Below are 88,632 nucleotides of genomic sequence, written 5' to 3' on the forward strand. Positions count from 1 at the left end.
TGCCAATGGGGATACCGCCAATAAAATAGGCACTTTCGAAAAGCTATCATCGCCAGGCAGTTTGGTATTCTCTTCTATATTGCTGCACCTCTTTCAGCGTTCGATCTTTCTATTGCTGATGGAAGCCAGATAATCATGAACAAAGGAAGAAGATGAGGTGCACTTCCGGCAAGGGCCTGATGAAACAGGGTAATCCGCAAGATTAGGTCAGCTCTCCCGGCTCAAAAGCTTTTAACCCGGCATTTGATGTAACCCGGCTGAATGGATCACGGGCATCATTACCGAAAAAGGGATTATCAGTCCTGATGCCTTGGCTATTAAAAGAGTGATTCCTTAATTTCAGGAAGAAAACAGCTTTGTCCCTGTCTTTCCAGCATCCATGCGCAGGATGTTCTGGTGTAAGAGCACTCACCTGGTCAAGCCTGAGCATTTCTTCTTCTGTAAGGGTCAATTGAGTGGCTACAATATTGTCAAGAGCCGTTCCTTTCGTTTTGCCCCGATGATAATGCTGGTTGGCGGGCTTATTAAGCAAATATGCAACAGTGCCACCCCGGCTGATACGCCATGGGGTTTCCGGATTTCTATCATCACATCGATGATGTCATAAGCTTTCTCCTTGTGAATTGGAGGGAAAGCGAAGTTATCCCGGCGGCTGTCGCCAGGCCTTTCATATTTCGTGAATTTCCCGGATAAAACCACCTGCAAGCGGACTCCAGGGCATAATGGATATTCCTTCACTGAGCGCCATGGGTAAAATTTCCTTTCCACATCCCTTCCGGCAATACTATAATAGTTCTGACTGGCTTCAAACTTTGTCCAGCCATCTTGTCGGCTATGCCATTGGCTTTGGCTATCATCAGGCAGGGTGGTTCTGATTCCGGGAGGTATCGGACTTTCCCGGATCGGACCACATCTTCCAGGCCCCGCATCGTTTCTTCCAGGGAAGTAATGGAGTCCACACCATGGATATAAAGCATATCCACATGACTTAAGCCAAGTCGTTCAAGGCTATCATTCACCGAATCGGTAATATGCAGGCGGGAAAGTCCAACCTGGTTGGCCCCTTTCCCCATCCGAAGCCTAACCTTGGTAGCTATAAAGACTTCCTGCCGGCATATTCCAAGGTCTTTCAGGGCTTTTCAAGCATGAGTTCCGAAAGGCCTTCGGAGTAAGCGTTGGCGGTATCGTAAAGTTAATTCTTCATCCACGGCTGTTTTAACAAGTTCATTCACGCTTTCCTGTGGCAGTTCACCTATAGCTTTCCAGTATCCCCTGCCTCCAAAAGTCATGGCTCCCAGGCAGAGTTCCGAAAGTAATACCCCTGTATTTCCCAGTTTCTTGTATTTCATGGTGTCTTTCTAATTAATTTGAATAATATATTTTTGGTCTGGCCTCTGAGCCCCCCTTTTTCAAAACGAAGATTGGTCATGTTTCTTGGTTTTTATCAATGAGAAGATCACACTGCCGGCAAGGATCAGAAAAATCACCAGTAACGAATAGTGAATCGGGATTTTAAAGAAATCTATCAAGGCCATTTTGAGTCCCACAAAAATCAGGATAATGGCCAGTCCTACAGCCGTATTTAAACCTGTCGATAATATTGGCCAGCGCGAAATAGAGTGACCGCAGTCCCAGGATAGCAAAAACATTACTGGTATAAACGATAAAATGATCCTGTGTCACTGCCAGGATAGCAGGGATGCTATCCACAGCAAAAATCAGGTCTGTGACTTCAATCATCACAAGCACAACAAATAGGGGAGTGGCATATCGTTTCCGGTCTATCCTTATGAAGAATTTATCATCGTGAAGTTTAGGGGTGGTAGGAACGAGTTTCCGAAAAAGTTTGATCACAGGATTTTTATCGGGATCCATTTTTATCCTTATCCAGCAGCATCCTGATGCCGGTAAATACCAGGAACGCCCGAAAATATAGATGGTCCAGTGGAATTTCTCAAGCAGGGCCACACCGGCAAAAATAAAGATTACACGCATGATCAGGGCTCCGATGACCCAGAAGAGGGACTTGTGCTGATAAATGGAAGGGATACCAAAAAGGAGAATACCAGGACGAAGACAAAGATATTGTCGACACTCAAAGCCTTTTCAATCACATATCCTGTGAAGAATTCAAGGCTTTGGTTTCTCCGAAAAGGTAGTAGATAAATCCATTGAAGCATAAGGCAGGAAGATCCATATCCCCGACCATGTCATGGCTCTTTAACACTTACCACATGCAGTTTCTTATGAAATACCCCCAGGTCGAGGGCTAGCATAATGAGGACAAAAGGTTGAAAAATACCCAGAACCAAATGTTAACTTCCATTTTTAATGATAATATTACTGATTATTTGAAGGTTGATTTATATGATCAAAGCAAAGATAATTACAGGTTTCTAATGACCATAGGTAATTAATCGGCTGATCTTCCAATTACCCTCTGTGAACTTCCAGATATGCAAAAACGAAAGGTGCCACAATCAGGCTTTCCGTTTTCAATATGGCAAAACGTATGGCTTCCGGTTTCAATAGCGCCGAAGTCTTTGATTGGAAATACTTCCAGGCTCCTGCCAGTAGTTCACGGGTAAGCACATAATCTTTTTCAAAAGTCCTGCAAACGCTTCGATGGTTTCGGTAAAATTTCGAACACCCGTATTATCCTGGTACACTTCAAGACTTTCATCAAAAGGTTTTCATCCCTTCAAGATTTTGGCATTGAAAGCTGCAAAAGCAGGCTGTCCTGCCGGGAACTGGTGTTGTACAGGACTAAGTCAACAGGTGGGTTTTCCTGTGCTAATCCCTGAATGATGCCTGCAAAGACTAAAAGACTGGCAAAATGCAAGTTTTATAATGGTTTACTAATGCGTTTCAATATGTTTTTTTATTATTAAACACCTTTTTAATATCAATTGTTTTTGTGAAGAAACAGAATGATGATTTTTATGGTTGCCTTATCTGATAGACTATTTCCTCAATTTATAATGTAATGCATTTAGGTTCATTTTCTTATGGACATTGTTCAAGCCCCGACAATAAATTGAATGGTAATGGGATTTCCGGTGAAATCAACGACATGATTTAACGTATAATCCACAAAATTGTATTTGGCCCTGATTCCTAAATACAGGTTATCTTTCAAATAATACCTGTATCCTACTCCTGCATTTATATTATAAGTGGCTGCAGAAGCTGATTTCAAGTTCCTGTCTTTATCCTCGGTAGAGCATCAAATCCATCAACAGCGACCCCGCCTGTAACTTGAATTTCATGTTGTTTCCTGGTATAAAGGTCATATCCCAGGTCGAAACCAATATGCCCGCCAAAAAAGTGGCTGGTCTTCTCAAGGGAATCAGCTGATGACCTTCTGGCATAATAATCATTTGGTGAATTCAGGAACTTGAAAGTTAAGGTAACATCATAATTCATTCTCCTGTGTTTTGAACCCATTTGGAATCCCAGATCCGGATGTATGCCTAATTTTTTCATTTCGCCGGTAGGAATCCAAATACCTGTAATCCACGACATATGCAGTTCCGGTAAAATAACATATTCATAAACCGCCTTTCGGTATTCCATGGCCAAACTGGATGTTCGATATTCTTCAGATTGTAATTTTGAAAAAATAGTATCGCTGTTATCACTATAGAATTCAGTCAGCAGGTATTCTAGGGAACCTGATTTGCATGTCTTTTTAATTCCCCGGCTAAAGTCCTGGTAAATTGATCAAACTCTTGTCCGGGAGGAATATAACCATAATATGATTTGTAATTATCATAGGAATAATAATTTGAATATGGAATCATTGCAATCCGGGACTGATAATTGAACAGATAATTGAAAATGCCTTGTGTGATCACGGATTCTTCAGGAGGTGTCCCTGTTTGATTGAAAGCAACAATTTAGCCCTGTGAACAGGCTCTCATTCCACATTTTGACTCCCAGTATTGTAAAATTTGATTGGCAGAATCAAGCTTATTCTCAGAAACGAACTGAACGAAATACAAACCACTGTTATAAGCAATATCAGAGCAATCGACCTGCTTTTTTGACATCATATTATCAAAATTCTGGCCCACGGAAATAATCATTGAAAACAGTCCTGCCAGGGACATGATTATACTTTTCATTTCTATAAAGATTACCGGTTAAATAGTGTATTTTTTTTTCATCATGGTCGATTTTTAACTCCAGTCAATAAAATTGGATAAATTGACACAAGTTTATCCTCCGGGTAGTAGAATTACTATTTTAGAAATTTATAAAGTTCAGTTTAGAAAAAATGATTGATTTTGATATTCAACGATTAATATCCGTTTGCTTCTTTAAGGAATTTCAAACCTGCCATTGGGAATGCGTCTGCATGATCCTTTTGACGCAGTTCAGCTTCCAGATACCCGCCATTCTCAATGGGTCTGAGCCATATCTCCATCCTTTTTTCATTTATCGGATCACCAGGGAATAGCTTTCCTAAAGGATCAAAACTGATGATATAAGAAATGCCAGTGATGGAAGGCGGCAAGCCTCTGTTTTTCTTTAACCAGCCATTTCTGATATTGGCTGCTCCGATAGTGCCTGTTACGGTCTTATCGCCGTTTATCCGGATAGATATTTGAATAGAATCCCGGGTAAAATGAAATTTCATTTTTTCGGATTCCGTTCTTACGGTTACCTTGCTTTTAGCCGTTACCCATTGCCCGGTATACGATTCTGGAACCTGCCAGCTATTGCAGCTAAAGATGATCAGGGTTAACAGGGTAAAAGTATAGGATAAAACTTTCATAGTATTATTTTATGATTTCTGTTTTCAGCCAGAAATGAGAAAATGAAAAGTGTGATTTATAGGGGCCTGCCTTGATGCTGCACCTGCATATACTGCCATTTCTTTATTATCCCCTAAACTTTGGACCCTTATCTTCTTATTCCATCTCAATAAATACCTCGATCCCCGATTGAACTCCGGCGGGATTACAGGATGTTCCTGAGGTATTCCGTTAACCAGGAATGCTTTTATCTTTTGTCCGTTCCCTGTAATTTCCACACTTAGCTTCGAATGCCTGTAGGTTAAATCGGTCAGCTTCAGGTAATGAACTTTTTCAGGTAAACAAGGGGCGAAACTCAGGCTATTATTATTGAATCTCATACCTGCCAATCCATGAATGATCATATTCAGGTAGGCTGTTGCCGACCAGGTCTGCAAGCGGCAGGAATTCCAGTGATGGTTGGGCTTATCCGATCCCATTGCCTGATAACCTCCATCAGGTTTCCCGGTATATGGGTTGTATATTTCCCAGAATTCATAATTGCCTTTGTCTTCATCAAGGGCAAGACTTGTCAGGCTGCTCAGTTCTTTATTAAAAGCAGTGAAATTATCAGCAATGATGCATGCTTTGGCAAAAAATCCGTTCGCCATAGGCCAGATAATATTGTTGTGCCTGCCGGGTTGTGTGGCTGAATAACGGGTGAAATCCGGGTACAGGCAGGGAATCCCAAAGTCGGAGATATTTGCATGCCTGGTAAGTTCATAAGCCTGTGAGGGATTCAATACCCCGAAAATTATGGCAAATGAATATCCCATAGCTTCCTGGTATTCATGAACCTTTCCGGAATGATCCATCATGTAATTTAACTTATGTTCCGGCTCATTATAAAAAGACTTTAAAATGGCCGACTTCAGCTTATCACCCTTAATTGTAAACTCTTGGATGAGTTGAGCATCTTCATACAGAATGACCGCCATCTCTGTAAGGGCATGATAAGCTCCGTAATAAAGGCAGTTGGTGCTTAAACATTTGATATCAGCAGCATGATGATCGAGTACATAGGAAGAGAAATTGTTTTTATCAAATATCGGTTCCGGATACCCGGCGATTCCATCGGCAAATACCGCCGGGCCGGTAAACAACCCGGATTCCTTATCATAAGCCTGCGATTCAAGTTGACGCATTGTATTTTCTGAACATCGGTATGCTTGTTTTAGAAAGTCAAGGTCGCCGGTGATATAATAATGATTTAATGCTGATACAGTCCAGAGGATCTTATCCCAATACTGATGCGCAATCGTGTCCTTATTAAGGGTAACACTCCAGAGCGATTTTTCAGCCACACCGGGATAAAGGAGACTTACAGCATTCCATGAATTTATTGCAATGTCTCTTGTCCATTCACCTCCATAATCACCCCCAGCAGCTAGAATTCCCCGCCTTACATTGATCTCCACAGTATTTATGGCTAGATTGCCGGCATCCCTGATTTGAGGGTCGTTACATTGAATACTTTGTGTATAAACTTCACTTAAAATCAGATTAAACAGCAGTAAAAAGGCGGTTTTCCTCATTTGAAATAATTGGTTGATTTTTCCCGGTTATTGAGATAGTATTTCTTCCAAACTTGAAATAGGTCAAGGGATGCAGGCCTGGGGGCGATTATCCTATTCCGTAATGCTGATCTTTTGAACCTGGTAATCCTTGTAGTTAAAGGTCATGAGGCTGAAGATAATGGAATGGTCGGGTTGCAGAATTCCTGTCCGGGGAATTGGCATTGGCGAATCCTTATCCTCCTTCTTTCTGAAAATGCTTTTTTGTTCTTTTCCGTTCGCATCCAGGCGGGCAATGTATGAATTACCCACGTCAATATTTTTAAACATACCATCAGATGCTTCAAAAGAGTTGTAAATGAAATAAAGGTTGCCATTTTTCTCAATACTGGAATATGAATTATAGGTATCAGTATTCAGCCAGTATTGTCGCTTATGCAGCTTGTCGATTCGGGTAATCTGGTTTTCGTTGTTCAGATTAACCACATACAGGTCATTATGCATATGTATGGCACTGTAGATTGTCATATTTCCACTTCTCTCTGTTTTTGTCCCTCCAATGTATTGTTCAGCAATAAAATACCTGTCGCCGTTACCTTTGGTTTTTACCTTATCCAGTATGTAGGCAAATGGATCCCATTCCTGCTTGTTATCAATGCTTCTCCTGAAACGTTTTAACTCAGTCGGGTCAAGGTCCTGGCTGATAAGTTCCTTGCTCATTTCTTTGGTACTCAGTCCAATCACCTGTTTGGTCGTATGGTCATAGGTGAAAGCAAATCCACCTTCCACACTGATTTTTTCACTCTTTGCATACATCCCAAAACAAAATATAGAGTTATTTCCCGTGGGGGTAAAACTCAGGCTTCGGACAAATTTTCCGGGTATGGATAATGGATGAATATCCGCATTTTGATCGTTAGCCGTATATTTATACAACTCATAGCTGTAATTGGGTTTATCGGTGTAATAGACATCATTCGAAAAGAACCCCCGATCCTTGAAATGGGCAGCATCATAATAATTATCCTTATCAGCATAGTGCTTCCCTAAAAGGTAAACATTGCCCTCATTATCAACCCTGAACCTGTCGTATTCAAATACTCCTCCCGCAAATTTGGCAGTAACATTCAGGTTTTTCCATAACAGTTTCATTTCCTGGTTGAAGACATACATGCCAGTATTTAAAGTCTCATTCTTTTTGCTCAGCAGGGTATAAAATACCAGCACTTTTGAACTGTCGGCAGATATCTCGTAATGAAAGATTGTATTATTATACTTATGCAGACTGCCATAATCGAGTTCCCGACGAGCTTGATATTAGGGACAAGCTGGAGGGTGTTGAAATTGAAATTTTTGTGCGAACAGGTAATGCTTTTTGTCTTTTGTATTCTGAAAAGAAGAAAACACAATACACTCATCCTTGAGTCGCAGAACACCCTCGCAGGTTAGCTCTTTCTTATCCTGTTTCAGCTCAATTTCGGCGCGTTTAACCAGGTTGAGATTCTTGTCGAATTTGCCAATGTAAAAATTCTCAGTTGAGCCCACGCTTACCTGGTTAAACACAGCTATAAATGGATGGTAAAGGAAATAGGAATAGCCATTAATATTTCCCAGGCTGGAGATATCCACTGTACGTTCAGTGATTTTATCACGCAGGAGTTTGCCTGAAGTCAGCTTAAAACCGATTTGCTGTGCATGAACAAAGCCAGCAATGCAAAGAGCAATCAAAAAGGTGGAGATTTTTTTCATCTGATAATATATTTATATTTTCTTAAAGCATGAAACCTGTATGAATGACAACAGGGACCATAAATCGGGTTCCATTATCGGGATAAACGGTTTCCGCAATGATGAAGTTGTCTTTATAGTATCTGAAACCAAAGCCGGCCTCAAACCCCAGCATCCATTTCCGCACAATGGCACGTTGGTAACCTATTTTAACACAGGCAAAGTCGTAAATGGTTTTTTCTTCAAAAAAGCTGACCCCTGACTGCAATCCGAAATACATCCGTTCAGGGAAGGTGTGCTTAAATACTTTAATGGTTCCGCTGAATGCCAGTCCGTATCCTGATTCACCTATGGGCATGGGATCTTCGGTATATAACCAGTTCTGACGTTTGACTGAAACAGGGGCTGCACTTAATTCCAGTGAAAATTTCTTGCTGAATCCATACTCAAAAATCAGTGGTAAAGCTCCATTGATCGGATCAAATCCAATTTTCAGGTTCAGTTTACTGTTGGAGGCTCCTCCGTCGTTCAGATATTTTGAGATGTTCTGTGATTGGGCCAGGTAGCTTGCAACCGTAAGGAATATAACCAGGATAATGCTATTAGATCTCATAAATGAATTGTTTTAAAGATGAAGAAACGAGTTGAATATTAATGTAGAAGAATGAATAATTGGGATGTAGTTCTATTGGTATTTGGTTAGTTTCCGGGCAGAGAATCCTTTCTTAATGTTTTTCCTACAAACTTATGGAAGTAGATTGATTTTTCGCATCATTCCATTGAAATTGAAATTAAAAAAAATAATAGATGAAATTGAGATGAAGATTCAATAATATATGGCAATTCTTTCATTTAAGAATTGAATCCTCTCCGAAAAGTATCAAATGTGTTTTTTAGTTTCGAAAAACTGTTTATTGGAGTGATCTCAGAATATGGATTATCACAGATCGGTCTTTTACCGTCATCTATTTCTAATCATCAGGATGAGGAAAATGAAAAAGAAAGGTAAGAACGAATACTATTATTCACTTACTCTTTCAATACAGGTGCAACATAAATCCTATCTTCGGTTTCGGCTTTTATCAGGTAGAATCCACTCTTAAGGCGGCTCAGGTCCATTAATTGTTCTTCAGCATGAATATTCTCTCTCATCACTTCCCTGCCCTGTATATCTATAATACTCAGAATTCCACCTGAAATGTGGGAAGGTAATTTAACTATTATTTCACCCTTTGTTGGATTTGGGGATACCATCAGTCGGTTTTTAGCATCCGGGGATTCGTTCATTCCCACACCTCCATTCACTGTTTTCATTATGGTTCCTGCTTCACCCACTGCATAACCTGTTTCCGGTGTGGGAAAGTGTACGGATAACAAATCATAGGTTGAAGCTGATACCTGTTTATTCCATTGCATACCGGCATTTGAAGTGTAAAAAATAATTCCATCCGGTCCAACTGCAAAAGCATTTGTGGAATCAGCAAAACAAGCAGCATTCAGCCAGCCGGAATTGATCTGGTTCCACCCATGCCAGCTGGTACCGCTATCGTGGGTATAATTAATCACAGAGTAGGAATACCCTTGTGCCCAGCTTCCTCCCGCAACAATCCCTGTCGATTGGCCTGTAAAACAAACATCATTCAGAGTGCCGTAAAAGGGGTTCCATACATTTATATCCCAGTTTAAACCACCATCGTCGGATTTGAAAATGCTCATATCATATCCTACCAGGTACACAGTATTTGTGTCAATGATACTTAATCGCCCGTTGGCCGGGGCACTGGCATAGGTCCAGCTTAACCCTCCATCCACTGTTTTACCTACCTTAAAATCTGATCGTGAAACGTAGCCTGTGAAGGCATCAGCGAAACGGATGGCATTCAGCTGACTCGTGGTCCCTGTATTCATTAATTCCCAGCTGTCACCAGCATCAGTAGTCTTCAGGATTACCCCATCATTTCCTGCAATATACCCTGTGTCAGCATTGATAAAATAAACAGCATTCAGTGAACTGACGGTACCTGCATCCTGTATCATCCACTGGGTGCCGCCATCTATGGTTTTAAGGAGTGTACCCTGCTCGCCGCAGATAAACCCGGTTTGTTCATCTGTAAAAAATACTGATTTCAGTGTGTTTGAAGTTCCGGAATTCTGCAATACCCATTGAGCATTGCAGCCCAATCCAATAAGAAAAACAATACTCAGGAGGATAAAACTTTTCATATAAAAACAATTTATATATAAGACAATTGAAAGTCATTTTACCCTTACAGGGATCAGAAATATATACTCCTGCTTAGCAGGTTTGTGGTAGCTAGCCTGGTTAAAAGGTGCAATAGAAAGAGGAAGAGATGTAAGGCAGTTTTGTGACTGCGAACCTGTTCCGATCCTATATATCTGAAATCGTAGTGTAATAGTGTCTTTATTCACAGTTACTCAATATCTATTAGTAGAAAAAGTCTCATATAATTGGCAAATGTTCTTGCATTCAAGTGGTGTGATCACTCAAGCTGAGCTTTTCGTGCTATCTGTCTTCCTGTTTCATTAAATATCTCACAGGCATGGCAGGAAACAATGATGTTTGTTTCCTGCCTTTGCGTGGGTTTTTGATATCACTTTAATCCTTAGTGGAATGAGCCTTCAGTGATGTAGTGTTATTTCCTTTTTATAAGCTTTTTTGCACTGGTTCCCTTTGAATCCCTTAATTGAACAACATAAATACCATCAGGGAGTAAGCTTAAATCGATTACACTGTTCCTGCTTTCAACTGTATCAGTATAAAGCGATCGGCCACTGATGTCAGTAATTGTGATGGCACATAACCCTGCAGTAGCATTTGTCACGATTGTAACTTCATTGCTGAATGGGTTAGGGTAAAGAGTGAAGGCCTCTGATTCATTAACGTTTATGCCGGCTGTCAGGATATTTATTTCGCTGGAGACTGACACACAAGCAGGGATATAAGAGTAGGCAACACTGTATTTCCCATTGGAGGTAACAAGGAACGATGCACTATTGGCTCCCGTGATGGTATCGCCATTTAAAAACCATTGAATATTTCCACTAAAGGGAGGAGTGGCGGTAAGAAGGCTTCCTGTAAGGTTAAGAACTGGTTGAGGTGCCACATCCGGCTCTTCGGTAAATTTCGCCAGGTACAATCCCCTGTTGGGGTCACGGGGTGTACAGCTGAAAGTGGGGACAGAACCCGTATATAATTTCCCTCCCACATAAAAAACACCTGCATTATTGGTGGCCAGTGACTTTACTTTTGACCCCAGTTCAATCCCGGTTACAAAAGCAAAAGCATTTTGAAATATCCCGTCATAACCTATTTTCGCGATATAGGACCTTCCATTGAGGGCATTAATTGTAAAGGCCCCTAATACCAGTTCCCCGGTAAAATCACCGCCAAAAAATACACCGCTTCCGTCCGGATTATTAAGTATACTCCAGGCATGGGCATTGGTCGTAATGGATTTAAGCCATATTTTATTTCCGTTTTCATCCAGTTTTATAATCCCGTCAGTGTAATTTGTTGATCCGGGGCCGGGATTTACAATGGTATCAGTGCCTGCAATCAGGGTTGAATTAACTTCCACCCCCACATATATACCATCATCATTTCCAATGGTAACAGGGATATAATTCTCAGCCGGATTGCCTGCGCCATTCACATATTCGGCCCACACTACACTCAGGTTACTGCTGGTACGAAGCATCAGCAGGGGGGCGGTTCCGGTTTCTATCAGGGGAATTAGCGTAATGCTGCCATAGGTTAAAGTGCCCCGTGAAGTGGCAGAAAATAATAAATCACCATTTGAAAATACTCCGGAACCTTTGAAATGGATGCCATTGACGGCTGTATAAGGATCGAATGCATCAGCGGTTAAAGTAGAAATATATTGACCCGTGGTATCCAGTTTGCTGATGGAAAGATTCCCTGTCTGAAAATAAATATGGTGGTCGTGAAACTGCAACATACAGGCTCCTGCATATCCACCAAAGCTTTGATTGTTGGGAACGGTCCATTTCAGGTTGCCGTTTTTATCGAATTTTATTACATAATTGCGATCTGCTATGCCGGTCATCGTAACTCCGTCGATAATGAGCGTTGAACCACCCCATAATGCACCCAAAAGATACAGGTTGTCATTTTCCCCAACCTGTATGTTCAGAGGATAAAAATTAACCCCTATGGGTTTTATATACTGGATTTCTCCCAAAGCATTAAACTTATACAGGAATGTGGTGATGCCTCCTGTATAAGGATCTGCAGTGATTCCCTGGCATTGTTGCTGTCCGTTGGCACCCTCCAGGGTATATAAATTACCCTGCGAATCGCGGGCAATAGCAAGTGCTCCGTAATAGCTGTTGGCAACACCACTGTATCCCGCACTGGTCACCCAGTCGAAACGTTGGGCTTGTAATATTATACTTGCTAGTATCAGGCTTATGGTCAGTATCTTTTTCATTATTCATTCATTATTTGATTCAATTAAATCGGGTATTTATTGCATTTTGTCTATTAACTATTATAATCATCCACTTATTGGTAGCATCATTAATTTGCTTGTGAGTCAGGATCAAATTCGTATGCTTAATTATCTTTTTATGACTATAAATTTTGAAGTTTTCGTTTCACTGTAAAGGCATATGAAATACAATCCAGATGGTATGTTTCCGAGATTTATAGCCTCATTTAATTTATAGTCAGGATTTGTGATCATAATCTGGCCAATGCTGTTCTTTACTTCCAGTCTTGCTGTTTTGAACTCTTCTGTAATGCCTTTTATATAGACAAAATCAGAAGAGGGATTTGGATACACCGACCATTCTGTTGCCAATAATTGTTCATTGGCTGATACATTATTCACGGCACCGGTTATCTGGGAGGTAAGGATAAGTGAGTTGTCTGATGATAAAGGGTCGGGAGTGCCTGAACTGATAAAAATTCTTCCATTACCATCTATTGTCATGTCCCCCTGCGTTGAAGCAGGAATCCCGTTCTGGTCGATTAAGGCTATGCCTGCATTGCCAAAACCGACAACAGGACTACCATTTAAATAGTAGCAGTGTAAAACATCAAAACTATATCCTGTTTGATATTCGGATTTCCTGCAATAATAAATCAGGTTGTCAGAAACACCGAGTTTGGTTTTCACAGGATAAAAATCGGCTATACCAGTATTGATATTAAGAGAAGGGTCATTCTGTCCTGATGCGTTTATTCTGAAAACTGTTTCAGTATAGGTCATATTAACTGTATCACGCATTGTAAGGGTAGAAATTACAGATCCATCTTCCTGTAATGCGGAGCTCGAATAAGTATAATTGCCATCATTACTTTTTACGCTTCTGGTGTAAAATCCTTCATTGCCGAACGAATTATCAAATGATCCATCGTCGTTCATTTTGCTGATTGTCACATGGTTATAGGGGTAATTGGTAAATGATTGATTTACAAGGATGTCATTGTTGGGGGATACTAACAATTCATTGATAACCAAATAAGCTTCGGAGGTCATTGCCCATTCCGCTAGGTAGTATGACACCACCCCTGAATTCCCGAACGACATATCCAAGGCACCATCAGGTAAGAACTTCCAAAGAAAAACATGGGGTACCATTACTCCTGCAACAAACCGGCTTTCCTTTCCGCAAACAATAATTCTATCATCCGATAGCACAGCAACTTTATAAATAAATTCTGAATTTGGCCTGTTTAAATCAACCACGCCATCGGTTCCGAAAGTAGCATCCAGTGAGCCATCAGGGTTTAGGCGGAAGATGCGTTCTGTATTGTAAAACTGGTCGCCGGCAACAATTATTTTCCCTGTACTTTGCTGGCTAATACCGGCAGCGCGGGTGTACAAATTAATACCCGGATCATCCTTTGACCTCACCATGCCATCCCCTCCACCAAAATTGGGATCAGGTGTGCCATCAGTTCTGTAACGGAGAATTACCGCCTGATGCCCCTCATTTGAGAAATTGGCTTCGGCGCAAACAAGTAGTTTTTCATCTGACTGAACAAGTATTTTGGTGATTTCAAATCCATTGTTGTTCCCGTAAATGGTATCCCATCCATTCCCGCTGAAAGCTGAATTTAAGCTGCCCGGGATCTGGGAGGAGGCATACAGGCTTATTGAAAACAGAAAAATTAGGATAAGACTCTTCATAGTTTTTGCTTTGATTCAGTTTAGTTAAATCTGTAAGATGATATTTTACCGAATCTGAACAGACTTGTAACTCTGTTCAATAAGGTATTTCTTATTCAGTGCGGCTTTCCTTTAATAATTCTGCCAGGATTAAGCCTGAATTTTTAATTCAAAATCAGAATCAAAAGTACATTGCATGGTAACTTACAATTTCCATAATGTGTAATTGGTATTTACGGCTGTATAAATGGACCGAATTCCCGTTTTTGTTGATTTTACAATCAGCTTTGCAAGAATTATCACAATTTGCAAACCATACATTTATTCCGGTTGTTTATATTGTCCTGTTACCCTTTTACACATATATCCTTACTGCTCAGTTAAAATGAGGTACATTTAAAAATTAATTTCTTCTGATTATGATTGATTTGATACTTATCGATGATGAACACAGTGCCATTAAAAGCCTGGAGTGGGAAATCGGTAATTTCTGTAAAAATGTGAGAATCGTTGCTTCCTTTACCAATGCCATGGAAGCAGTGAGTTTCCTCCAGAAGAATACCGTGGATTGTGTATTCCTGGATATCGAAATGCCCGATTTGGATGGTTTTCAGTTCCTTGAGCTGTTTCCAAAACGTACCTTTGCTGTTGTCATTACCACGGCTTTCGATCAATATGCCATCAAAGCCATTAAGGAAAGTGCGCTTGATTACCTGTTAAAACCTATCGATTCTGATGAACTGATAGTGTGTATCGACAAAATTGAACAGGCAAAAATCAATAATTCATTAAATGACAGGCTGGAAAGCTCCTTGGAGAAACTGCTTCATTCATCAGCCTTCACACAAAAAAAAATCAATATAAACAACGACGGGAAAATCATATTTCTGCATCCCGACGAGATTCTTTATTGTGAAAGTGATGGGAATTATTGCACGATATTTCTGGAAAATAAAGAAAGAATTGTCCTGAGCCAGAAATTGAAATTTATGGAGGAAAAGCTTAACGGAATGCAGTTTTTCAGGATTCATAACTCATTTCTGATCAACCTGAATAAGGTAAAGGAATTCCATAAAACAGATGAATATGTAGTGTTGTCGAACCAGGTTAAAATCCCGGTTTCAAGACAAAAGAAATCAACTTTTCTGGATCAGTTATGAGTATTGAACAGACCAGGCTGGCATCAATGCTTTGGGGGTTTGTAACTTCCGGACTGATGATCTTCTTTCTCTTCAGTTTCCTGGTATATATTCAAAGCCGGCAGAAAACTTTCCTGTTTTATGCTTTTTATAATATCCTGTTGGCGATTTCATTGATATATAATAGTCCGTATATCCCGTTTTCTTTGATTTCTGATTTCAGAAACGGTGCATACTTCCCCTTAAGCTGGTTTATTCAGATCGTTTATAATACCTTTCTTTTCTTCTTTTATTTCGAGTTTCTTGAACTCAAAAAATATTTTCCCCGGTATGCCCGCATTCTGAGCAGGTTTTTACTCTTTCTCTCCGGTGGTTCTTTGCTATTGGTTGTTTTTTCCATTTATTTCAGAGAGATATCACTTTACCGGAATTACTTTGTTTATGGCTTTCTGCCCCTGATCAGCATCCTGGTGCTAACTGCCCTTTATGTCACTTCCAGGATTCCGAACAGATTGAAATATTTTATCATTACAGGAGTGATTGTTTACCAGGTGTTCGCTTATATCGCCCTTTACAAAACAATGACCCTGGCCAGTGGCGTTAGCCCGATTGTGTATTTCTATATCGGAATCATCATAGAATCCACCATTTTTATGTTAGGACTTGGGTATAAGGTGAAATTATTATACCTCGAAAAAATACTTGCACAGGAGAAAATTATTGAGGAACAGCAAGCCAATCAGAAACTCAGGGAAAATCACCGTAAAGAATTGGAGAGCCAGCTGGAAGAAAAGATTGCAGAACTAAAGGAAGCACTTCGGAAAAATGAAGCGGAGAAGTTGCATTCACTTACTCTATCATTTGAAAGTGAAATCTCTCTTTTAAAACTCGATGCTTTACGAAGCCAGATGAATCCTCATTTTATTTTTAATGCCCTGAATTCAATAAAAGCATACCTGATCGATAATAACAAAGAGAAGGCTGTTTACTACCTGAATAAATTCGCAAAACTGATTCGCAAAATTCTTGAAAGTTCCAGAACTGACAGCGTTTCCCTGGAAGAAGAGCTCGAAACCATTGAATTATACCTGAATATTGAAAATATTCGTTTTAATAACACCATTAACTTCCTGGTAAACAGTTCAGATAAGGTGAATTTAAATACAACCAAACTCCCGGGTTTAATCCTGCAGCCCTTTATTGAAAATGCCCTGTGGCATGGTTTAATGCTAAAGGAAGGAGAAAAGTATATTACAATCGATGTTGTATCAAACAATGGCATTACCTGTCTTACTATTACCGATAATGGGATCGGACGGGCAAAGGCCAAGGAAAAGAGTGATAAAAAATCATTTAAAAAAGAATCACTCGGGATACAATTTGCCCAGGAACGGCTGAACTTCTTTAACAGGAAATACAATACCGCCTATAGCTTCAGCATTTCTGATTTGTATGATGAGAATGCTGTGGCTATTGGTACCAGGGTGGTTTTTAATTTCCTGATGAATTAATCCGTTAGTTCTCTTGATCCTTCCCTTTCATTTTTAATTTGCCTCATTCTAATCAGCTCCTGTCAGTAAGACGGATTGCAAAACTGCCATGAATGAGTATAATTCCCCCTAAATTATTTTTTCAATTTTTTTATAATCCTATTTGCTGCCAATTTACCGGTAAGTATTGACATAGGCACACCTGCAGGACTATAAGCCCATTGTCCTGCCTGGTAAATTGAAGGTATAGGTGTTAGAACTGAACGATCCGAGATTTGAATTTTATTTACAACTGGCATATTTTTTTGAAATGACCAGCCAACAATAGCTCCTTCAGAACTGCCTACCCTGTTTTCAATGCTTAAGGGTGTAAAAGAAAAGCGGGCTATGATTTTATCTTTTAACATAGGGTAAATAGAATCAGTGATTACATCAATAATATGATTTTCCATTTCAACGGTAAACTGATCAAGCCAGCCTGCCTTTTGAATCTCTCTGAATAAGTCATATTCCGCAAGTAAGCTTATAATAATGCCCGTTTTACCAGGTGGAACCATTGCCGGATCTTTAAGTCCGGGAATGGAAATTTCATAGGTATTCAATTTGATAAATTTGTCAAGCCAGGTAAATATTTGTTCTTTTTTAATGGTTTCAAAATTCTTAAGCAAGTCATATAATTCCTTCCGGTGTGTTTCGCCTAACCCTGTTTTTGATGGGGTATAAAAGAAATGTCCATGAGCAATTTTACTGAAATTTTCAAGTGGCACATCTACTTCAAGAAATAAGGAAAAAACAGAATCTCCACCCCGGTTTGCCAGCATTCTGCTTTTCGATTCACTAAATCTGGCTTTGATATCCGGAGACAAGCCTTCCGTTTTTACTATGTTATATAGTGTTTTTAAATCAGTAGCCCAGATAAGGTGATTATATCTGTAACTGACGTTGTTTTGATCAATAACAATACATTTATCAGCCCATACTTCTACGATTTGTGAATTTATTTTAAGTTCTCCTCCACATTCTGATATTTTGTTTTTCAATGCCTCCGAAAGCTTGCCAACTCCTCCTTTTGGATAGAAATAATCCAGGTATAAGGAAAAATAACTCAATGCAAAAAAGGCAGGTGTATTTTTAAAGAAATGCTGTGAAATCATATCCCTGAGGGCAGGGTTTTTTATAATAGTTTTTAAATAATCCTCCACCGGCATGTTCATCCGGTTAATCTTTCCTACGGTTAAAATGAATTTCGGCAGCCAGGGTAAAAGTGTTTTAAACAAAAAATTTTTGTCATGTATCAGGTCTTTAAACACAGGATTCTCTATGCCATAGAGTACATTCATGTGTTTCATTATTTTTCGTATGATTTTTATAACCTCATCAATCTCACTTTCACTTTCAGGAAATAATTTTACCAGGAGCCCCCGGTATTTATGTAAATCATTTATGGTTTCTATATTAATAACCTCATTTTCTACACCTACAGAAACAGGACTTTTAACAACTTCAAGCTGAATGCCTAAATCCTTTAGCATTGCGAAAATAATGCCTGCATCTTCTAAAGCCCTTACTCCAGCTTCAAAATGAAATCCATCACGGGTAAATGAATTTACCAGGCCTCCAAATTCACTATTTTTTTCAATCAGCAATACTTTTTGTCCTGAACGTGCAAGGTACACTGCTGATGTAAGGCCGGCAATGCCACCACCAACCACAATGGTATTGTATGTATGATCAGGCAAACTCTTTTCTTCCATATACTTCAATTAACTCTTTTCAATATATGTCGTTGCTATTTCATTTTGCAAATTCTGGCAATCCGGCACTGCAATGGTTTCGCTTTTTACTTCTGCAATCCTGCTAATTGTATGCTTTTGTTCCAAAGCTCAATGGCAACTTCCTTGTCCAAAGCAGGAGGAGCAGGCTCTTCCTCTGTAGTTAAATTAAAAAATTTACAACTAACCTTTTCAATCTCTTCAGAAACTCCAAGATAGTACAATGCCTCAGCCGAAATTTCCGGGGATCTTAATGTTTTATCAAAAAAATTCTTTTTAAACCAACGATAAACAGGCCCATTTTCTTTTCCTGTATCTGTTTTCACAGCACCAGGATGCATCGTATTTATGGTTACACCAGAATTTTTGTATTGCTCATCAAAAATGATCATCGATAACAGTTGCGCAGCTTTTGCTGAGCCATAACTTTTTAAACCTGAATACCTGCGATTTTCCCAATTCAGATCATCAATCCTTATTCCCCAGGCTGCAAAACGATGTCCCTCGGAGCCAACCATTATAATTCTGGCTTTTTCCTGTGACTTCAACTTATCCTGCAATAGAAAATTAATTATAAAGGTTGATAGGTAGTGAACCACAAACACCTTTTCTAGTCCGTCGACAGTTATTTCTTTTTTCGTAAGGTAAACCCCAGCATTGTGGATAAGCACATCAATAGAAGTCTTCATATCAGCAAGTTCCTGAGCAACCCGCTTAATATCACTCAAACTGCTTAAATCTGCAATTTTGTAGTCGCAATGAACTTTAAACTCATTCTCGATCTCCTGGCATAGGGCTTCTGATTTCTGAATATTTCGATTAATACATAAAATATTTGCTCCTTGCGATGCGTATTTTCTGACAGTATAGTAGCCAATTCCCGAGGTAGCCCCGGTTATAACAACAAGCTTATTTTTAAAATCTTTAGTGCAAATTTTTGGGTCTGAACGATTATTCCTGATCATGGCAAACACGTTAGACCATTGATATTGTTTGAAATATTGAAAGAATTTTTTATTCATAAGCGTTCCTCATCCAAACTTTCTTGCCATAAACTTTCTGTAAACTTTACAAAATCTCGGAATATTGTCAAAAATGTCGCCCCATAAATCGTAATAATCCCGCTGCTCAGTAATTTTGCCTTCTTCATTAATAGTCAACCGACTCGTGCCAAACAAAATAGAACTTGGATATTTTTTAAAACTAAGAGTCATTTCCCACTCAATAAATACAGTATTCCCTTCCATGAAACCATTGACAATTCTCATCTTCAGGTCTTTTGAACGTTGGGTCAGACGCTCGGTCATCTTCGTAAACGCTTCGATTCCATGTATTTCCTGGATCGAATCCCTGAAATATATATTATTGTCATAAAATGGGAGAATGTGCGACCAATCAGGTTTACCTGCTGTATTGTATGTTTGTGACCACAGCTCTTTTACTGTGTCAATTGTAGTTATTTTTACGTTAAGTATATCTTGATTTACGGGATCAGTATTCTCCATATCCACCTGAATTTTATGCTTCTCTTCCATTAAAAATAGTCACCCTAAGATAGTGTAATCAAGGATATAATGCAACTCCTGCAAAAGGTTTTTCGAACTTATACTCATTCCTGGCAGGTTTGCAATCCGTCAATGACGAAAGCTGATTGGAATGAGTTATACCGGGATTTGTAATTTCTTCGCCGGTTGGAGGATCGCAAACCTATTCCGCTTCGGTATAATATGGAAAATCCCCCAAAAGAAGCTTTGGCTCGACAATGGAAGTTCTGGAAAATCTTATAATTGGATTTAAGTAGCCATAAAGTTTCGGGGATGCCCGATGGCATAATAATACTCAAACACCTTTGGTACAACTGTGAATGTATCAGAAATCTCAGTTACTGCAGAACAAGTCTTTGGTAACCTGTGGAGTTCCCGTTTTTTACCCTGACAAAGTACAATCCGGCAGGTTGTGCGGAAAGGTCATATTCATAAGGACCTTCAACATCAATTTCCTGTTCCAGCACTTTAGCACCATGAATATTGAAAACTGTAATCATTCCTCCGGTAACATGGTTCGCAAAATCAAGCTTAAAGTAACCCTCAGTGAGATTGGGAGATATACTGAAACCAGCCTGTTTGTTCAATGGTTTTTCATTTACTGAGGAAGGTTTTTCAAAACCGGTTATCCTGATTACTTTATTGCCACCTCCGAAAGTTGAAAAGAGGAAATCGCCTGTCAGGGGGTCTATTAATGCTCCTTCAGCCCCGGTAAGTCCTGTTACCATTTCTCTTGCGCTGGATGGAACAGGCAGTCCATTATCCCCCACCTCAAAAACAACTACTGTTCCGTTGGAATAAGAGGAGATGGCCATTGAGAGGTTGGGGAAAGTTGCTGAACCTGACGGAATATAAGCAATCCCCTCTGGACCCGAAGCCACTCCATAGACAGAGACCTCAGCAATCTTGTTTGATAAAAGATATTGCCCGTTGTTATCTATGGTGAAAGGAACATTATACATAATTGATTCATTGTAGGATGAAAATACCAGGCTGCCTGCACCGGGATATCCTGCAGGCACAAAAGCCAGTGCACCCACCGATGAAGCCACCCCATAAGCTGTTAAAGAATTGCTGATATAGGAATTATCGGGCAATACCTGGCCTAGTTCATTCATGCTGTACCTGGTGAAAAGGAGCGTTCCGTTAGGGGCGAAAATAATACCGCCGTCATTGTTGGGTGCTGCGATATACAGGACAGCACTTCCATCAAAGCCGGTTATGTGTTTCGATACCGGATCCCTGGTCAGGGCAACTGTGTACAGACCCCCGCTGCCGGTGTTTGCAGCTCCTCCTATATAAAGCGTATTCGGTTGTTCCGGCCTGATGGTAAGCCCTCCATATTGGGAAGGTAGCTGATCAATGCTTCCCAGGTCAGTTAAAGTGTAGCCGGCTGAATCAAATTCCGGAGTCAGGGTTTGGGTGAGTCCCTGGAAATATAACAGGACGAACAATGTCAGCAGGCCTTTTTTCACCATTGAAGATGAAAATTTTGCAAAAGAATGGGTAGAGGTTTTCATATGGAGTGCTTTTAAAAGTCAAAGTTAACCTTGAATTTAGTAAATCCGAAATTTTTTGGCTCAAACTTTTCTTGTAAAGGCTAATTTTATGCGTCGGCTGAACAGATTTTGCGAATCACCTGACTGCTAACATGCTCAGTATAAATTTTTCAACCATTGTAAATATACCGAAGTGTAACTATCATTTAGTATTCCGTGTCCACCTTCCTCAGTGGTTATGAATTCAACTTTGGCTCCGGCTTTTTTTAGTTTAGCCACCAGCTCCTCTGTGAGGTCGTAAGGGCAGTTTAAATCATTCTTGCTGTGATAAATAAAAACAGGAATATTCTTAAAAGGCTCCAGGTAAGTGGGATTCAGGAAATCAGGGTAACCTTCGCCAATCCATTTACCTGCAAGGTTGGGATGCCCCGAAAAAACAACCACTCCTTTAAATAATCCGGGGTATTCGTAAAATATCCTGTAGGCTCCATAACCACCCATGGAAAAACCGGCAATGATGATTCTCGAAGTATCGACAGGATAGTTCAGTATGGCATCATCAATGGCCTCTTTTACATCTGTTTCCGCATAATCGGTGGTAAAACAATTGGATGTGCCCCTTCCGAAAGGTGCTATTTCAATAAAATTTCCATCTGTCAGGTTTTCCTTTAGCATTCCCTGGTCATCGGAACCACTTCCATGCAACATAATGAAAAGTGGATATTTTTTGTTCCTGTCGAAATCCAGGGGAACTTTAATACTGTAGGGCTGTAGTGTACCATCAATTTTTGATTTGAATGCCCGCCTCGAAATACCTGTTTTCTCAGATAATAATCCGGGGTTATCAATTAATTTCGCTTTATCTATTTGGTAGTTAGAATAAAGTTCCCTGATGTGTCCCGCTGTTTCGTACTCTTTAACTCTTGAATATTCGTCCAGGACACTCTCCAGCCTGAAAAGCATGGTATAATAATCGCCTTCTGAAATCTGGCTTTTCAATTCAAGTAAGGATTGCCTTTCTTTTCACCATTAATTTCAGGCAATAGGGTAAGCGGGATTTCACCTTCCGAATTATCGAAGCATTTCCAAACTACTTTATAAGCCCCGGGTGCCAGATTTTCAAGTGCTAAGTCAAATTCGTTTTCATTTATTCCCGGCACCAGCAAAATTTCTTTATATAACTCAGAATAAACATAATTATCAGCAGAGCGGATTGTTGCAAGATAAGCTGCCTGGGTGGCCCTGCTGGCATTGGAAATAAATTTGATTTTTAACCCCTTCCCGGCGATTTGATTTTTCCTGGCAAGCCTGGCATAAGTGCATGGGTTTTCAATGCCAACAGGTGTTTCAAAAACAGCTTTCGTGTATTCGCGTTTACTTTGTTCCCATTGAAATTTCTCATCATACTTCATGTAGTAATAATTTTTTTCTTTCTTCCCGATGGCTTTTACGAAACAGAGGTTTATCCCAATTTCATCAGAAAATAATGGGTGGTATGGATATACCTCATTCCAGGGCAGCAACAGCTCGAAACAGCTTTTGCCATTTATCGTGGTACATTCGAATTGTGTAGCAGAACTTAACGATTTCCCCGACAAATCAATGTTATAATACCATACTCCTTTTTTTGCATTCCGATTCCTTGATTTATCGGCAGGGGAGAAGCGCAATACATAAAATTCACCGGTGGGCTTTCCCGAATCGGGCTTTGCAATCAGCAGGTGAAAGCCATCGCCATTTTGATAAGCCCTGTCGCGGTAAATAATTGAATCGCTGCCTGATTCGATAAATAAGTAAAGAAATGAATACTGATAACCAATTTTATACCTCACTTCAAAATCCTGATTTTGCGGATTTGTTTTCTCAATATGCGAGAATTGATTCCATTCCAATGAAGTTGATTCCTTCTCGGGGAGCCCGTCAATAATGGGTTGCGTTTCTAAAAATGAAATATTTAATTCCTTGTTTTGTCCGATTGCTGTAATACTTAGAATTGTCAATAGTATTTCCAAAATCATTATTTTTTTCATGGGCAAATGATATTATTATATTGTCTTTTTTTTGATTCTTGTCATTTTAAACCTTCCCGAAGGCTTTATTATAAAGGAATGCATTACTTGTCCTGACTGGTATTTACCGGTTCAAATATATTACGAATCAAATTTGACTGTATTATTACAAGAAAGCAGATTTGGCGCCTTTGCGAGAGGCTTGCATGTGACGGTCTATCTTTACGGGAAGTTACAGCGACAAGAATTGTGAAGGAATTTTGTTATTTCCAATAATGAAATTTATCCATCATAATAACATTGCAATGCAGAATCTGCGACCAGGCTGCCATGGAAGGAAAGAAATCAGGAAAATAAATGATAATCTGCTTAAGTGACCCTTATGCAGCGTAATTTGACATCATTCTGTAATTTTTACCAATCCATCTTTAGGAGCATCAGGAGTGGATAAGCAAACCCTGATAACAGGAGTAAAAGGAGAAAAGGGCGGTTAATATTTTGCCATTTATAATTTTTATGGCGAATAGCTTCTAACCCATGATTTATTGCCGACAGAATAAAGAAGGTGAAAAAGACCATTAGAATGGTCAATTCTGATTTAATGCCCCAGTTAAAAAAGTATATTAAAACAGCCCCCAATGCATATGAAATGAGCGCAAATGAAGATTGTTTCTGATAGTTGCTCCCGGTTTCATATCCCTTAGCCAATGCTGCCTGTTTGCCAAAAAATAAACCTTCAAAGCCTGATATTCCTGCTATTGCGAATACTACTACAGGTATCATGAAGTGCAATTGAGCTGTCGGATTGTAGCTTTCACCAAAGCCGATTGAATAGCCAAAGTAAAAGGCAATTCCTACGAGTGCAATACGGATGATGTCTAATGCCTGGATGAACATATTTTTCTTTATTTATGATTGGTTATTATTTCAGGTTTTATTGTTTAGAAATGTTCTGACTGAGTTAAAATTTCCTATTCCATCTGCCTTTTCACCAATGCTGTAAAAATTCCGTTTTCTGCAAAGAGCTGGTCGAAAGTACCCTCTTCACACATTTGCCCGTCTTTTAGCACATAAATATAATCTGCTTCACGGATAGTGCTGAGCCGATGTGCAATTACAAGCCTCGTGACTTTCAGCAAATTCAGGCTTTCTGTAATAATGGCTTGTGTTCGGTTATCGAGTGCACTTGTTGCTTCATCGAATATCAGAATTCTGGGTTTGGTAATGATGGCTCTCGCTATAAGAAGGCGCTGACGTTGCCCCCCTGAAAGGTTCCGGCCACCTTCACTAACCATTGTTTGCATACCCATTGGCATTTGCCTGATATCTTCATCAAATCCCACCAAACGGGCTGCTTCCCAGGCATCATCTTCTGTCAAATTACTCACACCGGCTATATTACTGAAGATACTCCCGGGCATTAGTTTCCCTTGCTGGAGAACTGTTCCTGTCTGTCGTCGGACTGCCTGTATTTCGAGTGTAGCAAGTTCCTGATCATCTATATAAATAGCTCCCTGTTCAGGTGTTTCAAATCCCAGTAATAACCTGATTAGAGTTGATTTTCCTGAACCTGAAGGACCCACAACCGCAACGAATTTACCTGCAGGTACTTTCAGGCTTATATTATTGAGGACCAATGGCCCATCAGGATCATATCTGAATGATACATGCTGGAAACCAATATTTCCAACTAAGTCGCCCGGATGTGCCTTGCTACTGTCGAATTCGGTAACCGATTCAAGTATTGGTTTAAGATTCCTGTAAAATGGTACGGCTTGCATTACAGAAGTAAATGACTGTCCGACAGAAAGAATAGAGATGGATAAGCTGCTAAAGGCACTCATAAATGCAATAAATGCTCCTATCCCAAGGTATTTTTCGTTAAGCCGGTCAAAAATCAATGAATAAAGCAAAAGGGTGCATATCACCGGGAATGCAACATTAAATGCTGAATAGAAATTTCCTATCCTGCGGTTTCTGAATTCAGATTGACGTTGGTCGGCGTACATATTTGCCCAGATGGAAAAGGCATTTTTTTCTGTTCCACTAACCCTTAATTTTGATATTCCGTTTATAAACTGAAGCGTTTTACCGGAAATTTTTTGCATCAATGAAACAATCCTGGTCTGCTGCCGTGTCTGTAAATAGCCTGTAAGGATAATAACACCAAGCAGCACCGCCAGCAAAATAATTACTGTCGGAAATACCAGTCCTGAATCATAATAATACAATAGAAAGAAATTGAATAAGGTAAAAATACCTGTCAGCACCGTATTGATTACAGTTCCCGAAAGTACCTGCATAATCGAATTGATGCCATTGGCCCTCATAGCCATTTCACCAGATGTATATTTCCTGAAAAATGAGGCTGGTAAATGAAGGATCCTGTCCCAGACAGCAATTTGTAAAGAAGCTGTTATGCGTGTTTGGATGCGTTGCACTGACATGCCCCGAACATAGATAAACATGATATTTACAAATGCTGATACTGTCAAAGCAATAACAATTCCCAGTAATAACGATTGGTTGGCATTTGGGATAACCTGTTCAAAGATGGAACCCGTCAATACAGGTGTAACCATTCCGAGCAATCCGAGTAAAATGCCCACCAGGGCAAGCCGCCAAAGATCTTTTGAGGATTTTCTGAAACTATAAATCAACAGATCTTTAAAGGTCAGTTTTTTGTCAGGCAGGGGCCTGAAAAAAGAAAACCCTTCAGAACAAAGTGTTTCAGCAGTGACTGCATTCAGAGCAATAGCTTCCTGGGTGAATGGCCGGATAAGTACATTTTTTCCTGGATGAATCGGAATAACAGCAGCTGGTTTCTGATCTGTTTTGGAGAAAACAAGCAAGGGTTCGATGTCAAGTTTCCACCAATCCTTTTCGAGAGTTACTTTCCTCTTTTGAATGTGCGATGCAAATAAAATGACATCGAGTCTGTCGGATATCCTGTCGGATGCAACCGGTTTTGGCTTTACAATCCTGAATCCACCAGCCTTTGCAATCATCTGGCAAGTAGCCAGTAATTCATCCGATGCCTCTGTTTCAGAAATGAAGTAAGTATTGCTTTTCTTACCAAAGATGGAAGAAAATACCTGTGCAGTACCGCTGAAGGCTGCCTTTTGGCCAGCTATCTTATTTAGAAGTAAGCTGCGGTCCTTTTCAATTGTTATTTGCTGATTCCAAACCAGGTAATCATAAAACCATTTATTGAACCTTAAAAGAGAGGATAAAAGTAGATATTGGTCAAACAATGAAATAGTATCATATCCCAGGTAGCTGCTTTCTTCTGTTGATGTAAGCCACAATTGTCCGCAAACCGGGAAATACAGCTCCTTTGATTCAGCAAGCAGCTCTAATGATGCAACACGGGATTGCCCGCTGATTTGTTTCACCCATTTTACTTCTGATGAAAGTATGCATTCATTGGCCTGTGAGGAAAACTGTTCACCATTTTCCGGTTCAATAAATTCATAAGGAACCATCCCTCCCTGGATAAAGCTTGCACAGTTTTTAATCCAACCATCAATTAATCCGCTGATATATTCCTTTTCAGGTTTTTCGGATAACGGTTTTTCAAATTCAGTTACCGGAATTTTCTTAAAAAGGCAGTCACCTTCTGCCACAACCAGGAGCATTAATCCATTTTCCAGCCTTTCGTTTTCAAGTCCCAGGGCAATCTGTCCCTGCTGCAGGCTAAAAATAAAATTGCGTCTGCCGGCAGGAGTTTGGTTTTCGAATGCAGAGTAATATACATTGGCTTTCCCTTCGGCAAGATAATACAGGTATTTGCTCTCTGTGAGAGTAATAAACCGGTTTGATTTTAATTCAACCCTTTCACCTGTATCTTTCCACTTTTCCTGCATCTGCGATTAAATCTGTTTACTATGCATTAATTTGAATCTATTTTCAAAGATTTTCTTTATGCCTCCTGGATTAGCCTTTTGTAGGCTCCATTCAGCTTCATCAATTCTTCATGCGTGCCTCGTTCAGCAACCTTGCCGGCTGTTAACACGATAATTTCATCACAATCCCTGATAGTACTCAGTCGGTGTGCTACAATGATGCAGGTGCAACCCCTGCGTCGGAGATTGTCATCAATATTTTTCTCGGTTGTCGCATCCAGGGCACTTGTGGCTTCATCAAGGATGATTATGGATGGATTTATAGCCAGGGCCCGGGCAATTTCTATCCGCTGACATTGACCTCCGCTGAAATTTTTTCCGCCTTCTTCAATCTGGTAATTGTATCCACCGGGACAAGAACTGATTTCCCCATGAATTTCTGCATCTGCGGAAGCCTTGATAATATGCTGATCCGGAATCGCATGATTCCACATGGCGATATTTTCTTTAATAGAGTCCTGGAAGAGAAAGATATCCTGGTCAACCAGGGCCAATGAGTTATTCATCACAGGGCGGGGAATATTATCCCTATGAATTCCATCAAACAGAATTTCGCCTGACCAGGGTTCGTAAAGCCCGGAAACAAGTTTTGAAATAGTTGATTTCCCGGAGCCTGATGAACCAACAAGGGCAACCCTCGCACCGGGTTCCAGCTTCAGGTTGAAATTTTCAATCAGGGGTTTTTCCAGCGGACTATAACCGAATGTAACATTACGCAATTCAACAAAGCCTTTTAGTTTAGCATCTGCTGCTGTCTCAGTCCCATAATCCTGATCAGGCAGAACAACTGCTTTATCTATTTCAGCATTCAGGACATCATCCAGCCTGTTTACTCCGGCTGTTATATCCTGCACTTTTGAATATAAACTCACAAGACTATTGACAGGCGCAGTAAAACTGCCCATCAGTGCCTGAAAAACAATTAGCTGGCCCATTGTGAGTTCACCCCTGATCACCAGAATACTGCCAAAGCCAAGTAATACCATAGTGTTCAGTGAATTGAGCAGGGGAGAAGCCAGGTCAAGTTTTTGTGAAATAAGCCCAATACGTTGCTGCATATTTATCAGCACCGACTGACTATCGACCCATTTAGCAAAGAAGTCGGATTCAGTACCCGAAGCTTTTATCGTTTCAATCAACTGAAGCCCGTTTACAGAGAGTCCGATTTGCTTTCCCTGTTCAACCTGGAGCTTATTGTTTAGTTCTGTCCGCTTTTTTGAAACCGCCCTTACAATTGATATATTGATCAAAGCAAATAAAATTCCGACAAGGGTGAGTATTACGCTGTACCTGAATAGAATAACTGCAAAGAACACCATTGATATCAGGCTGAGGAAACTGTTGGCCAGGTCGCCTGAAAGCAGTTGAGCAACCTTGTTGTTTATCGCAATACGTCCATTTATATCACCCGCAAATCGCTGGCTGAAGAATGAAACCGGAAGATTCAAAACATGCCAGAAGTAGTTTGACGACAGGGAAAGGGCTACCCTGGTTTCCAGTCGGAGCAGGTATTTTTGCTGGATGTAAGTAAGAACAAGTTTAATAATCCCAAGTAAAGCCAAACCGATTATCAATGGCCTGAACCAATTGTCGAAGCGTTTAATGAGGATGTCGTCAATAAAAATCTGGGAAAGGGAAGGGATGATGATACCCGGGATGATGAGGAATAAACTACAGATTACCAGGAAAATTATACTGCTTCTCAAGCCGGTCATTTTCTTTCTCAATGAGATTGCCACATTGGGTTTTGTCCCTGATTTGCTGAAAGTATCTCCCGGTTTAAAGTTTAGGGTTATCCCGGTATATGATTTACTGAATTCTTCGTGACTAACCTTTCGGTGGCCTGTGGCAGGATCATTCAGATAGAAATACTTTTTGTCAAATCCTTCAACAACTATGAAATGGTTGAAATTCCAGAAAACAATGAATGGCAGATTTACAGTATGCAGCTGATCGATTTCCAGTTTCAGTCCTGATGCTTCAAAACCATTGTTTCGTGCAGCTTTTATGAGATTAAGAGCATTGCTTCCATTGCGTGATATGCCACACTCTACACGCAATTGTTCAAGAGGTTTATAGAGTCCGTAAAAACCAAAGATCATTGAAAGGGATGCAGCACCACACTCCACTGTTTCCATCTGGAGCACGGTATCTGTTTGTACCTTTTTGTATGTTTCTTTAGTTATCATTAGTTCCCGGGATATGTCAAATTCCAATCAATTTCTTCATAAATGGCATTACAAGGGTAATGGGAGGTTGTTCCCTTGCAATAACGTTTCCAGTACAAATGGTACCGGTCGACAATTTTTTCTGTGGCCCTGATGAAGATGACCATTGATAACCGCTGAATGTGGATGAATCTTTGGTCAATTCGACATCCACACGGTATGGGGCACCATAGGCAGAAAGCATTTCAACCAGCCTGGCATTATCAAGAAGCGACATCATGCTGCTTGATGTAACAGGGAAGTGAGAAACGAAACTGACCTTTCCTTTTATAAATCCATACTCTTCCACATGGAATGTTGTTGGAATGATTTCCACTTTCATCCCTTTTTCAATTTCATCAGCGATATTTGGAGGGATAAAGATCAAGGCTTCTACTGTTTTTTCAAGGGTTTCAATAGTGATCAGCGGAATTCCTGCATTAACAAAAGAACCGGGTAAAACACTTATTTCGATCACTGTCCCGGTATAGTCAGAAATAATTTTACTTGCCTGATCATACTGAAGTTGGGCATCAGCAAGAGTAGCACGAGCTAGGAGGACCTGGTTCCAGGTTTCAAGTAATTGAGTTCTTTTCGAAAATTCCGAAGCCGAAAGCGAAATATCCAACTGTGAGTCATCCAAGTTAATGGCTTCTATTTCTTCGCGTGTGGCAACTATTTGCTGCTGTATCTCAAAAACCTGTGTTTTTGTGACAAGTCCCTGGCTGTGTAGATTTTCCAAGTTTTTCTCCCGTTCAAGCTGGCTTTTTAGCCGGTTTTCCAGGTTTTCAACCTTTCTTTTTAGGCTGCGGTGTTGTGATAATTTACTATTTGCCTGAATTACCGAGTCTTTCAGGTGCTCATGGGCAAGTAGTGAATAATAGTCTTCAAGTTCATCATGCTGCTGCTGGACATCATCCAGTTTTTGTTTTAATTCAGGCTGGGAAATCAGAGCTATTAATTGCCCGGTTCTAACTGAATCTCCCAGCTTTACATTAATTTCAGATAGTTGTCCATTAACAGGCGATGCAATACTCCTGTTTCCGGTTGACCGTATCAAAATCCCGGTCCCGGCTACTTTAGTAGTTGTATTGCCCATGAATCCCCACAATAATAAAAAAATGAGAATAAGCCCAATTCCTGCTATGATCAGCCAGGCTGAAGGCTTAATTACATGTATCAATTGGTTTAGTTGCTGCCCGGGATGTTCCTGCTTTGAGGCTTGCTCACGGTATAAGTCAGATGGCATATCTTATCTTTAATGCGTTAAACCATTAATGTTTTGGCAAAGTGATCAATTGGTCAAGTTCAATTGTATTGTCCGGCTTGCCTGGATTCAACAACGTTCCTGTAATGAATCTGAAATAGACTACTTCGGAGTAATACCTGCCCATAATTGAAATCAGGTTCAGGCGGGCATTCAATAGTTGTGTCTTTGTACTATTCACATTAATTAAAGTAGATTCCTGGTCAATATATTTCCGTTTTTCGTTTTCATAAATAGCTGCCAGGTAATCTAAAGTCTCCATTTGATCCTGGTATTCCCCGATAAGGAAGTTCAGTTTGTCGGCCGAAAGCTGCACCTCTGATAAAATGCTACTGGCCAGCATCTGTGCCTGGTTACTGCTTTGTTCCAGCAATGCTTTATTCTGTACTACAACTCCTTTCCCTGATTTATTGGATACCGGCAACTGGAAGTCAAGCGAAACCCATACGGAAGGACCTGGTATGTTTTGGGAATAAGGTGCCGTGAAATTGTATTGATCAGAGGCCACAAGACCAGTGTATCCGCCGGTAACATTCAGGTCAAGCTTAGGCTTAACTGCCTGATTCGCCAAAAGCAGGTTGCATTTTCCCGACTCCACTGTTTGAAGAAGTGCCTGGTAATCACCTCGCTGATTCAAAACCTGGTCTGGATTGGTACTTCTCAAGGCTGTAAGGTCAATGCTTTTTAAATCGATCAAGGGAAATATATCAGTTGGAAAGCCTAGAGAGTCAATTGATTTAGCATCAAGTCCCATGACTTGCCCAAGATTGGTCCGGGCCGATAAAAGCTGTTGGTAGTAGTCGGACAACATGATCAGGTATGAACCTATGTTGGCACTCACATTAAGGGTGTCGGCACTGGGAATAAGATCGGCCGATGCCAGTTTCCTCATCTGGTCCAGGTAGTCATACTCGTTATCAATGACTTCACGAATTTGAACACATTGTTCATTCATGGCTGCATAGTTCCAATATGCTGATGCTGTAGCATAAATAGACTGGGTTACGGTATGATACAATTTTTTAAGATTTGCCTCATACAGCAGCTGATTTGCATTGATGGATGCGGTTGTGGCAGCCTTTCCACTATTTTGAAGAAGTGGGATGTTTATTGTAAGATTGGCAGCCAGGTGATTCTGATATCGTTTAGGATAGACATTCTGGCCATCATACTTGCTTTCAGAAAAGGTGGCCAGTACATTCGGACTTACTGTAATGCCATATTCAAACTGTTTACTGATACCTAATTGGTAGGATAAAACATTTGAATACTGGTGGATAATCTTATCCTGAATTGTGTATTCCGGATTATTGAGAATGTTTTTCTGGGCTGAAAGATTAAGTTTATAATCAAATTTGCCCTCTGATGCCATATATAGCCCAAAATAATAGTCAGCAAGCTGTTGCTGGTTTTTAATATCCCAGCTATGAGTCATGGTTCGATGAACCGATTCAATGAGTGAAACCCCGGGTAATAAATCTAGCTTACTTTTTAGGTTTTGTGCCCCAAGGGAAAACGGAACAGTGATTAATGCTGCGACTAAAGCAGGCAAGAGAAAAATCAGTGTTGCGGTTTTCCTACCCATGACACATCAACTTTTGCTTGTAATTCCACTATCCCAGAATTGGCGGACTGTTTCGGCTGAAGAAATATTCTTTCCTCCGGGGAAATTCTCCAGGTCTTGCTGGACCTCACAACTGCCTTCAATGGCCAGGTTTAAAAGTTTCTGATCAATTTCTATAATCAGTTTCAGTTTTTTCAGCCGGTTCAGGATTTTTTCAAGAGTTTCTCCAGAGATATCAGTACCTGTAAGGTTCTTAAACTGCTGAATGATACCATTCCTGTCAATTCCCGTATCCTGTATCACAAAAACTTCAGCTTCTGCCCCGGTAAGAATGATGATATTCTTTTCAGCGGCCGGCCTGAGATCAAGAACTTCAATAGTTTCTGCATCCACACGGTTATAACTCAACATTGGTTTAAAAACTGACCCCGACTGCCTGATCCATAGTTCAATAGCATTATGAACTCTGGTATAAACATCATGCTGAATCGTTTTATGGAAATCCGGATCCACAAAGAATACTGATAAATTGGCTATGGTTTCATCCGGGAATGGGTAAATGTAGCGTGTAGCCGTAAATGGCCTGAGTTTTAGGTCAGAAACATGTTGGTTGTCGAAATAGTAGGAATAGCGGTTAAACCTGATAGGGTTGAATTTATTGGGAGGTTGAAGATGCGACAAAAGGGGTATCAAGGGTTCTATTTCTTCATACCATTCAGGTTTTTCACCCGGGAATCCAAATAAAAAATTCCAGCTAACCCGAATTCCATTTTTCCTGGCAAACTTCAGGTGGGTGATGTTGGTAATGGCATCAGTGCCTTTGTTCATCAGATTCAGTACGGGATTGCTGAGTGATTCGAGACCAGGTTGTGTCCAACTGATACCCGCATCATTCATTTGTTTGAAATGAGAGGGCTTTAGGTTGGCCTTGGTTTCATAAAACAGGGAGTAAGGCTTTCCAAGTGCTGCCAGTTGTGGCATCAGGTTCTTGAAATAGCTCATGTCGATGATGTTGTCAACTACTTCAATCCTGGTGGTTTGATTTTCACTGGCAATACTTGCAAAATGCAACAGGGCATTCTGCGGGCTTTTTGACCGGAACTTTAATCCAAAGCCATTTAATCCACAAAAGGTACACTGGTGATGATTTCCCCACCAACAGCCCCTTGCGGTTTCTGCCAGGTAACCGGTAATAAGTTCTTTCCCGATACTAATATTCCCGACAGTAAGGTTAAAGTCGCTATAATCAGGAACAGGCAGGTGATTCAAGTCTAAAACAGTGGCACGTGGAATTTCATTTTCGGGCAGGGTAAAATATCGTGAACTTTTATCCCTGAATTCACTACCCAATGTTCCATACGGAAGTTCTGATTGTTTAATCCCGGGTCCTTTTTCAGTGATAATTTTCACCAGGTCAACAATCAGGTCATCAGCTTCACCGGAAACAGCATAATCAACAAAATCAAAATTCTGCATAATGGTCTTTCCGAAGATCCCTTCGCAATTTGATCCACCAATAAGGGTAACCATATCAGGATTTAGCTGTTTAATGCGCCTGAGTAAAGCAAGAGAGGCATTCGTTTGCTGAAATACAGTACTGCAACCAACAATCCTGGGGTTTAATTCAATAATGGCTTGTGCCATCTCTTCAATAAACAGGTTGGCTTTATTCCTTAGTTCAGCCAGAAGGTTTTTACGCTTTTCCCTGAATGCCTGGTTGGGATTTTCTATTTCCCTGAAATTTAGTTTATAGTAGTTTTCAATGGAATTTCCCTCAAAATCAGGAAAAAGTGACTGAGAAAACAACCATTCACCAAGCATGTACTGTGCAGGATAGTAGTCAGCAAATGCATATTCACTGTTTCCGGTTAGTTCTCCGAATAATAGGTTACCATAGATCACCCTGCTTGAAATACCTGCTGACTTCACTGTGGCATTCAGTAATCCGAGGCCTATGGAAGGCCGCTCGAGAGAAACAAGTGGCATTAATACGAAGCAAACATCCGAATGTGTGTAATGCTTTCTAATCCAGTCTCTTGTGTTGAATTGAGGTATCGGGCTCTTCATCGAGGATTCCATAATCAAACATCCGGTTAATGGTATAAAAAATATTCTCCTGGGGTTCCCCGGTTGAAGATGACAGTTTTGCTGCTATTTCACCGGCTGTAAATTTTCCCTGGCTTATCAATTCCCCAACTTCTGAGATAAGGGGCAAATCTTTGATTCGGATGCGCATGTACACCGAACTGACTTCAATGGCATTTGTAGCCGGGGCATAGGTGAAATCCTGGTGGAACCGCATCAGATCATCTGCCTCCGGAAATGGTTTGGCAAACTTTTCAATCAACCTGTTCATGGTTTCTTCAAGATCCTGTGCATCAGTAAATGGTTCATTGGCAAGTGTCCAGTATCCTAAAGGCCATCTTTTACTTGAATTACAGGGTGTTACCATGCGAATTGATTTTTCAGCCATATTGATCAGAAAGCCGGTGATGCAGGCAATGGTGCTGCCTTCTTCAGAAACTTTTGATGAATCCATATGTTGGGCAGCTCGCCCGGCCTTGGCAAATACGCTGTTTGACTCGTTGGTTTGAGGCAACATCTCCACCCTGATCAATTCTTCCGGTGAAAATTCATTGTGGATTTTTTCGAGAATGGGTAAGCTCAGCACTGAAAATCGTTCAACAAATCCGTTGTTTTCTTCCGATAGCTTCAGAATGGTCCGTATCCTGTCGGGATATTTATAAGCCAGCGCTGTAGTAGTTTGCGGGAAATGCCCTAAAATCCTGCCAAAGTCGGTTATGAATTTTTCGTAGTCAGGATTGTCAAGGGGTTCGGTGGCATAATAACAGGTGCCAAAACTGCCTGAATTTCCAAGAACATTTTTTACAGATTGCAGTGTTTCATTCCACAATTTTGCATTGTCATCGGTATACCTGAAAACTTTACTCAACTTCTCGGATGCAACGGCACAAAACCAGCATCCTACCGAACATCCTTTAGTCAGTTCAAAGTTGATGGGAGAATGAATGATGGCAGCGCTTTTAGCTTTACCCAGTTCAATATAACATCTATTGATCTGGCGCTGACGCCATTTGCGCAATCGTTCATTTTCCGGGGCACATCCAATAGTTTGTAAACGATCACGATGACTTATCTTTTCATTTACAAACGACCTGTATTGTTTCACAATCGATGGAATTTCGCTGCCTGATTGACGAAACGCTTTTGCGTATTCAGGATCCGTGAGTATCCCTACTTCATCAGGGTCCAGATCGAAGTTGAAATAAGCTGAAGGGTATGAAAAGTCTGCTGCAGTTTTTTCCCTGAAATCATTGTCGCAGGTCCACCGTTCCAGTACCCGTTTTGTTTCACCTATCCGTCGGTTATATTCAAGGGATCCTTTCCCCGAAAAAATGGGGAGAATCTCAGTCAACTCATTGGTTTCTATCATTATATAATTTTTGAATAATTAGGAGCAGAACTTATCCCGCAATGAGAATTTATCAGAAAATCCACTGATTGTGCATTGGGTGTAAATGATCCCTTGTTCTATGGCGGTATTACCATTTAAAGGTTTTATGCCGTCATTAAAAAAGGTTAATAGAATGATGGGAAATGGCTGATCATACCTTATGGGTTATATCAGCACAACTGCAAGTTCGGCCACTGCAAATACAGTGCTTGCTGCTTCAAAATCCTGGGCAACTGTAGTGGTGGTTACACTTACTTCAGCTACTTCTAATTCGACTACACCTGTAGTATTTGTTGTAACTGCTTCTATATCGCCACCGGCAATTCTACCTAAATCGCTTTCCGAAAGTTCATTCGAAAATGACTTAGGTTTCATTGGCAATACCAGGTTCAAGGTTACAGCAGAATTTTTTATAAAACGTACTTCAAAATTTTCAGGAATTTCCTGGCCTTTCGCAGCAAAACGTTCACCTATTAGTTTTCCAAACTCCGGGGTAATCACATCCGGCAATATGGCATAAACAGCATTGGCATTGTTTTCATATACATTAACTTTAGTGGTTCCCTCAAAGTCAAACCCGGCTTCAGTTAAAAATTTCTTTGGATCAGCCAGGAATTTCATCTTATAAGACTCATCTGACCAGCAACGTGCGTAAATCTGGGCAACAATTGCATTGTTTTTTTCCTCGTTTTTCATGTTTTTTGTTTTAATAATTGAAATCAAATTTGTTTGGTGATTTCTATGATGAAGTTTTTATCATAGTTATATATTATAGATATTTATTTCTGAATATGTAAAAGGTAACATTTCAGGCAATTAGATTTTTAAGCAACAATAATTAAAGAAAGGATTATGATTTTTCGAACATAAAGAAATAGATATCGCGTGCATTATTAATACATAAAATCATGTCCGGTATTTAAGAATGAATTCATGAGGAATAGTAACAGAAACCGCTGTCACCCATACTGTCAGCAGCAAATTACTCGCCTGTCAAAAAAGTGATTTTTGAGGTTTCCTTATCAAGAGCTGTGGCCATCATCCATGATAAATCTCTTAATAATAGCTCTTGTTATGATAAAATCCCTCAAAATAGTGGGGGTATCACTGAAATCATGCAAATTTTCGCGATATCTTAAAACTCCACATTACAGAGGTTTTGCACCAGTTTACTAAAAATGAACTAACATCATAAAGCAGCTCGCTACAACTCAGCTCAGGATAGATTTATTCCGCTTTGCCACTGGTTTACTACCAACTATTAAAAATATATTTCCCCAATTAAATACAATTTCCCCTTCCCGCTGATTTCTGTTCGCTCATTGAGGTATCTGCACTGTAAATACCCTCTGCGTTCCGAGAGTTGAATAGCTGAAAATTCTGTTTTATTCAGTTGCTTTGCCCAATAAGGTGCCAGGGTCGTATGTGCCGAACCTGTTACCGGGTCTTCTTTAATGCCGATCTGTGGGGCGAAAAACCTTGATACAAAATCTACCTGATTTCCTTTGGCTGTAATGATAACACCACGACTGTCGAGTTTTGCAATGTCGTCAAATGCAGGAGTTACATTAATAATGTCATCTTCCTTATCAAAAACCAACAGGTAATCCGTTTTCCCTTTAAAGGCTGAATGGGGCTTCGGTTCAAAACAGTTTAATAATTCCGTGCTTAGAGTTACCGGATTAAGGCTATCGGTGGGGAAATTAAGACTTAGGAATTCACCGTTTTTCGTCACGGTCAATTCTCCACTTCTCGGAGAATAAAAATGAATGATATTTTCTGTATGGTTTTCATAATTAAATAGTACAAAAGCCGCAGCCAGCGTAGCATGCCCGCATAAATCCACTTCCACCATGGGCGTAAACCAACGGATCTCGTATTGGTTATCGGTTTTCACATAAAATACGGTCTCTGCCAGGTTGTTTTCCATGGCAATTTTCTGCATCAGTTCATCAGGCAGCCATGCATCCAACGGACAGACAGCTGCAGGGTTTCCTGAGAAAACCTTATCGGCAAAGGCATCGATTTGATAAAGTTTGTTGGTCATGATTGCAATTGATTATTCCTGATATTGGGTGTAATTTAACTGCAGGATAATGATATTATTCTTTCTTTTTTTGTGGTTCATTCAAGGCATCATTTTGCTTTTGTTGCTGCAATTGTTTTGCATTTTTCACTGAAAAAGTTGCTCTGTATCAGCTACATCTGTTTTGTAATACTTACCATCTGTAGATTGCATCTTCAGTTGGTTACAATTTGTAACCAACTCACTGCCCTCCTTTGTGAGCCTGTGTTTCAATACCTTCCAATAGTTATTCGGATTGGGGCTGTCGGTTAAAACACCAACTATATCAACGATCGAAAAGTACCATTTCTCCTGGTCTTCGTCCCAAAGAGAGCGAATTTGCTTCTGCTCAAATAATCTGATGGATGTTTCTTTATTCATAAGGCTGTCAATCATTCAAAATTAGGCATTTTCAAGCTTTATTCATGAGTCTGCCTGAAAAGTATGAACTGAGATTCCTGCCACCAAGTCACGAAGTCACAAAGCTACACAAAGAATTAAATATCAAGTTATTAGGCATAGTGATATTGGTGTCCTGGATTCTTCGTGTCAAAGAATTACAGCCACGAATGCACGAATGATTCACGAATCATATAATTAATCCTTTGTGTTGTGTCTTCGAGTCTTCCTCGCTAGAAAACTACTCTTTGGAGAGGGCTCAAAGTCACAAAAAATACAAGTTTTAATAATTTCTGATGTTTAGGCATCTTCATGCTAGTATTTCATTCCCTGATCTCCCTCACCGGGATCCAGATCTCCTCCTCCGAATCAGCACTGTCATTCCTGTATTTCTCACCCAGTTTCTCGAAATGAGGCCTGTTATCAAGCTTATATCCCGAAGCAGGTAACCAGGTTCCCATAATATACTGAAAAGCCTTTGCACCCTCGCTTGGAAGGCCTTTGTATAAAAACACTGCATACATCCCGGCAGGCAACAGAAAGGTTTCCATTCCTTCCGGAATGGTGACCACCTCACTTACTTCCAGGGCGGCCCATTTTTCAAATTCAGTAAGCGGGTTAAACGATTCAAAAAATCCTTCCGGATAGTTCTGTAATGAATATAAAACCGGCTCCACCTGCAGGGAAATCTCTTTCCTCCGGGGCATAAAACTTCTCCATAATTCAGCAGTCCGGTTCTGCGCAAACGACATCCTCATCCGCATTCCCACAAGCTGCTTTGCTTCCAGGTTTTCGATTCGTACTTCCATACCAGTTTTTTAAATATTTTGTACTGAATTAGATTGTCTCAACGAAAATAAAACTAGTAACCGGGAAATAAAGGGCGAATAATATCTCCAGGGCTAATAAGATTTTGGTTTTTTATACAGATTGTCTATTATTTCAATTTTCCGAAGAATTCAAGACATGGGTTTCACTCTGGAAAAAACTTGTCCATTTGAGGGAACTATCTCTGTTTTTCAGGCAGGCAATCCAGAATAATTTTCAAAATAATGGCCTGTTTCTATTCTTTACCGTTAAAAATTTTGAATTCAGTGCTGATTCTATATTCTGAATTCATTTTGTACCCATCATATTGAGAATTCAAGCCAATCCCTCAATTTCCCAACTGAAAACTCAACCTCTTCAATTCCACCTCAGCTACCTTGGCGGCAAAACTGAGGTTCACCAGCTGGTACCCTGAATTCTCAAAGCTGGCCTGTGCTGCTTTTATATCCAGCAGGGTGGCCTGGTTCAGACGGAATCGTTCCATCACAATAGCAATAAGCTTTGCCGATAACTCCACCGTGCCCTGCTGCAATTCAAGCTGCTGCAGGTTGGTGGTATACGACTGAAACGTCCTGATAGCATCAGCTTTCAGCGAATGGAGGAGGTTTTCCTGCTGCAGCCTTGCATTCATTACATTGAAGGTAGCTACTTCTTTCTGGGCTTTATAGGCATTCCCGTTATATATCGGTACCTGCAGGCTGAGCCCGGCATAGGGGCCATAATTTTGGTTCAAAAGGGTAAAACCGGCAGCACTCTGTGAACGATTAAAATTCACCCCTGTATTCAGCCGCAGGGAAGGATATCGCTGTGCTGACACCTCCTTCACCACCATTTCATTGATGCGGATCTGCTGCCCCGATGAAAGATATTGCGGGTTTTGCTTCAATCCTTCCAATACCCTTTCAAGTTGCAGGGCCTGGTCCACCAGTATGGTATCCTGTACTTCTACAGGGACAAAGCTTTTCATACTCATGATTTCCTGCAGACTGGTCTTCGACTGCTCCACCACCAGCAGCTGGTATCGTTCTGCTTGTTCTACCGAACTTAAATCAAGCTGTGCCTGCAACAGGTCGGCATCATTGGCCAGTCCGGCGGCTTGTTTCTGCTTCACCCATTCCAGCTTGGTCTCCGACACTTCCAGGTTGGCCCTGATAATCTTCAGGTATTCCTGCTGCCTTACCACATCATAATAGGCCGTCATCACCAGGGCAATGGTATTCTGGATCTCCAGGTTCAGGAGCAGTTCGCTCTGCTTTTGCAGTTGTTCCAGCTTCTCCTTGGTGGCCACTACTTTAAATCCGTTGAACAGCAACATTCCTGCTGTCAGGCTCGAATTCAGGGCATTCCCGCTGGCATTGCTCTTGGTAATCTCAGTGCCATTATTCAACTCCTGGTTTACATTGGTGAGCGACTGGTTATCGGTGATGCTGGCATTTACCGTGGGCAGCGCCCCTGCAACTCCCGGGTGGTTATTGACTTTGCTGATAGCCACATTGTTTTCTGCAATCCTGATGCCGAAAGAGTTCTCTAAGGTGGTATCAATAGCGGCTTTCAGGCTTAGAAGTTGCTGGGCCTGCAATACTATGGGAAGTATCAGCAATAAACCGATATATATTCGTTTCATGGCAGTCTAATTAAACTGGTTGTCAATCTCTTCCTGTGTTTTATGCCTTCCGGAGATGTAGGTATACATGGCCGGGATCACAAACAGGGTGAGGATCAATGAGAATAAAATACCTCCCACAATTACAATCCCGAGGGGGATGCGGCTGGTGGCAGCACCACCAAGGCTGAGAGCTATTGGAAGGGCTCCGAGGGAGGTGGCAAGGCTGGTCATCAATATAGGACGAAGTCGATGGGAAGCAGCTTCCAGAACGGCTTCATACTTCGACATTCCTTTAGCTCTTTTCTGGTTGGCAAACTCCACGATCAGGATACCATTCTTAGTAACCAGTCCGATCAGGGTGATCATCCCGATCTGTGAGAAGATGTTAAGGGTTTGCCCGAAGATGCTCAATGAAAGCACTGCACCTGCAATAGCCAGGGGAACGGTGATCATGATGATGAGCGGATCCCTGAAGCTTTCGAATTGTGCTGCGAGGATAAGGAAAATCAGCAATAAGGCGAGTGCAAAGGCAAAGCTGGTGTTGGAGGAACTTTCGGCATAGTCACGCGAAGGCCCGCTCAGAGAGGTCTGGAATGAATCATCAAGCATCTTTTTTGCCAGTTCCTGCATTACCTCAACCCCGTCGCCCACAGTTTTCCCTTCCGCGAGGGAAGCGGATATGGTGGCCGACTTATACCGGTTATAATGATAGAGTGAAGGGGGATTGGCATTGGTGCTTAGTTCCACAACCTCCGAAAGGGCGATATTATTCCCCAGGTTATTCCTGACATACAGTTTGGAAATATCAGCAGGTTCCTGCCGGTCGGGGAGGCCCACCTGGCTGATCACCTGGTACTGCCGGCCATTCATGATGAAATAAGCCAGCCTGCGCCCGCTGAAAGCTGATTGCACCACAGAGGCAATGTCGGAAACGGTAAGTCCCAGTTCCCTGGCTTTGATACGGTCGATCAGGATATCCACCTCGGGTTTATTGAATTTCAGGTTCACATCCACATTCTGGAAGGTCTTGTCGTTACGGGCCGCATCGAGGAATTTTGGGATCACCTCTTTCAGCTTGTTGAAATCGAGGTTCTGAATCACAAACTGAACCGGTAAGGAGCCCCTGGAACCTAAACCCACAGCAATGGTCTGTTCTTCTACCGGGAAGACTCTCAGGTTGTTGAACCTTGCAGTTTTTTTGCTCAGGTCACGCGCAATTTCGCTTTGGCTGCGTTCTCTTTCGTTGGCAGGAACAAGTCCCAGGCGGCCAAAGAATCCGTTCATTCCTTGTCCGCCAAAACCAGGGAGACTCATAAAGAAAAACTTCCCTTCGGGTACTGAATCAATCATATAATTGGCAAATTCTGCCCCTGCATGACTCATAAACTCATAGCTGGAGCCTTCGGGGCCTGATGCCTGGAAACGTATACTCCCCTTGTCTTCCATTGGGGCGATTTCGCTTTGCAGGTTACGCCCAAGAATGAAGATGATAAGCAGGCAGCCAATAATGATCAGCCACGATAGCCATCGTTTCTGAAGGAATTTATCTAAATTGTATTTATAACCCGATTCCATGCCTTTGAAGAAAGGCTCAGTGGCTTTGTAGAATTTTCTTTCATGGGCACGGGGATTGTTCAGGAATACATTGAGCACCGGGGTAATGGTAAGGGATACGAAGGCTGAGATCAGTACTGCAACGGCTACTACAACCGCGAATTCCCTGAAAAGGCTTCCCACAAATCCCTTGAGGAAGAGTACAGGCAGGAACACAATGGCAAGGGTTACAGAGGTCGAGATAACAGCAAAGAAAATCTCTTTACTGCCTTCAAGTGCGGCCCTTCGGATGGGCATTCCCCCTTCGAATTTCCTGAAAATATTTTCTGTTACAACAATTCCGTCGTCCACCACAAGCCCGGTAGCCAGGATAATGCCCAACAGGGTAAGGATGTTGATCGAGAATCCCGCAAGGTACATCACGAAGAAGGTGGCGATAAGTGAAATGGGGATGTCGATCAATGGCCTGATGGCGATCAGCCAGTTCCTGAAGAAGAGGAAGATCACCGCGATCACCAGCAGGAAGGAGATTAGAAGGGTTTCTTTCACCTCCTTAAGAGAACGCCGGACATTTTTAGTGTTGTCGATCAGTGTAGTGAATTGTATGTCGTTCTTCTGCGATTTCCGGATCTCTTCAAGCCGTTTGTTGAATTCATCGGAGATATTCACATAATTGGCCCCGGGCTGAGGGATAACGGCCAATCCGACGCCTCCCACACCATTCAGCTTCCAGCTTTGTTCCATCTGTTCAGGACCCAGCTCTACTTTTGCAACATCGCCCAGCCTCACAATACCTTGCTTATCCTCACGCAGGATCAGGTTACGGAATTCTTCTTCAGTGGTCAGTCTGCCCAGTGCCCTGATGGTGAGTTCTGTCTTTACCCCACTGATCTTACCTGATGGAATTTCAACATTTTCCTTATTCAGCACATTGCTGATATCGTTGAATGCCAGGTGATAGGCATTGAGTTTGTCAGGGTCCACCCAGATACGCATCGAGGGCCTTTTATTCCCGAAAATGTTCACAGCACTCACCTCCGGGATGGTCTGGAATTTATTCTGAAGCACATTCTCTGCATAATCACTCAGTTCCATCAAGCCCTTGGTTTCACTCTGTATGGCCATCAGGATGATGAAATCGCTATTGGCATCTGCTTTGGTAACTACTGGTGGGGCATCAATATCCTGGGGCAGGTTCCTTGAGGCCTGGCTCACTTTGTCGCGCACATCATTGGCAGCGGCTTCCAGGTCTTCCCCCACATTGAATTCCACGGAAATATTACTGTTTCCAACAGTACTCGATGAGGTGATGGTGCGGATACCGGGAATCCCGTTAATGGATTTCTCCAGGGGCTCGGTGATCTGGCTTTCGATAATGTCGGCATTGGCACCGGCATAAGAAGTGCTCACCGAAACCACGGGTGGGTCGATGGCAGGATATTCCCGCACCCCGAGCAGGTTAAAGCCAATAACGCCGAACAGGACGAGGAAGAGGCTCATCACAATCGCCAAAACTGGCCTTCGGAGCGATAATTCAGATATATTCACTTTGGATGGGTCTTTCTTTTACAATGGTTTTGGGTGGCTACACTTACAGGAAATCAATGATGTTAAGGGATGACGTTCATGGTGCGCCTCACTTTCACAATGGCTCCCGGCCTTACAAACAGCATCCCGCTCACCACCACGCTATCCCCAATATTGATTCCCGAGAGGATTTCAACCTTTTTACTGCTCCGGTTGCCGGTTTCTACATTTTTAAAGACTGCTTTCCCGCCTTCCACAACCACCAGCTGGTTCGCTAAGGCATCGGGAATAATGGCATTGGTGGGGACATTGATTCCCGAACGGGACTGGCCGATATACACTTTCACAAACGAACCCGGGTAAAGCGATCCTGAAGTAAGCAAAGCCCGTACATTCACATTCCGGCTTTCCTCGTTGATCCTGGGCTCCAGGGCCATCACCGTTGCTACGAGCGTATCATTGGAGCCATTGGGTTTGATCATCACCCTGGTGCCGGGTTTTACAAGCGAAACTCTTGTTTCCGGGACAGAGAAATCAATTTTCACCTTATCCGACTGGCTCAGGGTCCCCAATACCGTTTGAGGGGTAACATAAGCCCCTGCACTCACTTGCCGCAAGCCTAGTTTGCCGGAGAAAGGAGCTTTGATAATGGTTTTGTCCAGTTGGGCAGAGGTAATCCTGACACTGGCCTCCAGCACATTCAGCTGGTTAAGGGCAGCATCATATTCTGCCTGGTTCACACCATTTACCTTCAGCAGGCCGTTTAGCCTTTTTTCGGTCTTCTCTGCCCAGCGCCAGCTGACTTTTCTGTTGATCAAGCTGAGCCTGCAGTTCCTCGTTATTAAGCCTGGCCAGCATGGTCCCTTCCTGAACGAAAGCTCCATCAGGCATACTCAGCCAGGTGATCCTTCCACTGGCTTCGGGATGGATTTCGATCATATCAAAAGCCACCACAGCGCCATTTACCTCAATCATGATGGGGATCTCCTGTTGCCCGGCAATCAGCACATCCACCAATGGGGGTGGCTTGTCTTTTTTATTCTGGTCCTTGCCGGTTTTTTTACAGGCCACCAGCAGACTTATCGTCAGCAGCAGGAATAAGGATAGTTTCAGGTTCATAGGGCAGGTATGCTTTGAAAAGAAAATGGCAATAATGATGTTAAAATTCCTTGCGTTAGAACTACTTATGAGTAAATGCCTAAGATTACAGGAATAATAACAAATAACTACCGGAAAAGGATACAATATTAACCAATATTCCCGCTCATAACATGATCAGGAACTGCCAAAAGGTAACAAAAATGAATGTATCCTCCTGCAATAGATTTACAATTTTGAAGTGTATGAAATTTACTCCCTCCCTGCTCGCAGGGAGGGTTGGGGAGGGTAAACAGTGGGCCATTTTAGCACAATTCTGCCTCATGGTTACCCCCCAGCCCCCTATGAATAGGGGGAGTGGATTTTTGCCAGACGATAATGATAACCTTAACTGGGTTTCAATTTTGAAATAAATGCAATCTGCTCCCTCTCAGCTCCTAGGGAGGGGTGGGGAAGGTACAGGATTTACTACAGAGGCACAATTCTTCATCTAAGTTCAAAATATTCTGTTGATTTGTTATTGTTCCAGAATGTGTTTAATAGTAGAAATTTCACTTTTTGGATATCCTTTTTTGTCGTCAACAGTTCCGAATGAACTCATTATAGTTGATATTACTTTCTCGATATCATTAAGTTCATCATTTTTAAACCTCAGTACTTTGATATCTAAATGATTAAGGATTAAGTCGCGTCTGTAGTCTTTGTCCTTTTGGAAGTCATGAATTCTTCCATCAAGCTCAATTACTAATTTTTCTGAAGCACAGTAGAAGTCTGGAATGAAGAAGAAGTATTCATTCTGCATTCTGTTTGCATCATAAAGTATTGGGTGTTGTCTTAGGAATTTTCTTCCAAGGAGTTTGTTCTTTCTAATTTCATGCCACAATCTGGATTCTGAATAGGTAGGATTATTCCTAAGCCGACTTGCAATTTTCTTAATTTCTGGCCATTTCATGATCTGAGTTTTTATTTGAAAAATGTGATATTAAAACTGAGATTGTATTACAAATTTTGTGCCGGGGAGGGTAAGCGATGTGCCTCTGGGGAACAATCCCCAATTTTACCCCCCAACCCCCTATGAATAGGGGGAGTAAATTTTCAATCATGAAGGATAGTGGGTCTTTTAGTTCAATTTGCTCCCTCCCTGCTTGTAGGGAGGGTTGGGAGGGTAAGCATGATCTGCATCAGGAATAATCCCAATTTTTACCCCCAACCCCCCTATGAATGGGTGGAGTAAATTTTCAATCATGAAGGATAGTGGTCTTTAGTTCAATTTGCTCCTCCCTGCTTGTAGGGAGGGTTGGGGAGGGTAAACAATTTTGCCCTGGAGCATAATTCTTCTGAATGGGTCTACTACCCTATCTGAGCCATTGGTCATTCACCGTTGCTGTCTGTTTTAATACATCTTTATTGTTCATGACATGGTGGCTAACTTTCGTCCTGTATCATTTGTATAAGAATCCAAGCCAAATGATTCCTTTCGGGATGAGCTTGTCCAGTTGATCACGCATAGATTGCGTTGGGGAATGATTTGGTGGGTAGGCGAGACAGAATTATTTTCAACTATCAGTTGCCAGCTCGATTGAAGTTGTTGAAAATAGTACTATTGTGGATGCTTTAATAAGCCGAATAAAACTGCATACCATAAGATATTTTATGATAAGTAGTATTGGGTGTTGACCAACTTTTGAAAATTCATCAAATTCTTGCGCCGTTTTCTACTTTATAGGTTTAAATAAATGCTTTTTAGAGGGTTGTGCAACAGCTACCCGTGTTGTGGGTAGTTATATTATTTTCATCAGTACACATACATACATTTTTAGGAAGTCATCAGTAAAACTGGCATTATAACCTCTATTATTCTGATCGTTTGACCCTTCGTAATAGATTACTTCACTCATATCAATCCTTCTATAATCATATTCAAAAATGAGTTCATTATTTTGATAGTAGATTTCTTAGCTTTAAAGTCTTTTTATATATTTATTTGATTCCCTTGATAGAACATAAGATTAAATTTTATTATCATAATAAAAGTCTATTTTTAATAAAGAACCTGATGATTTAAAAGTGCTGATTGTCTGGATAACACTTTTCTTCAACGTGCATTGTATTTTAACACTATCTAATTTAATAATTATTATTCTATATGGCAATTTTCTTGTTTTCTCAATTTCACGAACAGATCTGTTTGTCTTCTCAACTTTAGAATTTAAAGTTAAGCGGTGTCATTAAAATAGTAATAATTGTATCTATCGTATTAGTTAAATTCGTTGGTATATATAATACACGCGTTTCCACAAATTCTATGATATTACAAGTTTATATTTAGGGAGAAAAAACTTAGGATTAATAGAAATTAGTCCATTTGTATCAGATTGTAAAGATTCAAGTAATTGTCATTTTCTTCGTATAGTGTATACGAATAATCACAGATATATTTATATACACGAAACTCCCAATAATCTGATTACAAGTATACCTAGCCAAAAATATCAAATCCAAATTTAGCAATTTATCTTTCATATCCATATCATTACTATTTAAATTTTCTTTGCAATTCTTCATCATCCATTTTAGGAGTTACATTCAATCAAGACAGCCACCTCTCCCGCAAAGCAAAATAATTCACTATTTTCGTCATGCAATCTCTTTGATCCACCAAAACCCTTCCTTGCCATGACCCCTCCCGAAACCACCTGCAACTGGCCTTCCAACGACCCCCTGATGATCAAATACCACGATGAGGAATGGGGCGTGCCGCTTCATGATGATCAAAAGCTTTTTGAGTTTATGGTATTGGATGCCTTCCAGGCGGGGTTAAGCTGGAAGACAGTGTTGCATAAGAGGGAGAACTTCAGGAAAGCTTTCGATAATTTTGAGCCGGAAGTCATCGCCAATTATTCGGAAGGGAAGATTCAGCTATTGATGCAGGATGCCGGGATTATCCGGAACCAGGGGAAAATAAGGGCTACCGTGGGCAATGCAAAGGCATTTCTAAAGATACAGGAGGAGTTTGGCAGCTTCGATGCCTATATATGGCAGTTTACAGGGGGGAAGACACTTACAAATAAACTGAATTCACTTTCCCAGATGCCTGTTTCCACACCCGAATCCGATGCCATGAGCAAGGACCTGAAGAAAAGGGGCTTTAAATTTGTCGGGACTACCATCTGCTATGCCTTTATGCAGGCTGCCGGAATGGTGAATGATCATCTTACCAACTGCTTCCGGTATCATCAATTGGGATGAGCGGGAAGGGTGCGTAGGTGGGATTCTTTGAAAGATCAGGGGGAGCAGATTAAAATGCAAAATGTAAAGTGCAAAATGCAAGTCAAATGGAAGAAATCCAAAATCCCAAATTAATCTCAAATTCTAAGTCCCCGCCTGACCGAGGGATTATTGCAATATCTCAGAACCACTTATTCATAGGGGCAGGGGTAAACTCTTGCAATGTAAATTTAATCTGAAATAAAATACTGCAACTCTCAAAGAAATTTTACCTAACGGAAGATAGCCAATTGCAGTAGAACCTTCGTAACTTTAATATCTCAGAACCGGTGGTTTTAAAACTGCTTAAATAAGATTAGTCGTGGAATACATAGCCAGTTGTCAGAATATATTTCCCACTGGATAAATTTTATCTTTATTCTAGGCATTCATGAATCCTGGATTCTGGACTCCTCCCTTCCTCCAATCCTCCCTGCCTATGAAAAACCTTCTTCTTTTTCTATTCCTGCTGGGTTACGCTACTTCTTCATCTGCCCAGCAACCTGACCTGGCACTTAAGGCCTACGAACTCCGGATGAATGGCCACCCTTATGAAGCTTTAAGTTACCTGGATTCAACATTGTCAATTTATCCCGATTCTGCAAGGCTCTGGTTTGAGAAAGGCCGGGCTCACGACTGGGTGAAAGCTGATGGTTGCACGAAATTTATCCATGCCTGGTTCAAAATGGGGCCCCGGATAGCAAAAAGTAGCAAATGCCTGAAGAAAGCCTGTAAACTGGATCCTGGAAACGCCAGGTACCATAACTGGTATTCAGGAGTGGCAGCTACACAATCCCTTTTATACATCTACACCCCCTGGAAATGGCCCTTCATGCCCTCCAAATTAAGATCAGCCGTGAACCATGCAGAGAAAGCCATGCTCCTGGCACCGGATCACAATGAGTACCGCCTCGATTTTGTCACCTATGCCCGACTGGGAAGTGTGATTGGGGGTAAACCGGGGAAAGCAAGAGTGCAGGCGGATACACTCGCACTTCTGGATCCTTACTATGGATTAAGAGCCCGGGAAATCCTGAATGAAGGGAAACGAAACAACATCCCGTTTGATTCTTACCTGGAGCTAATTAAAGAATATCCAAATCATGACGCTCTTTTGCATGAAGTGGCATTGCGATGTATGCACCGTGATTCGGCTTATAAAATCCTGGCACGGAAATACCTGGTCCATATCCTTGAGCTGAATCCCGGCGACCGCTGGGCGTTGCTTCAACTGGTAAATAGAGTCCCGCCACCCGACAATGAAGTGCTTCTGCCGCTCATAAATGCATTTCTTGACTATCATAAAGAGGGGTATGCATACAACCTTTCGGCAGGTTATTCTGCCCTTAGTGAGTATTACAAAAGAGCCGGTGAGCAGGCATTGTCGGATGAGTGGATGGAAAAGGGGAAGCAGATCTATCATGCACAGTATGATTCATTTATGAAAGATCAGGCGGAGCCGTGAGAAAGTGAAAATGTAAAGTGCAAAATGCAGAATGCAAAATGAAAAAAATCCAAAATCCAAAATCCAAGATCCAAAATCAACCCCGGGGGGGGGAAGAGTGGCAGTTAGAAAAGTGACGCACTAGATTCTGAATTCTTTTTTTTACCCCCACAAAACATCAACATTATGAAACAACACGTCCATCAACACATTATTTCAGAGTTGCAGCAAAATACACGTACAGATATCATCTTCATCTTAACCTCCATTTTCCTGAACCTGCTTACGCTGGCAATTAACTCAGGGCTTGTTAAGGATTCCAGGACTGATGAGGCCTTGTTCGTAGTTATGCTCATCTTTGTGGCACTCATCTTTGTAGTGAATGTTGTGGTCATCATCGGACTGTTAAAAGGCAAGGAAACCCGCATGAAGCTTATCAACGGGCTGCTCAGCATGTACGAGGATGAAAATGTAGCCAAATACTACGATAAGTCTCTGCTGGGGAATTACAATATCCGTTACCGCCTCTTTATCCTGGTAGTCCTCTTTACCGGGATGATTGCAATCATTATCCCGTTTGTCATGAGGTGATTGTACACTGAATCAGTTCCTGAGAGTTTCGGTGGTGAGCTTGTAAAGCCTATCTTTGCATGCTCAACGATCAAACCCTCTGAATATTAATGGCAGAACTCCCTTTATCTTCCTGGCTCCCGATTACCCGCGATGAAGCGTTGAAACGTGGATGGGAAGAGGTGGATGTGGTATTGATTTCAGGGGATGCGTATGTGGATCATCCGGCTTTTGCCAATGCTGTTATTGCCAGGGTGATTGAAGCAGCCGGTTACAGGGTGGCGCTGGTACCACAGCCAAACTGGCAGGACGACCTGCGTGATTTCAGGAAATTCGGGAAACCCCGGCTTTGCTTTGCCGTTTCGGCAGGCAATATGGACTCCATGGTTAACCACTACACGGCAAATAAACGCCTCAGAAGCGATGATGCCTATACGCCCGGGGGAATGGCTGGTTTCCGTCCCGACTATGCCACCGTTACCTATTCACGTATCCTGAAGCAACTCTATCCTGATGTGCCGGTCATTATCGGTGGGATTGAGGCTTCCATGCGCCGGCTCACCCATTATGATTACTGGAGCGATTCACTAAAGCCCTCCATTTTACAGGATAGTAAAGCGGATCTGCTGGTATATGGAATGGGGGAACAAGGCATTCGGATGATCCTGGAGCAGCTGTCTCAGGGGAAAGAGGTAAGCCAGATGCATACTATTCCCCAGACTGTTTTTGCCACTACTCCTGAAACTGCAGAAAAGCTGCTGGAAAATCGTAAGTTGCAGGAACTGCCTTCTTATGAAACCTGCCTTAATGATAAAAAGGCCTTCTCAGCGTCTTTTAAACCTATTGAACAGGAATCGAATAAATCGAATGCCAAAACCCTTGTGCAAAAAAGCCTCGGACAGGTGGTTATTGTAAATCCTCCTTTTCCGCTGATGCAAAAAGAAGCGCTGGATGCTATCTATGACCTGCCTTTTACGCGCCTTCCCCATCCGAAGTATAAGAAAAGGGGGGTAGTGCCTGCCTATGAAATGATCCGCCATTCGGTGACCATTCACAGGGGCTGTTTTGGGGGTTGTGCTTTTTGTACTTTATCGGTGCACCAGGGAAAATTTATTGCCAGTCGTTCGGAAGAGTCCATTCTGAAGGAGCTGGAGGCCATCACCCATATGCCCGATTTTAAGGGACATGTTTCCGACCTGGGTGGGCCTTCTGCCAATATGTATAAATTACAGGGCTTCGACCTTGAAATGTGTGCCAAATGCAGCAGGGCTTCCTGCCTGTTCCCTAATCTGTGTAAGAATCTTGATATCAACCATAAGCCACTCACCCAGCTCTATAAAAAAGCTGAAAAGGTCCCGGGAATTAAAAAGGTGACCATTGGTAGCGGAGTCAGGTATGATATGCTGATTCCCGATAATGAGGCAGCTTCAAAACAATTCGGATTGGACGAATATTCGAGGCAATTAATAGGGCATCATGTTTCAGGACGATTGAAGGTGGCTCCGGAACATACTTCGGATGATGTGCTCAAAATTATGAGAAAGCCCTCTTTCAGGTTGTTTCATCAATTCAGCAGGAAATTTGAGGAAATCAACCGGAGCCTCGGGATGAACCAACAAATCATTCCCTACTTTATCTCCAGTCACCCCGGTAGCAAGCTGAAGGATATGGCCAACCTGGCTGTGGAGACAAAATCACTTGGTTTTCAATTGGAGCAGGTACAGGATTTCACGCCTACCCCGATGACCCTGGCCAGTGTAATTTATTATTCCGGGATTCACCCATTTACAGGGGAGGCTGTATATACTGCACGCAGCAAGGAAGAAAAGCTGGATCAGCGGCAATTCTTTTTCTGGTATAAAAATGAAAACAAGGAAAGAATCCGCAGGAATCTGAGTAAAATCGGGGAAGAAAAACTGATACCTCAACTCCTGGGGAAAAACCAGCCAGGCAAACCAAGGTAGATGCTAATTTTCCCGTATCAGTAGTACCGGGCAAGGACTTACTTTCATGACTTCGGAACTTATACTTCCAATGAATGCTCGGTAGAGTATCCCGTGACTATGAGCTCCAATGATCAATAAATCGGCTTCGAATTCGACTAATGTTTCTACAATGGTGTTAACCACTGAGCCCTGAAGATACTCGAAGGAAGCTTTAATCCCTTTGTTCTCCAAATACTTTCTCATCGAATCCAGTTCTTCTTTGATCCTGGTGCTTTCATTAGGAGAGGACTCAATTGTAACCGGTGGACTCATCTCTGTCCCGATAAACGCCGGAACCGGGGGTTCAACATAAAGAATCAGTACTTCACTTCCAAAGGCCAGAGCCTGGGAAGCAGCATGTTCAATTAATAAAGCTGCTAAATCGGAAAAATCTACTGCAACCAGTATCTTCTTCATATAAATATAGTTTAATGATTAGAATAAGATATTACAAATATAATGAATCCTTGGTCAAAAATCAAGAGAATTTCTACAGGAAATACTGGTAGTAAGAGTTTTAAACACAATAGACACAATAGTTCACAAGGGGTGTTCTTGTGCCTATTGTGGTTCAAAAATTGTGCCAGAGCTTAAACGGTAGCTTATAGTTCACAATAGAAAGGCACAATAGGCAATACATGGAAATCCCTATTGTGTTCTATGTGCCTATTGTGGTTCAAAAAAATTGTAGTATGCACATGAGCTTTAAACACAATAGACACAATAGTTCACAATAGAAAGGCACAATAGGCAATACATGGAAATCCCTATTGTGTTCTATGTGCCTATTGTGGTTCAAAAAATTGTAGTATGCACATGAGCTTTAAACACAATAGCAATAGTTCACAATAGAAAGGCACAATAGCTATTGTCCTGATTTCTGATGGTCTGTTAGTCGACAATCCATATTCAAGAGCATTTTGATTAACGATTGAAGATCAACGAATTTGGAATTGAGAAGTAAGACACTAATAAGGGAATAAGGTTTAAATCCTTAAATAACCCTTTGTTACTAAGGTTTGTTAAAGAATAAGGTTGGTTTTTGGATTCATAGCAATCTGTTTCCATTAGGAAGAAATTGCATCCACACTAATCGTCAAAAGGGCTGTGAAAAATTGAGGAAAAGGAATCTTAACTTTTTCAGAATTCAAATTTCATACCGGAGCGGAATCCCAGGGAGAATGAATCAGTAGATGATCCTTCTTTCAACAGGACTGGTTTCAGATAGATTCTGGAAGTAGGGGCAAATGAAATACTGAGACGATCCATGATTTTGTAATTGAAATCAAGGCTGGCCATGATATTGATATTGACACCATTATAATCCGGTATTTCCAGATCTATTTTATTGACCTGTGAATTGTTATGCTGGTTAATGGTTTTGATGGTGGTTTCACGTAAACTGGCATCATCTAACTTGAAAGCAATTCCAGCCCCTGTGTTGACCCAAGTGGTCATCTTGCCTACACTGAATAATCTTTTGCCTAATCCAAGGTCATAGGTGAGGTATTGATGCCTTTCAGTACCTTCCAGTTCAGTAGCACCGGTTGTTTCCATAATTGCAGTAGAGTCAGAAGGTTGACCGGGATTAGGAACAGTAATCGGTATAAATTGTGTGTAATTTACATCATAAACCCTGTGTTCAGTATTATAGGCCATTCCAAGGCTGGATTGAATGCGGGTCTTTTCATTCCCCAGGCTGGCCATGAGTCCGAAATTATGAAACATGGAAGTTCCATTGCCATTTTCAAGCGATTCAGGTAAATAATTGGCTGCCAGGGTAAAATTTTTGCCCTTTTTTTCATCATTCTCAAAAGGCTCCGGAATTGGATAGCTATTACTGTTATTAGGCTGAACCGCCATCAATGAATGATGTAATTTCTGGTTCTTTTCATATAATGGAGCATACCTGTTTCTTTCCGAAAGGTGGATTTTTGTCCGGCTTTGCAATAACTTCATGAATCCTGTTCTCTGAACTGGTTCAGATGATTCAACACTTGCAAATACTGCCGGAGAGCTGTTATGTGAGAAACGATCTCCCTCGCTCATCTGACTGACCGGAATCTGAGTATTTATGTCCGATACCTTTTGAGTCTCCGACGATTGGCTCAAAGTCACTTTATCATTTGTTGTGACCTTTTCTTTTATCGTTCCTGAAACAATGGCATTCTGAGAATTGGAGAAAGGGTTTTCAGGTTGATAGAAAAGCAGGAAAGCAATGAGCAAAGAGGCTGCGGCAGTAAGTGAATAAGTTGCAATCCTTATGCGGTGGCACGTTGCATTCTTCTGAGCAGAAGTGCCCAGGAATTATTATCAGGGGAATGGACAGGCAGATGAGCCAGTTTTTTCTCGTAGTTTTCCTGAACTTCAAGCTCCCCCAACGAAGAAGAAATCCCATTCCACAGGCTGTCATCCGGCTTATGCACCGGTAATCGGCCTGATAGTGGGGTGGATATGTTTCTTCTTTCTTTCATTGCTCTTGTTTAGTGCTGTGTGCTGTGTGCCGAGTGCCGGGTGCCGAGTGCTGGGTGCTGGGTGCTGAGTGCTGAGTGTTAGGGAGTTGGAGAACTGGTGAGCTGGTGAGTTGGTGAGTTGGTGAGCTGGTGAGCTGGTGAGTTGGTGAGCCGAAAATCCAAGTCCCAAGTCCCATCCGCAAGTTTGCGGACCACATCCAACATCAGACATCCGCCATCCCATTAGACATTAACATCCTCCATTCCACATCCAACATCAGACATTAAACATCCGACATTCCACATTCCTCAATCTACCATCGAAGCCAATCTTCTCTTTAACATATTTTTAGCATGATGAAGCTGGGATTTCGAGGTCCCTATACTAATGCCAAGCATATTGGCAGTTTCTTCATGCGTGTATCCTTCAACTTCTGTCAGTAAAAAAACCGTTCTGTATCCATCCGGAAGTGACAAAATCACTTTTTCAAGGTATTCACTGCTGAGTGTATCCGGAATCAATACTGATCCTTCTGTTTTAACCTCATCCATTTCTGCGAACTCCATCCGGCGGTTTTTGTAAATCTGTCGGAGTGAGGTTCTGATTACTATGGTTTTTATCCAGGAACCTAAAGAGGACTCAAACCTGTATTGTTTCATGTCGCGAAAAACCTGTATGAAAGCATCCTGCAAAACATCATGGGCATCATCCCGGTTATTCATAATCCTGTAGGCAGTTGAGAACATGGCATCGCAGTACCTGTAATACAGGTCACGCTGTGCAAGCCGATCATTCCGGATACACCTTTCTATAAGGTCCCGTTCCAATTCCGACTTGGAGCCTGTTATCAGTCTGACTACTTCTCTCAAGGGTAGTTATGCTTAACTTGTTATCATTTACAAAGATAACGTTAAGTGATAATTTTAAGTATGAACTTTCCAGAATCATTACCTCGTTCTTTATCTCTGGCTGTTTAATGGGTAAAATGAATGTCATTGGGTTGCATCGGACTGAATATTTTTCTACGAAATATCATCATAGAACTCTTCTTAAGCTAATTTTCCAAAGCCGGATTCATTACTGTCCCGATAAACAGAATGCTTCCTGTTTGTTTTTCATGAATGAAGAACACAAAAGGTTTATCAGCTTTGAATTCCATTTCCGGGGGACCTACACTGGTGGTCTCCATCCCGATGGAAGTTACGGCTGCAGCTTCTGTACCTTCTTCATTGGTTTCAATGAATGTTTTGTGCTTTACCTCTGATATAAAGATTCCACCATTCGAATTGATTCTTGTAAAATCAGCCAGGTCAGGAATGAAAGCATCAGTCATACCCATTTCCATCATGGCAGGCTTCATTTTCTTCTCCTCATAGGCAAATTTGAATTTGGGAAGGGTCAGGGTCACCTCATCGCTGCTGAATTGACGGTACCAGTTGGTCCAGTTTTCCTGCGAAAGCTGGGAAATGATATCATTTATTCCTTTCCCGGTTTCGGGTAGCATCACCACCATATTATAGTTTCCCTGGTTATACGGCAGCTCAATGGCTGAGAACATTTCGTTTTTATAGACAGGGAAAGTAGCTTTTTGCTTCATGAAAGAAGTGGTAATATGAGTGCCATCTTCAAACCTGAAAAGGTTATCATGAGTATTACTCTTTTCGAAGGTGTATTTCCATTGTCCTTTGAAATAAACTGCATTGATAAGGTACATTACCATATCATCAGAAATGCTGTTTACAATGGTGGGGATCAGGGCGTTGGTTTTGTCGGAAACCCATTGATTAATGATATCCACCGATCCGGCATCATTGAAATCCAGCGCTTTTACCTCAGCCTGAAAATAATCCTGGTTGGTTTTCAGGAATTCCTGTTCAACACTGAAGGTATTTCGGTACCAGATGGAATTGGCTATGGAGAGTTTCACTTTAGGATCAAGCTTCGAGAAAGTTTCCAGGATGTATTGATAGGATTCATTCACTTCCTGATCTGTCATTCCACTCATTCCAAATGTCTGTGTCATTTGCTCAAGGGTCTGGCTGGCCGGAACCGTTACTTGCCATTCCGAAAGCCATGCTGACACTCAAAGGCGAGACCATGAAGTTCTTATCGGTGCCTGAAAGAGAATAAGCTTTTTTAAAGAATTCAAAACCAAACCCATTGGTCCGCTGAACTACTGCCTGCTGCTTTTCAGTTAATGGAACCGGTTTTATTTCCGCTGATGTGGTGGTTTCTTTCCGACATGAAACCAGGAGTACGACAGAGCAGAGGAGAAGTAAGCTGAAATACTTTTTCATTGTATTTAGTTTCTGGTAATCAGCTCAAAGGGTATAAAAGCTGAAAATTGGTTGTATGGGAAGATTAATGACAATAATGAATTCTGTCCGCCTCAGGCGGATGGATTCTTTTTTTCGTTACCAGCCTGAATGACCGGGTAAAATGGCGATTATGTCGAAAAAGCTTTTCCATCATCATAAATTTTAGGAAATTTGAAAATCTGTGAATTGATAATCAAAAAGAGTATCTATACCGATAAATTTAGATATTTGTGAAAACTAATACAATGGGAATTCAAAGAGGAAATAGTTGTATAATTCAGTAACATTTACACTCATTAACAAACATAATCATGAAGAAATCTAGTTGGTTAACGGCTTCAATTGCCTTTATGATACTGGCTGCAGGCTTGCTGGTATTCCAGCAACAACCGGTATTTGCCCAGACTAAAAGCCAGTCTGCTAAAAAGGAGAAGAAGCAGGATAAGAAGGATGCAAAAAAAGAAGATGCCAAGTCGGATACCCTGAAATCAACTACTTTCGGTGGGCTGAAATGGCGTAGCATAGGCCCGGCATTCGCATCGGGACGTATTGCTGATTTTGCCATTAATCCCAAAAATAAAAGCGAATGGTTCGTAGCTGTTGCTTCAGGCCATGTGTGGAAAACAACCAATAACGGCACCACTTTCGATCCTGTATTCGACAATTACGGAGCCTATTCCATGGCTTGTGTTACCTACGATCCCAATAATACCAATGTTGTTTGGGTAGGAACCGGCGAAAATAACCATCAGCGTGCCCTGGGTTATGGAAATGGTGTATATAAAAGTACCGATGGCGGGAAAAGCTTTACAAATATGGGGCTGAAAGAATCAAGGCAGATAGGTGAAGTGCTGATCGATCCCCGTAACTCCGATGTGGTATTTGTAGCTGCAGAAGGTTCTGTCTGGGGACCCGGCGGTGACAGGGGTTTGTATAAATCAACCGACGGGGGAAAGAACTGGAAAAAAGTGCTTGAAATCAGTGAAAATACGGGGGTAAATAATGTACTCCTCGATCCCCGCAATCCTGACATCATGTATGCTTCTTCCGAACAAAGGCGCAGGCATGTATTCACTAAAATTGGTGGAGGCCCTGAAACAGCCATCTATAAATCTACTAATGGTGGAGATAGTTGGGACAAGATTACCAATGGATTGCCTTCAGTGGATATGGGCGGAATCGGACTGGCCATTTCCCCTGTTAATCCTGATATCGTATATGCAATCATTGAGGCTGCTGAAGATGGTGGAGGTTTTTACAGAACTACCGACAGGGGGGCATCCTGGCAGAAAATGAGCAGCCACACAGCACAAGGACAATACTACAACGAAATCTATTGCGACCCCAAGAATGCCGATAAGGTGTATTCGATGGAAACCGTATCGCAGGTAACCACCGATGGTGGAAAAACCTGGACGATGGTTGGCCTCAGCAAGCGTCATGTTGATGACCATGCCCTCTGGATTGACCCTGAGAATACACAGCACTTCTTTATTGGAGGAGATGGGGGAATCTATGAAACCTACGATGGAGGGAGCAATTATATCTTCAAGTCAAACCTTCCTGTTACCCAGTTTTATCGCGTTCAGGTGGATAATTCAGAGCCTTTCTACTATGTATATGGGGGAACCCAGGACAACAACAGTATGGGCGGGCCTTCGAGGAACATCAGCGACGATGGGGTAACCAGCGATGAATGGTTCGTTACCAATGGTGGTGATGGGTTCTGGTCACAGATTGACCCCACAGATCCCAACATTGTGTATGCTGAATCGCAGTATGGTGGCATGGTTCGCTACGACAGGAAAAGCCAGGAAGCGATTGATATCCGTCCGGAACCACGCAAAGGCGAAAACAGCTACCAATGGAACTGGAATACCCCGCTTGTGCTGAGCAAGCATTCCAACACCCGTCTCTATTGTGCAGCAAATAAGGTGTTCAGAAGCGATGACAGGGGAAATACCTGGAAAGTAATCAGTGATGACCTTACTGCCGGCATCGACAGGAATACATGGCCTGTGATGGGAAAATACTGGCCCAGTGATGCTGTAGCAAAAGATATATCTACTTCTCTTTTTGGAACCATTGTTTCCTTTGATGAATCGCCTAAAAATGAGAACCTGTTATATGCAGGAACCGACGACGGACTGATCCGTGTGACAGAAGATGCCGGGCAGAACTGGTCGAAAGTATCATCGTTCCCCGGAGTACCTGAAAACACTTATGTGAGTGACCTGATGGCCTCAAGATTTGATGAAAATATTGTTTTTGCTGCCTTTGATAATATCCTGAGAGACGACTTCAAACCTTATGTATTCAAAAGTACCGATAAAGGCAAAACCTGGGTTTCAATAGCCGCTAATCTGCCGGCTAATGGAACCGTTCATAGCATTCAGCAGGATCATGTAAATCCGGATCTGCTGTTTATCGGGACTGAATTTGGTTGCTATTTCAGTAACGATGGAGGCAAAATCTGGGTTCAGTTGAAATCCGGAATGCCCGCTGTTCCTGTGAGAGATATTGCCATTCAGCAGAGAGAAAATGACCTGGTAGTGGCTACCTTCGGCAGAGGATTTTATATTCTTGATGATTATACGCCACTCAGGACTTTCAAAAAAGATATCCTTGAGAAAGAAGGTTATCTGTTCCCGGTAAAAGATGCCCTCATGTACATTCAGACCGGAGGCAAGTACGGCCAGGGTGCAACCTATTTCAAGGCAAAGAATCCTGAATTTGGAGCTGTATTCACTTATTATGCCAAGGAAGGCCCAAAATCAATGAAGGATGTCCGTAAAGAAAAGGAAGCTGAGCTATTCAAGAAAGGCGAGCCCATCCCTCAACCGACAGAAGCTGTTCTGCAGACTGAGAAAAATGAAATTGCCCCTTATCTCACCTTCATGGTTACTGATGAACAGGGAAACAAGGTTAGAATGATAAAAAAGGCTGTTTCAGCCGGGATTAACCGGGTAAACTGGGATTTGCGTTACCAGAGCAATCATTCCGTGGAAGCTGGTGGCGACCCCGATCCTTTAAAAGATGCTGGAAGCGATGTTTTGGCTGTCCCCGGGAAATACCAGGTTAGTCTTTACCTTACGGGCAATGGTGAAACGAAGCTTATTGCAGGGCCTGAAGCGTTTAACTGTATTACATTGAACAATACTACTCTTCCTGCAAAGGATAGGGCGGCACTTGCCGAATTCCACAAAAAGGTTGCAGAGGTAACAAGGGTCATGCAAGGTACCGAATCTTATGCCGAAGGTTTGCTGAAGCGATCAGCTAATATCGTGCAGGCATTAAATACCTCACCACTTGCCACTCCTGAGCTTATCGCCAAAGCTACCGATGTTAGCATGCAGCTTGATTCTCTTCTCAATAAGAAATTCAACAGGAAATCCATTCGCCCCAGCGACGAAGAAAATCCTCCTGCACCGGTACCACTTAATAACCGGTTGGGTAAAATCTCCTGGACTACCTGGGTTTCTACCAGCGAACCTACACAGGGACAAAAAGATGCCCTTTCTATACTGATGGAAGAGTTCCCACCGGTTTATCAGTTAGTGAAACAAATCGGCGAAGTGACGCTGAGAGACTGGGGGGGGGGAGCGGTCCCCGGACGTTTGCCTGAGAGAAATTCTGATCTTTTAGAATGAATTTACCCGGACTGTGGGAGCCCCAGGTTTCAACCCCCCCTGGACTGGGGATGGTTGCCATGGCCTTAGGCCGACTTGGAATTGTCGCAGGAGACCATCATGCGAAACAAGAACTAACAGCGTTGGTTCTGACTCGACAGAACTAAAACCATAATGAAATCAGTATTAGGCTGGTGTACACCTTGAAACCCCGGCCTTTGCTGGGGACAGAAAACCATGGCCTTAGGCCTGATTATGATCAGGAAAGAATAACTTATCTCAGGCTGGGGTCAAATTGAAATGAATTCTTCCATGTTTGCAAGGGGGGCGAAAATTACATGAAGGCTGCCTCATTCGCTTAATAGGCAGAAAGAATGATTATAGATTCCTGATTGTACAATAAGGTAAATTCCGGGGGAACGGGATGTCTAGTTGGGTTGGAACCCTGCCATCGACCTTTGAGGTATATACTAATTTACCTGAAGCATCCATAATCTGCAGCTGCAGGGATTCCTTATCCCAGCGTGGCTCGATGGTGAATTGTCCCTGGCTTGGGTTTGGATAGATACGAGCAATGGTACGCTGATTGTCGCCAACTCCGGTGGTATTGATCACCTGGGTCTGTTTAACAAGCGACCAGTTGCCTTCTCCACATGTATTGCTTGCCTTGACGCGGATTTCTGCATTTCCAAGGTAGGCATTGTTCCAGGTTACAGTACCAGTGGTACCATTGCCTGATATGGTGCCTGCATCGGCAGGTGTGATTTCCCACTGGTAGGATTCTGCTTCATTGGCTCCGGTTGTCAGGTATGAACTCTGACTTACTGAAGAAAGGTCAACCATATCAGGTCCTGTAGGCTGCGCTGCTTGTGCAGGTGCATTGCTTACCGAGATGGAAACCGATTGTCCTGAGCCATTTCCGCATGAATTTGAAGGTACAACTTCCAAAGTTCCATTTGAATTGCCAATTGAAACTGTAATTGAGTTTGTCCCTTGACCTGAAGTGATGGTAGTTCCGGCAGGAACAATCCAGTTATAAGCCACACCAGCTACATTGGCAACAGAGTAGGTTTGTGTTGAACCCTGACAGGGGTCAGTAAGTCCTGAAATGGCTGAAGGCTGTGCCGGTGCTGCATTTACTGTAACCGCCAGGTTGCTGGCAGCTCCGTTTCCTGCTGTATTGGAACCATAAACGCTTACATTACCCGAAACTGAAGAAGCACCAAAATTCACTGATATGCTTGTAGTTCCCTGACCGGAAACAATGGAAGCTCCGGTTGGTACTGACCACACATAATTGCTTGCACCTGAAATAGCTCCAACTGAATAGGTAAAGTTATTATTCTTACAAACGCTTGCAGGGCCTGAAATTGGGCCGGCTGCTGCGGGTGGTGCAGCAACTGCTTCATTTACTGCCAGGGTGCTTAAACGCACCGGTCCTGGTTTCCCTTTTGCAAAGGCTCCATAGAACGTAACTTGTCCGGTTCCGGCCACTGGGGCGGTCCAGTTGAATGTCCAGGAACTATTGCTTGTATTTGCACTGGTATGGGTGACATACTTGTTGCTTCCAACCAGTTGGCTGTTTGTGCCAGCTGCAAGGGTTCCAAGCAAAGTGCCGGCAGCATTCTGAGGGGATACCTCAAAACCAAACTTTCCGGTTCCTGTAAGCTGGTTGGAGGCTGTAATCTGGTAGGTTTGACCAGGAGTATATCCTCCCGCAGGAATATTTGAGGTAATCCAGCCGGCAACAGTTGTAGGGGTGCCACCGTGACATTCAGTGCAATTACTGCCATCACCTGGTGAACCGGTCTTGGCAGCAGGTGCCCCGGTGGGGTAAAAAGCTACAAAAGAACTCAGCAATACGATGGATGCTAAACTGATAAAAAGGGGTAAACGTTTTGTCTTCATAGAAATGGGTTTTGGTAATATAAGCTAAAGTTTATCTTATTTTCAAAAATAGCTGCCATTTTAAACATCACCATACCTTTTTTGTTCAACGGGATTAAAAAGAAGATGAACGGGAATATTTACTGATAAATCGGATTGTAAAAAAGAAAAAGGTGCTACACTGGGATTTTATGCCCAATGACGCACCTTATCATTGCAAGGTTGCTAAATGAAATGGATCAGGGGATTACAACGAATCTTTGAATGCTAAAGTTTTGTTTAGTGCGAAGAAGCAAATAATAAACTGAAGGTGTAAGTTTAATATCGAGACGTTTGAACATCTCCCCTTAAATTTCAAAGGATTGAAGCTGGTTTCCGGATGAATTCAGCAATGAAGCCTTTATTTTCCCGTTTAAGTTGGCTGTTTCAATGAATAACTCATTTTTACATGGGGAGGGGTACAGTGTAAAACTGGGTTTGCTTGGTTCTTGTATTCCCTCAAGCAGAACGAGATGAATCTCTTTAGGATCGGACCATTCTCCTTCACTACAGCTGTTACTCCCCCTGACCCGGATGATGACTACGCCAAAATATCCCGGATTCCAGTTAACTACTGCTGTTAAACCATTGCCGGTAACTGTTCCGGCTTCGGCTGGTGTTAATTCCCATTCATATTGAGTAGCATTCGCAGCACCGGTAGTTGAATAATTTGAAGTAGGAGTGAGGGTTGGATCTAATTCTGAAGGACCGGAGATGAATGCAGTCCAGCCAGGTAAGGCCTGTATTGTAAGGTATTTGGTCCTGACAGGTGATTGTCCGCAGTCATTCACTGCATGAAGTTCTATGTACCCGCTATTTGGGCCTATTACAACGGTGATAGAGTTGGTGCCTGACCCGTCAATAATTTCTGAACCGGATGGCACTCCCCAACTATATTCAACGCCTGGAGTATTTTCAACCGTGTATACCTGTGTACTTCCCTGGCAGGGCTCGGCTATTCCCGAAATTTCCCCCGGTTGCAATGGCATTTCAGAGATAATGATATTTTTGGTTTTAGCGGGGCCTGTCCCGCAATCATTGACGGGTGTTACCGATATTTCCCCGGATTCGGGTCCAACAAGCATTGATATACTATTGGTTCCCTGTCCTGAAACGATGCTTGATCCGCTGGGTACAGTCCAGGTAAAGGTGGTTCCCTCTGCATTTGGAACTGCATAATTAACAGTACTGCCTTCGCACGGAGCTTCCGGACCTTCCATTACAGCGGGCTGAGAAGGGATGGAACGTACCGTAATAAAAAGGACTCTTCCCGGACCGCTTCCACAGTTATTGGAGGGTGATAATTCAATGTAGCCGCCATTTAACCCGAAAGTAACTTCAATACTGTTGGTCCCCTGTCCTGAATTAATGACAGCACCTGCCGGGACTGACCAATTGTAGATAATACCGGCAGTATTTTCAACTGAATATTGGGCCGTTGCTCCAGAACAAATATTAACAGGGCCTGTGATCTCTGTAGGCTGCATGGGTAAAGGGTTTACAGTAATTCCCAGGCTTGAGGGTAAGCCGTTGCCTGCTGAATTTGAGCCGTAAACACTGATGTTCCCGGAAACTGCTCCAGTGCTGAAAAATACATTGATAGAGGTGGTTCCCTGTCCTGAAGTAATTTCCGCCCCGGCAGGAACTGACCAAACATAGGTGGAAGCTCCGGAAATAGCACCCACTGAAAATGTTGCGCTGGTTCCTCTACACACAGTGGTATTGCCGGTAATGGGGCCTGCTGCAGCAGGAACGCTGACAGCAGCCTCTGAAACGGTAAGACTGCTGTTTCTGGTTGCGCTTCCTTCACTCCTTGTAAATGAAGCATAAAAAGTAACTGATCCGGTCCCGGCAACAGGGGCAGTCCAGTTAAAGGTCCAGGAAGTTACACTGGTAGAGGAAGTTGAATGTGTTATCCATTTTCCGCTACCGACTAATTTGCTATTAGTCCCGGGTGCTAATGTTCCAAGTAACTGTCCTGCATTATTTTGAGGCGATAACTCGAAGCCGTATTTCCCGCTACCGCTGCCACTATTGGTAGCTGTAACCTGGTAAGTAGTTCCCGGAATATATCCTGAAGCGGGAATGTTGGAAGTAATCCATCCGGTGGCTGGAGATGCATTTCCATGGCAGGACGAACAATCATGTCCGTCACCTGGTGATCCTGAATAGTAATAAGGCGAAGGGGCCCCACCCGGATAAGGCATAAAACTCGAAAAGAAAATGAAGATGCTTCCGAAAATGAGTAGTAGAAAGAGTAAGTTTTTCGTTTTCATAAGAATTGGGTTGAATATCTATACATCTACTGATGTGTATATGACAAAAATAGGTTATAAAATGAAATAGTTAACATTAAAGGCCAGGCGCATCCATACAAGAAGTACTTAACATGATTTATAATCCTCAGAAAATAAGCATAGTGCAGGCCAGTTTAACAGTAATCAATCACACGCAGAGTTTCTATTCATAAGCAATTTAGATGAATTATAAATTATTTTAGTCTGGGGTGTTGGATATGCAGCAAACATGGTTCAGGCTATAAGGGAACAATGAGGATCTTTTTCCCTATTTTTGCCAAAATTCAATCGTCCGGTATTCCATCGGCAATCCAATCGATACATGGCCCATACAACCGTAAGTCAGAAGGTAGAAAAAATTCCCGTGTTTTTTATCCTGGGGCGCCCGCGATCAGGCACTACTCTGCTCAGAACCTTGTTTGATGCGCACCCCAATGTGGCAACACCTGTTGAATGTGCATTCATTATCAACATGAGTCAGAAATATGCCAAAGTCACACACTGGTCCCGGGAATTGCTCTTAACATTCCATGAAGATGTTCAAAAGCATATCAAGTTTGATACCTGGAATATTGATCTTGATCAGATGAAAGCAGATTTACTGGAATGTGAAGGGCCCAATACTTTTCAGAATGTTTGCAAAGTAGTGTATTACGACTACCAATCCTTGTTTCCTAAGGAAGATATTCTTTGGATTGCCGACAAAAATCCGGTATATGCAACTTATACCCCGGAACTGCTCTCATTGTTCCCTGATGCAAAATTTATTCATCTTGTGCGTGATCCCCGCGATAATATCATTTCATTGAAAAATGTCGATTTTGAAGGGCCTTTCACCGCATTACTCGCCTATCGCTGGGAACATTCTGCCCGGAAATTGCACGCTATCAAAAAGAAGCATAAAGCCCAGTTCTATACGATAAGGTATGAAGATCTTGTAACTGATCCTACCCGGTATTACAGGGAGATGTGCGATTTCCTTTCAATTCCCTATAATGACAGTGTCTTTGAGTTCTATAAGAAACAGGGTGAAGCGATGAAAAAATTCAACATCGAAAAGATGATGAAATATCATAAAAGCCTGTTTTCCCCTATCAGTAATTCTAAAGTTAACCTTTGGAAAACTCAGCTTCCCGATCTGGATATTAAAATTACCGAATTTGTAGCTGGTAAGTGGATCAAAGAATATGGTTATGAAAGAAAGTATAAACACACTGGCTTCAAGGCCTTCCTCTGGTCATTACCCTGGTTGATTTATGGCCGGGCCTTGTATGTACTTCGTGATTTCATTGACCTTTTCCCTTTCGATACCAAGATAGCCATCAAAAACAGGGGGCCGGTGCTCGCCCGTACTTTCGTTAAGCTTAGGAATCCTGATACCTGATCCTATGTCCCAGCGTAGCCTCTTCAGGGATATCAGCGGGGTATTCGGGAGCAACCTCCTGGCGCTGCTAAATGCCTTTATGGTGGATATTGTCCTTTCCAGGCAATTAGGCCCTGAAGGGAGAGGTTTATATGCTGCCATCCTGGTTGTACCGCTTATTATGGTGAGTTTCGCCCTCATCGGGATAAGAAGGTCAGCAGTTTACCACTTAGGGAAAAAGACTTTTGATGATAATCGCACAGTTTCTGGTGTGCTCAGCCTCCTTCTTATCACCAGTGTAATCGCAATCCTCTTCAGTGGAATTGCCTTCCTTTGGCTGAAACCGCAGGGAATGACACTATGGATGGGCTTGATTACGCTGTTGTCGGTCCCGGTAAAGCTAATACTGGTTTATACCGGGGGAATCTACATTGGGAAAGAGGATTTCAAACGGTCAAACCTGCAGGTATGGCTTCCTCATTTTTTCAACCTGCTGGGCATACTATTATTCGTGTACTTTATACGTTGGGAGGTAACAGGTGCTTTGCTGGCCCTTTTTATTTCCAACCTGGTGGTTGCTTTAATTTCACTCAGTTATATCCTGAAGAAATTCAGGGTAAGGCTTTACTACGATAAAGTGGTCATTAAAAGCCTTGCAGGAATGGGCATTGTATATGCTCTTGCCGTTGTTGTAATGCAGTTGAATTATAGGGTGGATCTGATTCTGCTCCAGCAATTATCCACGATCAAGGAAGTAGGGTACTATTCATTGGGTGTAGCGATTAGCGATAAACTATGGCAACTTCCCAATGCCATTGGACTGGTGGTGATGAGCAGAAGCGCCAATGCCACGGATGAAACAGCTTTAAACCGTGATGTGGCAAGCCTTTTGCGACAATCATTCCTTTTAGTGTTATTTGTTGCTGTTCTGTTATGGCTTATCATACCCTGGTTGTTGCCCCTCCTTTTTGGCGAACAATTTGGTCCCAGCATAGCCATTGTCAGGTGGATGTTGCCCGGGATACTCATGTTTGTGGTTGTGAGGATCCTTATGGGCCGTTTTGCAGGGCAGGGCCAGCCACTTATGCTGATCATGGTGTTTGTACCAGCATTATTGATCAATGTCCTTCTTAATTTCCTGTGGATACCCGATTACGGGGGAATTGGTGCTGCCTGGGCAAGTAATGTGAGCTATTCCATTGGAGCTGTTGTACTTCTGATGGTCTTCTCCTTAAAAATGAAAATCCCGCTTAAGGAAATTCTATTATTCCAGGCTAAGGATTTTAAGGTAATTCAAACCATCTGGAAGAAAATTAGCAGATCATGACGCAAGCGGAACTGGATAGAATTATTCAAACGCCCATGTTTTTTATCGTTGGGCGGCCCCGGACAGGATCTACCCTGCTGAGAACGCTTTTTGATGCTCATCCCAATGTAACAATCCCGCAGGAATGGCCGATGATTCTTGCTTTATACAAAAGGTTCGGACATGTAACAACCTGGAATCGTGAATTATTACTTGAGTTTTATGAGGCTTTATTCCAGAAATTGAGGATTCCTTATTGGGAAATAACCAATTGGCCTGATTTGAATAAAGAGAAACTGAAAAGCAGTATTTTGAGTTGTGAAGGAAAGCATTCATTTGAAACTCTTGTCAAGGTTGTTTATAGCCAATATTCATCCTATTTCTTAAAGGAAAACATTCTACTTATCGGGGATAAGAATCCGGTGTATTCCAATCAAACGGAATTGCTTACGCAGATATTCCCAAATGCTAAATTTATTCACCTTACCCGGGATTACAGGGATAACCTTGTTTCGATGCTGGATGTAGATTTTGAAATGCCGAATATCGCCTTACTGTCCTACCGATGGAAATATTCCTGGAAAGTCATTGAATCGGTTGCCGTTCAGCATCCCGGTAGGTTCTTCACAATCAGGTATGAAGACCTGGTGGACAATGCAGAAGGAAGGTTCAGGGAATTATGTGAGTTTCTAGGGATACCTTTCAATCAAACCATCTTCCATTTTCATGAAAAGCGGGAATTGATTGAAAAGACTTTTTCAAAGGAAATCATTGAAAGATACTTTAAGACTTTGTTTCAGCCTATTGATTCCAGCAGGGTTGGAGTGTACAGGAAGAAATTGTCGGTTTTGCAAATCAGGGTCGCTGACCTGGTGGTTGGATCTATAGCTGATGAAGCCGGCTATCCAAGGGAATATAAGCGTTTTAATATTGGGATTTTCTTATGGTCGTTCCCGGCAATCATCTATGCAAAGTGGCTTTATACCGTTGGCTGGATGGTTGGATTGCTGCCCTACAGGTTTATGATGTGGTTGCTGAATAAGCCTTCCCTGTTAGTGAAAATCTATACCCAATGGGTTAAAAGGTAACAACCCCCTTTTGATCAAAGGGAGGAATTATCTAAAATATTTTTTCCCTGGTCAGTTATTTCTGTATTGAAAAGGATACCCGCTTTTTCGAAATACTCTTCAATCTTAGCTGCCAGACCGGTTTCAAAATCAAAGGGTTCCAGTAACAGGTAGCCTTCCCGGTATTCATTATCCTGGAAAGCCCTGGCAGCACGACGGATATTCCTGCTCTTGGTCTCGAAGTTCTCCAGTGATAAATAATAGAGTTGGTTCTCTTCCTCTTCCTGGCCTTCGCAAATCTCGTAACCTATTTGTTGAGCATACCCAATAGCGGCAAAATTATCACGCATTACATGAATAAAGGAGGTTTTCCAGTCGAGGTAATAAAAGCCGATATCCAATAAAACCAATGATGCAAGGATAGGAAGGAAGGTTTGAATGTAATCCTTATCCCAAAAGAACAGTCCGGATTCACTGGTCCTGGCTTCCCAATCCATGTTCTTGTCGTTGATCAAAGCTACTTTCTTGCCCTCATATTCAACAATATAATAGTAATTATTAAAATTGTTGATGGAATGAAACCACTTCAGTTGCATTTCAGGGGTAATCTCTCCCTTGAATTGCATAACGCGCCTGATCTCTTCAGAATTTCTTTTCTGCCTGACCAGTTCAATATCCTCCAGCTGCAGCCGCCTTAATATAAGTCCATATTTGGTGACTATCATTTTAGGATTTTTTTAATGGAATAGGGTGGTTTCTTATTCTGAACCTTGTAAATCCTGGTAAGGTACTCCCCAATCATTCCAAGGCAAAGCATGATGATACTGGTTGAAAACAAAATAGCCACGATCAGGCTGGTGTATCCAAGGGGTACATCATGGATCAGCTTATTGATGATGAAACGTATGGCAAGGAAAAAACTTAAAACAGAAAGGATAAAACCTCCATAGGTCATGATCCTCAAAGGAACAGCCGTATAATAGATCACTATATTGAAAGAAAGTTTCATCAATTTCCAGGTAGAATAGCCTGAATGTTTTGCGGTTCGCTTTTGATGGTCAACCTGGACAAAGGCAATATTCCCTGTATACCAGAGTAATAACTCATCAATATACATGAAATCCTGGTTATGTTTGAGGATATTTTGCGCCAGCCCTTTCGTAAGTAGTCTGAAGGAAGAACCTTCCCCCGGGGATTGAAGCAAAACCCGTGAGGATTTCTTGATAAAGTAACTTCCAAAATTTCTGAAAACAGAGTGTTGTTTCTTGCCAAAATATCCATACACAAGATCGGCATCGGTTTTGGCAAAGGATTGAATCAGTTTGGGGATTTCTTCCGGAGGAATCTGTAAATCATCATCAATTGTAATGATCAAATCAGCATTGGAATGTTCAAAACCGCAAAAAACCGCATTATGCTGGCCAAAATTCCTTGAAAGTCGAATGGCGGTTACTTCAGCCGGAAACTGCTCCTTAAGTTTACTTAATTTTTCCCAGCTCTGATCTTTGCTGCAATCATCAACAAAAACCATTTCAAAGCTTTTTCCAAGATTATCGAACACAGCTTTGGTACGTGAAAAAAGCAAATCAAGCGTTTCCTGGCTGTTATAAACCGGCACAACTACGCTATAATCAGGAGTATTCAATGAGGTCAGGGATTTATTTGTGGATGTCAGGGATGCAATTCATGAAGCTCAATGATTAATCTGAGAATTTCTGTCCTGAAGACATCTTCTAATCAGCCAAATTTATCATTATTTCATAAGATGTTAGGAGTTGAGCCTGAATCTTAATGAAATTGGAAAGCAACTTTAGTCTGTATGCTGTTATGCCGGAGCCTTCGCTTAACACAGAATGTGATGATTACTAAAAGAAACTACTGCTGCCAGGATGAGGTGCAAATTATTTTTTATCCTCCCCCAAGTACCAGGTTTGTACCTGTAATCCATGAAGAAGCATCAGAAACAAGAAATAATACTGCATTGGCTACATCTCCGGGTTCACCAAATCCCAGGGGCATCATTTTTTCAAATTTTTCCAGTACCTCTTTGGAAATGGTTTCTGCCGCTCCATCAACCATTGGGGTTTTCACGAAAGAAGGTGAAATACAGTTGGAACGGATGCCTTTTGGTGCCAGTTCTACAGCCAGAACTTTTGAGTATGCCTCTAATGCAGCTTTAGTACTACTGTATAAAGCGCCGCCAAAATATGGGAAACGGGTTGCAGTGGAGGATAGAAATACCAGTGAGGATTTGTTTCTGATTTTCTTTTTCTTCAATAAACGGGCTGTCAATAGTACAACTGATGTATAATTGATGCCGAAGAAAGAGTCTATTTCCGCCTGGGTAATAAATTTTACAGGTAAATGGCCGGTTATTCCGGCAGAAAAAACTACTCCATCCAATTCAGGAAGCAAATCCACAAGAGATGCCAGTTGTTCAGGAATAACCAGGTCTGCCTCCAGCATCTGATGCCCTGAACCTTCAAGTAATTCAAACGTTTCCTGAAGTCGATCCTTGTTACGACCGGTGATAATTAGGGACCCACCATGCTGACTCATCCTGATTGCAGTTTCTTTCCCGATTCCGGAAGAAGCTCCCGTAACCAGGATCGATTTGCCGTGAAGGTCAAAGGGTGCAGTCATTTCCTAAAAATTAGATGAATGAAATCAATATTCAATAACATCAGGGCAAACGACATGGTCTAATTCCATAGCAACACTACCCCATGAGAGGCCAACTCCAAATCCACAGGTTAGAAGCCTGACCTTACTACTGCTGATCTGTTCCTTTAGTTCGGAAACAATGGTTAAAGGAATTGAAGCAGAACTGGTATTCCCGTACTTCCTAATGGTATAAGGGACTTTCTCTTTCTCAACTTTTAGCATTTTCCTGATGGTTTCATTCATCAGTAAATTTGCCTGGTGAAAGACAAAGAAGTCGAAATCTGCGGTTGTTCTGGAAGTCTCCTGTAAAAGTTTTTTCACATTTGGAGCCACTTCCCGAAGGGCAAAATTGAATACTTCAATCCCATTTAGGGCAATTTGAAGGCGATTCCGGTAGATTCCCGTTCCATATTTGACGACATCAAAGGATTTCTTGCTAATGAAATTTCTCATCCCACCATCCGGAATAATGATAGCATCAAATCCTGAGCCATCAGACTCCAGGTTGAAATGCATGGGGGGTGCTGATTCATCATATTCAAAAGCTGTTGCTGTAGCAGCATCTCCAAAGAGGGGATAAGTGCTTTTGTCCCTGTATGAGGCTGTTAAAGTAGAAATGTCTCCTACCAGCAGCAGGCCTTTTTTGATTTTTGTGGATTGCATCATGCTAACCATGGCTGATACCCCATAAACCCATCCGGAACATCCCAGGCCAATGTCATAGGCAACGCAGGAATGAGGCAAGCCCAATTTATCCTGTATAATACCAGATGTAGAAGGAATGATATAATCTCTTGATTGGCTGATAAATATCAATAACTGGATTTCCTGCTTATCCCAGCCTAATTCGGATATTAACTTTTCTGCTGATGCAATGCATAAATCTGAAGTGGCCGTACCTTCTTCAGCGACTCTCCGTTTTTCCACACCCACCGTCTTAACCAGCATCTCGCGATCTTTAACTGAAACCCACTTGTAGTCGAGGTTGGAAACTTCTTTCCGGGGGACTGCAGCCGATATACCAGCCATTCGAACATTCGGGATGGAAAAAAGAGCCATGATTTAAAGTTTTGATTTAACTATCTCATAGAGATCATTAATACTCTTTGATTTCTGAATATCTTCTGCATTTATGGTGGCACCATACTCTGTTTTTACCATGGCAATCAGGATAAGGGCATTAATGCTGTTCCAGTCAAAAACTTCACGGAAATGAGTTTCTGGCTGCAGTTTGCCAGCTTCCAGTTCTTCAAATTCAGTCTCAATGTTTTTGATAAATTCTTCAATCGTCATTTTAGCCAATTTAGGAGTGTTAACACTGTGCGCAAAAGTAAACAAATTTAATAGAAACGTTTTTGAAATGAAACATTTATAGACATATCAGTTAATTTGAATATGCACAAATAACTATCTTTAGTTCCTCTATTTAGCTGGATGTCTTCTCGAAAATATAAACTACTGTTAATCAATCCGATAAATCCTGAGAATAAAGGGTTTACTGTTAACCAGGGGCAGCGGTATCCTCCCCTTGGATTAGGTATTGTGGCCTCCCTGACCCCTGAAAACTGGGAGGTTCAGATCCGGGATGAAGTGTTTAACCCATTGGACCTGGAAAATGAATTTATAGAAGCTGACCTGGTGGGAATCGGGGCATTTACTTTTTCTGCCAAAAGGGCTTATGATATTGCATCATTCTACAAAGGGAAAGGAATTCCTACAGTGATGGGCGGTATCCATGCTTCCATGACACCTGGTGAAGCCAGACAATATGTTGATGTTGTAGTTATTGGTGAAGCTGAAGGTTGCTGGAAGGAGCTGATCCGCGATTTTGAGGAAGGGAAAATGAAAAGTCTGTATGAGGGAGGAATAACAGATCTCTCTTTGTCCCCCAGGCCACGTCATGATCTTTTTCACCCCGGATACTGGTTTTCCTCTATTCAAACTACAAGAGGCTGCCCGATGAATTGTACCTTTTGTTCAGTTACTGCATTCAATGGCAAAAAGCATCGTTTAAGGCCGGTTAGCGAAGTGTTGGATGAAATTGCCAGTATTAAAAAGAAAATGATCTTTTTTGTTGACGATAATATTATTGGTTATGGGAAAGAGGCCAGGGAACATGCACTGGCTATTTTCAGAGGGATGAAGGAACGTAAGCTGGATAAGGTCTGGTTCTCACAGGCTTCATTGAATTTTGCAGACGATCCTGAGGTTCTTAAAGCTGCCAGCGACGCGGGATGCAGAATGATTTTACTTGGTATTGAGTCAGAAAAAGCTGAACAGTTAAAACTGGCTAACAAAGGATTGAACCTGAAGCGGTTGGATACCTATGGGGAGGTGTTCCGTAAAATTCATAAACACAGCATTTCTGTCCTGGGAACTTTTATCCTGGGCCTTGAAGGAGATAACCAACAAAGCCTTCTCGACAGGGCTAAATATATGATCGATTCAAGTGTAGATGCATACCAGGTCTCCGTACTGACTCCCTTGCCGGGAACGCAGCTTTATAATGATTTCCTTGAACATGGCCGACTGATAAAGACCAATTATCCTGATGACTGGAATCAATACCAATTCACTTCTGTCGTTTACCACCCTGCTTCCATGAGCCATGATGAACTTCATGAAACCACGCATCGCATCTGGCATGATAACTACAATCTGAAGATAATCAGGAAGAAAGCTTTCAAAACTTTCTGGCAGCAAAGACGATGGAATATCTTCCTCTGGTTCACCCGTGGTTTTCAAGCTACTATGTTTGCTTATTATACGAATTGGCACTTCATGAATGCCACTTTAGGAAAGAAAGAAAAGAAGTAAAACAGATCATTAGAAAAAGTGCAGGATTGAAATTAATTTCGCAGGAAAATTTTGTAATTGAATGAAGGATAGGATCATTTACCTTGATAATATCAGGATCTTCCTGATATCCTATGTGATAGCCGGGCATGTTTCGGTGGCTTATGGCGCCATTGGAGGGGGAAACTGGTATTATATTGAACCGGTTAATGATATGATGACTAAAGCAGTCCTCTATCTTTTCGATATGCTGGCCTATTCATTCCTGATGGCAATGTTCATCTTTATTGCAGGCTATTTTACCCCGGCTTCTTTCAACAAAAAAGGAATATTCCGGTTTCTGAAAGAGCGGGGGATGAGACTTTTGCTTCCATTAATCCTCTATTATTTCCTCATCGGACCAGTGGTTAAATTTATCAGTCTGAAAGCGAAAGGTGAACCAGCCGGGTTCATTGAATTTTTAACAGGTATGTATGAGTCAGGAACTTATGGATACATGGGAGTCATGTGGTTTGTAGCATTGATATTATTCTTCTCATTTGCCTATGCAGCCTACAGACTTGTCTTTCCTGCGGGATTCCGAAAGTTTGAATCACTTTCATTCCCATCGAACCGATCCATCCTGCTTTTCGTTATTGCCTTAGGTCTTTTAAGCTTTCTGGCACGTATTTTACTTCCAATGGGAGGTGGTTATCTGGCAGCCCGTCCGCTCGCATCCATGGTACTCTTTGCTACTTCATTTTTCCTGGGGACTGTTGCATGGCAATATGAATGGCTTGATAAGCTTGGAAGTAAGCAAGCACGGCAGTGGTTTATCACCGCTTTGATATTTATGATTGCCCCCTTGATTATTTTCCTTGTTCTCAGAAAGAATGTAAGTTTTGCTACCATTAAAGGGGCGGGCTCCCTTGGATCCTTATTGTATAGCTTTTGGGAAGTAATTAAATGCGTGGGAACAGGCATGATGGCCATTGTGGTTTTCAGGGAATATCTGAATAAACAGGGGAGGATAACTGCAGCTATGGGACGGTCAGCATTTGCTGCCTATGTAATCCATCCACTGGTTTGTGTAATACTGATGTATGCCATGTCTGGAATAAGCCTGCATCCATTGATTAAATTTGGCATTGTAGCCCCGGCCTCATTGGTATTTACTTTCTCTGTTTCCTGGCTGATGCTCAGAGTGCCAGGACTGAAACACATTTTTTGAAATCTTAATTAGTGTTATGTTCAGGTTAATTTGCCACAAACATGCAGTGAAATAACCAGAATTATAGAGGTTTTGAACTTTACCCCGAAGGGGAGCCTTTGGCTCATTTTACATTTTTATATTTAACATAACATAAGTTGAATCTTTTCTTAAACCTGTACTTCCTTCCACCGCCCTCTTTTGAAGAAATACAAAGCCATAAGGGCTATTAGTGATTCCGCCACCGGAATAGCAATAAATGCACCTGTTGATTTCAGGTTCATGACAACAGCAAGAAAATAGGCTAAAGGAATCTGGAAAAACCAGAATCCAACCAGGTTAATAATGGTGGGTGTCCGGGTATCACCTGCTCCATTGAGTGCCTGGGTCATCACCATTCCAATGCCATAAAATATAAAACCTGTCCCCATAATTCTCAGGGACTGAACACCATATGCAATTACGTCTTCATCATTAGAAAAGAATTTAATGATCGGTTCGGCAAAGACCAGGAAAAGGATCATCACAAAACCCATGAATATTGCATTGTATTTGGCAGTTATTAAAGCACTTTTCTCTGCTCTATCGATTTGTTTAGCACCAAGATTCTGGCCAACCAAAGTAGCAGCAGCATTGCTAAGGCCCCAGGCTGGCAGTATAAAGAATACCACATTCCTGATCGCTATCTGATAGCCCGCAGAAGCAGTAGTTCCGCCTGTTTCAGCTACCAGTCGGGCTAAAATGATCCAACTGCCACTGGCAATGATGAATTGCAGTGTCGCCGGCCATCCAATGTTTACAATGGTGCGTATAATCGGGATATCAATCCTGAAATGACTTCGTTTGAATCTTAGGCTTCCTTTTCCCTTAAAGAGGTGATAGCACTGGTAGAGTACACCTGAACTGCGCCCGGTAAGGGTTGCAATAGCTGCTCCCTTTAGCCCGAAGAAATGAATCAGGATGGGGCATAGGATGATATTAATCAGACTGGCAATCCACAGGCTTTTCATAGCCATTGCAGCATCACCGGCCCCCCTGAATAATCCCATTGATAAGGAAAAGTAACATAATTGCACCACTACCCGCAAACATGATCCTGGTAAAGATGGCACCTTCAGCAACCACCTCCTGACTTGCACCCATCAATCGAAGTATATCGGCTGCATAATAAGCCCCGACAATACTTATTATTACAGTCCCTAAAATGGAAACAATCAACGATTGGGCCCCTGCATGTGCTGCAGCATCCGGATTTTTCTCGCCAATTCTCCTGGCAACAACGGCAGTGGCAGCTGTACTGATACCTATTGCAATCGAATAAACGATGCTTATCACCGATTCTGTGAGTCCCACGGTTGCAATGGCATTCTCCCCCAACTTACCGACAAAGAACATATCAACCAAAGCAAATACGCTTTCAAGGCTTAGTTCAAGAATCATAGGTATGGCAAGCAGAAAGACAGCTTTTCGGATATTTCCCTGTGTATAATCATGCTCTTCACCTTGCAGTGATTGTTTTATAATCCTTACGATTTCCGAGAACCTGGATTGTATGAGCATAAGAAAAGAGAAATAAGTATAAAGCTAAAAGGACAGAAATTGTTTAAATCAGTTTCGGAATATTAGTTTCCATTCCTATGAATATATATTTCACTTTGAAAACATTTCTTCAGAAGGATTAATGGATTTTATAGGCCTTTTCTATTATTTCTGAATAATGTTCAAAAAGCACTTTACGGTTTAAATTTCCATCATTTTTCAAAAATCCTTTTTCAGCAGACCACACATCATTACAAATGATTATCCTTTGTATCTGATCCTGGTTTCGGTTTTCTGAATTATACTGTTTCATAGCTTCAATGATATCCTTGTACAAAAAGGCCAGCTCAGGGTCCAGTTCATGTCGCAGATGCAAAATAACAGGCCCGGATGGTTCTTTTGACATATGTTTCTGGCTTGAAGAGCAAATAGCAATCATTTCATCCCGGTTCAGTCCAAATATCCATACCTGCCTGAATACCGGATTGACAATTAAACGCGCTTCTATTTTTTCAGGATTCACATAAATTCCGGAAGTGAGTTTAAAGATTGTTTTCCTGATCCCTGTCAGCCGAATAAATCCCTGGTCATCAATAATGCCTAAATCACCAGTATGTAACCATCCTTCATTGTCGATGGGCGACTGGGTCCTGTTCAGATAACCTGTCATTATGCCATCACTTTTTACAAGTACTTCTCCCTGAGGACTGATCTTCACCTGCACATTAGGCATGGGTTTACCAACAGTATAACTGCTGAAATGAGCCTGGTGATTGTATGAAATCAAAGGCCCTGCTTCTGTAATCCCATACCCTTCATAAACTGGTATTCCTGCAGCAAAGGAAAGATTTAACCAATGAGGACTAAGGGCGGCTCCTCCACATAAAATGAATTGCAACCGGTTGCCAAACTCCAGCCGCCACTTTGGAAAGATGAACCATTTCAAAAGCAGAAAAGGAAGCAACGCTTTTAGCGGGGGGCGTTTTCCAGGCTCAAGGTTGCGGGCGGTTTTTAAACCTTTTTTGATGATGCTTTTAGGTAAGCCTTTAGAGTGAAGAGTATGTTGTTCAAAAGTGGCAAACAGTCTGCTAAGCAATAATGGAACCATCACCAATGCTTCCGGTTTCAATGCCTTGAAATCCTTTATCATGCCCGGAATTTTCTCTATATACCATATGGATATACCAAAATACTGCTGGCAATAATTGATGGTTCGCTCAAAACTATGGGCCAGGGGCAGTAGGCTGACTACTGTTTTGATATGGGGAAAATGGGAAAGCAACGAATATGAAAGGATATTCGAAACCTGGTTTTTATGGCTGAGGACTACCCCTTTAATCTCTGTTGTTGAGCCGGAAATATAGATAACAGATGCAGGATCAGAAGGTTTCACAGCTTCTTTGTAGCTCTCAAGGTCATGGTTGCCTGATTGTTTTTCACCATCACGCAGAAGCTGCTGAAATGTGGTAGTTTCATCAGTGGGATCAAGTGAGATGAAATGTTGTAAGGCGGGTAAGGTTTTTTGGAGGGTAAGAAGTTCTGGCAACAGTTTCTTGCCTGAATAAAATACCAACTTGCATTTAGTTTCAGCCAGGATGGATTGCAGCCTGTCACCACTAATCCCCGGAACCAGCGGAACATGAATAGCGCCAATCTGGAGAATTCCCATATCAGCTATATTCATTTCCGGTCGGTTGGGTGTTAATGAAACCAGGTGATCCCCTGGCTTTATACCAAGCACCAGGAGAGCAGTACTCATCTGATCCGACATTCTGATATAGGCTTCAGTCGAAAGAGTTACCTCTCCATTGGCCCTGCAATAACCAAACAGAACAGCCTTGTTATGGTGCTTCTTCAGGTGCGGCAATAAGTCAAACACCCTGCTGATAGATTCTATCGGGTTATCGTTGCTCATCTGCCTTTGGATCTGATGGTGGCTGGCTATTGATCAGTATTTCCTTGTAATAAGCTGATTTCTCAGGATCCCGCAACTGGTAGTATTTATACAGCACAGATGCAATTCGCCTGTCACCGGGTTGAATCATGTCAATTTGTTCAAGCCAGGGTACGGCACTCGCAGTATCCTTGTGCTGCATATGATATGATATAATATTCAGGTAAGGTAATTTCATTTTCGGGCGAATCTTGATGATCTGCTGATTCACATAAATGGCTGAATCCACTTTGTCAACTTTACTGTAACAAGCCCCGAGATTGGAGAGTGATTTAATATCCGTAGTATCTAACTGAGATGCTTTGAGATAGCAAGGTATTGCTTCAGTGTATTGTCCTAACTGTTGCAGAGAATATCCCATGTTGAACCATGCTGGGGCATAAGTAGGTTTTGCTTTAGCAGCCTGACGGAAATATTCCAGGGCCTTAGCATAATCTTTTTGCATCATACTGCTCAACTCTCCCAGGGTATTCCAGGCTTCGAAATATCCCGGGTAGATAGCAACTGTTTTTTCAAGAAGGGCCCGGATTTCCTGGATCTCAGCTTCATAACCCCCTGATTCCCCCGAATTTTTAATCCGTTCAATCATTGCACTCTTTAAGGCATTAGCGTAGATATAATGAGCTTTTGCCGATTGATCCAGGTATTTCAAATCATGGGAAAAGAGACTTATTTCTGATTCCCAGTCTTTATTCCTGTCAATGGTTTTTGCTGTTGCCGGGATGAGGAGAATGATGATAATTCCCATCACTTTCCACCGGGTATTCATTGGCATTTCAGCGGTTGTGGATTGTTTGAACAGCTTAAACACAAACCAGCCGACTGCAATACAAAAACTCAGGGAAGCGATATACAGAAATCGCTCAGCAACTATACCCGTGGGCTGCTTGACGATATTTGCATACATTGAAATTGCCACCAGGTAAAACAGTATCGCAAAAGAAAGAATATGCTTCTCTTTTAATTTCCAGATCGCGAAAGCAAATAATGCAATATGCAGGACAGCTGAAAATATGACCCATGGATCTGAAAAACTCACGATAGGAATCATGTTGTAACCATAGTAAAATACAAGGGGATGCGGATAGACCAGCATCTTCAGATAAAAAAGCATTACGGAAAAACCCGTTGAAATCTTGAGCATGAAATTATCTTCAAATAGAAGAGGATTCTCAATAAATAATACAGGCCTGTTAACAAAAGGCATCGAGTATTTTACAATCTGAAGGGATATGTAAAATATGGCTAGTAAGGAAACCGTTGTCCAAACAATATTTCTGGGCTTTGCGTCAGTGAAGAAATAGAGGATCAAAGGAATTGCAACGATAAATGGCAGCGTTCCAGGCTTGGAGATAAGGCTGAGTAAGAATGCAAAGGCACCGGCAGGAACATACCAGGCCGAGCCTTTACGCACATAATCCAGGAAGAAAAGAATAGATAGTATGCCAAAGATGAAACTCAGTATTTCTTCCCTGTTTTTAAGACTGGCCACAACCTCAGTATGCAGAGGATGAGCCGCCCATAATAAGCTGATAATAAATGGAAACCAGGGATTATGCTTAGGAAGAAGTCGACGCAATAAGATGAACAGGAGTAAAATATTTATTCCATATAAAATTATATTAATCAGGTGACTTGGCCCCGGATTATCTCCAAATATCTCATGCTCAACTGCAAACATGGCTTTTGCAACCGGACGGTAACCAAAATTCATGCTTCCGCCTTCTTCAGCATTGATATTGATATACAGCGAAGTAAATATCTTTGGAATGGCTTTAATCCCTTGCTTTACAACAGGGTTATTGTAAGTAACATACAGATCGTCCAAAGAATACCCGTTTTTCAGGGTGTTTCCATATAGGACAAATGCAAAAGCAAACAAGATGATCTTGAACCAAAGGTCAATGGGCCGTTTATCGCTTAGAACAGTTTCAGGAGAAGGAATAGCGGGTGAACTGCCTGGTTTCTTATTAGCCATTTCTGGTAGTATTGATCATGCAAAATAAGATAATCCCCGGCAGCAATCAAAATCAATTCAGTAAAGCGTCTCTAAAGCTTTGATTCCCTGGCCACTTTGATGAATATAGACAAGGGCTCTTGAATAAAGCGATAAATGCTGAAATTCAGAACAGAACCTGGATTTATTTGACCCGTCTCTCTTTGAATTCTCCCTGAAGGTAGCGCTGAATAAGCTTATAACGTTGAATTTTCCCACTGGAGGTCTTTGGTATTTCATTAGACCGAATGAGCACCATTTCGTCGAGGTGGATCCCCAACTTCTTTCTTAAAAGCGACCTTAGTGAGGAAAGAGTCTCAATAGCCTTGGCTTCAGGCGTTCCTGCTATGAATCCCAGGACTTTCTCCTTGGATGTTTTTGGGTCGGTGATGCCACCAAATATTATTTTTCCGTAACTGATTCCTTCAATGGAACATGCAAGGTTTTCGAGATCATGGGCAAAATAATTCCTGCCATTCATAAATATTATATCCTTGTGTCTTCCACTGATATAAAGCGTTTTTTCAAAATAGAACCCAATATCGCCTGTTCTTAACCATTCTCCACAAAATGCTTTTTCTGTAGCTTCAGAATTGGCATAATAACCCCTGGTCAATGCAGGCCCCCCAACTTGAATATGTCCAACCATGCTTTCAGGAAGTAACTGATCAGAATCATCAACTATCCGAACTTCAACCTGATCCAGTGGTATACCAACAGAAGCAATACTTCTGGAAGGCTTATGGGTTGGTATTTTGGCCAACAGTTTTAGCTACTTTGTTTAGGTCAAGTTCTTCAATATCAAAATTATGAACCACTGTTGACTCCATTATTGGAGAAAAGGAAATTGCTAAAGTTGCTTCTGCCATTCCATAAACCGGCATCATTGCCTCTTCAGGGAATCCAAACTTTTTTAAGGATTCAACAAATTCATCCATGATTTTCACAGAGATGGGTTCTGCCCCATTAAGCAATGCACGCAGGGATGAGAAATCCCAATCCGGAATTCGGTTCTTCCTTTTCAGATGCCTGAGGACCAGTGCCTGGCCAAAATTTGGGCAACCTGTAACCCTGATTCTTTTATTACTGATCAAATCAAGCCATAAGGATGGATTCTTGATAAAATCAATTGTTTCAATATGAAATTGATTATGAGTATAATAAATGGGGGTAAGATGATAGCCTATTAGGCCCATATCATGATAAAGAGGCATCCAGTTTCCTGTATTCTCATCATGTGAAAATTGAAGCCCCAGCGTAATGGAATTCATATTATACATAAGATTCTTATGTGTTAATTTGATCCCTTTGGGTTCACCTGTACTTCCTGAGGAAAATTGAATGAATGCTGTATCATCAGACGATAATTGAACAGGCTCAAATTTCCCGTTTAAGTCTATGTCGCTGTAATATTTAATGCATCGGTGAAGATCATTGTTTTCATCTGAAATAGCCTTACTCAGAATAATCACAGGCTGGTTTAATAGACGAAATACATTGAGAAGCTTGATGGCTGCCTGGCTTTGATCGGCAAAGGAAATGGGAGGCTGAAGGACAGTCGGAATGATACCTGCCAGGAAACTTCCCCATAAACTAATGATGGTTTCCTGGTTAAATTCTGTAGCCAGGATAATTGTTTCACCTGGTTTTATTCCAATAGACTTTAATCCGGCTGCAAATAATTCCGCCTTTGATAATAGTTCAGAGTAGCTATGAAAGACCATAGAACCATCATCTGACACATAGGAAATCCCTCTGCCAGGAAAATTATTTGCCGCATTACGCAGCATCTCCGGTAATGTCAAATTTAACATTTGAAATGTTGTGAATCTGCAAAGTTAGTATTTCTGAGCTTGATGCTGGTCTCAGAAACCAGATCATTCTTCATTAGCCCTAAAGGGATTGTGCTGGTTTCAGTGCCTCTATTTCCAGCGTCAGCTCAACAAATTGATATACACTTAACTGTTCAGCTCTTTTGGAACTATAGGGTCCCTGGTAATCAGCAAGGGGCTTCAATGCATTGTGAAGAGTCTTCCGCCTTTGATTGAAGGCAGTTTTTACAACCGTATGAAACAACTTTGGATTGCATCCCAAATCTATAACTTCATTACGTATCAGCCTCACCACGGCTGAAGTTACTTTTGGTGGCGGGACAAATACGGTGGGAGGGACGGTAAACAGATATTCTACCTTATACCAGGCCTGTAAAAGGACACTCAATATACCATAAGTTTTGCTACCTGGTCCGGCGGCTATCCTTTGAGCCACTTCCTGTTGCAACATCCCTACAATCTCTGAAACCCGATCTCTTTCATCTATGGCTTTAAAAAATATCTGGCTTGAAATGTTATATGGGAAATTTCCAATCAATGCAAAGGTTCCAGGGAACAATTTTTTAATATCCAATCGAAGAAAGTCTCCGGATATCAAGCCTGAACCTAATTCCGGGTAATGGCTTTCGAGATAACTAACAGATTCCCTGTCGAGTTCAATCACTTTAAAATCCTGGAAACCTTTCTTAAGCAGATATTTAGTGAGCATGCCTGTCCCTGGACCTACCTCCAGCAGCGATTGCACAGTGGGTGATAAACTATCTGCAATAGCGGAAGCTATATTTTCATCCTTGAGGAAATGTTGCCCCAGTTGTTTTTTCGCTCTAACTTCATACATAAAATATCTCCTTGACGATTAATTAACAGGGTCATTTCTTAGACTTCTAAACCTCTTCCTTGCTTCGACAACATAGAGGCTTCCGGGGTAATTAATCATCAGATCCTGAAATAGTTGTTGCGCTTTTGCGGGCTCATTTAAATGGGATTCATAGAGATCTGCAAGGTGAAAAGTGGCATCATCTCCCAAAAGATCAAATGGATAGTCCTTGATCAGTGATGCATATAAATTTGCTGCATCCATAAACTGACCTTTCTTTTCCATGATTTCAGCTTTCTTAAAGATCACATCATCCAGAATGGCATGACCGGGAAATAATACTGAGAGACTGTCCAAAACAGCAAGAGCTTCAGAATATTGGTTCCTGAAAACAAATAAATCGGCTTCCGCATACATGGATAAAGGAATGGTAATGCTATCCTCCCCGATATTATCGCTTATCATCAGGGATAACTCCATTGCATCATTGGCAATCAATTTCGAAGTGGCTGCTTTCAAAATATCCAATTGTGTCCTGGCCCAATCAAACTCACCTATATAGAAGGATAACCGGGCATTTCTCAACTTGGCTTCATGCCCAAGCGGCTCATTTTTGAATGCTTTTTCAACCTGTGAATAAAGAAGCGTTGCTTCCCATTGCTCACCTGAAAATAAGTAGATATCTGCCAGTTCAAGTTTACACTGGGCTTGCTCTTTTGCAAGGGAATTAGGGATGGCGATTGCTTCTTCCAGCAATTGGATAGCTCCAACTGCATTATCAAGATAAAAAGCCTGAAGATGTGCTAAGTTCCTGATTAAAGGAAGTGTCCTTGGTCCTTTCCCCAGTTCATTAAGAAGTTCTTCGTATCGAATCCCCAGAAGCGCAATTTTCTCTTTTTCAATCACATATTTATCCGTGTATTGGATAAATTCTGTATTTAGCAATTGAACCCGGCTTTCAATAACAAGCAAGGGATCTGCATTTTTTTTGATAATATAATTGTATGCTTCAATGGCAACTGCATAATCATTGTTGCTAACTGCCATTGCCGCCAGGTCAAATATCCTTTGCCCACTTTCAGCATATCGCCTGTCAAGCGCTCGTGCCTGTATGAAGGCAAGTGAAAAATCTTTTTGCTGAATGGAATACCATAACAACAACTCGGCATATATGATTTCATCAGGGAATTGTTGTGTCCTGGTTAACAATACCTTTCTGAAAGTATCATTTTTCTCATTATCGGTATCGTAACTTAACCAGGATTGCAGTCGGTTTTGAACCATTGAAAGTTGAGTGGGCTGAGATGTCAACAGGTTCAGGTATTCGTCGAGCAACAATTCAGAGTTCCCAAGACTTTCATACAAATAGGAAAGTTCAATAGCAAACAGGCTTGGGTCCTTGAATAATTCCCTGCCTCGCTTATAAGCCCTCACTGCATAATCTGTTTCCCTGCGGTTCATGAAGGCATTGGCAAGATTATAAACCTGCGATCTGTCTGCCGTAAGATCCTTCAGGCTTTCTTCATACACTTTTCTTCCTTTTTGGGTTTCACCTTCCATAATGTAAACATATCCCATATCGATCTGGAACCTTGGATCGTTTGGAAATGTACGGGCTTGTTTACGGATGATCTTTTCAGCTTTCTCAAAATCCTTCAGTTCAATGATACAGTTGATGTAATAGATATAGTTGAACTGTGAAGGATTTTTTTCAAAAAGTCCTTCAAATACCATCATTGCCTTATCATATTCCTTATTCTGATAATACTGAACGCCCAGTTGTTCCTCAGTCTGTTGAGCCATAGCCCTGCCAGGACCCAGCCAAAGAATCAGGATCGTAAAGAATGAAAGTATGTGAATGGCAGGTTTCAAGATTGTAAGTTTAATTAGTGTTTTGCATTGATCTTCAAAGCCTGCGAGACGATGATGATCAGCTGATCATATCAAATCCGGTATAAGGAACCAGAGCTTTAGGGATCCGGATACCTTCCGGGGTTTGATTATTTTCAAGTAAGGCAGCAACAATCCTTGGTAACGCAAGGGCGCTTCCATTTAGTGTATGTGCAAGGCGTGTTTTACCAGTTTCTTCTTTAAAGCGGAGTTTCATCCTGTTCGACTGGAAGGTTTCAAAATTGGAAACAGAGCTTACTTCAAGCCAACGTTTCTGAGCCGCAGAATAGACTTCAAAGTCATATGTCCAGGCAGAGGTGAAGCTCATATCACCACCACATAAACGAATGATGCGGAATGGAAGTTCAAGTTTGCGAACCAGGTTGGTTACATGCTCACGCATCTCTTCCAATGCATTATAGGAATCGTCCGGATGACGGAGTTGGACAATCTCGACCTTGTCAAATTGATGCAATCTGTTTAATCCACGGACATCTTTGCCATAAGAGCCTGCCTCCCTCCGGAAACATGAAGAATAGGCAACATTTTTAACAGGGAAGTCTTCTGATTTCAGGATTACATCTCTGTAGATATTGGTAACTGGAACTTCTGCAGTTGGGATTAGGTAAAAATTATCCAATCCTACAAAATACATCTGGCTGTCTTTATCGGGAAGCTGTCCGGTACCGTAACCTGAGGCTTCATTTACCATCAGGGGAGGTTGAATTTCAAGATAGCCGGCTTTCAGGGCTTCGTCAATAAAGAAATTAATTAATGCACGCTGTAAACGGGCACCTTTCCCTTTATAAACAGGGAAACCTGCACCTGTTAGTTTAACCCCCAATTCAAAATCAATGATGTCATATTTTTGAGTTAACTCCCAATGAGGAACAGCACCTTCATGGAGTTGAGGTATCTCTGCTTCCTGAAGAACAACAGGGTTGTCTTCGGCATGACGTCCAGGAGGAGTGGTTGGATGGGGGAGGTTTGGTAATGTGACTAATTGGTTATTTAATTCCTTCTGAATCTCTTCAAGTCGTTCAGCCAGATCTTTGGCTAAGACCTTCAATTCTGCAGAGCGATCTTTCAAAGCCTGTGCTTCTGATTGCTTTCCGGACTTGAATAAATTTCCTACTTCACGGGCAATCTGGTTCGATTCTGCAAGATTATCATCCAGCAGTTTTTGTGTTTCCCTGCGATTTTGATCCATTTCCAGGATACGTTGAACAGTTTCGGCAGCATTGAAATGTTTTACAGAAAGTCTTTCAACTACCAATTGTGGGTTTTCCCGGAGAAAATTCAGTTCTAACATGGTTTTTTAAAATTATGAATGGATCAATTAGTCACTTTTAAGCTAAACAGGTACAAAAATAAAAATCTCCTGATTACCTCATCAGGAGATTTTATTGGGGAATTATCTTTGACAGCTGAAATGCTGCAATAATTATTCAGCGCTGAGAGGATGAACCGAGACGTAGGACTTATCGTTTCTTCTTTTCCTGAATTCAACAACTCCGTCACATAAGGCAAAAATAGTATGATCCTTGCCCAGGCCAACATTCAGACCTACATTATGAACAGTTCCACGTTGCCTGAGAATGATGTTTCCAGCCTGAGCAAATTGTCCGCCATAAATCTTCACTCCAAGTCGTTTGCTATGGGATTCACGTCCGTTCGATGAACTACCGGCACCTTTTTTGTGAGCCATTTTATTCTTTTATTAAAAGTTGTACAAAATATTACAATTCTTTGCCACAGGAAAATGATCTCCTGTTAGGCAGTAATTCCTTCAATCTGAAGCTGAGTAAGATCCTGGCGATGCCCGGTCTCTTTCTGATACCCTTTACGGCGCTTCTTTTTGAAAATTTTCACTTTCTTTCCGCGTGGATGAGCCAAAATCGTAGCACTGACAACAGCTCCAGATACCAAAGGCGCTCCAACACTGATATTGCCGTTGTTGTCAACAAGCAATACTTCATTAAACTCTACTTTTGAACCTTCTTCACCTGTAAGGCGATTCACAAAGATTTTCTGGTCTTTTTCAACCTTGAATTGCTGTCCGGCGATATCAACTATTGCGTACATTTTCAAACAATTATGGTGTTCCTGATAAAATTGGAGTGCAAAAGTAGTAAAAATTATTTTATAACAAGCAGATACCTTTTAAAAAATTAATGATTTCTTTCAATTTCATCAAAATATTAGGTTTATTAGCCTGCCTGTTTCTTTTCTTCACAGGTCTATGATTCAATAGGATAGGGCTTCACCTTCAATAATATTGGTAAAACCCTATCCTCATTTTTAATGAATTCACTTTTATGTACTTCTAATCAGACTTAGGGTAACTTCTTTCTTATAAAGGAACTCGTATTCTGATACAACAGTTCAATGTCCAGGTTTGTAACAGTTCCGTCTCCATTCAAGTCCTCAGGGAAATAACCTGATACCTGGTTACTGGCTTTATTATCCACGGGTATCAGATCCTCTGCATCAATTAATCCGTCTTGATTTACATCTCCTGTGTATAGCGCGTATCTGCCATCTGTCAATGGTTTGAGGTTTGCAGAAAATGCTTTTGCCGGTGCATCAAAGGCATAATTGATCATCCCGCCCGCAAATGAAACAGGACTTGAAGAAGTCGTTTCAATACTGTTTCTATGCTTAATGGTTAAGTAATATGAGCCATTCAGGTAGGAAGGGACATTGATCGTGACAAGCCCGGTTGTCTTTAACTGGACATTGTAAGCGGTGTAATGAATAATTGAATAATCAAACGAATCATGTAATTCAATGGTGATTATGTCAGCGATTCCACTTCCCCATTGAGAAGTATTTCCATTCGAAGATTCTCGCATCAACCCGGATCCAAGGTATAATCCTTCAACAAATACTTCCAGATTTAAAGTGCTAGCTGAACCCTCAGTGATACTTCCATTAATAAAAGTGAAAGTTACCGGATCCTGGGTTGGATTAGCCAGTGACAATAAACAATCGTTTTCAATAAACTCAAGCAACGCTATTCCCTGTTCAAAATTCAACCGGAGGTCAAAAATTGCATCACCCTCCGGTATGCTTACACCAGAAGTTATTGGTGGATTAAGTACCCAGTCAATTGTCAGGATTCCACTGTTAAACTGACTGGTTAATGTTCCATTAGCTGCAAGAAGGGGATGTAATTCAAA

General features: G+C 41.6%; 68 protein-coding genes and 4 pseudogenes. 12 read left to right on the forward strand and 60 right to left on the reverse strand.

Features of this window, described 5'->3' with window-relative positions:
* Positions 1–202: 202 nt before the first annotated feature.
* The 14 genes and pseudogenes from IPH84_14730 to IPH84_14795 all read right to left on the reverse strand — a co-directional run bounded on the left by IPH84_14730 (position 203) and on the right by IPH84_14795 (position 14,220).
* Positions 203–1,349 (reverse strand): annotated as a pseudogene (locus IPH84_14730) (aldo/keto reductase).
* A 60-nt stretch (positions 1,350–1,409) separates the two neighbouring features.
* Positions 1,410–2,326, reverse strand: a pseudogene (locus IPH84_14735) (TerC family protein).
* A 693-nt stretch (positions 2,327–3,019) separates the two neighbouring features.
* Complete coding sequence (locus IPH84_14740) at positions 3,020–3,199, reverse strand: hypothetical protein (GenBank protein MBK7174449.1); 180 nt, start codon at positions 3,197–3,199, stop codon at positions 3,020–3,022.
* Positions 3,196–3,576, reverse strand: a complete 381-nt coding sequence (locus IPH84_14745) for a hypothetical protein (protein MBK7174450.1) — start codon at positions 3,574–3,576, stop codon at positions 3,196–3,198. Before IPH84_14745 ends, IPH84_14740 begins: the two co-directional genes overlap by 4 nt.
* 89 nt (positions 3,577–3,665) lie before the next feature.
* Complete coding sequence (locus IPH84_14750; protein ID MBK7174451.1) at positions 3,666–3,803, reverse strand: hypothetical protein; 138 nt, start codon at positions 3,801–3,803, stop codon at positions 3,666–3,668.
* A gap of 96 nt (positions 3,804–3,899) precedes the next feature.
* A complete protein-coding gene (locus IPH84_14755) occupies positions 3,900–4,127 on the reverse strand; it encodes a hypothetical protein (GenBank protein MBK7174452.1) in 228 nt (75 codons plus the stop codon).
* Between the two features lie 176 nt (positions 4,128–4,303).
* Positions 4,304–4,780: a hypothetical protein gene (locus tag IPH84_14760; protein MBK7174453.1), complete on the reverse strand. Its 477-nt coding sequence runs from the start codon at positions 4,778–4,780 to the stop codon at positions 4,304–4,306.
* Positions 4,781–4,804: 24 nt separating this feature from the next.
* The gene (locus IPH84_14765; protein MBK7174454.1) at positions 4,805–6,334 is read right to left on the reverse strand and encodes a hypothetical protein; all 1,530 of its coding nucleotides are present in this window, start codon (positions 6,332–6,334) and stop codon (positions 4,805–4,807) included.
* 93 nt (positions 6,335–6,427) lie between these two features.
* Complete coding sequence (locus IPH84_14770) at positions 6,428–7,465, reverse strand: hypothetical protein (protein MBK7174455.1); 1,038 nt, start codon at positions 7,463–7,465, stop codon at positions 6,428–6,430.
* Between the two features lie 165 nt (positions 7,466–7,630).
* Complete coding sequence (locus IPH84_14775) at positions 7,631–8,062, reverse strand: hypothetical protein (GenBank protein MBK7174456.1); 432 nt, start codon at positions 8,060–8,062, stop codon at positions 7,631–7,633.
* Positions 8,063–8,084: 22 nt separating this feature from the next.
* Positions 8,085–8,654 carry a hypothetical protein gene (locus IPH84_14780; GenBank protein MBK7174457.1) on the reverse strand — a complete coding sequence of 190 codons (570 nt, stop codon included), beginning with the start codon at positions 8,652–8,654 and terminating at the stop codon, positions 8,085–8,087.
* 416 nt (positions 8,655–9,070) lie between these two features.
* Complete coding sequence (locus IPH84_14785; GenBank protein ID MBK7174458.1) at positions 9,071–10,264, reverse strand: T9SS type A sorting domain-containing protein; 1,194 nt, start codon at positions 10,262–10,264, stop codon at positions 9,071–9,073.
* A 431-nt stretch (positions 10,265–10,695) separates the two neighbouring features.
* On the reverse strand, positions 10,696–12,513 hold the full coding sequence (locus tag IPH84_14790) for a T9SS type A sorting domain-containing protein (protein MBK7174459.1): 1,818 nt from the start codon (positions 12,511–12,513) through the stop codon (positions 10,696–10,698).
* A 129-nt stretch (positions 12,514–12,642) separates the two neighbouring features.
* Entirely contained in the window at positions 12,643–14,220 is a 1,578-nt protein-coding gene (locus IPH84_14795) for a T9SS type A sorting domain-containing protein (GenBank protein MBK7174460.1), read from the reverse strand.
* Positions 14,221–14,618: 398 nt separating this feature from the next.
* On the opposite strand from IPH84_14795, the gene IPH84_14800 reads away from it, so the two are divergent.
* Positions 14,619–15,359, forward strand: coding sequence for a response regulator transcription factor (locus IPH84_14800; protein MBK7174461.1), 741 nt, complete (start codon positions 14,619–14,621; stop codon positions 15,357–15,359).
* Positions 15,356–16,849 carry a histidine kinase gene (locus IPH84_14805; GenBank protein MBK7174462.1) on the forward strand — a complete coding sequence of 498 codons (1,494 nt, stop codon included), beginning with the start codon at positions 15,356–15,358 and terminating at the stop codon, positions 16,847–16,849. The genes IPH84_14800 and IPH84_14805 overlap by 4 nt, the downstream gene beginning before the upstream one ends.
* A 113-nt stretch (positions 16,850–16,962) precedes the next feature.
* On the opposite strand, the gene IPH84_14810 is transcribed toward IPH84_14805, so the two are convergent.
* From IPH84_14810 to IPH84_14915, 22 genes and pseudogenes are all read right to left on the reverse strand, one after another.
* Positions 16,963–18,582 (reverse strand): NAD(P)/FAD-dependent oxidoreductase, encoded by a 1,620-nt coding sequence (locus tag IPH84_14810; protein MBK7174463.1) that lies wholly within the window; start codon positions 18,580–18,582, stop codon positions 16,963–16,965.
* 86 nt (positions 18,583–18,668) lie between these two features.
* Positions 18,669–19,622, reverse strand: a complete 954-nt coding sequence (locus IPH84_14815) for an SDR family NAD(P)-dependent oxidoreductase (GenBank protein ID MBK7174464.1) — start codon at positions 19,620–19,622, stop codon at positions 18,669–18,671.
* A gap of 9 nt (positions 19,623–19,631) precedes the next feature.
* Positions 19,632–20,105, reverse strand: coding sequence for a nuclear transport factor 2 family protein (locus tag IPH84_14820; protein MBK7174465.1), 474 nt, complete (start codon positions 20,103–20,105; stop codon positions 19,632–19,634).
* A 377-nt stretch (positions 20,106–20,482) separates the two neighbouring features.
* Positions 20,483–21,664, reverse strand: coding sequence for a T9SS type A sorting domain-containing protein (locus tag IPH84_14825; GenBank protein MBK7174466.1), 1,182 nt, complete (start codon positions 21,662–21,664; stop codon positions 20,483–20,485).
* A 135-nt stretch (positions 21,665–21,799) separates the two neighbouring features.
* The gene (locus tag IPH84_14830; protein ID MBK7174467.1) at positions 21,800–22,642 is read right to left on the reverse strand and encodes a prolyl oligopeptidase family serine peptidase; all 843 of its coding nucleotides are present in this window, start codon (positions 22,640–22,642) and stop codon (positions 21,800–21,802) included.
* The gene (locus IPH84_14835; GenBank protein MBK7174468.1) at positions 22,639–23,673 is read right to left on the reverse strand and encodes a hypothetical protein; all 1,035 of its coding nucleotides are present in this window, start codon (positions 23,671–23,673) and stop codon (positions 22,639–22,641) included. The genes IPH84_14830 and IPH84_14835 overlap by 4 nt, the downstream gene beginning before the upstream one ends.
* A gap of 393 nt (positions 23,674–24,066) precedes the next feature.
* The gene (locus IPH84_14840; protein ID MBK7174469.1) at positions 24,067–24,549 is read right to left on the reverse strand and encodes a hypothetical protein; all 483 of its coding nucleotides are present in this window, start codon (positions 24,547–24,549) and stop codon (positions 24,067–24,069) included.
* A gap of 74 nt (positions 24,550–24,623) precedes the next feature.
* Complete coding sequence (locus IPH84_14845) at positions 24,624–27,518, reverse strand: NHLP bacteriocin export ABC transporter permease/ATPase subunit (protein MBK7174470.1); 2,895 nt, start codon at positions 27,516–27,518, stop codon at positions 24,624–24,626.
* Between the two features lie 56 nt (positions 27,519–27,574).
* Complete coding sequence (locus IPH84_14850; GenBank protein MBK7174471.1) at positions 27,575–29,746, reverse strand: NHLP family bacteriocin export ABC transporter peptidase/permease/ATPase subunit; 2,172 nt, start codon at positions 29,744–29,746, stop codon at positions 27,575–27,577.
* A gap of 16 nt (positions 29,747–29,762) precedes the next feature.
* Positions 29,763–31,013 (reverse strand): NHLP bacteriocin system secretion protein, encoded by a 1,251-nt coding sequence (locus IPH84_14855; protein MBK7174472.1) that lies wholly within the window; start codon positions 31,011–31,013, stop codon positions 29,763–29,765.
* A gap of 25 nt (positions 31,014–31,038) precedes the next feature.
* Positions 31,039–32,616 carry a TolC family protein gene (locus IPH84_14860; protein ID MBK7174473.1) on the reverse strand — a complete coding sequence of 526 codons (1,578 nt, stop codon included), beginning with the start codon at positions 32,614–32,616 and terminating at the stop codon, positions 31,039–31,041.
* Between the two features lie 6 nt (positions 32,617–32,622).
* Positions 32,623–34,674 (reverse strand): RiPP maturation radical SAM C-methyltransferase, encoded by a 2,052-nt coding sequence (locus IPH84_14865; GenBank protein ID MBK7174474.1) that lies wholly within the window; start codon positions 34,672–34,674, stop codon positions 32,623–32,625.
* Entirely contained in the window at positions 34,619–36,049 is a 1,431-nt protein-coding gene (locus tag IPH84_14870; GenBank protein MBK7174475.1) for a radical SAM family RiPP maturation amino acid epimerase, read from the reverse strand. The genes IPH84_14865 and IPH84_14870 overlap by 56 nt, the downstream gene beginning before the upstream one ends.
* Positions 36,050–36,235: 186 nt before the next feature.
* Entirely contained in the window at positions 36,236–36,766 is a 531-nt protein-coding gene (locus tag IPH84_14875) for a hypothetical protein (protein ID MBK7174476.1), read from the reverse strand.
* Between the two features lie 565 nt (positions 36,767–37,331).
* Positions 37,332–38,117 carry a PhzF family phenazine biosynthesis protein gene (locus IPH84_14880; protein ID MBK7174477.1) on the reverse strand — a complete coding sequence of 262 codons (786 nt, stop codon included), beginning with the start codon at positions 38,115–38,117 and terminating at the stop codon, positions 37,332–37,334.
* Positions 38,118–38,246: 129 nt separating this feature from the next.
* Positions 38,247–38,516: pseudogene (locus IPH84_14885) on the reverse strand (hypothetical protein).
* Positions 38,517–38,857: 341 nt separating this feature from the next.
* On the reverse strand, positions 38,858–39,343 hold the full coding sequence (locus tag IPH84_14890) for a GyrI-like domain-containing protein (protein ID MBK7174478.1): 486 nt from the start codon (positions 39,341–39,343) through the stop codon (positions 38,858–38,860).
* A gap of 347 nt (positions 39,344–39,690) precedes the next feature.
* Positions 39,691–40,986 carry a TolC family protein gene (locus IPH84_14895; protein ID MBK7174479.1) on the reverse strand — a complete coding sequence of 432 codons (1,296 nt, stop codon included), beginning with the start codon at positions 40,984–40,986 and terminating at the stop codon, positions 39,691–39,693.
* A gap of 6 nt (positions 40,987–40,992) precedes the next feature.
* Positions 40,993–44,070: an efflux RND transporter permease subunit gene (locus IPH84_14900; protein MBK7174480.1), complete on the reverse strand. Its 3,078-nt coding sequence runs from the start codon at positions 44,068–44,070 to the stop codon at positions 40,993–40,995.
* A gap of 62 nt (positions 44,071–44,132) precedes the next feature.
* Positions 44,133–44,867 (reverse strand): efflux RND transporter periplasmic adaptor subunit, encoded by a 735-nt coding sequence (locus tag IPH84_14905; GenBank protein ID MBK7174481.1) that lies wholly within the window; start codon positions 44,865–44,867, stop codon positions 44,133–44,135.
* A complete protein-coding gene (locus tag IPH84_14910) occupies positions 44,770–45,168 on the reverse strand; it encodes a biotin/lipoyl-binding protein (protein ID MBK7174482.1) in 399 nt (132 codons plus the stop codon). Before IPH84_14910 ends, IPH84_14905 begins: the two co-directional genes overlap by 98 nt.
* 496 nt (positions 45,169–45,664) lie before the next feature.
* Positions 45,665–46,099, reverse strand: a complete 435-nt coding sequence (locus IPH84_14915; protein MBK7174483.1) for an endonuclease domain-containing protein — start codon at positions 46,097–46,099, stop codon at positions 45,665–45,667.
* Between the two features lie 1,724 nt (positions 46,100–47,823).
* Here IPH84_14915 and IPH84_14920 point away from each other — a divergent pair.
* The 4 genes from IPH84_14920 to IPH84_14935 all read left to right on the forward strand — a co-directional run bounded on the left by IPH84_14920 (position 47,824) and on the right by IPH84_14935 (position 52,392).
* On the forward strand, positions 47,824–48,396 hold the full coding sequence (locus IPH84_14920) for a DNA-3-methyladenine glycosylase I (GenBank protein ID MBK7174484.1): 573 nt from the start codon (positions 47,824–47,826) through the stop codon (positions 48,394–48,396).
* 457 nt (positions 48,397–48,853) lie between these two features.
* Complete coding sequence (locus IPH84_14925) at positions 48,854–49,879, forward strand: hypothetical protein (protein ID MBK7174485.1); 1,026 nt, start codon at positions 48,854–48,856, stop codon at positions 49,877–49,879.
* 165 nt (positions 49,880–50,044) lie between these two features.
* Positions 50,045–50,449: a hypothetical protein gene (locus IPH84_14930; GenBank protein MBK7174486.1), complete on the forward strand. Its 405-nt coding sequence runs from the start codon at positions 50,045–50,047 to the stop codon at positions 50,447–50,449.
* 89 nt (positions 50,450–50,538) lie between these two features.
* Positions 50,539–52,392 (forward strand): YgiQ family radical SAM protein, encoded by a 1,854-nt coding sequence (locus IPH84_14935; protein MBK7174487.1) that lies wholly within the window; start codon positions 50,539–50,541, stop codon positions 52,390–52,392.
* Between the two features lie 3 nt (positions 52,393–52,395).
* On the opposite strand, the gene IPH84_14940 is transcribed toward IPH84_14935, so the two are convergent.
* The 6 genes from IPH84_14940 to IPH84_14965 all read right to left on the reverse strand — a co-directional run bounded on the left by IPH84_14940 (position 52,396) and on the right by IPH84_14965 (position 57,164).
* The gene (locus IPH84_14940; protein MBK7174488.1) at positions 52,396–52,830 is read right to left on the reverse strand and encodes a universal stress protein; all 435 of its coding nucleotides are present in this window, start codon (positions 52,828–52,830) and stop codon (positions 52,396–52,398) included.
* Positions 52,831–53,553: 723 nt separating this feature from the next.
* Entirely contained in the window at positions 53,554–54,639 is a 1,086-nt protein-coding gene (locus IPH84_14945) for a hypothetical protein (protein MBK7174489.1), read from the reverse strand.
* A 35-nt stretch (positions 54,640–54,674) separates the two neighbouring features.
* Positions 54,675–54,887 carry a hypothetical protein gene (locus IPH84_14950; GenBank protein MBK7174490.1) on the reverse strand — a complete coding sequence of 71 codons (213 nt, stop codon included), beginning with the start codon at positions 54,885–54,887 and terminating at the stop codon, positions 54,675–54,677.
* Between the two features lie 288 nt (positions 54,888–55,175).
* Positions 55,176–55,718: a sigma-70 family RNA polymerase sigma factor gene (locus IPH84_14955; protein ID MBK7174491.1), complete on the reverse strand. Its 543-nt coding sequence runs from the start codon at positions 55,716–55,718 to the stop codon at positions 55,176–55,178.
* A gap of 203 nt (positions 55,719–55,921) precedes the next feature.
* Complete coding sequence (locus tag IPH84_14960; protein MBK7174492.1) at positions 55,922–56,890, reverse strand: serpin family protein; 969 nt, start codon at positions 56,888–56,890, stop codon at positions 55,922–55,924.
* 4 nt (positions 56,891–56,894) lie between these two features.
* The gene (locus tag IPH84_14965; GenBank protein ID MBK7174493.1) at positions 56,895–57,164 is read right to left on the reverse strand and encodes a hypothetical protein; all 270 of its coding nucleotides are present in this window, start codon (positions 57,162–57,164) and stop codon (positions 56,895–56,897) included.
* 332 nt (positions 57,165–57,496) lie between these two features.
* On the opposite strand from IPH84_14965, the gene IPH84_14970 reads away from it, so the two are divergent.
* Positions 57,497–60,835, forward strand: a complete 3,339-nt coding sequence (locus IPH84_14970; protein MBK7174494.1) for a glycosyl hydrolase — start codon at positions 57,497–57,499, stop codon at positions 60,833–60,835.
* A 357-nt stretch (positions 60,836–61,192) separates the two neighbouring features.
* On the opposite strand, the gene IPH84_14975 is transcribed toward IPH84_14970, so the two are convergent.
* Together IPH84_14975 and IPH84_14980 are read right to left on the reverse strand one after the other, a co-directional pair.
* Positions 61,193–62,722, reverse strand: coding sequence for a hypothetical protein (locus IPH84_14975; protein ID MBK7174495.1), 1,530 nt, complete (start codon positions 62,720–62,722; stop codon positions 61,193–61,195).
* Positions 62,723–63,048: 326 nt separating this feature from the next.
* On the reverse strand, positions 63,049–65,016 hold the full coding sequence (locus tag IPH84_14980; protein MBK7174496.1) for a hypothetical protein: 1,968 nt from the start codon (positions 65,014–65,016) through the stop codon (positions 63,049–63,051).
* 343 nt (positions 65,017–65,359) lie between these two features.
* Here IPH84_14980 and IPH84_14985 point away from each other — a divergent pair, with 343 nt between their 5' ends.
* From IPH84_14985 to IPH84_14995, 3 genes are read left to right on the forward strand one after another with little or no spacing between them, the layout of a single operon-like run.
* A complete protein-coding gene (locus IPH84_14985; protein MBK7174497.1) occupies positions 65,360–66,421 on the forward strand; it encodes a sulfotransferase in 1,062 nt (353 codons plus the stop codon).
* 4 nt (positions 66,422–66,425) lie between these two features.
* Complete coding sequence (locus IPH84_14990) at positions 66,426–67,727, forward strand: polysaccharide biosynthesis C-terminal domain-containing protein (protein MBK7174498.1); 1,302 nt, start codon at positions 66,426–66,428, stop codon at positions 67,725–67,727.
* On the forward strand, positions 67,724–68,794 hold the full coding sequence (locus IPH84_14995) for a sulfotransferase (GenBank protein ID MBK7174499.1): 1,071 nt from the start codon (positions 67,724–67,726) through the stop codon (positions 68,792–68,794). The genes IPH84_14990 and IPH84_14995 overlap by 4 nt, the downstream gene beginning before the upstream one ends.
* 14 nt (positions 68,795–68,808) lie before the next feature.
* On the opposite strand, the gene IPH84_15000 is transcribed toward IPH84_14995, so the two are convergent.
* The 5 genes from IPH84_15000 to IPH84_15020 form a co-directional block, all read right to left on the reverse strand.
* Positions 68,809–69,498 (reverse strand): GNAT family N-acetyltransferase, encoded by a 690-nt coding sequence (locus tag IPH84_15000; protein MBK7174500.1) that lies wholly within the window; start codon positions 69,496–69,498, stop codon positions 68,809–68,811.
* Positions 69,495–70,418, reverse strand: coding sequence for a glycosyltransferase family 2 protein (locus IPH84_15005; GenBank protein MBK7174501.1), 924 nt, complete (start codon positions 70,416–70,418; stop codon positions 69,495–69,497). Before IPH84_15005 ends, IPH84_15000 begins: the two co-directional genes overlap by 4 nt.
* 263 nt (positions 70,419–70,681) lie before the next feature.
* Complete coding sequence (locus tag IPH84_15010; GenBank protein MBK7174502.1) at positions 70,682–71,416, reverse strand: SDR family oxidoreductase; 735 nt, start codon at positions 71,414–71,416, stop codon at positions 70,682–70,684.
* Positions 71,417–71,440: 24 nt separating this feature from the next.
* Positions 71,441–72,496 carry a ketoacyl-ACP synthase III gene (locus tag IPH84_15015; GenBank protein MBK7174503.1) on the reverse strand — a complete coding sequence of 352 codons (1,056 nt, stop codon included), beginning with the start codon at positions 72,494–72,496 and terminating at the stop codon, positions 71,441–71,443.
* Between the two features lie 3 nt (positions 72,497–72,499).
* On the reverse strand, positions 72,500–72,730 hold the full coding sequence (locus IPH84_15020) for an acyl carrier protein (GenBank protein ID MBK7174504.1): 231 nt from the start codon (positions 72,728–72,730) through the stop codon (positions 72,500–72,502).
* Positions 72,731–72,871: 141 nt separating this feature from the next.
* On the opposite strand from IPH84_15020, the gene IPH84_15025 reads away from it, so the two are divergent.
* Entirely contained in the window at positions 72,872–74,254 is a 1,383-nt protein-coding gene (locus tag IPH84_15025; GenBank protein MBK7174505.1) for a B12-binding domain-containing radical SAM protein, read from the forward strand.
* Between the two features lie 61 nt (positions 74,255–74,315).
* Positions 74,316–75,443 (forward strand): acyltransferase family protein, encoded by a 1,128-nt coding sequence (locus tag IPH84_15030; protein ID MBK7174506.1) that lies wholly within the window; start codon positions 74,316–74,318, stop codon positions 75,441–75,443.
* A gap of 149 nt (positions 75,444–75,592) precedes the next feature.
* On the opposite strand, the pseudogene IPH84_15035 reads toward IPH84_15030, so the two are convergent.
* The 11 genes and pseudogenes from IPH84_15035 to IPH84_15085 all read right to left on the reverse strand — a co-directional run.
* Positions 75,593–76,982, reverse strand: a pseudogene (locus IPH84_15035) (MATE family efflux transporter).
* A 118-nt stretch (positions 76,983–77,100) separates the two neighbouring features.
* A complete protein-coding gene (locus IPH84_15040; GenBank protein MBK7174507.1) occupies positions 77,101–78,876 on the reverse strand; it encodes an AMP-binding protein in 1,776 nt (591 codons plus the stop codon).
* On the reverse strand, positions 78,863–80,893 hold the full coding sequence (locus IPH84_15045; GenBank protein ID MBK7174508.1) for a tetratricopeptide repeat protein: 2,031 nt from the start codon (positions 80,891–80,893) through the stop codon (positions 78,863–78,865). The genes IPH84_15040 and IPH84_15045 overlap by 14 nt, the downstream gene beginning before the upstream one ends.
* A gap of 163 nt (positions 80,894–81,056) precedes the next feature.
* Positions 81,057–81,674 (reverse strand): AMP-binding protein, encoded by a 618-nt coding sequence (locus IPH84_15050; GenBank protein ID MBK7174509.1) that lies wholly within the window; start codon positions 81,672–81,674, stop codon positions 81,057–81,059.
* Positions 81,652–82,701: an AMP-binding protein gene (locus tag IPH84_15055; protein ID MBK7174510.1), complete on the reverse strand. Its 1,050-nt coding sequence runs from the start codon at positions 82,699–82,701 to the stop codon at positions 81,652–81,654. The genes IPH84_15050 and IPH84_15055 overlap by 23 nt, the downstream gene beginning before the upstream one ends.
* Before the next feature lie 103 nt (positions 82,702–82,804).
* On the reverse strand, positions 82,805–83,581 hold the full coding sequence (gene rsmA / locus IPH84_15060) for a 16S rRNA (adenine(1518)-N(6)/adenine(1519)-N(6))-dimethyltransferase RsmA (GenBank protein MBK7174511.1): 777 nt from the start codon (positions 83,579–83,581) through the stop codon (positions 82,805–82,807).
* 18 nt (positions 83,582–83,599) lie between these two features.
* Positions 83,600–85,432 carry a tetratricopeptide repeat protein gene (locus tag IPH84_15065; GenBank protein MBK7174512.1) on the reverse strand — a complete coding sequence of 611 codons (1,833 nt, stop codon included), beginning with the start codon at positions 85,430–85,432 and terminating at the stop codon, positions 83,600–83,602.
* A gap of 58 nt (positions 85,433–85,490) precedes the next feature.
* Positions 85,491–86,762, reverse strand: a complete 1,272-nt coding sequence (serS, locus tag IPH84_15070) for a serine--tRNA ligase (protein MBK7174513.1) — start codon at positions 86,760–86,762, stop codon at positions 85,491–85,493.
* Positions 86,763–86,894: 132 nt separating this feature from the next.
* Positions 86,895–87,158 carry a 50S ribosomal protein L27 gene (gene rpmA, locus IPH84_15075; GenBank protein ID MBK7174514.1) on the reverse strand — a complete coding sequence of 88 codons (264 nt, stop codon included), beginning with the start codon at positions 87,156–87,158 and terminating at the stop codon, positions 86,895–86,897.
* Between the two features lie 65 nt (positions 87,159–87,223).
* Positions 87,224–87,535, reverse strand: a complete 312-nt coding sequence (rplU, locus tag IPH84_15080) for a 50S ribosomal protein L21 (protein MBK7174515.1) — start codon at positions 87,533–87,535, stop codon at positions 87,224–87,226.
* 251 nt (positions 87,536–87,786) lie between these two features.
* The coding region (locus tag IPH84_15085; GenBank protein MBK7174516.1) for a hypothetical protein at positions 87,787–88,632 on the reverse strand (846 nt) is incomplete at its 5' end.

Source organism: Bacteroidales bacterium, from assembly GCA_016707785.1.
Taxonomy (GTDB): Bacteria; Bacteroidota; Bacteroidia; order Bacteroidales; family UBA4417; genus UBA4417.

Excerpts from the sequence above, each read along its gene's own strand:
- IPH84_14875 (MBK7174476.1), bottom strand. The coding sequence starts at position 36,766 with ATGAAAAACGAGGAAAAAAACAATGCAATTGTTGCCCAGATTTACGCA.
- IPH84_14795 (MBK7174460.1), bottom strand. The coding sequence starts at position 14,220 with ATGAAGAGTCTTATCCTAATTTTTCTGTTTTCAATAAGCCTGTATGCC.
- IPH84_14820 (MBK7174465.1), bottom strand. The coding sequence starts at position 20,105 with ATGGAGAATACTGATCCCGTAAATCAAGATATACTTAACGTAAAAATA.
- IPH84_14825 (MBK7174466.1), bottom strand. The coding sequence starts at position 21,664 with ATGAAAACCTCTACCCATTCTTTTGCAAAATTTTCATCTTCAATGGTG.
- IPH84_15040 (MBK7174507.1), bottom strand. The coding sequence starts at position 78,876 with ATGAGCAACGATAACCCGATAGAATCTATCAGCAGGGTGTTTGACTTA.
- IPH84_14845 (MBK7174470.1), bottom strand. The coding sequence starts at position 27,518 with ATGCAGGAAAAGTGGAAAGATACAGGTGAAAGGGTTGAATTAAAATCA.
- serS (MBK7174513.1), bottom strand. The coding sequence starts at position 86,762 with ATGTTAGAACTGAATTTTCTCCGGGAAAACCCACAATTGGTAGTTGAA.
- IPH84_14750 (MBK7174451.1), bottom strand. The coding sequence starts at position 3,803 with ATGATTCCATATTCAAATTATTATTCCTATGATAATTACAAATCATAT.
- IPH84_15025 (MBK7174505.1), top strand. The coding sequence starts at position 72,872 with ATGTCTTCTCGAAAATATAAACTACTGTTAATCAATCCGATAAATCCT.
- IPH84_14760 (MBK7174453.1), bottom strand. The coding sequence starts at position 4,780 with ATGAAAGTTTTATCCTATACTTTTACCCTGTTAACCCTGATCATCTTT.
- IPH84_14775 (MBK7174456.1), bottom strand. The coding sequence starts at position 8,062 with ATGAAAAAAATCTCCACCTTTTTGATTGCTCTTTGCATTGCTGGCTTT.
- IPH84_14950 (MBK7174490.1), bottom strand. The coding sequence starts at position 54,887 with ATGAAAGAAAGAAGAAACATATCCACCCCACTATCAGGCCGATTACCG.
- IPH84_14800 (MBK7174461.1), top strand. The coding sequence starts at position 14,619 with ATGATTGATTTGATACTTATCGATGATGAACACAGTGCCATTAAAAGC.
- IPH84_15055 (MBK7174510.1), bottom strand. The coding sequence starts at position 82,701 with ATGCTGCGTAATGCGGCAAATAATTTTCCTGGCAGAGGGATTTCCTAT.
- rsmA (MBK7174511.1), bottom strand. The coding sequence starts at position 83,581 with ATGTATGAAGTTAGAGCGAAAAAACAACTGGGGCAACATTTCCTCAAG.
- IPH84_14880 (MBK7174477.1), bottom strand. The coding sequence starts at position 38,117 with ATGACCAACAAACTTTATCAAATCGATGCCTTTGCCGATAAGGTTTTC.
- IPH84_14805 (MBK7174462.1), top strand. The coding sequence starts at position 15,356 with ATGAGTATTGAACAGACCAGGCTGGCATCAATGCTTTGGGGGTTTGTA.
- IPH84_14915 (MBK7174483.1), bottom strand. The coding sequence starts at position 46,099 with ATGAAATGGCCAGAAATTAAGAAAATTGCAAGTCGGCTTAGGAATAAT.
- IPH84_14980 (MBK7174496.1), bottom strand. The coding sequence starts at position 65,016 with ATGAAAACGAAAAACTTACTCTTTCTACTACTCATTTTCGGAAGCATC.
- IPH84_14970 (MBK7174494.1), top strand. The coding sequence starts at position 57,497 with ATGAAGAAATCTAGTTGGTTAACGGCTTCAATTGCCTTTATGATACTG.
- IPH84_14855 (MBK7174472.1), bottom strand. The coding sequence starts at position 31,013 with ATGCCATCTGACTTATACCGTGAGCAAGCCTCAAAGCAGGAACATCCC.
- IPH84_14975 (MBK7174495.1), bottom strand. The coding sequence starts at position 62,722 with ATGAAGACAAAACGTTTACCCCTTTTTATCAGTTTAGCATCCATCGTA.
- IPH84_15030 (MBK7174506.1), top strand. The coding sequence starts at position 74,316 with ATGAAGGATAGGATCATTTACCTTGATAATATCAGGATCTTCCTGATA.
- IPH84_14865 (MBK7174474.1), bottom strand. The coding sequence starts at position 34,674 with ATGGAATCCTCGATGAAGAGCCCGATACCTCAATTCAACACAAGAGAC.
- IPH84_15000 (MBK7174500.1), bottom strand. The coding sequence starts at position 69,498 with ATGATAGTCACCAAATATGGACTTATATTAAGGCGGCTGCAGCTGGAG.
- IPH84_15010 (MBK7174502.1), bottom strand. The coding sequence starts at position 71,416 with ATGACTGCACCCTTTGACCTTCACGGCAAATCGATCCTGGTTACGGGA.
- IPH84_14930 (MBK7174486.1), top strand. The coding sequence starts at position 50,045 with ATGAAACAACACGTCCATCAACACATTATTTCAGAGTTGCAGCAAAAT.
- IPH84_14995 (MBK7174499.1), top strand. The coding sequence starts at position 67,724 with ATGACGCAAGCGGAACTGGATAGAATTATTCAAACGCCCATGTTTTTT.
- IPH84_14860 (MBK7174473.1), bottom strand. The coding sequence starts at position 32,616 with ATGGGTAGGAAAACCGCAACACTGATTTTTCTCTTGCCTGCTTTAGTC.
- IPH84_14940 (MBK7174488.1), bottom strand. The coding sequence starts at position 52,830 with ATGAAGAAGATACTGGTTGCAGTAGATTTTTCCGATTTAGCAGCTTTA.
- IPH84_14920 (MBK7174484.1), top strand. The coding sequence starts at position 47,824 with ATGACCCCTCCCGAAACCACCTGCAACTGGCCTTCCAACGACCCCCTG.
- IPH84_14985 (MBK7174497.1), top strand. The coding sequence starts at position 65,360 with ATGGCCCATACAACCGTAAGTCAGAAGGTAGAAAAAATTCCCGTGTTT.
- IPH84_14935 (MBK7174487.1), top strand. The coding sequence starts at position 50,539 with ATGGCAGAACTCCCTTTATCTTCCTGGCTCCCGATTACCCGCGATGAA.
- IPH84_14765 (MBK7174454.1), bottom strand. The coding sequence starts at position 6,334 with ATGAGGAAAACCGCCTTTTTACTGCTGTTTAATCTGATTTTAAGTGAA.
- IPH84_15015 (MBK7174503.1), bottom strand. The coding sequence starts at position 72,496 with ATGGCTCTTTTTTCCATCCCGAATGTTCGAATGGCTGGTATATCGGCT.
- IPH84_14960 (MBK7174492.1), bottom strand. The coding sequence starts at position 56,890 with ATGACACAGACATTTGGAATGAGTGGAATGACAGATCAGGAAGTGAAT.
- IPH84_14850 (MBK7174471.1), bottom strand. The coding sequence starts at position 29,746 with ATGATAACTAAAGAAACATACAAAAAGGTACAAACAGATACCGTGCTC.
- IPH84_14790 (MBK7174459.1), bottom strand. The coding sequence starts at position 12,513 with ATGAAAAAGATACTGACCATAAGCCTGATACTAGCAAGTATAATATTA.
- rpmA (MBK7174514.1), bottom strand. The coding sequence starts at position 87,158 with ATGGCTCACAAAAAAGGTGCCGGTAGTTCATCGAACGGACGTGAATCC.
- IPH84_14990 (MBK7174498.1), top strand. The coding sequence starts at position 66,426 with ATGTCCCAGCGTAGCCTCTTCAGGGATATCAGCGGGGTATTCGGGAGC.
- IPH84_14815 (MBK7174464.1), bottom strand. The coding sequence starts at position 19,622 with ATGAATAAAAAATTCTTTCAATATTTCAAACAATATCAATGGTCTAAC.
- IPH84_14925 (MBK7174485.1), top strand. The coding sequence starts at position 48,854 with ATGAAAAACCTTCTTCTTTTTCTATTCCTGCTGGGTTACGCTACTTCT.
- IPH84_15045 (MBK7174508.1), bottom strand. The coding sequence starts at position 80,893 with ATGGCTAATAAGAAACCAGGCAGTTCACCCGCTATTCCTTCTCCTGAA.
- IPH84_14835 (MBK7174468.1), bottom strand. The coding sequence starts at position 23,673 with ATGAAAAAAATAATGATTTTGGAAATACTATTGACAATTCTAAGTATT.
- rplU (MBK7174515.1), bottom strand. The coding sequence starts at position 87,535 with ATGTACGCAATAGTTGATATCGCCGGACAGCAATTCAAGGTTGAAAAA.
- IPH84_14780 (MBK7174457.1), bottom strand. The coding sequence starts at position 8,654 with ATGAGATCTAATAGCATTATCCTGGTTATATTCCTTACGGTTGCAAGC.
- IPH84_14895 (MBK7174479.1), bottom strand. The coding sequence starts at position 40,986 with ATGAAACGAATATATATCGGTTTATTGCTGATACTTCCCATAGTATTG.
- IPH84_14910 (MBK7174482.1), bottom strand. The coding sequence starts at position 45,168 with ATGAACCTGAAACTATCCTTATTCCTGCTGCTGACGATAAGTCTGCTG.
- IPH84_14965 (MBK7174493.1), bottom strand. The coding sequence starts at position 57,164 with ATGAAAAAGTATTTCAGCTTACTTCTCCTCTGCTCTGTCGTACTCCTG.
- IPH84_14810 (MBK7174463.1), bottom strand. The coding sequence starts at position 18,582 with ATGGAAGAAAAGAGTTTGCCTGATCATACATACAATACCATTGTGGTT.
- IPH84_14745 (MBK7174450.1), bottom strand. The coding sequence starts at position 3,576 with ATGGAATACCGAAAGGCGGTTTATGAATATGTTATTTTACCGGAACTG.
- IPH84_14770 (MBK7174455.1), bottom strand. The coding sequence starts at position 7,465 with ATGAAACTGTTATGGAAAAACCTGAATGTTACTGCCAAATTTGCGGGA.
- IPH84_14870 (MBK7174475.1), bottom strand. The coding sequence starts at position 36,049 with ATGATAGAAACCAATGAGTTGACTGAGATTCTCCCCATTTTTTCGGGG.
- IPH84_14755 (MBK7174452.1), bottom strand. The coding sequence starts at position 4,127 with ATGAAAAGTATAATCATGTCCCTGGCAGGACTGTTTTCAATGATTATT.
- IPH84_14840 (MBK7174469.1), bottom strand. The coding sequence starts at position 24,549 with ATGTTCATCCAGGCATTAGACATCATCCGTATTGCACTCGTAGGAATT.
- IPH84_14890 (MBK7174478.1), bottom strand. The coding sequence starts at position 39,343 with ATGGAAGTACGAATCGAAAACCTGGAAGCAAAGCAGCTTGTGGGAATG.
- IPH84_15020 (MBK7174504.1), bottom strand. The coding sequence starts at position 72,730 with ATGACGATTGAAGAATTTATCAAAAACATTGAGACTGAATTTGAAGAA.
- IPH84_14785 (MBK7174458.1), bottom strand. The coding sequence starts at position 10,264 with ATGAAAAGTTTTATCCTCCTGAGTATTGTTTTTCTTATTGGATTGGGC.